Source organism: bacterium (genome assembly GCA_035308905.1).
GTDB lineage: Bacteria > Sysuimicrobiota > Sysuimicrobiia > Sysuimicrobiales > Segetimicrobiaceae > DASSJF01.
In genome coordinates this window covers 1-114,872 of record DATGFS010000050.1, presented here as the reverse complement: position 1 = coordinate 114,872, position 114,872 = coordinate 1, and the positions used below count along the sequence as shown (strand labels likewise).

The window sequence follows — 114,872 nt, the reverse complement described above, 5'->3', positions numbered from 1 at the left end:
CGGGGCGCAGGGCCACTCCGGGTACGGGACCTTCCAGAACGTGATCCGGCTCATGGCGTCGGGGCGGATCGACCTCCGGCCGATCATCACGAGCCGGTTCCCGCTCGCCGAGGCGCGGGACGCCGTGCTGCGCGCGAGCAAACGTCAAGACGGCAAAGTGATGGTCCGGATCTGAGCCCCGCGTCCGCGGGACCAGCCGACGGCATGCGCCGGCGTCGCCGCTACCGGCTGCTCGTCACCGACGTCGACGGCACGCTCGTCCCGGAAAGCAAGGTGGTGCCGCCGGGCGTGATCGACGCGATCCACCGCGCGCAGGCGCGCGGCATCAAGGTGTGCCTCGCGACCGGCCGTCCCTGGCAGGCCACGCGGCCCTTCGTGGAGGCCGTCGGCGCCGATTCGCCGGTGATCATCTACAACGGCGGGCTGGTCTACGACTTCGCCGCCGACCGCGTCCTGGCGCGGACGGCGCTGCCGCAGGCGGTGGCCCGGGCGGTGCTGCCCGTGCTGCGGCGGTTCCCGGACACCTCGCCCTTGCTCTTCCTCCACGGGCAGGTGTACGCGGAGCGGAGCACGCCGCTGACCAAGTTGTACGAGCATCGGGACCGGCCGCTCGTCATTGAGGAGACCCCCAGTTTCCAGGCGCTCCTCGACGCATCGCCCGACGAGGATCCGTTGAAGATGCTGATCGTCGGCGACCCGTCGGATCTCAAGGCGATGGGCGACGCGTTGGGGGCGCTGCCGGTGGCGGTCAACCGCGTGTTCTCCCAAAAGGACTACCTCGAGATTCTGCCCGTAGGCAACGACAAAGGGCGCGCGCTGCCGGTGCTGGCGGCGGCGCTCGGGGTGGCGGTCGGCGAGACGGTCGCGGTCGGCGACGCGCATAACGATCTCGCGATGATCCGGACCGCCGGGCTCGGGGTGGCGGTGGAGACGAGCCCGCCGGACGTGATCGCCGCGGCGGCGTGGACGTGTCCGCCGCCGGAGCAGGAAGGCCTGCGTGTGGTGATCGACCGGCTGTTCCTCGACCAGTGAGGACGCGGTGATCTGGAGGGCGCCCGCCCTCGACGCGCCACGGAGGAGGCGATGATGGGCCGGGGAGTCGCGGTATTCGCCGGCATTCCGGCGGACGTCATTCGCCCCACGGCGCGCGAGACCGAGGCGCTCGGCTATGGGTCATTCTGGGTGAACCATCCGCCGACGATCGACGGCCTGGCCGCGCTCGCCGCGGCCGCCGGCGAAACCCGCCGTCTCGACCTGGGGGTCGGCGTTATCCCGCTGCACAATCGGGGACCGAAGAGCATCATCGACGGGGTGCAGACGAACGCCCTGCCGATCGACCGGCTGCTGCTCGGCATCGGCGCGGCGAATCCGGAGGCGCTGCGCCGGATGCGGGAGGGAGTGGCGGCGCTTCGCGGAGCGCTCTCGTGCCGCGTGTACGCCGCGGCGCTCGGGCCGAAGATGTGCCGGCTGGCCGGCGAGGCGTTCGACGGCGTGCTGCTCAACTGGCTGACGCCGGCCCACGCCCGGCGTTCCGCGGACTGGGTGCGCGCCGGGGCCGCCGAGGCGCGGCGCCCCGCGCCGCGCCTGGCGGCCTACGTCCGGGTCGCGATCGGCCGCGCGGCACGCGAACGCCTCGCGGCGGAGGCCAAGCGGTACGGGGCGATTCCCGCATACGCGGCGAGCTTCAAGCGTATGGGGGTCGCGCCGATGGAGACGTGCATCGCGGTCGACGATCCGCGCGCGGTGCCGCCTGCGCTCGCCGCGTGGGACGGGGTGATAGACGACGTCGTCGTTCGGGTGATCCCGGCCTCCGATACCGCGGAGGACCATCTCATCGTCGTTCGGGCGGCCCGGCCGGTGACGTAATGCGGGCCGGGCCGCGCTCCACGACGCGCATGCCGACCGATGCCTGAGCTTCCGTTCGTCACCGTCGTCGCGGAGAACCTCGCGCCGCTCGTGGCCGGCCGGACCGTCGAGGACGTCGTCGTCCGCGGGGTGTCGGTGCTGAAGACGGTCGAACCGTCGATCGCCGATCTGCGCGGCCGGCAGATCACCGACGTGCGCCGGCGCGCCAAGCTCCTGCTGCTCGACTTCACCGGCGGCCTCGTGCTCGTGATCCATCTCCGGCGCAACGGCCGGCTCCGCGCCGTCCCGCGCGGAACGGGGCGCACCGCCCGGGACCTCGCGCTCGTGCTGGCGCTCGACCGCGGGCCGGACATCCACATGATCGAGATGGGCCCGAAGAAGGCCGCCTCGGTGTGGGTGTTTCCGGCGGACCGCCTGGACACCGCCGAGCCCCTTGCCGGGCTCGGGATCGAACCCTTCTCTCCCGAATTCACCCCCGCCGCGCTTGCGCGGGCGCTGCGGGGCGCGCGGATGCGCCTCAAAGCTTTTCTTGTGACCCAACGGTACGTCGTGGGGATCGGCAACACGTACGCGGACGAGATTCTGTGGGCGGCGCGTCTCTCGCCGCAGGCGATGACGACCGCCCTCGACGAGGACGAGGTGCGCCGGCTCCACCACGCGATCCCCTCGACCCTCGAACGCGGCATCGACGTCCACCGGAGCTGGGCCTGCGGCGCGAGCCAGAGAGGCGCCGCCGGCGGGCTGCCGATGAAAGAGCCGCTCGAGGGTCTCGCGGTGCACCGGAAGGGCGGCGAGCCCTGTCCGCGATGCGGGACCCGCATCGCCGTGATCTACTACGAGGACCGGGAAACGTATTACTGTCCCGTCTGCCAGGCCGAGGGCCGGGTATACGCGGACCGGAGGCGCTCGAGGCTGCTGCGCTAGAGCGGAGGCGGTGAACATGCGGTACAAGTACGCCATCGTGGGCGGCGGCATGACGGCGGATGCCGCGATCGAGGGCATTCGTCAGGTCGATCCGTCCGGCTCCATCGCGCTCATCGGGTCCGAGACACACCCGCCGTACAACCGTCCCCCACTGACCAAAGCGCTCTGGACAGGCAAGCCGCTCGACAGCATCTGGCGCCGCACGAACCGCCAGGGCGTGGAGTTGCGGCTCGGCCGGACCGTCGCGGGCCTCGACCTGCGGCAGCGGCGCGTGACCGACGATCAAGGGACGGCCTACGAGTGGGACAAGCTGCTGCTCGCGACGGGTGGGACCCCCCGGCGGCTCGATGGTCCGGATCAGGGCGGCCGCGTCATCTACTACCGGGCGCTCGATGACTACACGCGGCTTCGCGCGCTGACCGAGCACGGCGAGCGGTTTGCGGTCATCGGCGCGGGGTTCATCGGCTCGGAGATCACGGCCGCGCTCGCGATGAACAACAAGCGTGCCGTGCTGCTCTTCCCCAGCGAGGGCATCGGCGGGCGCGTCTATCCGCCGGATCTGTCGCGGTTCCTCAACGAGTTCTATCGCGAGAAAGGCGTCGACGTGCAGCCGGGGCAGCGGATCGCCGCCGTGGAAGCGGCAGGCGACAAGACGCGCGTCCGGACGCAGAGCGGGTTGGACCTCCTTGTCGACGGCGTCGTCGCGGGCCTCGGCATCGAGCCCAACGCCGGGTTGGCCCGCGCGGCCAGCCTCGAGACGAAGGACGGAGTGATCGTCGACGAGCTGCTGCGCACGAGCCATCCCGACGTGTACGCGGCCGGCGACGTCGCGGCGTTTCATAATCCCGCGCTCGGCCGGCGCATTCGCGTGGAACACGAGGACAATGCCAACACCATGGGCAGGGCCGCGGGGCGGAACATGGCCGGCGAAGCCGGCCCGTACCATCACCTGCCGTTCTTCTATTCCGATCTCTTCGACCTGGGCTACGAGGCAGTGGGGGACCTGGATTCGCGGCTCGAGACGTTTGCCGACTGGAAGCAGCCCAACCGGGAGGGCGTCGTGTACTACCTGCAGCAGGGCCGGGTTCGCGGAGTGCTGTTGTGGAACACCTGGAACCAGGTGGAGGCGGCGCGGCGGCTGATCGCGGAGCCGGGGCCGTTCGGGCCCGCGGATCTCAAGAGCCGGCTGCCGGAGCGGACATGAGCCGGCCCGCTCCGGCCCTCCACCGTGACGAGGCGGTGGCGCGCGTGCTCGCCGCCTGGCGCGGCGAGATCCAAGCTCGCCTGGCGTACGAGCTGCTCGCGGCGCGGGAGCGCGATCCCAACAAGGCCAAGGTGCTGCGGCGGATGGCGGAGGGCGAGCGCTCCCACCGCGAGCGCCTCGAGGCGCGCCTCAAAGAGCTCGGCGCGGCCGTGCCCGATCCGGCCTCGGTGCGCCTTCCCCTGTGGACGCGTCTACAGATCCTCCTCGCGGCGACGGAAAAGGTCTTGGCGTGGCGCGAATCGCTCGAGAACGACGAAGTCGCAGACACCTACGGCCGCCCGACCGGCGACGCCGCGACGGATCGTTTGTTCGCGGAGATTCGCCGGGATGAACGCGCGCACTCACTGGCCGCGGACGAGATGCGGTCCGGCGCCGTGGCCGGGGTCGAGACACCGGAAGGACACCTCAAGCGGATCCTCGGCCGCGAGCGCTGGCACCAGTCGGGATCCAGCTGGATCTCGGGTGCCGTCTACGGCGCGAACGACGGGCTCGGCGCGGTCTTCGGGATCGTGGCGGGGGTCTCCGGCGCGACGGGCGGGTCGAGCTTCGTGCTCACGGCCGGTCTGGCCGGCGCGGTGGCCTCGGCGCTGTCCATGGCGGTCGGTGCTTTCCTCGCCGAACGGTCGTCGTCCGAAGTGGCCGCGGCCAACGTCGCCGGAGAGCGCCGGGAGATCGAGGAGAATCCCGAGGAAGAACGGCAGGAGATGTCGCTGTTCTATCAGTTGAAAGGCCTGCCGGAGCGCGACGCGGATGAGCTCGCGGCGCGCCTGAGCGCGACTCCGGAGACGATGCTCCAGACGATGGTGACGGAGGAATTGGGGGGAAGCGGTGAGGGCGGCAATCCCATTCAGGCCGGCATCGCGGCCGGAGTGAGCACCGGGCTCGGGGCGTTCATCCCGGTGCTGCCGTTCTTCTGGCTGCACGGCACCCCGGCGGTCCTGTGGGCGGCGATGATCTCGCTCGTCGCCCACTTCCTGGTCGGCGCGGCGAAGTCGCTGTTCACCCTCCGCAGTTGGTGGTCGTCCGGCCTCGAGATGACGGCGGCGGGCTTGATCGTCGGCGGCGCGACCTACGCGCTCGGCGTGGTGTTCAAAGTATCCACCTGACAGCCCCGGCTTGAACGTCCGCCGCATCCTCCACCACGCGCTCCTCGCGGACGCCGGCGCCCACCCGCGGTCTCTCCTGTTGGTTCTGCACGGGTTCTTCGGCGCCGGCCGCAACTGGACGACCGTTGCGCGAGGTCTGGTGAAGGCCCGTCCGGGCTGGGGCGCCGTGCTCGTCGATCTCCGGCTGCACGGCGCGTCGCAGGGATTTGCCCCGCCGCACACGCTGGAGAGCTGCGCCGGCGATCTCGCCGCCCTCGAGGGCACGCTGGCCGCGCCGGTGCGCGCGGTGCTCGGACATTCGTTCGGCGGTAAGGTGGCGCTGGCGTACCTCGCGCGGCGTCCGTCCGGTCTGCGTCAGGTCTGGGTCGTCGACGCCGATCCGTCCGCCGGCGTGCCTCAGGGCGCCGCGTGGGAGGTGCTGCGGGCGGTCGAGGCGCTGCCGGCGGTGTTTGCCCGCCGGGAGGACCTCGTCGCCCGGCTCGAGCGGTTGGGGTTCGACCGGCGGATCGGCGACTGGATGGCGACAAACTTGGAACCCGCGGACGGGGGCTACCGGTGGCGGCTCGACTTCGCCGCGCTCGAGGCGCTGCTCCGGGATTTCTTCCGCGCGGACCTCTGGAGCGTGGTGGAGGAGACGCCCCCCGGCGTCGCGCTGCATGTCGTCCGGGCGACGCGATCGACCGTCGTCGCGGAGGCGTCGGCGGCTCGACTGGAGGCGATCGGCCGGGCGACCGGCCGCGTCTTCGTCGACGACGTGGCCGGCGGCCATTGGCTCAACGCCGATAATCCGGAGGCCGTCACGGCGCTCCTGGCGGCCCGGCTCCCCGCGGCCTAGCATATGTGCATCACGCTGATTTCCGCGACGTTCTTTTTCGAGCTCATCCTCTTTGTGGTGGTGTTCTTGATGCTCCGGCTGCGCCATCCGTGGGGCGGCCGCGCCACGGCGTGGGTCACCGCCGTCGCGTCGATCCTGTTCCTGGCGAGCTTCGCCTTCTTGGGGGTCCTCGGCCTGGGCTACGGCTGCATTTGACGGCCGCGCCGTCGCGCGGCCGGGCGAGGGAACCCTGTGCCCGCCCCGAAGTCTAGCGGCGAGACAACATTTGCGAGGTGATGCGTTGGCGAAGTGGACGATCCCGCCGAAAGGCGGGCACATGGACAAGCGGACCGGCATTTATCTGCAGAACATGACGGGGCGTGAGGTGGATGAGCGCCTCGAGAAGAACGACATCCTCATCATCCCGCTCGGCGCGACCGAGACGCACGGCGCGCACGCGCCGCTCGGCGAGGATGTGTTCCTGGTCTGCCGGATGGCGGAAGAAGTTGCCGCGCGCACCGGCTGCACGGTCGCCCAGCCGGTCTGGTACGGCTCGCATCCGTACCACCATCTCGGCATGCAGGGCACGATCGTGATCCCCGAGGAGATCTTCGCGGGGTACGTCCGGGCGATGATCGCGGGGTTCTGGAACATGGGCTTCCGCAAGCAGATTCTGCTGAACGGCCACGGCCAGGAGTACGTCATCCCCACGGCGATGCACCAGTTCGCGAAGAAGTACCGCGTGCCGAGCCTGCTCCTGCTCGTCAACTGGTATCATCCGATCCGCGATCACTTCAAGCTCATCGGTGAGGGCGGCACCTACGAGACCCCGTTTATCCACGGGGACGAGGTCGAGACGTCCTGGTCGCTCGCGTTGTTCCCCGACCTGATCGACATGAAGGACGCGCCCGACAACAAGGTGCAGGGGTTCCTGCCGGGCGACCACGTCGACAAGGCCGGCAATCTCCTGAATCGTCCGATCAACTGGTACAGTCAGGTCGGCGCGGGGCCGATCGAGGTGAAGGCGTACATCGAAGGCGTCGTCGGGCGCAGCAGCATCGCGCGCGCCGAGAAGGCCTACAAGGGCGTGGAGCAGCTCCTCGATTACCTGGAGCGGCTGGTGACGGACGTGCATCGCACCTTCCCGCCCGGCACGCTGCCGCCGATCGAGATGATGACGGAGCGGGATCCCCACGAGCTCGACGCGGTGCTCAAGGGGCCGCGCAACGGCGGAAAGAGCATCTACAGCCTCGGCTATCCGCCGTGAGACTGGCGTACACGATCTCCGTCTCGCAGACGCGGTTCGCCGCGGTCGCGGCCGCGGACGTCCAGGCGACGATCCCGGCGCTCGCGGGCCTCGGGTTCGACGGCGTCGAGATGGCCATCCGCGACCCGGGGCACGTGGACGTCGAGGCGCTCGCGGCCGCGGCGGAGCGTTCGGGGATCGCGGTGCCGGCCGTCGGGACGGGGCAGGCCTACTTAGAAGAAGGGCTGAGTCTCACCGCCCCGGAGGAACAGGTGCGGGTGCGCGCGGCCGCCCGGCTCCTCGCGCAGGTCTCGGTGGCGCGCCGGCTCGGCGCGCTGCTCATCGTCGGGCTGATCCACGGCCCGATCCCGCCGGAGACCGACCGGGCGCTCGCCGAGGAGCACCTGCTCGAGGGACTCGGCACCGTGGCCCGGGCGGCCGGGACCGCGGGGGTGCGGCTCGTGATCGAGCCGATCAACCGGTACGAGACCAACTGGCTCAACACCGTCGAAGAGGTGCTCGATCTGATCGACCGGCTCGGCGAGGACAACGTCGGTGTGCTGCCGGACACGTTTCACATGAACATCGAGGAGACCGACATGTCCGCGGCGCTCCGCCGCGGCGGCGCGCGCGTCTGGCACGTGCACGCCGCCGACAGCAACCGGCGCGCGCCGGGGTGGGGGCACCTCGATTTCGGGCCGGTGGTGCGGGCGCTCGGCGAGATGGGCTACGGGGGTTTCCTCTCGGCCGAGATTCTCCCGCAGCCGGGCGTCCTCGACGCCGCCTGGCAGACGATCGCCGCGCTCCGCCCGCTCGTGCCGCGGCAGGCCCGCCCGGCGCAGGAGGCGCCGCTCGGGACCTCCGGCAACGGGCAGAGCCGCGGCTCTCGATGAGGTGACGTGATGCGGGAACCCTGGAGCCGCTATCTGCGTCTCGGAATTGTGCACTTCATGGCCTATCCGGCGGTCATGAAGGGCGACGGGCCGTACGTCGAGACCCTGCGCGAGATCGCCGCGGACCCGTTCTTTACGGCGGTCGAAGTCGGCTGGGTCAACGACGCGGAGCAGCGGAAGCAGGCGGCGCTGCTGCTCGCGGAGGCGCACCTGGCCGTCGGGTTCGGCGCGCAGTCCGCGCTGCTCGTGACGAAGTCGGACCTCAACGCCGCCGACGAGACGGCGCGGCTTAGCGCGGTGGCGCTCGTGAAGAACTGCGTCGACCAGGCCGTCGACCTCGGCGCGCGGCGGCTCGCCGTGTTGAGCGGGCCGTACCCGGGGGCGGGCGACGAGGCGAAGGCGGTGGACCGGCTGGTCGAGTCGCTCACGGAGATCTGCGAATACGGGCGCGGCCGCGGGGTGGGGATCACGCTCGAGACGTTCGACCGCACGATCGAGAAGAAGGCGCTCGCCGGGCCGACGGCGCTCTGCGTGGCTGTGTCCGAGCGCGTGCGCCGGACGCACGCCGACTTCGGGCTGATGCTCGACCTGAGCCACCTGCCGCTGCTCGGCGAACGGACGCGGGACGCCCTCCTGTGCGCCCGCGACCATCTCGTGCACGCGCACATCGGCAACTGCGCGATGCGCGACCGCGCGCACGCGGCGTACGGCGACGTGCACCCCCGTTTCGGCGTGGTCGGCGGCGAGAACGACACGCCGGAAGTGCTCGAGTTTCTGCGGGTGCTGTTCGAGATCGGCTACCTCGGCGGCGCGACCGCCGGCGGCGAGCGCCGGCCGTTCCTGTCCTTCGAGGTCAAGCCGCTGCCGGGCGAGGCGACCGCGACGGTCGTCGCCGGCACCAAGCGCGTCTTCATGGACGCGTGGGCGATGCTGTAGGAGGAGGATCGACGCGATGGCGACACCCCGAATCTATGTGACCCGGCCGCTGCCCGGGCCCGCGGCGCGCGTCCTGCGCGAGGCGCCGGTCGAAGTCCGCGGGTGGGACAAGGACGACACGCCGGTGGCGCGGGACGTCCTGCTGCGCGAGGTCGTCGACGCCGACGGCGTCATCTGTCTCATCACAGAGAAGATGGACGCCGAGGTGATCGACCGGATGGCCCACTGCCGCGTGATCGCGCAGGTCGCCGTCGGCTACGACAACATCGAGGTCCCGGCGGCGACGCGCCGGGGCATTTTCGTCACCAACACGCCGGGCGTGCTGACCGAAACCACGGCCGACATGGGGTGGGCGATCCTCATGGCCACCGCCCGCCGGGTCGCCGAGGGCGACAAGTTCACGCGGTCGGGCCGCTGGAAGACCTGGGAGATCATGGGCTTCACGGGGCAGGACGTGCACGGCGCGACGCTCGGCATCGTGGGGATGGGCCGGATCGGCTGCGCGATCGCCCGGCGCGCGGCGGGGTTTGCGATGCCGGTGCTCTACAACAACCGCACGCGGCTGCCGGAGGCGCAGGAGCGGGAGGTGAACGCCCGCCACGTGCCGCTGGACGAGCTGCTCGCGCAGTCGGACTTCGTCGTGATCTCGTGCGCGCTCACGCCGGAGACGCGGCATCTCATCAGCGAGCGCGAGTTGGGGCTGATGAAGCGCACCGCGGTGCTCGTCAACATCGCGCGCGGTCCCATCGTGGACCAGCGCGCGCTCTACCGGGCGCTCGTCGACAACAAGATCTGGGCGGCGGGGCTCGACGTCTTCGAGCAGGAGCCGGTGCCGATGGACGAGCCGCTGCTCAGGCTCGACAACGTCGTGCTGCCGCCGCATCTCGGCAGCGCGAGCGTGGCGACCCGGATCAAAATGGCGACGCTCGCCGCGGAAAATTGCCTGGCCGGCGTGCGCGGCGAGGTCCCGCCCAACGTCGTGAACCGCGAGGCCCTCGAACGGCGCTGACCCCGACGCCGGTGCGGGCGGCGCCGGCGCGGCGGCCGGCGTGCTGACCAACACTATGAAGGCGACGCTCCTCTCCGGGCGGCCGGCGATCGGTCTGTCCGTGATGATCCCGTCGCCGCAGATTGTCGAGATGGCGGGGCGCCTCGGCTTCGACTGGGTGCTGATCGACTGCGAGCACGGGACGATCAACCGCGAAACCGTCGAGCTGATGGCGATGGCCGCGCAGGCCGGCGGCACCACCCCGATCGCGCGGCCGGCGGTCAATAGCCCGGAGGCAATCTTGCAGGTGCTGGAGGCCGGCGCGCTCGGCGTGCAGGTGCCGCATGTGAGCACCGCGGACGAAGCCCGCGCCGCCGTCGACGCCGTCAAATATCATCCGCTCGGCTCACGGGGCTCGCCGCGGGCACGCGCCCCGCCGGCTACGGGCTCGGCGGCTCGGCCGCCGACTACGTGGAGGCGTCCAACCGCGAGACGCTCGTCTGCGTGCAGATCGAGGATACGGACGGGCTCGCGAACCTTCGCGAGATCCTCGCGGTGCCGGGGATCGACGTCTTCTTCGTCGGGCCGTCCGATCTCGCGCAGGCAATGGGGTACCCGGGGCGGACGGACGTTCCGGAGGTCCGAGCCGCGATCGACGGCGCCTTCCGCGCGATCCTGGCCGCCGGCAAAGTCGCCGGCTCAACCGGCGCCCCGGAGGCGATTCCCGGCTTGATCCGCCAGGGCATCCGCTACACCTACACGCACCTGACCCGTCTGCTGGGTCAGGCCGGACGCGATTTTTTGACGTCGGCGCGGGAGCCCGGGCCGATTTAATGTCATGACGGTCCGCGCGCTTTGGCTCGCGCCGCAGGCTCAGGGCGGGCGGTAGGGCGCGGCCCCCTGCTATAATGGCGTCCATGAGCGTGCGGTGCCCGCAGTGCGGCCGCCCCAACGTGGTGAGCCACGTGACGATCCGCTGGGCGCACGCGCGGGGATCGCTCGTCCCCGAGCGCGGCTACTACTGCGTCGCCTGCGGCAACGCGTTCGACGAGCCCCGCCCGCAGCGCGGCTCGTTTACGTTTCACTCGGTGCAGGTGCCGTCGGTGACGTCGGCGATCCGGCGACTCCAGGAAAGCGCGGACGTGGTGGTCGTGCGGCACCGGACGGGAATGCGCGAGGTTCTGTACTGATCCTTGTAATCGCGGTGCTGGCCGGCGTCGCCATCGGCCGGTTGCGCGGCGGACGGCTCGTCAATCTCACCCGACTCGCGCCGCGCTGGCTGCCGCTCCTCGTGCTGGCGGTCGCCTCGGTGACCGCCGCGCGGGCCGCCCTCGTGCCGGTTGAGACGGCGCGCGTCCTCGTCATCCTCGGCTATCTTCTGGCACTCATCGGTTTGGCGGCCAACCTGACCCTGCCGTGGTTGTGGCTTGCGCTCGCCGGCGCGGCGCTCAACGCGATCGTGATCGCGGCAAACGCCGGCCGCATGCCGGTCTCCGGAGCGGTCATTCGTGTGATCTCACGGTCCCTCATTTTCGGCGGCGCGACCGGGCCCTTCTACGTCCTGGCCGGTCCGCGGACGGTGCTCGCGCCGCTCGGGGATACGCTGCCGCTCGTGGTCGGCGGCGTCGGTGTGGTCCTGAGCCCCGGCGACTTGCTGCTCGCGCTCGGCATCGCCGGCACGCTGCAGGCCGGTATGCTGTCCGGACGCACCTCGCCCGAGTCGGAGAACGTCGACCTGCCGCGCGGCAACGGGGATCGTCCCGGCCCCGGAGAGCAATAAGCGAACACCAGTACGATAGTGATCTGGCACGCCGCCTCGCGCAAAATGCCGGGGTTTTTTTGTTGCTGCGCGTGTCTAAATGCAGGAGTATGGGGGCATGTGGAGAATGGTGGGGGTTCGTAGGGAGCAGTGGGGGATGAGTATCCCACGGCCCACGCGGCTTCAATTACATGGCGGCCGGCCGCAGAGTCGGCCGGTGAGGTCGGGACCGGTAGTGACGGCGGCGGATGCTCAGGGGCGAAGCGCAGTACGCGCTGGACGACAAAGGGCGGGTGGTGATTCCGCCCAAATTTCGGGCGGTCATGGGCGACCGCATCATCGTCACCCGGTGGACCGACCCGTGTCTTTTCGCCTTTTCCGCGCCTGAATGGCAGTCGCTCGAAGAGAAGCTCCGGACGCTGCCGCTGGGCCAGCACGAGGCGCGCCGGTACGTGCTGTCGGCGGCCGAAGATTGCGAACTCGACCGGCAGGGTAGGATTTTTCTCGCGCCGCATCTGCGCGAGCACGCAGGCATCACGCGGTCGGTAACGATCATCGGGGTGGGGGGACACCTGGAACTCTGGAGCACCCCCGCCTGGCGCAGGCGGCTCCAGAAGGTTCGGAAGGCGCCGGAGGAACTGGCGCAACAGCTCCAGGCGCTGACGCTGTAAGGTGCTGAGCAACCCGAGGTTGGCGGTGAGTCGTGCTGGCGACGGTGGCCGTGTGGATGGGCGCGTCGGAATCCCCTCACGCGACAATGCATGTCCCGGTGCTGGTGGACGAGGTGCTGGCGTACCTCGCGCCGCGGCCCGGCGCCGTGATCGTTGATGCGACGCTCGGCGAAGGCGGCCACGCCGAGGCGCTGCTGCGAAAGATCGCGCCGGCCGGCCGGCTGGTCGGGTTGGACCGGGACGGCGAAGCGCTGGCGCGCGCCGAAGAGCGGCTGCGCCCGTTTGGTCAGAACGTGACGCTGGCGCAGGCGAATTTCGGCGACCTGGACGAGGCGTTGAACGTGCTCGGCGTGGGGGCGGTGGACGGGGTGCTGCTGGACATCGGGGTCTCGACGCGGCAGCTCATGGAGGCGGAACGCGGGTTCAGCTTCGACCGCGTCGGACCGCTCGACATGCGCATGGACCGCGGCGAATCCCGGACGGCCGCCGATCTGGTGAACGCGCTCTCGGAACGCGACCTCGCCGACCTGATCTATCGCTACGGCGAGGAGCGGGCGTCGCGGAAGATCGCCCGGCAGATCGTGGCGCGGCGTCCCCTGCGGACGACCCGCGACCTGGCGCGCGCCGTCGAAGCGGCGGTGGGCGCGAGCCGCGGGCGGCTGCATCCGGCGACCCGTACGTTTCAGGCGCTGCGGATCGCGACAAACCGCGAGATCGAGTCGCTCGAGCGCGCGCTGCCGCAGGCGGTGCGGCGCCTCCGGCCGGGCGGCCGGCTCTGCGTGATCGCCTTCCACTCCATCGAGGACCGCGTCGTCAAGACGACGCTCGTCCGGTTCGCGCGCGGCTGCACTTGTCCGCCCGGGCTGCCGGAGTGCCGGTGCGGCGGCGAGCGGCTCGTGCGGATTCTGACGAAGAAGCCGGTCACGGCGTCCGCGGCCGAAATTGCCCGCAACCCGCGGGCGCGCAGCGCGCGCCTGCGTGCGGCCGAGCGGCTGATCGACGGCAGCCGGCCGCTTGCCGGCCGGCAGAGCAGCATCACATGCTAGCGCTTGAACGGCAGCATCGAGTCTATCCGGTGCTTCTGCCGGAATCTTGGGCCGAAGGGGGGGAGGCGACCCGGCGTCGGCGGAGACGTTACCCGGTAGTTTCAGCACTCACAATCGCAGCACTCGCGGTACTCCCGTTCATCGCATACGTCGCAGCTGTATCCAACGCCGCACACATCGGCTACCAGATCCTGCACCTGTCGAAGGACATCGCCGCACTAGAGACGGACCACGAACGTCTCCAGGCCACCGCCTCCTCCCTGAAGGCCCCGGATCGCATCGAGCGATTGGCCGTGACGCGCCTCGGCCTGCGCTCGCCCGGCGCGAACCAAATCGCCGCGATCCGGCTGCCGCACACCGCGGTCCGTCCCGATGACCATCGGGCCGGGGTGTGGCAGCGGTTCGGCGCGTACTTCAACCGCAGCGAAGCGCAGGCCGCACCGGCTCCACGATGAACCGGCGCCGTCCGTCACGGCCGCGCCGGCGACATCATACCGCGGACGGGTCGGGGCCTCCCCGGTTTCGCCCCGGCGGCGCGAATCCGCGGGGTGATCACGCCCCCCCCGGCGAGCCCGACGGCATCGCCCGGCGGCGGCTCGTCGCGTTATCGTGCGTCTGGATCGTCGCGCTCGGCCTCCTTGTCGTCCGTATGGTCGATCTGCAGATCGTGCGCGCCGGCGCGCTCGCGCGGCTCGCGGACCGCCAGCAGCTGGAGTCGCTGCGCCTGCCCGGCCGCCGGGGACAGATCCTCGACCAGGCCGGCCGGCCGCTCGCAATCAACGTCGAGGTCGATTCCATCTACGCGGTGCCGAGGGCGATCGACGATCCCGGCGCGTTCGCGCGCGCGGCCGGGCCCGTCCTCGGGCTCTCACCCGGCGAGGTAGAGGCGCGGCTGCGCCGCGGCGGCCCGTACTTCGCCTGGCTCGCGCGGCGGCAGCCCGCGGAGGTCGCGGACCGGCTCCGCGCGCTCGATCTCGGCGAGACGGCCGGGATCGTCCCGGAGTCGCGGCGCGCCTACCCCGCCGGCACGCTTGCGGCGAACCTCCTCGGGTTCACCGGCACCGACGACGCGGGGCTGGCCGGCCTCGAACTGCAGTACGACCGCGTGCTGCGCGGCACCGGTGGGATCGAGGTGGCCGATCGGGACGCGATCGGCCGGGAGCTCATCCAGACGCAGCGCATCGTCACCCCCCCGCGCGACGGCGCGACGCTGGTGCTCACGATCGACGAGGTCATCCAGCACATCGCCGAGCGCGAGGTCGCCCGCGCGGTGGAGCAGTCGCGGGCCCGCGCCGGCCTGGTGATCGTCATGGATCCGGAGACCGGCGGACTGCTCGCGCTGGCGGCGGCGCCGTCGTTCGATCCGAACCGGTATCAGGACGCGCCGCCGCGGCTGTGGAAAAGCCCGGCGGTCGCCGACGTGTACGAGCCCGGATCGACGTTCAAGTTGATCCTCGCGGCCGCCGCGCTCGACAGCCGCGCCGTCACGCTCGAGGACCGGTGGACCGATCCGGGAAAGATTCGAATCAACGGCGCGACGATCCACGACGCGGAGCCCAACGAGCACTTCGACTCGCTCGGCCTGGCGGACATCATCAAGTATTCGAGCAACGTCGGCGCGGCGCAGGTTGCGACGCGGCTCGGGAAGGACGCGATGTTCGCATACATCCGGCAGTTCGGCTTCGGCCGCCCGACCGGAATCGATCTGCCGGGTGAAGTCGCGGGGCTCGTGCGGCCGGTCGCGCAGTGGTACGGGCCGACCCTTCAGAACATCGCCTTCGGTCAGGGCATCTCCGTGACGCCGGTCCAGCTGCTGGTCGCCGAATCGTCGTTCGCGACGGACGGCCTCGCCGTGCGGCCCCATGTCGTCGCCGTCGTCCGGGACGCCGCCGGCCGGACGATCTCGACGCCCGGCGACGTGACGCGGCACCGGGTCATCGACGCGGGGGTGGCGGCACAGGTGCTCGCGATGATGCGGGAGGTCGTGCGCGCCGGCACCGGGGTCAAGGCGCAGGTCGACGGCTACACGGTAGCCGGCAAGACGGGCACCGCGCAGCGCCCCGGCCCGTCGGGCGGCTATGAGCCCGGCGCGTACGTCGCGTCGTTCGTGGGCATCGTGCCGGTGCCGTCCCCGCGCCTGGCGATCCTGGTGGTCATCGACGAGCCGCGCGGCGTGTACTTCGGCGGCGACGTGGCGGCGCCGGTCTTCCACGAGATCGCCCGCCAGGCATTGTGGTACCTTCGGGTGGCGCCGGAAGAGACGCCGCAGGCGGCTTCGCTGATGACGCTGCCGGTTTCACCGACGCCCCCGCCGGCGGGGCCGGTGCCGGCCGCGGCCCCGCCGGCACCGGCCCCGCGCTGACAGGCGCCGCGCGCTCGTGGGCGGCTGCGCGTTTTGATGGTATGCTGAGCCCGGAGGACCACCGAATGCGCGTTACTGACCTTGTGGCCGCGCTGGCCGCGGAGGACGGCGGGGCGGCGGCAGTCTCCGTGCTCGGGGGCGAAGGCCGGGAGTTCAGCGGGCTCGCGCACGACTCCCGCAGCGTCCGTCCGGGCGATCTGTTCGCCGCGATCCGCGGCTTCACGCAGGATGGACACCGCTACGCCGCCGACGCGGTGCGGCGCGGCGCCGCGGTGCTCCTCGTCGATCATCCGCTCGCCGACCTTGCCGCGACGCAGGTCGTCGTGCCGAACACGCGCCGCGCGTTCGCGGCGGCCGCGGCCGCCTTCTACCGGCATCCCTCGCGCGAACTCAACGTTTGCGGCACCACCGGGACCAACGGCAAGACCACGACGACCTTCCTCGTCGACGCCATCCTTCGCGCGGCCGGCCGGCGCAGCGCCGTGATCGGTACGCTCGGCGTGCAGTTGGACGGCGCGCCGGTGGAGTTCCACGCGACGACGCCGACCACGCCGGAGGCGTCGGATCTGCAGCGGCTCCTGCGCGAGATGCGCGACCGCGGCGTGCAGGACGTGACGATGGAGGTGACGTCGCACGCGCTCGAACTGGACCGCGTCGCCGAATGCCGGTTCGTCACCGCGGTCTTCACGAATCTGACGCAGGACCACCTCGACCTGCACGGCACGCTCGAGGGGTACCGCGACGCGAAAGCCCGCCTCTTCGCGATGCTGGAGCCCGGCGGTGTGGCTATCGTCAACGCCGACGATTCGTACGGCGACGCGATGGCGCGGGCCAGCCGCGCCCCGGTGTGGACGTACGGCATCGACCGGCCCGCGCGGATCCGCGCGGAAACGCTCACGCTCTCGCCGCGCGGGACGGGGATGACGGTGGTGTGGCCGGAGGGGCGCGTGCCGGTGGCGCTGCCGCTGCCCGGCCGCTTCAACGTCAGCAATGCGCTCGCCGCCTTCGCGGTCGGGCTCAGCCGCGGCGTGCCCGCCGAGACGATGCGGCGCGTGCTCGAGTCGACGACGGGCGTCCCCGGGCGGTTCGAGCCCGTCGACGAGGGCCAGCCCTTCGCCGTCATCGTGGACTACGCGCACACCCCCGACAGTCTGGAACAGGTCCTGCGGCTCGCCCGCGAGATCTCGCCGGGACGGCGGATCGTGGTCTTCGGCTGCGGCGGCGACCGCGACCGGACGAAGCGCCCGATCATGGGACGCATCGGGACGACCCTCGCGGACTACGCTTTCTTTACCTCCGACAACCCGCGCGGCGAGGATCCCGAAGCGATCCTGCGCGAGATCGAGGCCGGCGCGCTCGGGGCGCGCAACTTCTCGAGCGCGGCGGACCGGCGCCTGGCGATCGAGCAGGCGATCGCGCTCGCGCGGCCCGGCGACGTCGTCGTGATCGCCGGCAAGGGGCATGAGACCTATCAGATCGTCGGCGACCAGGTGATCGATTTCGACGACCGCGCGGTCGCCCGGGAGGTGCTGCGCGCGCGGTGTGCCGGGAAGACGCGGTGACGCCGGTCTCGATCTCCGCCGCCGATGCCGCCCGGCTCGCGGGCGGCGCGGTCGTACGCGGTGATCCCGCGGCGTCCGTATGCGGCGCCGCGATCGACAGCCGGGAGGTCGAGCCGGGGATGCTGTTCGTCGCGCTGCGCGGCGAGCACGCGGACGGCCACCGGTTCGTCGGCGAGGCGCTGCGCCGCGGCGCCGGCGCCGCGCTCATCTCCGCGGACGCCGCCGGCGAGGCCGCCGGCGCCGGCGCGGTCCTGATCCGCGCGGCCGACACGCTGCTCGGGCTACAGCGGCTCGGCCGGGGACTGCGGGAGCGTCGGCCCCTGCGTGTCGTCGGCATCACCGGCAGCGTCGGCAAGACGTCGACCAAGGAAATGACGGCGCTCGTGCTCGCGGAACGGTTCGAGACCGCGCGGTCGCCGGAGAACTGGAATACGGAGATCGGCATCCCTCTCGTGCTCGTCAACCTGCCCGCGGCCGCGTCGGTCGCCGTCCTCGAGCTGGCGATGCGGGGGCCCGGTCAGATTCGCGAGCTCGTGGAGATCGCCCGTCCGCAGATCGGGGTCGTGACCGCGATCGGCGAGTCGCACATGGACTTCTTTGAAACCCGCGAGCAGCTCGCCGCCGCGAAAGGGGAGCTGATCGAGGGCCTGCCGCCGGAGGGGGTGGCCGTGCTCAACGCCGACGACCCGCTCGCGCTCGGCCTGGCAGGCCGGGGGCCGGCGCGCGTGATCACGTTCGGGTTCGGGGACGCGGACGCGACGGCCCGGGACGTCCGGATGCGGCCGGGGGAGGGCAGCACGTTTGTCCTGCGCGTCGGGGGAGACGAGATCCCCGTCGCGCTCGCCGTCCCGGGGCGGCACGCGATCCGCAACGCGCTCGCGGCCGCGGCGGCCGGGGCGGCCCTCGGCGTCCCCGCGGCCGGGATCGCGCGCGGCCTCGGCCGCGCGCGGGCGATGGCGAAACGCCTCGAGGTGCTGCGGCTCGGGGGCGCCGTCGTGATCAACGACGTGTACAACAGCAGTCCGCGCTCGATGGAGGCCGCGCTCGACCTGATGGACGAGTTTGCGGGGCGGCCGCGGATCGCGGTCCTCGGCGATATGCGCGAGCTCGGAGCGCTCTCGATGGAGGCCCACCGCGGGGTCGGACGCGAGGTGGCGCGGCGGGGAGTCGACGTGCTGATCGCGCTCGGCCCCCTGGCCGCGGACCTGGCGGGGGCGGCCGGCGAGGCCGGACTGCCGCGCGTCGTGCACACCATCGATCGCGCGGATGCGCTCGGTGCGCTGCGGCGGGAAATCCGCCCCGGGGCCGTGGTGTTGGTGAAGGGCTCGCGGGCGCTGGCGATGGAGCAGATCGTAGACGGCCTCCGCCCGGAGGCCCCGCACGAGACGGGGCGCGAGGCCCCGCGGCGCGCGGGATGACGCCGGCCCTCGCCGCGGCGTGGATCCTCGCGTGCCTGCTGGTCGTCGTGGGCGGCCGGCCGCTCATCGCCCGGCTCGCGCGCGCCGGCGCCGCGCAGCGGGTGCGCGAGGACGCGGTGGCGCGCAAGATGACCCTCGATCCCTCCGCGGCCGCGCTGCACGCCGCGAAGGCCGGCACGCCGACGATGGGGGGCCTGCTCATCATCGGCGCGCTGCTGGCCGCGGCCGTCGCGGCCGGTGCCTGGGCCGGGCGGCTCGGGCCGGATCTCCTCGTCGGACTCGCCGCGGTCGCGGTGTTTGCCGCGATCGGCGCTCTCGACGACGCGCTCTCGCTCGTGCGCGGACGAAACCTGGGCCTGCGCGCGCGGGAAAAGTTCGCCCTGCAGATTCCCGCGGCGCTGCTGCTCGGCGTGTACGTGCTGCGGCAGCCCCACCTCGGCGGCGCGCTCGAGATTCCCGGGACTCCCGTGCGCTGGGAGCTCGGCTGGGGGTATCCCGTCTTTTGCCTGCTCCTCGTCGTCGGCATGGTCAACGCGGTCAACCTGACCGACGGACTCGACGGCTTGGCCGCGGGCACGGTCGCGATCGGGGCGGGGGCGCTCGCGGTGCTGGCGGCTCGGGCCGGCGCGGGCCCGGCGGCCGTGATTGCCGCGGCCACGGGCGGCGCCGCGCTCGGCTTCCTGTGGCACAACGCCTATCCGGCCGGCGTGTTCATGGGCGACGTCGGATCGATCGGGCTGGGCGCGGCGCTCGCCGTGGCCGGGGTACTCTCCAAACGAGAGGTGTTGATGCTGATCGTCGGCGGCGTCGCGGTCGCGGAGGCTCTGTCGGTCATGTTGCAGGTGGCGTGGTTCAAGTCGACCGGCGGGCGCCGGCTCTTCCGGATGAGCCCGCTGCACCACCACTTCGAGCTGTGCGGCTGGACCGAGACGCAGACGGTCGTGCGGTTCTGGCTCTGCGGGGCGCTGCTGGCCGCGGTCGGCGTGGGGCTGCGGCCGTGATGGCCGACGTGCTCGCGCGTCTGCGCGGCCGCCGCATTCACGTGCTCGGCTTCTCCGGGACGGAAGGCTCGACGGTCGTGGATTTTCTCCTCGCACACGGCATCACGACGATCACCGCGCACGATCTCGCGGGCGCCGACGCGTTTCCCGGCGCGTTCCGCCGCACGCACCAGTGGATGACGCAGGACGAGCAGGCCGCGGCGCTCGAGCGGCTCGCCGGCGCCCCGATCACGCGCTGCTTCGGCGATCGCTACCTCGAGGGCATCGACGCCGCCGAGATCATCTACGTGAGTCAGGCGTGGTTCCGGCACGCCGAGAACGCGCCCGTCCGCCGCGCACGGGACCGGGGGGTGCCGCTCAGCAGCATGACGGCGCTCTTCTTCGAGACGGTCCCCTGTCCGATCGTGGGGGTCACCGGCACGAACGGCAAGTTCACCGTCGTGCGCCTCGCCGCGACGATGCTGGCGCGGAGCGGCCGCGCGACGTTCGAGACCGGCAACGACCGCACGCACGTGCCGATTCTGTACCGCCTCGCGGAGGTCACGCCGCAGGCCGTGCTCGTCGTCGAGATCAGCAACCGCCAGCTGGTGGGCCTCGGGCACAGCCCGCACGTGGCGGTCGTGACGAACGTCGCCGCGCACCATCTCGACGACCACGGCTCGTTCGACGCGTACGCCGAGACGAAGCGCGGGATTCTCGCCTACCAGCGCGCGGACGACTGGGCGCTGCTCAACGGGGACGATCCGGTGACGCGGGGGTTCGCCGCGGGCGCGCGCGGCCGGGTGCTCTTCTGGAGCCGGACCCGGGCGGTCGACGAGGGGGCGTGCGTCGTAGACGGCCGGATCGTGCTGCGGCTGGACGGACGAGAGGAGGACCTTGCGGACGCGCGCCTGCAGTCGCCGGGGGCCCACACCCTCGAGAACGCGCTGGCCGCCGCCCTCGCCGCGCGCGTCGCCGGGGCCGGCGCGCCCGCGATCGGCGCGGTGCTGCGCGAGTTCCGCGGCCTGCCGCACCGCCTCGCCCTCATCGCCGAGGTCGGCGGCGTCCGGTATTACGAAGACTCGCTCGCGACCAACCCGGCCGCGGCCGCGGCCGCCGTGCGCGCGTTCGACCGCCCGCTCGTGCTGCTGGCCGGCGGCATGCGCCGCAACGCGTCGGCGCGGGACTTCGCGCCGGTCGCCGAAGCGCTCGCCGCGCAGACCGTGCGCGGCGTCGTCGTCTTCGGCGCGATGGCGCCGCTGCTTGCCGAGGCGATCGCCGCCGCGGGCGTGACGGCGCCGGTGGTGCGGTGCGGGACGCTCGACGAAGCGGTGCCCGCCGCGCGGGCGCTCGCGCGGCCGGGCGACGCGGTGACCCTGTCGCCCTCGTGCGAGAGCTTCGACCAGTACCGGGACTACCGCCACCGGGCGGAGCACTACCAGGCGCTGGTCGCATCCCTCGCCCGCGAGACCACGCCGGGCGCGGGCCGCGACGACACGAAGACGGCGGCCAAAGGTCCCCTGGGGGCCGGAGGGCCGCAGGGGGGAGGCCGGTCGTGGACCTGATCCACCGGCGCGGCGCCGCGTGGGGCCTCTTTACGATCGTCCTACTGCTCACGTGCATCGGCATCGTGATGGTGTACAGCGCGAGCTCGGTCGCGGCGCAGGCGCAGTACCACGACGGCTCCTGGTTCCTGAAGCGCCAGCTGCTCTATGAGCTGATCGGGCTCGCCGGCATGTTGGCGGCGTGGCGCATCCACTACGTCCGGCTGCGGCGCTTCACGTTTCCGCTGCTGCTCGGGACGCTCGTCACCCTCGTGCTGGTGCTGATCCCGCACGTCGGCCGCGTGGCCGGCGGCGCGCGGCGGTGGATCTCCTTCGGCGGTCCGCTCAACTTCCAGCCGGCCGAGCTGGCCAAGCTCGCGCTGATTCTCTACCTGGCGCACTTCCTGGCCAACCGCGGCTCCCGAACGCGCGAGTTCGGCGCGGGGATGATTCCGCCGCTCGTGGTGCTCGGCCTCGCGGCGGTGCCGATCGTGAAGCAGCCGGATCTTGGGTCCGCGCTGATCCTCGTGATTATCGGTTTCGTGATGCTCTTTGTAGGGGGGGCGCGGCTCACGCATCTGGCCGGCGTCGGCGCGCTCGCCGTGCCGGCGGTGCTCGGTGTCATTCTGCACGCCGGCTACCGGAGCCAGCGCCTCTTGGCGTTCCTCCACCCATGGCGTGATCCGCGCGGCAGCGGCTTCCACATCATTCAGTCGCTGCTCGCGATCGGCTCCGGCGGGCTGCTCGGATTGGGGCTTGGGCACAGCCGCCAGAAGTTCTTCTACTTGCCTGAGCGCCACACCGACTTCATCTTCGCGATCATCGGCGAGGAGCTCGGCCTCGTCGGCAGCATCGTCGTGATCGCACTGTTCGCGGCGCTGGCGATCTGGGGATACCGAATCGCCACGCGCTGCCCCGACCGGTACGGCGCGCTGCTCGTCTCGGGCCTCACCACCATGCTCGTCGGCCAGGCCGTCCTCAATATCGGCGTCGTCTCCGGGTCGCTGCCGATCACGGGAGTTCCGCTGCCGTTTATCAGCTTCGGCGGGTCGTCGCTCGTGCTGAACGACATCGCCGTCGGCATCCTCTTGAACATCTCGCAGTACGCGCGTCCCGAGGAAGAGGTCGTCACCTCGAAGTCGCGGCGCGCGATCGTTCGCCGGCACTCCGCCTGGGCCCGCGGATGAACCTCATGCTCGCCGGCGGCGGCACGGGCGGTCACGTCTATCCCGCGCTCGCACTCGCCCAGGCACTCCGCCGCCGCGATCCGTCCGCGCGGGTGCTGTTCGTCGGCAGCGCGTCGGGCATGGAGGCGTCGCTCGTCCCGGCCGCCGGCGTCCCATTTGCCGGCCTCGCGGTGCGGCCGCCGCGCAGCCGCTCGGCGCGCCGCACCGCGGTGGCGCTGGGGACCGCGGCCGCCGGATTCGTGCAGTCGGCCGCGATCGTCGCCCGGTTCAGGCCGGACGCCGTTGTCGCCACCGGGGGCATCGCCGCGGCGCCGCCGGTCCTCGCGGCGTGGGTGATGCGCATTCCCATCGTGCTGGTGGAGGGCAACGCCGCGCCGGGCCGCGCGAACGCCTTCCTCGCGCGGTTCGCCCGCGCCGTCGCGGTGACGTCGGATGACGCGGCGGTGCGCATCCCCGGGGGCCGGGCCCTCGTGACCGGTCTTCCGGTCCGCCCGGAGATCTACGCGACGCCGCGAAGCGACGGGCTTCGTGCCTTCGCGCTGGATCCCGCGCGGCGGACGATCCTGGCGATCGGGGGAAGTCAGGGCGCGGCCCGCCTCAACGCCGCCGTGGACGAGATGGTGACGCGGTTGGCGGGCCGGACGGATCTCCAAATTCTGCATCAGACCGGCCGCGGCTGGCGCGGCCCCGGCACGGGGCCGGAGGCGCCGGCCGCCGCCGCCGCTGCCGGCATGCCCGCGGACACGGCCGGCATCCGGCACGTGCGGGTGCCGTACTTCGAGCAGATCGGTCTCGCGTACGCGTGCGCGGATTTGGTGATCAGCCGCTGCGGCGCGACGGCGCTCGCGGAGGTCACGGCCTGCGGGCTGCCGGCGGTGCTCGTGCCGTACCGCTACGCGGCCGGGGGACACCAGGCGGAGAACGCGGCGCCGCTCGTCCGCGCCGGCGCCGCGTCGCTCGTCGCCGACGAGGCGCTGGACGGAGGAACCTTGGCCCGCGAAGTGCTCGAGATCCTCGAAACGCCCGGCCGCCGGGACGCGATGGCCGCGCGGTCGAGGGCGCTCGGCCGTCCCGACGCCGCGGACCGGGTTCTCGCGCTGCTGGAACGGGTCCGCCGCGGCGCCGCCGCGGCCGTGTCGAAGGAATCCCACGCATGACCGCGTCCGGCAGCCCTCCCGATCCCGGCACCGGCCTGGCGATCGTCCGGGGCGCGCGCGCCCATTTCGTCGGCATCGGCGGAGCCGGGATGAGCGCCATCGCCCGCGTGCTGCTGGCGCGCGGCTGCGCCGTGTCCGGCTCCGATCTCCGGGAAAGCGAGACGACGCGGCGCCTCAGAGCCGCCGGCGCGGTCGTGCACGTCGGACACGCGGCGCCCAACGTCGAGGGAGCCCAGATCGTGATCGTCAGCCGTGCGGTACCCGACGAGAACGTCGAGGTGCGTACCGCGGTCGCGCGCGGGCTGCCGATCGTGCACCGGGCGCGGATGCTGGCCGAGCTCATGCGCGGCCGCGATGCGATCGCGGTCGTCGGCACCCACGGCAAAACGACGACGACCGCCATGCTCGGCGCGATCCTGGCGCGGGCCGGCCGGGATCCGACCGTGCTGGTCGGCGGCGACGTCGCGTCCTTCGGCGGGACCGCGCGCGTCGGGGCCGGGCCCGAGGTCGTGGCGGAGGTGGACGAAAGCGACGGGTCGCTCGTCTGGATCACACCGTCGATCGCCGTCGTGACGCCGCTCGACGCCACCGACCACCTGGACTTCTACGGCTCCGAAGCGCGGCTCATGACGACGTTCCGGCAGTTCCTCGCCACCGTCCCGGCCTCCGGGTTCGCCGCGGTGTGCACCGATGCGCCGGCGGGCCGGGCGCTGGTCCGGGACGCGGGATCGCGCACCCTGACGTACGGCCTCGAGGGCGTCCCGGACTACGGCGGGCGCGTGCTCGAGACGTCGGGCCACCGCACCGTCGTGGAAGCACGGCGCGGCGGCGCGGTCATCGGCCGGATCGCGCTCGCGATCCCCGGCGCCTACAACGCGCAGAACGCGATCGGAGCGCTCGCCGTCGCGACAGAGCTGGGGATCGCTCCGGACGTCACGGCGGGGGCCCTCGCGGCGTTCGAGGGCGTCGCCCGCCGGTTCAGCGTGCGCGGCGACGTCGACGGCATCCTCGTCGTGGACGACTACGCGCACAATCCCACCAAGGTCGCGGCCCTCCTCGCCGCGGCCCGCCGCGGCTGGCCGGCGGCCCGGATCGTGGCCGTGTTTCAGCCGCACCGGTTTACCCGCACGCAGACCGTCGGCCACCAGTTCGCGCGCGCGTTCGACCCGGTCGACGAGGTGATCGTGACCGAGATCTACGCGGCCGACGAGCGGCCTATCCCGGGCGTCGACGCGGGGATCATCGTGCGCGCGGTCAGCGCGCATCGGCCCGTCCGCTTCGTGCCCGACCTTGCCGACGCCGCGGCGCTGGTGGCCGCCGAAGCGCGGCGTGGGGATCTGATCCTGACGATCGGCGCCGGCGACGTTTGGAAGGTCGCCGAGGATGTCGCCGCGCGGCTGCGGGGACACCCGGCGTCCACGACCACGTGGCCGGAGACGGGTCCGCCGGCCCCGCTCGGCGCGGAGGCCCCACGTGGCTAAAGTCGAGCTCGCGCCGGTGGCCGCGGCGCTGGAGCGTCTCTGCCCGGGGGCCGTTCGCCGGAACGAGCCGCTCGCGAAGCACGTCTCCTTCCGGATCGGCGGCCCGGCCGACATTCTCGTGCTCCCGCGAACCCTCGCGTCGCTCGACGCCGCCGTCGCCTGGCTCTATGAACAGGGTGTGCCGTTCCTCGTGCTGGGCCGGGGCAGCAACGTGCTGATCGCCGACCGCGGCGTCCGCGGGGTGGTGCTGAAGACCGGCCGCGGGCAGGAGGGCGTGACCTACGATGGGCCGCGCGTCCACGCGGAGTGCGGGGTGAGTGTGCCGCACCTGAGCCGGAGGACGGCGGAACGGGGTCTCGCCGGACTCGAGTTCGCGGCCGGGATTCCCGGCTCGGTGGGCGGGGCCGTGGTCATGAATGCCGGCGCGCACGGCTGCGCCATCGCCGACGTGCTTCGCTCCGCCCGTGTCCGGACCCCGCGCGGCCTCGTTTCGTGGACCGGCGCCGATCTCGCCCTGCGCTACCGCCACAGCCTATTACAAGATCAACCGGGGGTCGTCCTTGACTGTGACTTGATGCTTTACCCGGCGCCCGCCGCGGAGACCGTGGCCCGGCTCGAGGAGTGGCTCCGGACGAGGGCCGAAAGCCAGCCGCTGGGCCCTCCGAGCTCCGGCTGCATCTTCCGCAATCCCGACGGCGACTACGCCGGCCGGCTGATCGAAGCCTCCGGCACGAAAGGCCTGCGGGTCGGCGGCGCCGTGGTGAGCGACCGGCACGCCAACTACATCCTCAACACCGGCGGCGCGACCGCCCGCGACGTGCTGGCGCTGATCGGCAAGGTGCAGGGCCGGGTCCACGACCACGCCGGCACGGACCTGGCGACCGAGATCAAGATGTTCGGCGACTTCGAGGAGGCCTGATGCCGCGTCTGCGGGAGGGAGACGCCGCGCCGGCCGCCCGGCACGAGCCGAGCCGCGCCGCCACCGGGGGCGCCGTCCCGGCGGGCGGCCGCGGGTCTGCCAGCGAGCGGGTGCTGCGTTTCCTCGCGGCGATCGCCTTTCTCTGCGGCGTGGTGTCCTTCGCGGGGTCGAGCGTATTCGACATCCGGTCGATCAGCGTCTCCGGGAACCGCGCCGTCCCGGCGCCGGAAGTCCTCGTCGGGGCCGGCGTCCGGAGGGGGACCAGCCTCTTTACCGTCAACGCCGGCCGGATTCGCGACCGGCTGCTGCAGGACCCGAGAATCGCCGCGGTCTCAGTCGCCGTCGCCTTTCCCGACCGCGTCCACATCACCGTGCGCGAGCGGGCGGCCGCGGCCGCCCTGCGCGTGCCGGGAGGCTATGTTCTTCTCGGCTCAGACGGCGTCGCCATCGTGCCGTCAGAAACCCCCGGGCGGCTCCCCGCGCTGACGGTTGATCGGCTCGACCCCGCGGTGGTGCAGGCAGGGATCGTGGTTCCCTCGCCGCACGCCCGGTTCGGGGCGGACATCGCCGGCTCGCTTCCCGAGGATCTCCGACCGGATGTGGCGGCCCTCCGGGTGGACGAGGCGGGCGAGGTGATTCTCTATACCCGGGACGGTATCGCGGTCCGCGCCGGCGCGCCGGACGGCATTCGTGATCGCCTCGCCCGTGTGGCCGACGTGCTGGCCGCGATACGGTCGCGCGGCCTACGGGTCGAGTACGTGGACATCCGGTTCCCCGGCAGCGTGATCGTGAAGCCCATCGGCGGCCCGGCAGGACCGGCCGGAAGGCCCGGGTAGCGGCAGGAGAACCTTCCCGAACGTTGAAAGAACCGCAGGATATACCGTTCATCGAACCTTTAGTCGCAGCTGTGGCCGCAGTCGGAGGTGCACCCGTTGGCAAAACGGGGGCCGCTGGTGGGCCTGGACATCGGGACCACCAAGGTCTGTGTAATCATCGCAGAACCCGATGAAGACGGGGAAGTCCACATCACGGGTGTGGGGACGTCCCCGTCTCTTGGTGTCCGGAAGGGTGTCGTCGTCGATCTCGACACCACCACCCGTGCGATCGAAGAAGCCGTCGACAAGGCCGAGCGCATGGCCGGCATCAAAACGGCCGCGGCGCTCGTCGCCGTGTCGGGCGAGCACATCGCCTCCCAGAACAGCCGCGGCGTAGTCGCCGTCTCGCGCCCAGACCGGGAGATCGCCGAAGCCGACGTCTCCCGCGTCGTGGAGGCCGCCCGCATGGCGGCCATCCCCGGAAGCGATCGTGAGATCATTCACCTGCTGCCGCGCGACTTTCTCGTGGACGGCCAGGATGGGGTCCGCAACCCTGTCGGCATGTACGGCATGCGGCTCGAGGTGGAGGCCCACATCGTCACGGGCGCCAGCACGCTGCTTGCCAATCTATTGAAGTGCATCCAGCGCGCCGGCCTCGAGGTCGACGACCTGGTGCTCGAGCCGCTTGCGTCCGGCGAGGCCGTCCTGACACAGGCCGAGCGCGACCTCGGCGTCGTGTTGGTCGACATCGGCGGCGGCACGACCAGCATCGGGGTGTTCTCGGGAGGCAGCCTGTGCCACGCGACGGTGCTGCCGGTCGGCGGCAACCATGTGACCAACGACGTGGCGGTCGGGCTCCGCATGCCCATCGCGGAGGCCGAGAAGCTCAAGATCCGCCACGGGTGCGCCCGAGCGTCGATGGCGGCCGAGGGCGAGCTGATCGAGGTCTTCCACATCGGGACGCGCGAGCCGCGCATCCTGCCGCGCCGCGTGCTCGGCGAGATCATCGAGCCGCGCTTCGACGAGATCTGCGGCATGATCAAAGCCCAGATCAAACGGTCGGGGTACGCGCAGATGGTTCCGGCCGGGGTCGTCGCCACCGGCGGCGGGGCGCTGCTGCAGGGCCTTGGCGAGGCCGCTTCGGAGAAGCTCGACATGCCGGCGCGCGTGGGCGCGCCCGACGCGACCGGCAGCATGGCCGACAGCGTGCGCAGTCCGGTCTACGCGACAGGCGTGGGCCTCGTGCTGCACGCCGCGCGGCAGCGCGGACCGGCGCGGGTGATCAAGGCCACGAACGGCGACGGCCGCATGTTCGGCAGGCTGCGGCACTGGTTCCGAGAGTTTGCGCACGGGGGGTGACATCGCGGGGCCCGCGGCACGGCCATTACGACGCAGCAACGGACGCACCACACAACGCGCGTTCATCATGACACAGACGAGGCGACAACCATGACCGAGAAACGGTGGCATCCGGTCCAGCGCATGATCTCCGAGCGGCCTGGGACGGCACGTGCCGGGGACGGTGTCCCCGAACCAGCGGGAGGGGTGAGGATGGCGAATCTCGATCGGGATCTCCGGCGCTACGCGGCGATCAAAGTCGTGGGTGTCGGCGGCGGCGGCAGCAACGCGGTGAACCGCATGATCACCGCGGGACTTCGCGGCGTGGAGTTCATCGCCATCAACACCGACGCGCAGGCCCTCGCGCTCAGCAATGCCGACCGCAAGATCCACGTCGGCGGCAAGGTCACGCGCGGCCTCGGGGCCGGCGGCGACCCGGAGATCGGCCGTCAGGCGGCGGAAGAGAGCCGCGAGGACCTTGTCGAGGCGCTCGAAGGGGCGGACATGGTGTTCGTCACTGCGGGCATGGGCGGCGGAACAGGAACCGGCGGCGCGCCGATCGTCGCGCAGATCGGCCGGGAACTGGGCGCCTTGACCATCGGCGTGGTGACGCGGCCGTTCGGGTTCGAAGGCCGGCGCCGCGCCGCGGCGGCGGACGAGGGCGTCCGCAACCTCCGCCAGCGCGTCAACACCGTTATCACGATCCCGAACGACCGGCTGCTTCAAGTTGTCGAGAAGACCGCCACGATGGTCGAGGCCTTTCGGGTCGCCGACGACGTGCTGCGGCAGGGCGTCCAGGGCATCGCGGACCTGATCACGGTGCCGGGCCTCATCAACCTCGACTTCGCCGACGTCCGCACCATCATGGCGGAGGCCGGCTCTGCGCTCATCGGCATCGGGATCGGCAGCGGCGAGGGGCGCGCGACGACGGCCGCGCAGGCCGCGATCTCGAGCCCGCTGCTCGAGACGTCGATGGACGGCGCGAGAGGCCTGCTGCTGAACATCACCGGCGGGCTCGACCTCGGCATTCACGAGGTCAACGAGGCGGCGGCGGTTGTGCAGAAGGCGGCCGACCCGGAGGCCAACATCATCTTCGGCGCCGTGATCGACGAGCGGCTGGACGGCGAGGTGCGAATCACGGTCATCGCCACCGGGTTCGAGGCGAAGCGGCACGAGAGCGATGAGGCGATCGAGCCGGCGGCGGCCGCGGTGGGCGTGGCGCCGAACGGTGGAATGGTGAGGGACCACGCGCGGCTCGGCCTCGACGATCTCGACATTCCGGCGTTTCTCCGGAAGCGGTGACGATCCGGACGTGGTGACGGCCGCTTTCCGCGGCGTCTGAGCATCGACGGCAAAACGGGGCGGTCCGCGAGGGCCGCCCCGCGCTGTCGGCGCCGCGATGCGCGGGGGACAGTAGGGTATAACTCGCGGGGAGCGGGGTGTTCTTTCGCCCGCGGCGGCGCGGTGGTAGGCTTAGTTCTATGGTGGTGAGTCCCGAACACTTCGCCGCCGCCCGCGCGGCCGTCGAAGCGTCTTTCCCGGTGCAGGAAGTATGGTTCCAGAACGGCCGGCCGGCGTTTACGATCGTTCCGGGCCCGGACGACAAGGCCCGGTTTTTGGAGCTCCGCGAGCGCCTGCGCGGCCTCGGCGTGCTGCCGATGATGCGGCGGCACCAGGGCGAGACGGTGATTCTGCTCGCCTCGAGTCCGCCCGCGGCGCCGACCGCCTGGCGCTGGCCCGTGTTGCTGTTTATCGCAACGCTGGCCACGACGTTCGTGGCCGGGTACCTCGACGCGCGCGGCGCCTGCGTGCCGGGCCTGCTCGCGCCGGTGCCGGGCGGGATCGCGTTTGCGCTCTCGCTGATGGCGATTCTGTTCTGTCACGAGATGGGGCACAAGGTGGTGTCGATCTGGCGAGGCATCGACGCGAGTCTGCCGTATTTCATCCCGATGCCGCCGCTCCCGGGGCTCGCGATCGGGACGCTCGGCGCGGTGATCTTTACGCGCACGCCGGCGCCGAACCGCGACGCGCTGATCGAGCTGGGGGCGAGCGGGCCGCTGGCCGGCTTCGTCGTGGCGATTCCGATTTTGTTTTACGGCGTCCTGCACTCCCTCGTGATCCCGCACGCGGCGATCGTCGCGCGGGGTTGCGCACTGGTCGCTGTGCCGACGCCGCTGCTCGTGGATCTGCTGATCGGACGGCTCCTGCACCCGGCGGCGAACGCGGACGTGATCATTCATCCGATGGCGTTCGCGGGATGGGTGGGACTCCTCGTCACCGCGCTCAACCTGCTGCCGGCGAGCATGCTCGACGGCGGCCACGTGACCCGGGCCGCGCTCGGGCCGCGCTGGCACCTGATCCTCTCCTACATCGCCGTCGCCGTGGGCATCGTCTTCGGCTACTGGCTGATGAGCGTGCTGGTGCTCTTTATGATCCGGCGCGGACACCCCGGGCCGCTCGACGACTGTTCTGCCGTGAGCCCGGCCCATATCGCGGTGGCGGTCTCCTTGATTCCCGTATTCGTGCTGAGCGCCGTGCGGTTGGGGCTGTTCTGAGATGAGCGTCACCTCGCAGGCGAGGCCGTCCGGCCGGACCGAGGCCGACGAGGGGGGACGGCTGCTCGTCGAGGCGCGCGACCTCCAAAAGAAGTTCAAAAGCTACCACGCCGTGCGGGGCGTGTCGTTCCAGTGCTACGCCGGGGAAGTCTTCGGCCTGCTCGGTCCGAACGGGGCGGGCAAGACCACGACGATCCGCATGCTGACGACCATCTTGAAGCCCACGTCGGGCACGGCCCGCATCGCCGGCCATGACGTCGTTCGCGATCCCGAGGCGGTGCGGCGGTCCATCGGGGTGCTGCCGGAGAACGCCGGCGTGTACGGCCGGCTCAGCGGGCGCGAGGCGATCCGCTACGCCGGCCGGTTGTACGGCCACGGAGGTCCGGAGCTCGAGCAGCGGATCGTCGAGATCGCCGACGCGCTGGAGTTGACCACGCACCTGGACCGGCTGACCGATACCTACAGCAAGGGCATGAAGCAGAAAGTGAACGTGGCCAGGGCCCTGATCCACAACCCGCCGGTCGTGTTCCTCGACGAGCCAACCTCCGGGCTCGACGTCTTCTCCGCGCGCTCCGTGCGCGACTTCGTCCTGCGGTTCAAGACCGAGGGGCGGTGCGTGATCCTCTCGACCCACATGATGGAAGAGGCCGAGCGCCTGTGCGACCGGGTCGCGATCATTGCCGGCGGCCGCATTCGGGCGGAGGGCGATCTTGCCGCGCTGAAGGCGGAGACCGGGCAAGACCTCGAAGAGATCTTCATGACGATGGTCGGGCAGAGCATCGTCACATGATGCGCGTGGCGTGGGCCTGGATGCGGGGCGCCGGCGGAGACCGCGCCGCGCAGTCGCGGTCGCACGAGACCGGCAGCTGGATCCGGGCCGTGTATTGGAAGGAGACGCTCGAGGCATTCCGCGACAAGCGCAGTCTGCTCGTCCTGGTCGTCCTGCCCGCCTTGATCATGCCGGTCGTAACGCTCGGCATCCCGTATCTCGAGCAGCGTCAGGCGCACATGATCCGGACGACAACGCCGGAGGTTGCCGTTCAGGGCAGCGCGCCGAACCTCATCCACCTTGCGTACACGAGCAAGCTCATCACGCCGGTGCATACCGGCGACGTGAACAAGGCCTTGAAGGAGCGGCGGGTGCTGGCGGTGCTCGAGCTCCCGCCCAACTTCGAGGCCCTCATCGCGCGTGACGTGCAGCCGCACGTCGGAGTGCTCTACGACGCCAGCAACCCGGAGAGCGTCGCCGCCCGCGCGCGGGTTGTCGACCTGATTTCACGGTACAGTCAGGTGGTCGTGGCCCGTCGGCTCATCGCCCGCCACATCAACCCGAAGGATCTCCTGCCGGTCGTGCTCGACGAGCGCAACGTCGCCACGCAGCGGCAGCTCTCCGGCCTGCTGCTGGCGAGCCTGCTGCCCTTCTTCATCGCGATGTGGGCGGTCGTGGGCGGCATGTCCCTGGCCGTGGACGAGGCGGCCGGCGAGAAGGAGCGGGGGACCCTCGAGTCCCTGCTGGTCACTCCTCCGTCGCGCGAGGGGATCGTCGTCGGCAAGTTCTTGTCCGTGCTGACGGCCTCGGTAGGTGCGGTGGTCGTGGTCGTGATCGCGATGATGGTCAGCCTCCGCTGGGGATACCCGTACGTCCTCCACACGTCGGAAAAGCTCGACGTCAGCCTGCCGATCGGGACCGCGATCGTCATGCTGGGAGTCGCCGTGCTCTTCGCCGCGTTGATGAGCGCCGTGCAGCTGGCCATGAGCATCTATTCCAAATCCCCCCGGGAGGCGCAGCAGTTCATCACACCGCTCTACTTCATCACGGTCCTGCCGGCTCTCGCCGTACAGTACATCACGGAGTGGCAGGGCGCCACGTGGGCCTACGTGCTGCCCGTCCTGAACACGTTCTTCGGCTTTCGGGAGCTGCTGCTCGGCACCACGAACTGGGGCCACCTGCTGCTCGCCTCGGTGTCCTCGGCCTTCTACGCCGCGCTCGCCGTCGAATTGGCCATCATCTTGATGAGCCGGGAGTCCGTGATCTTCCGAACTTAGCTTCTGCGTGTGCGGACGAGAAAAACGGCGCGCTGAGGCGTTCACCGGACCCGACTGCGTACCTGACCCGCGGCCACAGGTTTCACAGGGAATCCCACGCATCGACACGGGTCGCCTCAAAAATCGGACGAATAAGAGCATATTTTGGTACCCTTCGTCCTTGAGATACAATATCTAGTATGCTACGATTCCTTTCGCGCTAAATCTAGGGAAAAGGCCGAACATCTGTGCGTTGTCCATACTGCGGAGCCAAGGAAACCAGGGTGTTCGACTCCCGGCCGGCCGACGAGGGTGAGGGGATCAGGCGGCGGAGGGAGTGCGAATCCTGTCATCGGCGGTTTACCACCTTCGAGCGCGTCGAGCGGCTCGCCCTTCACGTCGTCAAGCGGAACGGGCGGCGGGAGCGGTTCGAGCGCGCCAAGATCTTGAGAGGCCTCCGGCTGGCGTGCGAAGGCAGACCGGTCGAGGATTCGGCGCTCCAGCAGATCGCCGATGAGATCGAGCGCGCGGCGCTTGAGCAGGGGACCGGCGAGGTCAAGAGCCGGGAGATCGGGGATGCCGTGATCGAGGGACTGCGCCGGCTCGACGACGTCGCCTACGTCCGGTTCGCCTCGGTGTACCGGCGGCTGGGAGATGTCGACCGCCTCGTCGAGGAGATCCAGGCACTGAAGGCGCGCAAACAAATGGAGGCCGAGCTCGCCTCGCAGGTTCTGCTGCTACCACTCACCCCGCAGCGTCCGGAGCGCAACTAATCCTATGTCCGCCGCCGATTCGATCGGGCCTAATTCTATGCAGGGGGAGACGTCGATGGCGACCACTTCCGACGACCAGACATCGCAGCCGTCCATGATCGTAGAAGGCAGCGCCCTGATTGCCACGCCCGCGGAAGCGCCCCGTCCGGAGCCGAACGCGCTGCCCTCGGAAACGCTCGACTTCTTCCACGGGGATGAGCTCCGTGCCCGTGTCTTCTACGACAAGTATGCGCTGCGCGACCCCGACGGCCGCGTCCTCGAGCCCACGCCGGTGGAGATGTGGCGGCGGATCGCCAACGGTCTCGCCTCGGTCGAGCCGACCACACAGGCCCGCGAGCGCTACGCCGGCGAGTTTTACTGGCTGATGGAGAACTTCCGCTTCATCCCCGGCGGCCGCATCATGCACGCGATCGGCAACAACAAGCGCGTGACTGCTTTGAACTGCTACGTAAATAAAATCAAAGAGGATTCGATCGAGGCGATTTTTGACTGGATGAAGGAATCCGCGCGCACGTACTCTCTCGGCGGAGGCGTCGGTACGGATATCAGCGTGCTGCGTCCGGCCGGCGCGCCGGTCAACAATGCTGCGCGCACAAGCACCGGGTCGATCTCCTTCATGGAACTGATGTCGCTCACAACCGGGACGATCGGCCAGAGCGGTCGCCGCGGCGCCCTGATGATCACGATCGCCGATGATCATCCTGACGTGCTGGCCTTCACCAAGATCAAACGCAACATGGATCGGGTACGATTTGCCAACATCAGCGTTCGCATCAGCGATGCGTTCATGCGTGCGGTCGAGGCGGACCAGCCGTGGACGCTCAAGTTCAAGAACGACCGGGTAAACGTAGAACGCAGTTTGCCGGCCCGCGAGATCTGGCGCGAGTTAATTTACGGTGCTACAAACCATGCCGAACCCGGTGTCATCTTCTGGGATTCGATCAAGCGGTGGAGCACGTCAGAGTACAACAACATGAACGTGATCACGACCAATCCTTGCTCGCTCGTCGGATCCACTTACGTCATGACGCCGAGCGGGATCCACAGACTCGATCAGTTGGTTCAGAACGCTGTGGCGGACCGCGTGAACCCAACCGTGCTGATTGACCGCCGGGCCGGCGACGCGACGGGCGTCGCACCGGTGCGCGCGGATGCCCTAGCGTTTACCGGCGTGAAGCGAATTTACCGCGTCGAGACGACGAACGGCATGGCGATCCGCGGCACTGGTGATCACAAAGTTAAAGTGTTGAACGACGACACGTTGGATCCGCTGCACGAATCCAAGGGATGGAAGCGGATCGACGAGCTCCAGCCAGGTGATGCGCTCGCGGTTATGGATCCCAATGACGAGCGGCTTATCGAGACTGTTTTCCGCGACCGCTCGGCGCATTTGCATATCGATCGCGATTGGGTGCAACCCCGGCGGCGCGACGCGCACTTTGGCCTGATCAACATCCCAGAGACGTGGGACGACGATCTGGCCTATCTCGTCGGTTACGCGGTCGGAGACGGCTGCTACACGCGGCACAATCGTCGAGCAGCGCTGGCAAACCGGCTCGATCTCCACATGAATATTGACGACGCGCCGTACGTGAAGCCGATTGTCGACCGGGTAACGGGACGATGCGTACAGCGAAGGAGAGTAGCGGTCCCGGCTGGCGCCGTCGCGGGGTTCGCTGAATCGGCGTCCGTTGCGTATCCTCTTCAGCACGTAGAAGGCACGAAGCGGGCCTGGGTTTCGATTCATGCCGCGGCGTTTCTCCGGGTGCTGGCTTCACTTGGTCTGCGGCCGGCGGTGGGCCACGAAAAGGTGGTGCCCGAATCTATTCTAACCGCGACCAAAGAGGCAACGGCTGCCTTCCTCAGGGGGCTCATCGATGCGGATGGGACCGTTTCGCGTCCAGGCGAGCGACCGATGGTGTCGCTCTCATCCACGTCGCGCAGACTAATCGAGCAGACCCAATTGCTCTTCTTGCAGTTCGGCATCTTCTCGTCTGTGACGACATCTCGGGCTGAGGCGAAGAGTCGCTCATCGAGCGGTCTGACCTATATCGCAAAGAACGGCGAGAGCCGCGAGTATCGCAGCGTTCGTGACATCTACAAGGTGAGCATAAGCGGCTATCCCTCGATCGCGCGATTTGCCCGTTTCATTGGGTCGGCGCTTCCCAGGCGCCGCGACGCGCTCGAGGCTTTGCTGGCGCATCGTGTGCGAGAACTGCGTGACGTTACCGACGACACACGAGTCGCCGCAGTCGTCGATGAGGGCATCGAGGAACCGGTATACGATCTGACGGTCCTCGACACCAAGTCGTTCATCGCCAACGGACTCGTGGTGAGCAATAGCGAGATCCCGCTCGAACCGTATGGCTGCTGCTGTCTTGGTAACCTTGGCCTCCAAGAGTTTGTGCTGGATGAGTTTAGCCCCCAGGCGCAGGTGGACTGGCCCCATCTGGAGCATGCATTGCGGCTGGCAACCCGGTTCCTAGACGACGTCCTCGACTACAACGCCGACAAACATCCCCTCCCCGCTCAACGGGAAGCCAGCCTCTACTCGCGGCGCATCGGGGTCGGTTTCACCGGCCTGGGGGATATGCTGTGCAAGCTGCGCCTCAAGTACGACACGAAGGAGGCGGTGGAGTTCGTCGACCGGACGTTCGAGCGGATTAAGAACATCGTCTACGACGAGAGCGTCAACCTCGCGATCGAGAAGGGGGCGTTCCCCGGGTACGATCGGGAGCAGCATCTCAAGGGCGCGTTCTTGCACACGCTCGCGCCGGAGGTCCTCGAGCGGATCCGGGAGCACGGCCTGCGCAACGTCGCGCTGCTCACGGTGCCGCCGGTCGGCAGCGGCGCGGCGCTCGCCGGCACCACGAGCGGCATCGAGCCGATCTTCGACCTCGGCTACACCCGGCGGAGCGAGTCGCTCTCGCAGCAGAAGTTCACGGTCTATCACCCGCTCGTCCGGTCGTACATGCAGCGGTTCGGGGTCGAGAACGAGGAGGCGCTGCCTGAGTTCTTCGTCACGGCCCACGAGATCGAGCCCGACATGCGGGTGCACATGCAGGCGGCGATCCAAAAGCACATCGACCACTCGATCTCCTCGACGGTCAACTGCGCGGCCGACACGACCGAGGAAGGCGTCGCCAGGATCTACTTCCTCGCCTGGAAGATGGGGTGCAAAGGCATCACGGTGTACCGCGAGAACTCGCGCGACAACATCCTGACGGCGGGCGCGGGCACCAAGAAGGACAAGCCGGCTCAGGCCGCTTCGGCCCCAACGGCGGCGGTGGCCGTGCCGTCCCCGGCGTCGGCGGTGCTTGGCGCGCCGCACGGCGCGGACGAGTCCCGGCCACAGACGCGCGGGCGGCCCAAGGTCACGATGGGACGGACCGAACGGATCGAGACGCCGCGAGGCCGGATCTACGTGACGATCAACGAGGACGCCAAAGGGATCTGCGAAGTGTTCGTGCAGTCGCTCGACGTCGAGGCGGACGCGGTCGGCCGGCTTGCCTCGCTCGCGCTCCGGACGGGCGCGGATCCGCGCCACGTGATCGAGCAGCTGTGGCGCGTCCAGTCCCGCGAGGTCGCGATCGACCGGTCGAGCGACGGCACCGTGGTGCGCATCACCACGATCGCGCAGGGCGTGGCGCTGGCACTCGGGCGGACGCTCTACGGGCCCAGCTTCCGGCCGGACCAGGTGTTCCCGATGGCGGACCGGCTGCCCGCGCCGGCGCCGAAAAACGGCAACGGGAACGGCCACGGCACCAACGGCACCAACGGACACGACCAAGCGGCGACGGCCGTCGCGGCACCCGCGCCGGCCGCGGCCGAGGTGCGCGAGATTCAGGAGCCGCTGCTGACCTTCGCCGGCGTCTGCCCGGACTGCGGCGGGTCGCTGGCCTTCGAAAACGGCTGCAGCCACTGCCGGAGCTGCGGATACTCGAAGTGCTAGTTTTCTGACCCTTCCGGAGGCCCGCCGTGCGGCGGGCCTCCAACGTTGTCACGCGGCGGTTGCATCGGCGTACGTCCATTCGGCCGATCGGCCGGCCCCTACGAAAACGATTTTCCAAAGCGCTCGCGCGAGGCAACCTGGCTGAGCGGCTTGCGCTTCTTCTTGCCGCGCCCGGCGGGATTCACAGGATAGCCGAACGGCACGATCGCCAGGAGGTCGTACTCGTCCGGCACGCCGAGCAACTTCTTCTGCTCGCTCATGCCGACGAACCCGACCCAATTCGACCCGATGCCCTCGGACCACGCCGTCAGCACCATCGACTGAATCGCCCGGCTGCCATCTGAGACGCCGAAACGGGACGCCTTCTCGATGGCGACCGCGATCGCCAGCGGCGCCTGCGAGATGTACCGGCCGTAGGGAGAAGCCGCCGCGAGCTTGACCAACATCTCGCGGTCCTGCACCGCGATGAAGTGCCACGGCTGCCCGTTCTGGCTGCTCCCCGTCAGCCGCCCCGCCTCCACGATCCGCTTCACGAGGTCCGCCGGCACCGCCGTGTCTTTGTAGCTGCGGACGGCGAGAATCGTGCGAACCGCTTCGAACACTTCCATATTGGCCTCCTTGTCTCGGGTTCGTTAGCCGGATCGTTGAAGCTGGAGAGGGGAGCGCGCGTGCGGTGGTGGAGTGAGGGCGTCCGCCGAAGGCCCTTCAGGAGTCCTGAGGCGGCCTGAGGTGGCCGCCCTCACTCCTTCATGGGATGCGTCATATCTTCCGCCCGCACCCACCGATCGAACTCCTCCGCCGTCACATACCCGAGCGCCAGCGCGGCCTCGCGCAGGCTCGTGTTCTCGTGGTGCGCCTTGAGCGCGATCTTCGCGGCCTTCTCGTAGCCGATGTGGGGGCTCAGCGCCGTGACCAGCATCAGGGAGTGCTCCACGTGCTCGCGGATCACCGCCTCGTTCGGGGCGATCCCGACCGCGCAGTGGATCGTGAACGACCGGCAGCCGTCGGCGAGCAGCGCGGCTGACTCGAGCACGTTGTGTAAGATCACGGGCTTGTAGACGTTCAGCTGGAAGTTGCCCTGCGAGTCGCCGAACGCGACGGCATGGTCGTTGCCGTACACCTGCACGCACACCATCGTCAGCGCCTCGCTCTGCGTCGGGTTGATCTTGCCCGGCATGATCGACGACCCCGGCTCGTTCTCGGGGATCAGCAGCTCGCCGAGGCCCGCGCGCGGCCCGGAGGCGTGCCAGCGGACGTCGTTGGCGATCTTCATCAGCGCCGCGGCCAGCGTCCGGAGCGCGGCGCTCACGTTGAGCATCGCCTCGTGTGAGGAGAGCGCGGCGAACTTGTTCGGGGCCGAGACGAACGGGCGGCCGGTCAGTTCGGCGATCTTCCGCGCCGCGACCTCGCCGAAGCGGGCGGGCGCGTTGATGCCGGTGCCGACCGCGGTGCCGCCGATGGCGAGTTCGTAGACGCCGGGCAGCGCCCGGCGGATCGTCGCGATCGCGTCGTCGAGCTGCGCGACCCATCCCGAGATCACCTGGCCGAGCGTCACCGGCGTCGCGTCCTGGAGATGGGTGCGGCCGATCATGACCACGGAGGCGTAGGCGCGGGCCTTCTCGTCCAGCACGTCCCGCAGGCCGGTGACCGCGGGAAGCAGCACGTCCTCGACCTGTTCGGCCGTCGCGATGTGCATCGCGGTCGGGAACGTGTCGTTGGACGACTGGCTGCGGTTGACGTCGTCGTTCGGGTGGATCGGTTTCTTCGACCCGATCGCGCCGCCGGCCAGCTGGATCGCGTGGTTCGCGATGACCTCATTGGCGTTCATGTTCGACTGCGTGCCGGAGCCCGTCTGGAAGACCACCAGCGGGAATTCGTCGTCGAGCGCACCGGCGATGACGTCGTCCGCCGCGCGGGCGATCAACTCGACCTTGTCGGCCGGCAGCTGCCCGAGCTCCAGGTTGGCGAGGGCGCAGGCCTTCTTCAGAATCCCGAACGCGCGAATGACCGGCCGGCCCATGCGGAAGCGGTCGACGCCGATCGGGAAGTTCTCGATCGAGCGCTGGGTCTGCGCGCCCCACAGGCGCGAGGCCGGGACGCGCACCTCGCCGAGCGAGTCGGTCTCGATCCGGACGTCCGTGCCGGCCCCCTTCGCCGGTGTCGCGGCGGGTCCGGTCGCCGTGCCTGTTCCGCGTGCCGAGCTCCCACTCATCGTGCCAACCCCTCTCTCGGTCGATGGGCGAGATCCGACCCCATGACGGCGACCAGCACTACCAACGGCGCCGCGACCGCCCACATCGACCACCGATGCTCGGCGAAGCCGCCGACCAGCGCGCCGAGCAGGTACACGGCCCACAGCCCCAACATGAGCGCGGTTCCACGCTCCGCCCGCGGCGGCGCGGTGTCTTGAGTCCCGGCCGCGCCACCTGCCTGCCGGCCGCGCGCCACCCACCGGTCCAACAGGTCGCTCGCGGTATCCGTCGCGAGCGTCGTGAGCGTTCCCGTGACGTACGTCGTCGCCACGCGGTGCTCACCGACCCGCCGGACCGTCGCGCTCTGCATCCCCATCGCGGCGGAGAGCAGGGCGATCATCCAGTAGGCCGCCGGTTCGGGGATGCGTCCACGCGGGGCACCAAGAATCACCCACACCCCGATGCCGGCCGCCAGCACCGCGGCCTCGAACCCGAGGCCGCGGGCGATCCGGCCGACGCCCCGCGTCGCGACGGTACCGGCGCCGGCGCCGCAGACAAAGGCCGCCAGCGCCACGATATTGTGCACCGCGTCCGCCCAGGCTTCCCGCCCGACGGAGAGTCCGAGAAGAATCGTATTCCCCGTCATGTTCGCCGTAAAGAGGCCGAGCATGAGGTAGCCGACCGCGTCGAGGCACCCGGCCGCGCCCGCAAGCAGCAGCACGAGACGCTTGCGGGGTGCCGCGGGCGCGCCGTGCGTCGTCGCCATCCCGGCACGTATTTCGCACGCCGCTCCGGCGAGTCCTGGAAGAGTCCTGGAGGAGAAGTTTCTCCGCCGAAAGAACCTGTGCGCGAACTGCCACCGCCTCGGGGGAGGAACACCATGCGACTTCGCGTTGCCGCCCTTGCGCTCGCCGCCGTCCTCGTGCTCGGTATCGCCGCGGCCGGTCCGTCTCCGGTGCCCGCGCAGACCCGACTGGTGATGGCGTTCGTCCCGTCGGGCGAGGCGAGCACGATCCTCGAATCGGGCAACCGCATCTCGCACCTGCTCGAGATGGCGACGGGATATCAATTTCAGTCCGTCGTCGCGACGAGCTACGCGGGCGTCATCGAGGCGATGGGGGCGAATCGCGCCGACATCGGATGGTTGAACACGTTCTCGTACGTGATCGCCCACCAGAAGTACGGCGTGGAAGTCCGCCTCGTCACGGTGCGGTTCGGACTCCCATACTACCGCGCGGAGATCATCACGCAGGCCACGTCCGGCATCAACGGGCTGGCCGATCTGCGGGGCAAGCGGTTCGCGTTTGTCGATCCCGCCAGCACGTCGGGCTATCTGTTCCCCGTCGCGGGCCTCAAGAAGGCCGGGTATGATCCGCAGAAGTTCTTCGGTCAGACGATCTTCGCCGGCTCACACAATAACGTCGTCCTCGCGGTGTACCAGGGCCGTGTCGACGCGGGGTCCGTCTTCGAAGACGCCCGCGGCAGCGTGCAGAAGACCCTGCCGGACGTGATGCAGAAGGTCAAGGTGGTCTGGAAGTCCGACCCGATTCCGAACGACACCGTCAGTGTCCGGAAGGGGCTGCCCGAGGACGTCAAAGCGAAGGTCACGAACGCGCTGCTGCGCTTCTCGCAGACTCCCGCCGGTCTCGACGCGTTGAAGTCGCTGTACGAGATCGAGGCCCTCGCCGACTACAACCTGCTGGTGACGAAGTACAAGGTCAAGACCCCGACGCTCGACGCGTTTTTCGATCCGGTGCGCGACGTCCAGCGGTTCGTGGGGCTGAACCCATAGCGATCAGCTTTAATTTCATGGTGGCCGACCGCGAGTCGGCCGGCATTCACGGGGGCCTCCCGTGAGCGACCCGATTCTTCGGATCGAGCACCTCAGCAAGGTCTACGAGGACGGGACGCGGGCGCTCTCGGACGTTTCCTTCGAGGTCGCCCGCGGCGAGTTTCTGGTCATCATCGGGCTCTCGGGGTCGGGCAAGTCCACGCTGCTGCGGTGCATCAACCGTCTCGTCACACCGACCTCCGGCCGCGTGTGGGTGGACGGCCGTGACGTGACGGCCGCGTCGCGCGACGGGCTGCGCGAAATCCGCCGCGGCATCGGCATGGTGTTCCAGCAGTTCAACCTGGTGCGGCGGGCGTCGGTCCTGACCAACGTGCTCGCGGGACGGCTGGGGTACGTGCCGCCGGCGTGGTCGCTCGGAAACTACTTTCCGGGCCCGGTGGTCGACCGGGCGATGCAGAGCCTCGAGCGCGTCGGCATCGCCGACAAGGCGTTCGGCCGGGCGTCGGCGCTGTCCGGCGGCCAGCAGCAGCGCGTCGGGATCGCGCGCGCCCTGATGCAGGAGCCCCGCATCATTCTCGCGGACGAGCCGGTGGCCAGCCTCGATCCGGCCTTGTCGCATTCGATCCTGAAATACCTCGAAGACCTCAACCGCAAGGACGGCATCACCATCCTCTGCAGCCTGCACTTTCTCAGCCTCGCGCGGCGCTACGGCACGAGAATCCTCGCCCTCAAAGACGGCGCCATCGTCTTCGACGGCCGCCCGGGGGACATCGACGAGGCGCGGTTCCGCGCGATCTACGGCGAGCAGGCCGAGGAGGTCGAGATCACCTGATTCCGGCGGCACCGCTCGCGCCCGACGGCCGCGCCCCGGCGCACGACGCGTCCCTGCCCGGGGCAGTCCGGCGCCGCGCGGAGCGGCCGGCGCCCTGGTACCGCTCGTGGCGCGCGTACGCCGGCTTCGCGCTCGCGGTCGCGGTGTACGCCTACGGCTGGCACGTCACCCAGATTCGCCTCGGCGAATTGTGGCGCGGTGCCCCGCTCATCCGTCCGTTCGTCTCGGCCCTCGCCCATCCGGACGTGGCCTCGCGCGAACCCACCTTACAGCGGGCGTCGGAGGCCTTTTACTATGGAGGCGAACAGCCGCCCCCGGCCGTGTCGGGACCGGGACCGTCGCTTCGCCTCTCGCGCGCTACCGGCGCGGCCGGCACGCGCATCACCGTGCACGGCGACGGTTTCGGCCCCGGCCGCGGCGGGACGCTGTGGTGGGAGAATCAGATCGGCCAGCGGCAGCCGCTGGCCTCGTTCCGAACCGATGCGCAGGGCCGCTTCGATGCGGCGGTGACGGCGCCCGACGTCCAAGGCACCCACAATCAGATCATCGCCGAGGTGACGACCGGGTACGGTCCGTGGCGGCCGAGCCGGACGCTCCTCATCGTGCTCGACCGGATGGTCGAGACCGTGTTCCTCGCGCTGATGGGGACGACGATGGGCGTGATCTTCGCGGTGCCGCTGTCGTTTCTCGGCGCGCGCAACCTCACCGGGCATCTGCCGGCCGGCGGCGCGGTCTACGCGCTGACCCGGACGGTGTTCAATCTCACCCGCTCGATCGAGGCGCTCGTGCTCGCGATCATCTTCACCGTCTGGGTCGGGCTGGGCCCGTTCGCCGGCGTGCTGGCGCTCGGGGTGCACAGCATCGCGTCGCTCGGCAAGTTGTACTCGGAAGCGATCGAAAGCATCGACACGGGTCCGATCGAGGCGATCATGGCGACCGGGGCGAGCACGCTGCAGGTCATCCGGTACGCCGTGGTGCCGCAGATCGTGCCGCAGTTCATCGCGTTTACGATCTACCGGTGGGACATCAACGTCCGGTTCAGCACGGTGATCGGCTTCGTCGGCGGCGGCGGCATCGGGTTCGTCCTCCAACAGTACATCAACCTGCTGCAGTGGCCGCAGGCCGCGACGGCGCTGTGGATGATCGCGGTGGTCGTCGCCGTGCTGGACTATGCGAGCGCCGTGGTCCGCGAACGTCTCGTGTGAGCAAACAGGCGGGCGTGCTGCGGGCCGATGCGCTCGAAGCGACGGGCATCGTGCGGGCCGTGTTCACGACGCGGCAGGGCGGCACCAGCGGCGGGCCCTACCGGAGCCTCAACCTCTCCTATGCCGTGGGCGACGCGCGCACGGCGGTCGACCGGAACCGGCGGCTCGTCGCGGCGGCGCTCGGGGCCGAGCCGCGGCGCCTGGTGGAGGCGCAGCAGGTCCACGGGGCGGCGGCCGCGGTGGTCGGCCGCGGCGACGCCGGCCGGACCATCCCGGCCGTGGATACGCTCCTGACGGCGTCCCCAGAGGTCTGGCTCGCGGTCCACACCGCGGACTGCGTCCCGGTCTTGATGCTGGATCCCGGCCGTCCGGCGGCCGCGGTCGTGCATGCGGGCTGGCGCGGAGTCGCCGCCGGGGCGGTTCCGGCGGCGGTGGCGCGTCTCCAAGCGGCCTTCGGGTCTGATCCCGCCCGATGTCTCGCGGCGGTGGGGCCGGCGATCGGCGGCTGCTGCTACGAGGTCGACCGTCCGGTCGCCGAGGCGATGCGGGGGGCGCCGTGGTGGCCGCCGGCCGCGCGGCCGGCGTCGCCCGGGAAATGGTATCTTGATCTGAGGGCGGCCGTTCGCGCGCAGCTCACCGCCGCGGGGGTGCGGCCGGACCACATCGAGATGACGCCCGGCTGCACGCGCTGTGAGCCCGACCTGTTTTTCTCTTACCGGCGAGCGCGCGAGACCGGACGCATGGCGGCGTGCATCCGGCTGTGCGAACGAGCCCAAAGGGAATAATTCCACTTCGTCGAATAGAGCGCCCGCCGGGAAGCCTCCATGGCCGATCTTGCAACCAATATTGCGAATGTGCGCGCGCGAATCCGGGCGGCCGCGGAACGCGGCGGCCGACGTGCCGACGACGTCTTGCTGGTCGCCGTGACCAAGACCGTCGACGCCGCGCGGGTGCGGGACGCCGCCGCGCTGGGACTCCGGACGTTCGGTGAGAACCGGGTCCAGGAGGCGCGCGAGAAGATTCCGGCCGTGTCCGGCGTGTCCTGGCACTTGATCGGCAGCCTCCAGCGGAACAAGGCCAAGGAGGCTGTGCGGCTGTTCGACGTCCTTGAGTCCGTCGACTCGGAGGCGCTGGCGGAAGAGTTGAGCCGGCGCGCCGTGGAGCAGGAGCGGGCCGTCGACGTGCTGATTCAAGTGAACGTGGCCCGCGAGCCGCAAAAGCACGGCGCGTCGCCGGAGGAGGCGGCGGCGGTGGTGCGCCGGACGGCCGTCCTGCCGGGGCTGAGACTGCGCGGACTGATGACGATCGCGCCGGCGGTCTCCGATCCCGACGAGGTGCGCCCCGTGTTTCGGGCGCTCCGCGAATTGAGGGAAAATCTACAACGTGTGCTCGGGGCCGCGCTTCCCGAGTTGTCGATGGGGATGTCGGAGGATTTCGAAGTGGCCATCGAGGAAGGCGCGACCATGGTCCGCATCGGGCGGGCCATATTTGCTGACCGCAGCCAGACATAGCCGGCAAGACGCAGCAGAAAACGCAGCAGCGGACGCCCCACACCGGAGGCGACACATGGGCCGGGTCATGCAACGGATGTGGCACTTTCTGGGCTTCGGCGAGCATGAGGAAGGAGGATTACCGGCCGAGACCGCGCCGCCGCGGGCGCCGATTTTTCGCCTGCATACTCAGCGGTCCTTGGAGATCGTGGTGCTCGAGCCGGGGCAATATGAAGAAGCGCAGACCGCGGCCGACTACCTCAAAACACACCGGCCGATCGTGCTCAACCTCAGGAACGTGCACAAGGACCTGGGGCGGCGCGTCGTCGATTTCCTGAGCGGAGTCGCCTATGCGCTCGACGGGCACACGCACCGTGTCGGAGACGAGATCTTCCTCTTTACACCCGCGCACGTGTCCATTACGGCGGAGCACATCCGCGAGGAGGAGGCGCCCAAGGGGCTCTTTCCGGTCGAGTGAATGCGCGTTTCGCTATACTGAGAGGCGCCTGCATCGCGTGATGTCCAGATCCGGAGACCGCGCGGGATGAGCACCGAGGTCCCCTTGTGGTGGGAAGGCGGGGCGCTGTGTCTGATCGACCAGACGGCCCTGCCTCACGATCTTCGGTCATGCCGCTGCACAACCTGGGAAGAGGTCGCTGACGCGATCCGCGCGCTCCGCGTGCGCGGCGCCCCCGCGATCGGCCTCGCCGCGGCCTACGGCCTTGCGCTGGCCGCGCGCACCGCGACCGGGTCGCGCACCGAGCAGCTGGCCCGCCTCCGAATGGCCGCTTCCGGGCTGCGGGCGACGCGGCCGACGGCGGTGAACCTGGCGTGGGCGCTCGACCGGATGCTCGCCGCGGCCGACGCGACCTCCGAGACGGGCGGTCTGCCGGGACGCCTGCTGGATGAAGCGCACGCGATGGCCCGCGCCGATCTCGAGATGAACCGCCGCATGGCCGCCCACGGCGCGGCGCTCTTTCCGGAAGGCGCTTCCGTCCTGACGTACTGCAACACCGGGATGCTGGCCACCGGCGGGTGGGGGACCGCGTTTGGGGTGCTCCGGCAGGCGCACGACGAGGGCCGGCGGATCCGGGTGGTTGCCTGCGAAACGCGGCCCGTGCTCCAGGGCGCGCGCCTCACCGCCTGGGAGCTCATGCAGCATGGCATTCCGGCGACGCTGATCACCGACAACGCCGCCGCGACGCTGATGCGCGCCGGCGAGGTCCATGCGGTCATCGTCGGCGCCGACCGCATCGCCGCCAACGGCGATACGGCGAACAAAGTCGGCACCTACGCGCTTGCGGTCCTCGCCCACGCCCACGGCCTGCCGTTTTACGTGGCGGCGCCGCTGTCGACCGTCGACCTCGCGACCCCGGAGGGTACTGTGATCCCGATCGAAGAGCGTTCCGCGGACGAAGTGACGATGCTGGGCGGGACCCGTGTGGCCGCCCCCGGGATCGCGGTGCGCAACCCGGCGTTCGACGTGACCCCGCACCGGCTGATCACCGCAATCGTCACCGAGGCCGGCGTGCTGCGGCCGCCGTACGCCGTGACGCTGCGCGCGGCGCTCGCCGGCGCCGCGGCGGGAGCGGCGCGATGAAGCGGCCGTTCCGGCGTAAGACGCTCGCCGTCGCGGTCCTCATCGCCTGGGGCGCCGTCATGGCGCGGCAGCTCGCCCTGCACGACGCGACGTGGCTGTCCGCGATCTTCTTTGCGACCGGACTGTACGGGACGATGCTGATGGCCTTCGCGGTGTGGCCGCGGCCCGACGCGGGGAGCGCCGGAGCGCCGCCCCCCGACGGGACATTCCGCCCGTTTGTCAGCATCATCGTCCCGGCGCGCAACGAGGAGGACGTGATCGCCGATACGGTCCGGTGTCTGTGCGCCCTCGATTACCGGGAGGCCGCGGGGACGCCGGCGTTCGAGGTCATCGTGGTGGATCACCGCTCGACGGACCGGACGGGACAGGTCCTCGACGCCCTGCGCCGCGAGCTCGCGTTTACGGTTGTGCGCCCGTCCGTCGAGGACGGCGTCGGCAAAGCCGTGGCCCTCAACGTCGGGCTCGCCGCGGCGCGCGGCGAGGCCATCTGCGTCTTCGACGCCGACGCGCGGGTCGCGCCGGATTTTCTCGCGCGGCTGATTCCGCACCTCGCGCGGCCGGGCGTCGCCGGCGTGCAGGCCCGGAAGCTGGTGTACGACGGCCGGGGCAGCCTCCTGATGCGCGCGCAGGAAGACGATTACTTCGTCTTCCAGACGCTCACCCAGCGCAGCCGGCACCGCATCGGCGGCGCCGTGATCCTCACCGGCAACGGCCTCGTGACGCGCCGCGACGCGCTCGAGGCCGTGGGCGGCTGGAACGAGGACGCCCTCACCGAGGACATCGACCTGTCCGTGCGCTACGCGCTGCGCGGCTGGACCGTCCACTACTGCGAGGACGTGGTGGTGTGGGAGGAAGCCGTCGCCACCTGGCGGGCGCTCGTGCACCAGCGCACCCGGTGGTCGGAGGGCTCGCTGGGGTGCCTGTTCGAGTACGCGGGCGCGATGCTGCGGGCGCCGGTGCCGTGGCGGAAGCGGCTCGATTTTCTCGTCTTTCTCTCGGGATCACTCGTGCTGGCGCTCTCGATGCTGGCGAGCTACCTTTTTCTCGTGGAGGATTGGATCCTGAACCTCGCGTCCCACCGGCTCTCGGTGCTGAACGCGTTCCCGGTGGCGCACGACCAGCCGTGGTACGCGTATTACTGGATCGTGATCATGCTCTCCACCGTGATCGGCATCGCGGTCGAGCGGGCCCGCACCCCCCTCGGCGTGGTCCTCACCTCGGCCCGGTACATGCTCTTCGCGACGCACCAGATCGTCACGCTGCCTCTGGCGTTCTACCGGTTCGTCCGCAGCGTGTTTACCGGACGGATCGAGTGGATGAAGACGGAGCACCGCGGCGTCGGCCTCCCGTCGTTCGGGAGCCGCCGCATCACGGCCGCGGAGCGTGGGGCCAAGAGCCCGGCGGAGGCGGCCGCGCCCCTTATTTGACGCTCCTCCCCGGCGTGTGCTAGAATCCCCGGGAATACGCGATGACGGGGGACCGCCGCCGCGCGGACCGCAAAGCGAGCCGGATGACCCGCGAACGGGTCGGGTGAAAGCCGGTGCGGTGCCGGCGGCAGCGATCGCCTCCCGAGGTGCGAGGTCCAGGGACAGATTCCGAGGCCCCGCCGGTATCCCCCGATAACGGGATTCGGACCGGGCGTTCCGGCTGCGCCATAAGCCGAGCGCCGATCCGAACGAGTGCCGGGCCCGCAGGGGCCCGGAACGAGGGTGGTACCACGGTGACCCCGTCCCTTGCCGGACGGGGTTTTGTCATTCCGCACCGCTGTCGTAGAGCTGTCCTGAATCGGAGGAGTTGCTCGATGGCATTTCAGCCTGTCGATCCGCGCGCGGATTTTCCGGCGCAAGAGCGTGCGATTCTGGACTGGTGGACGCGGGAAGGCATCCTGGCCCGCTACCTCGCGAAGAACCGCGCCGCCGCGACGCGCTGGTCCTTTCTCGACGGGCCGATCACCGCGAACAATCCGATGGGCGTGCACCACGCCTGGGGCCGGACGTACAAGGACCTGTTCTGCCGGTACCACACGATGCTCGGCCACCGGCAGCGTTACCAGAACGGCTTCGACTGCCAGGGCCTGTGGGTCGAGGTCGAAGTCGAGAAGGAGCTCGGATTCAAGAGCAAGCGGGACATCGAGCAGTACGGGATCGCGGAATTCGTCGAGCGCTGCAAGGCGCGGGTTTTGAGGTACGCCGGCGTGCAGACGCAGCAGTCGATCCGGCTCGGCTACTGGATGGACTGGGACGACTCGTACTACACGATGTCCGACGAGAACAACTACAGCATCTGGCTCTTCCTGAAGCGGTGCTGGGAGCGCGGCCTCGTCTACAAAGGCCACGACGTGATGCCCTGGTGCCCGCGGTGCAGCACCGGCATCTCCGAGCACGAGATCGTCACCGAAGGCTACCAGGACGTGACGCACCTCAGCCTCACGGCGCGCCTGCCGGTCGCCGGCCGGACCGGGGAGTATCTCCTGGTCTGGACGACGACGCCCTGGACGCTCACGAGCAACGTCGCCGTCGCCGTGCACCCGGAGCTCACCTACGTTCAGGTCAAGGAGCGCAACGGGGCGAGCTACTACGTCGCCAAGGACCGGCTCGACGCCGTGACGGCCGGCCGTCCAAAAGTCTCGGTCGTGCGGGAGCTGCCCGGGCGCGACCTCGTCGGGTGGACCTACGAAGGGCCGTTTGACGATCTCCCGGCGCAGCAGGGCGTCGTCCACCGCGTCATCCCGTGGACGGACGTCACCGCGACCGAAGGCACCGGGCTCGTCCACATCGCGCCCGGCGCGGGCGCCGAAGACTTCGCGCTCGGCAAGGCGCACGGCCTCGACGTGCTCGCCCCGATCGACGAGTTTGGGATCTTTACGGAGTCGTTTGGACGGCTCGCCGGCCGGCACGTCTACGAGGTCGCCTCGCTGATCAAGGACGACCTGGAGCAGCGGGGTCTCCTGTATCGCGCCGACGAGTACACGCACCGCTACCCGATGTGCTGGCGGTGCGGGAGCGAGCTCGTCTTCCGCCTCGTCGACGAGTGGTTCATCGCGATGGACTCGCTGCGCGAGCCGATGATGGCCGTGACGCGCCAGATCACCTGGATTCCCGAGTTCGGGCTCGAGCGGGAGCTCGACTGGCTCCGCAACATGCACGACTGGATGATCAGCAAGAAGCGGTACTGGGGGCTCGCGCTGCCGATCTACGAGTGCAAGGCGTGCGAGACCTTCGAGGTCATCGGCAGCGAGCACGAGCTCAAAACGCGCGCGGTCGAAGGCTGGGACGCCTTCGAGGGTCACACGCCGCACCGGCCGTGGGTCGACGCGGTCAAGATCCGCTGCCAAAAGTGCGGCGCCGTCGTCTCGCGCATCCAGGACGTCGGCAACCCCTGGCTCGACGCCGGCATCGTGCCGTTTTCGACGATGTTCTACCGCCGGGACCCCGCTAAGTGGCGGGAGTGGTTCCCGGCCGACTTCATCACCGAGGCGTTCCCGGGGCAGTACCGCAACTGGTTCTACTCGATGCTGGTGATGAGCACCGTGCTCGAGAACCGGCCGCCGTTCCTCGCGTGCCTCGGGCACGCGATGGTGCGCGACGAGACCGGGCGTGAGATGCACAAGTCTTGGGGCAACATGATCGAGTTCAACGACGCCGCGGAGCGGATGGGGTCCGACGTCATCCGCTGGCTCTACGCGCTGCAGAACCCGGCCCAGAACGTCAACTTCGGCTACGGCCCGGGCGACGAGGTCCGCCGGCGCTTCATCCTGCCGCTGTGGAATGTCTACGCGTTCTTCGTGACCTACGCGAACCTGGACGGCTGGAGGCCCGGCGCCAGAGCGGGAGCGCCGCCGTCGCTCCTCGACCGGTGGATTCTGTCGCGGCTCGCGGACGTGGTCGCCACCGTCCGGGCCCGGCTCGACGCCTACGACGTCGCCGGGGCGGCGCGGCCGATCGAGCGGTTCGTGGACGATCTGTCGCTGTGGTACGTCCGGCGCGGCCGCCGCCGCTACTGGAAGTCCGAGGGCGACGCCGACAAGCAGGCCGCGTACGAGACGCTGTACGAGGTCCTCGTCACGCTGTCGCGCGTGCTGGCGCCCTTCGTGCCGTTTCTCACAGAGGCGCTGTACCAGAATCTCGTGCGCGCGGTGGACGCGCGGGCGGCGGAGAGCGTGCACCTGTGCCCGATGCCGGTGCCGGACGAGGCGGCGCGGGACCCTCAGCTCGAGCAGGGGATGCAGGAGACGCGCCATCTCGTCTATCTCGGACGCGCCGCGCGAAACGAGGCCCGGATCAAGGTGCGGCAGCCGCTCGCGTCCGCTACGCTGCTCGACCGGTCAGGCACGGTGGCCGGCCGTCTCGAGCTCATCGAGCTGTTGAAGGACGAACTGAACGTGCGCGAGGTGCGGTTCGCCGGGTCTCTCGGAGACCTCGGCCGTCTCGAGGTCCGGCCGCGATTCGATCTGCTCGGTCCGAAGTTCGGCGGGCGCATCACCGCGATCGCGGACGCCCTGCGGGCCCACGGCCAGGTACTCGTCGAGCAGACGCCGGAAGGCGAGCCGTACCGCGTGCGCATGCCGGAGGGCGAGGAGATCGTGCTCGAGCGCGCCGAGGTGGACGTGCGGATGCGGTGGCCCGAGGGCCGCGCCGGCGCGGGCGAGAGCGGCGCGTGGGTCGTCCTCGACACCACGGTGACGGAGGATCTCGCGCTGGAGGGACTCGCGCGCGAGCTCGTCCATCAGGTGCAGCAGATGCGCAAGGAAGCGGGGCTCGAGATCGCCGACCGGATCACGCTCTACTACGACGGCGACGACCGGCTGCCGGATCTGATCCGCAAGCACGGCGAGACGATCCTGCGCGAGGTCCTGGCGACCTCCGCCGTCGCGGGCGTGCCGGCCGGCGCGGCGCACACGAAATCCGTGCGATTGGATTCGCACACGGTCACGCTCGGGATCGCACGGCAGGAGGCCGCGGCGCGGCCGGAGGTCGTGCGCGGCACGAAGCCGGGACCGGCGCGATGAGCGGCGCGGCGGCGCGGCGCACCATCGGGGTGATCGGAGGGATGGGGCCGCTGGCCACGGCGGATTTCTACCTTCGCGTCGTGCGCGGCACGCCGGCGGCGACCGATCAGGAGCACCTCCACGTCCTGATTGACAGCAACACCGAGATCCCGGACCGCACGGCCGCGATCGAGGGCCGGGGGCCCGACCCCACGCCGCTCCTGATCGAGACCGCGCGGCGGCTCGTTGCGGCCGGGGCGGAAATCCTCGTGATGCCCTGCAATTCGGCCCACGCGTTCTTGGACCAGATCCGGGGGGCGGTACCGGGCGTGCCGGTGCTGGATATTATGGAAGAGGTCGCCGCGGTGGCCGCAGCCCTGCGCCCGGCGCCGGCCTCGGTGGGCCTCCTGGCCACGGCCGGGACCGTGCGGCAGCGCCGCTATCATGCCGCGTTGGGCCGGCGGGGTATCGAGGTCCTGGTCCCCGACGCCGAGGGCCAGCGGGTGGTGTCCGAGGCCATCGAGTCGGTGAAGGCCGGCGACACCGGCTCCGCGGTGCGCGGCCGGATCCGCGCGGCGGCGGAGACGCTCGTGCGCGCGGGGGCCGGCGCGATCGTGCTCGGCTGTACGGAAGTGCCCGTGATCCTGGGTCCGGACGACCTCGCCGTTCCGGTGCTGGACGGCACGGAGATTTTGGCACGGGCCGCGATCCGGGAAGGCTTCGGGGAATATCACTCGGGGCAGGAGCGTTCGCAAGGCAGTATCGGGGCGTCGCCCGGCCCGGTCAGGAGGCACTGAATGCGCGCACGTCGTTCTCCCAAAAAACCTGCCCGCGCAACCGCGGCGGCCCGCGCGCGTGCCCCGCGGAAGACGGGGTCCCGGCGTCCCCAAACCGCGGCCGCGCGGGCCCGCGGCGCCGATAACACCGCGGCGCGCGGGCGGAGCAAAAACGTCCTGGTCGAAGCGAAGAAGCCGGCGGCCCGGCGCGCACGCGCCGTGGCCCCGGCCGTTCCGCCGGAGCCGGCGCCGAAGCCGATCGTCCGCGCCCGCGGCCTGTCGGGTACGCGGCTCGAGCCGTACATGCGCCGCCTCACGGACGAGCGCCGCCGCCTCCGTCAGGAACTCACGGAGATGGAGCAGCACCAGGTCAAGACGGAGGAGAAGCCGGTCGCGGACGTCTCGGGCAGCTACGATGACGATCTCGTCGACGTGGCCACGGAGACGTTCGAGCGGGAAAAGGGCCTCGCGCTGGAGAGCAGCGTGCAGGGCATGCTGCAGATGGTGGAAGACGCCCTGCGCCGCGGCCGCAGCGGGACGTACGGGGTCTGCGACGGCTGCGGCCGGCTGATCGACGCGAACCGCCTCCGCGCCATTCCCTACACGCGGCTGTGCATCAAATGTAAGGAGCGCGAAGAGCGGCTGCGCAGCGCGATGCGCTGAACAGACGACGGGTTCGCGGCCGGACGGCGGTGCACCGGCCCGCCGGCGCACGGGCGGCCGGCGCCGCCGGCTTCATCCTGGCGTGCGGCGGCGGGCTCGCCGCCGGCGCGGCGGCGCGCGCGCATTTGGCCCCGGGCGTTGAACGGGTCGTCATTCCGGGGGTCCTCTCGCTCACGCTGGTATCAAACACCGGGATCGCCTTCAGTCTCCTGCGCGGCCTGCCGCCGGCGGCGATCGTGGTGCTCGCCTTGACCGTTCTCGCGGTGGCCCTCTACAATAAGGACGCTTGGCCACGGACCGCCGCCGTCCGGTGGGGGCTCGGCCTGGTGCTGGGGGGCGCCGCCGCAAACGTGGTCGAGCGGCTGCGCTTTGGATACGTCATCGATTACCTCGACGTTCACGTCTGGCCGGTATTCAACGTGGCGGATTCCGCCATCGTCGTGGGGGCCGGGCTGCTCGTCCTGGCACTGCTCCGCGAACGGAGGTGACGGATGAAGCCCGTGCTCTTCCAGATCGGGCCGTTTCCCGTGTCGTCGTTCGGCGTGTTCCTGCTGGTGGCGTTCGTCGCGGGAATTCTGCTGCTGCGGACACGGACGTCGCGGTGGGGGTGGGATGGCGGGGAGATCCTCGACCTGAGCCTCTACTCGATCATCGGCGGCGTGATCGGCGCGCGTATCGGGTACGTCCTCGTCAACATTCGCGACTTCGCCGCCGACTGGGCGCGCGTGTTCACGATCTGGAGAGACGCCGGACTCGCGTACTACGGGGCGCTCGCGGGCGGCGCGTTGGTCGCGTGGTTGTACAGCCGCCGCCGCGGGTGGAGCCTCGGATGGCTGGCCGACGCCGCGGCGCCGGGACTCGCGCTGGGCTACGCGATCGCGATGATCGGCACGCTGCTGTACGGCCTCAACTACGGGCGCGCCGCGTCCGTGCCGTGGGCGGTCACCCTTTTCGGCGAGGCGCGGCATCCGACGCAGCTGTACCTGATGCTCGCATCTGTCATCATCTTGGCGATCGTGCAGCCGGCCGTGGGCCGTCCGCACGCCCCCGGGCGTGTGTTTTGGGCGTATCTCGGCCTCTACGGCATCGCGCGGACGGTGGTCGAGGTGTTCATGGACAGCCCGCGCACCGTCGGGCCGTTCACGATCGCCCAGGCGCTGAGTCTCCTTGTCGCCGTGGTCTCGCCGGCGATCTGGTTCGCGCTCGGCCGGCGTCCCGCGGAAACCGAGCCCGCCGAGGCGGCGGATATGGAAACGGCGTCCGATCTTGGGGACGCGGGCGGCGCTCCCGCGCAGTCCGACTCCGGTGAGCAGGGCCGGGCTTAGTGCCGGCCGGTCTTCGGCCGGCCACCATGAAATAGAAGCCGGTCCAACGGTCCACCGGTTCGATGCGGCCGCGGCCGACGACGGCCGCCGGCTCGATGTCGTGGTCGCCGCGCACGTGCCGTCGCTTTCGCGATCCCGCATCGCGCAGCTGGCGGTCGAGGGGCGCGTCAGCGTGGACGCACGACCGCGGAAGCCGGCGTTCCGGGTGCGGCGCGGCCAGGCGGTGGAGATCACCGTACCTCTGCCCGCACCGTCCGGCGTGCATCCCGAGGCGATCCCGCTCGACATCGTGCTGGAAGACGCGGATCTCCTCGTCGTGAACAAGCCGGCCGGACTGACCGTTCATCCCGCGCCCGGCCATCCGTCGGGCACGCTCGTCAACGCGCTCCTGTCGGCGGTCCGCGACCTCGCGGGGATCGGCGGAGAGCTGCGGCCGGGCATCGTCCACCGTCTCGACAAGGACACGTCGGGCCTCTTGGTTGTGGCGAAGTCCGACGCGGCGCACCGCGCGCTCGCCGCGCAGTTCAAGGCGCACACGGCGCAGCGGACGTACCTCGCCGTCGTGCGCGGCCGCGTGCGCCGCGACGAGGGGACCGTCACGGCCGCCCTCGGCCGGCATCCGGTGCAGCGGACCCGCATCGCGGTGGTGCCGGCGGGCCGCCACGCGGTCACACACTACACCGTGCTCGAGCGGTTCCGGGACGCGACGCTCGTGGCGTGCCGGCTCGAGACCGGGCGTACGCACCAGATTCGTGTTCATCTCGCGCACGCCGGATATCCGCTGCTCGGCGATCCGGTCTACGGCCGCGCCCGCTTGGGTCCGCGGCGCGGGCCGGGGGGTCCGGAGATCACGCGGCAGGCGCTCCACGCCGCGCGCCTCGAATTCACGCACCCGCGCACCGGGCGGCGCGTGACGTGCACGGCGCCGCTGCCGGGTGACATCGCGCGCCTTCTTGCGCGGTTGCGCGCCGAGGCGGGGCAGGAGGCCGCCGGATCGCGGCCGGACCTGCGTCAGACGGGGGACGTTCCGCCCGGAAGCGAAGGATAGGGCCGCGGAGGTGGCGCGAAGCGTGGAGCGGCGGGAAAAGGCGCGGGTCATGGATCAGGAGACGATCCGGCGGACGATAACCCGCATGGCGCACGAGATCGTCGAGCGCAACAAGGGCGCCGCGGGGCTGTCGCTCGTGGGGATCCAGCGCCGCGGAGTGCACCTCGCCGAGCGGCTGGCGGCCGCGATCGCCGCGGCGGAAGGCGCCGAGATTCCCGTCGGCACGCTCGACGTGAGCGCCTACCGCGACGACCGCGAGACGCGCCCCGCGTCGGCGGAAGCCGATACGCGCCTGCCGTTTCCGATCGCGGGCCGGCCGATCGTCCTCGTCGACGACGTGCTCTACACCGGCCGCACGGTCCGCGCGGCGATCGCCGCGCTGATCGACCGCGGCCGGCCCTCCGGCATCCAGCTCGCGGTGCTGGTCGACCGCGGCCACCGCGAGCTGCCGATCCGGCCCGACTACGTCGGCAAGAACCTCCCGACGTCTTCGCGCGAACAGGTGGCCGTGCGCCTCAGGGAGATCGACGGCGTCGACGAGGTCGTGATCGAAGAACCTGTGTAATCGCTAGCGCGCATCCGGCGGGAGCGCCGGGCTGACCCGCAGCGTTCGCTCGCCTTCGTAAATGACGGCCCCCGGCGGCGCGCCGCGCGCCTTGCGCACCTGCCGGCGCGGCACCACGTCGACCGCGACCTGCGCCGCCTGCCGGCCCTCGCTGTAATACGCGGCCACCTGCGCCGCCGCGGTCACCGACGACTCGCTCGGCGTCCCCGGCGTCTTGAGGACGACGTGCGCGCCGGGGATCGCCCGCGCGTGCAGCCATAGATCGTCCGGCCCGGCGACGTGAAACGTGACGTGGTCGTTCTCGCGCGAGCTGCGGCCCGCGATGATGACCGCCCCGTCGGGCCCCGCGAACCGCCGCGGCCCAGAGCGCGCCGCCGGGCGTGTGCGCGGCGGCCGGCGCACGAGACGCCGCGCGACGAGATCGGTGTGCACTTCGTAGAGATCGTCGGCGGTGGCCGCCGTTTCGATGTGCATCGCCGCTTCGCGCAGCGCGACCGCCGTCGCCTCCAGCGTGGCGATGCGGGACGGAATCGCCGACGCCGCCGCGCGCGCTTTGGTGTACCGTCGGAAATACCGCTGCGCATTCTCCACCGGGCCGAGGGCGGGATCGAGCGGGATCTCGACCGCGGTCCCCGCCGCCGTGTGATCGGGAACGGATACCGACGCGGCGCCGGAAGGTACGTCGCGTCCGTACGTCAGGAGCAGCTCGCCGAAGACCCGGAAGCGCTCGGCCGCCTCGCTCTCCCTGAGCGCCGCGCGGTTCGCCTCGAGCGCCCGCTCCGTTTGCCGAAATGAAGCGGCGACGGCCGCCGCAAGCGCGCGCCGCCGTTCTTCGAGCACCGTACTGCCGGCCGCCGCCTCGTAGTAGCGGCGCACCGCCTCGCTCATCGTCTCGACCGGAGCCGCTTCGAGCGCCGCGTACACGCGGAGCGGGAGGGCCGCAAAGGCGGCCGGACGTCCGTCGCGGAGGTAGAGCGTCGGGGCGAACTGCGCCGCGCGAAAGGCGCCCGCCAGCGCCTTGATCACTTCGGCGATCGCGGAGGCGTGGGGGGCGGCGTGCGCGGCCGGGACGTCGGGATCGACGCCCGCGCGAAGCGCCGCCTCGTGCGCGAGCACGGGTCCGAGCCCGAGCACCCCCTGGGCGAGGGCGCGCCACACCGGCCGCTCGCCGGTCAGCAGCGGCGCGAGCGTCTCCGGCTCGATCGCATCGGGGTGCGGCCGGTCGGCGGGCGGCAGGCGGTACGGACGGCCCGGGGTGACCGATCGCCGCGACATCTGTTCTGTCACGATCTTCAGCGCGCCCACCACCACGCCGGACGCGCCGGCGCCGCGCACGAGAATGAGGTTGCTGTACCGGCCCATGAGCTCGGCGACCAGCGTGTGCGCACCGTCCAGAGTGTCCAACTCGAGGTAGAGGATGCGTTCAAACGGCGGCTGCGCGACGCGGGTCAGATGCGCATCGATGAGGCGGCTGCGCAGCAGCAGGCCAAACGATCCGAGCCGCTCGCCGGCGATGCGGGGCGCCCCGAGATGGAGTCGCGCCGCCTGGGGATGAATCGAGCAAAATACGTCCTCTGTTCGCCGTCCGTCGCGTAAACCGAGCACGATCGTCTGCGGATCGGGCTGCCGCACCCCCGCCAGACGGTGACCGGCGTACGCGTTCAGGTCCGCCGCAATCGCGGCGAGGGACAATGCGTCGAGGGCCGGTGGTGGGACGGTGGCCAACGATCGAGCCTCCGGGCCGAGCCCTGGTCGATGCCGGGGCGTACTGGCGCACGCCGTAGGCCCAGCCGGCCGTGCGTCGAAAGATCGCGTCCGAACGCGTGCGGACGAGCAAGAAGGAGATTCGCCGCGCCATGCCGGACTTCCTGACCGTGGCGCGCAGCATGACGGGATTCGGAGCCGGAGAAATCATTGCCGGCGCGGGCCGCTACGGAGTCGAGGTCCGGTCGGTTAACCACCGGTTCTGCGAGGTGGTGGTCCGGACGCCCCGAGACCTGTCCCAACTCGAGGACCGGATCCGCGCCCTCGTCCAGAGCCGGGTACTGCGGGGCCGGGTGGACGTCGTCGTCGTGCGGGACGATTACGGCCGGCGGCCGCGTACGGTCAAGACCGACACGGAGCTCGCCAAGGCCTACATAAGTGCCCTGGACGGCCTGCGACAGGCGCTGCCGGTGTCCGGTACGGTCGACCTTTCGCTGCTCCTGTCGCTGCCCGACCTCGTCAAGATCGAGGACGAGAAGGCCGATGTGGAGGCGGCGTGGCCGGCCGTCGAAAGCGGCGTCGGCGCCGCGCTCGAGAAGTTGGTGGCGATGCGGGAGGCCGAGGGCGCCCGTCTCAGCGCCGACCTGCTCGCCCGCCTGGCGCGGATGGAGGGCGTCGCCGAGGCGATCGCGGCGCGGGCCCCCGCGGTAGTCGAGGACTATCACGCCCGGCTGGAGCGCCGCGTTCAGGAGCTCGCCGGGTCGGTTGCGGTCGATCCGGGCCGGCTCGCCACGGAGGTGGCGTTGTTTGCCGACCGTTCGGACATCACCGAGGAGCTGACGCGGTTCCGCAGCCACCTCGCGCAGTCTCGCACGACGCTGGCGGGCCCCGGCGCCATCGGCCGGACGTTGGAGTTCATCGTTCAGGAAATCGGCCGGGAGGCCAACACGATCGGCAGCAAAGCGAACGATCTCGAGATCACCAGGCACGTGATCGCCATCAAGGGCGAGCTGGAGAGTTTGCGGGAACAGATTCAGAACGTCGAGTGACGGCGGAGGACGGGGCGGCCATGGATACGCGGCTCATCAACATCGGGTTCGGCAACATCGTGGCGGCCAGCCGCATCATCGCCATCGTGAGTCCGGACTCCGCGCCGATCAAACGGATCATCCAGGAGGCCCGCGACAAGGGCATTCTCATCGACGCGACGTACGGCCGGCGGACGCGCGCGGTCGTGATCACCGACAGCGGACACGTCGTGCTCTCGGCGGTTCAGCCCGAGACGGTCGCGCACCGGTTCACGAGCAAGGAGGCCGTCGAGGAAGAGGACGAGGAGATCGAAGAGGAACCGGTGGCCGGCGAATGATTGTCACCGTAAGCGGCGAAATCGGCGCGGGCAAGAGCACCGTGGCGCGCGAGCTGGCGCGGGCCCTCGGGCTCCGGTATCTATCCAGCGGTGAGATCTTCCGGGAGGAGGCCCGCCGCCGCGGCATCACACTCGCCGCGCTCGGCCGCCAGGCCGAAGAGGATCCCTCGATCGACCGCGCAATTGACCAGGCCCAGGTGACGGAAGCGCGCGCCGGTGACATCGTCATCGAGAGCCGGCTGAGCGGCTGGCTCGTCGACGGCGACGTACGCGTCTGGCTGCGCGCGCCCGCGGAGGTGCGGGCGCGCCGTGTCGCCGCCCGCGACGGCATGCCGATCGACGCGGCGCGGGCCGACGTCGACAATCGCGAGGACTGCGAACGCCGGCGCTACGCGGCGCTGTACCGGATCGATCTCGGCGACCTGAGCCGCTACCATCTCATCCTCGACACGTCGCTCTGGGGCCCGGAAGACATCACGCACGCGATCGCCGGACTCGCGCGCGCGCTCCGCGGCGAGCGCTCCGGCCGCCGGTTGTAAGTGGCGGAGTCGCTGCGCGGCCGGACAATCGTCCTCGGCGTCACCGGCAGCATCGCCGCGTACAAGGCCGCGGTCGTCGTACGCCGGCTGCGGGAGCGCGGCGCCGAGGTCTTCGTAGTGATGACGCCGGCGGCGGCGCGGTTTGTGACGCCGCTGACGTTCCGCGCGCTCTCGCAGCAGCCGGTCGTGGCGGACATGTGGGCCGGCGGCCTGCCCTGGGAGGAGCCCCACGTCGCCCTCGGCGAGCGGGCGGATCTGGTGCTCGTGGCGCCGGCGACCGCCGATCTGCTCGCGCGGCTGGCCGGCGGGTTCGGCGACGACCCCGTCTCGGCGACGGTGCTCGCCACCCGGGCGCCGGTCGTGGTCGCGCCGGCGATGAGCGACGCGATGGCGCAGGCCCCGGCGGTCCAGGAGAATCTCGCCCGCCTGCGCGCCCGCGGCGTTCACGTGGTCGGGCCGGAGCAGGGGGTGCTGGCCTCGGGCCGCGTCGGACTGGGCCGCATGACCGAGCCGGAGGCGATCGTCGAGGCCGTCGCCGCGATTCTCGCGGAGAAACGCTGAGGAGGTCGGACCCACGAACGCGTTCGTGCCGGCCGACCGGCGGCCGGGGACCCTGCTGTCGACGCCGGCGAGCCGCCCCCCGGACTCGCCGGAGAGTCTTCCGGGCACGGATCTCTGCGTCGATGTTCTGGTGGCGGGCGCGGCCCGCCTTGCCGACCGCCCGCTGACCTACCGCGTCCCCGACGCCCTGCGGCCGTTCGCCGCCGCCGGCGTGCGCGCGCTGGTGCCTCTCGGGGCGCGCCGCGTGTGGGGGGTCGTGCTGGCGGTCAGGCCGTGCGGTCCCGTGCCGGCCGGGGACGGGCATGCGATGCGGGACGTGATCGACCTTCCCGATGGGGCGCCGATGTTTTCGGAGGCGCTGCTCCGCCTCGCCCGTGAGATCGCCGGCGAGACGTTGTCTTCGCTGCGGGACGCCGTGGAGTGCCTGGTGCCGCCGGAGGTCTTCCGGGAGCCGGCGCCGTCCCGGCCGCGGGTGGTGCTCCGAAATCCCGCGCGGCCGCTGCCGTCGCGGCTCGGCCGGCGGCAGGCCGCGATGCTGGCCGCGGTGACCGCCGCGCCGGAGGGGGTTCCCGCGTCCGACCTGGCTTCCGGCGGCGGGCGGGTCGTGCTCCGGCGTCTCGCCGCCGCCGGTCTCGTCCAGATCCGCGAGGCGCCGCGGCCGTCCTTCGCCGGCGCGCCCGTCCCGGCCGTAGAGGCGGCCGCGCCCGCGGCCGCACGCGCCACGCTGCTCCTCGGCGATGTCGAGGCGCGATCGGACTGGATCGAAGAGACCGTGGCCGCCGCGGTACACGCCGGCGGGCGCGCGCTCGCCGTGGTGCCGGAGATCGTGGACGTGCCGCCGCTGGTCGAACGGCTGCGCGGCCGCGCCGCCGTCGGTGCGCTGCATTCGGACCTCACGACCCGCGATCGCCGCGCGGTCTGGGCCCGCATCCGCGACGGCGCGGTCGATGTGGTGGTCGGCACGCGGTCGGCCTTGTTCGCGCCGCTGCCCTGTCTTCGATTGATCGTTGTCGACGACGAACAGGCCGAGGCGTACAAGTCCGAGTCGGCGCCGCGCTATCACGCCCGCGACGTCGCGCGCGCGCGCGCGCGGCTCGAGGGCGCGCGGCTGGTGCTCGGCTCGGCCGCGCCGTCCGTGGAAACCTACGCGGCCGCCGCGGCCGGCGAGCTGTCGACCGTCCACGTACCCCCGCGCCGCCCGGCCCCCGCCGTGACGGTGGTGGACATGCGCGCGGAGCAGCAGCGCGGCCACGTCGGCTATTTGAGCCGGGCCCTCGTGCAGGCGATCACGCGCCATCTCCGCGCGCGCGGCAGCGTCGCCGTCGTCGCGCAGCAGACGGGCTACGCCCGCGTCCTGCTCTGCCGCGAGTGCGGGACCGCCGTGCGCTGTCCGGCGTGCGACATTGCAATGGCCTACGATCGCGAGGACGGCACGCTGCGCTGCCGCGTCTGTGGACGCACCGGCCGGGCCCCCGACGTCTGTCCGCGGTGCGGCGGCGTGAACCTCCGCGGCGTCGGCGCGGGGACGAAGCGCGTCGAGGAGATCGTCCGCCGTCTCTTCCCGGCGCTGCGAATCGCGCGTCTCGACGCGGACACGGCGCGCGGCGCGGATCATCTCGTTCGGGACTTCGCCGGCGGCCGGGTCCGGCTGCTGGTCGGGACCGTCGCGCGGCTGCGGGCGCACCGGGCGCGGCCGACGCTCGTGGGCGTGATCGACGCCGACGGGCCGATGTACCTTCCGGACTTTCGCGCCGCGGAGCGGACGCTGCAGCGGCTGCGCGCCGCGATCGAACTGGCGCACCCGCCGGCGGATCAGCCGCCGCCGGCGATGAACCTTCCGCCGTCCGGCACGGGACCGGCGCCGGAAGCCGTGCTGCAGACGCGCGTGCCCGATCATCCGGTGATGCGCGCGATCGCGACGGGACATGACACGGCATTTTACGATGAGGAACTGACGGCGCGCCGGGGCTTCGGCTATCCTCCGTATGCGCGCCTCGTGCGCGTCGTGGCGGAGTCCGGCGCGCCCGCGCCCGCCCGGGCGCTCGCCGAACGCGTCGCCGCCGCCGCGCGCGCACACCGGCTCGACGTGCTCGGCCCGGCGCCGCTCCGGGGGTCCGGAGGGACCCGCGTGCAGTGCGTCCTGAGGGGGTCCGACCCCGCGGCGGTGCGCGACGGGGCGCGCGCGATCGTGGCGGAGGTCGTGCCGCCCGCGGGCGCGCGGCTCATCGTCGACGTCGATCCGCTGGAAATCGTATGACGGACGAACGCGCCTCCGCGCGCGCCCTCGAGATCGTGACCGTGGACAGTCCGCGCGCCGGGATCCTGCGCCGGCGGGCGCAGCCGGTCCGGGGCGTCACGCGGGAGGTCCGCACGCTCATCGACCAGATGTTTGAAACGCTCCGGCACGCCAGGGGCGTGGGGCTGGCGGCACCGCAGGTGGGGGTCGGACGGCGCGTGATAGTCATCGAGGTCGAGGATCGCCGTCTCGCGCTCGTGGACCCCGAGGTGCTGAAGCAGGAAGGCGAGGTCACCGGCACCGAGGCGTGCCTCAGCATTCCCGGACTGCTCGGCGACGTGCCGCGGTCCGCCCGCGTCGCCGTCCGGGCCCGCAACCGCCGCAACCGCTACATCACGGTCGACGCGCAGGGCCTGCTCGCGCGCGTGCTCCAGCACGAGATCGACCATCTCGACGGAGTGCTGTTCACCGACCGCGTGCGCGATCCGAAGACGCTGCGGCCGGCGGGCGGGGAAGCGACGGAGGTCGCGCCGGAGAGCGCGGCCTCGGCGGCCGACATCCACGTCTCCGGCGACGCGGTGCCGGACGACCCGCGTCCGGCCAGCATGAAATCAAAGCCGTGAAGATCGTCTTCTTCGGCACGCCCGAGTTCGCGGTGCCGTCGCTCGACGCGGTGCTGGCGGTCGGTGAGGTGGCCGCCGTCGTCACGCGCGCGGACAAGCCGCGCGGCCGCGGCCTCCGCGTGGAGCCGCCGCCCGTCGCGCGGGCGGCCAACGAGTACGCGCTCGACGTGCTGCAGCCCGCGTCCCTGCGCGACCCGGCGTTCCTCGCGCGGCTGCGCGCGTTCGCCCCCGACGTCGGCGTGCTCGTGGCCTACGGGCGGCTGGTGCCGCCGGAAGTCCTCGCGATCCCGCCGCACGGCATCGTCAACGTACACCCGTCGCTGCTGCCGCGGTACCGCGGGGCCGCGCCGGTCCCACGGACCATCGCGGCGGGCGACATCGAGACGGGCGTCACGATTCTCTACCTGTCCGAAGAGCTCGACGCCGGGGACATCATCCTCCAGAAAACCGTGCCGATCGGGCCCGAGGACACGACGGGGACCCTCACCGCGCGGCTCGCGGGAGAGGGGGCCGCGCTGCTCGCCGAGGCGCTGCGGCTCATCGAGGCCGGCCGCGCGCCGCGCCTGCCGCAAGATCACGCGCGCGCGACCTGGGCGCCGCGCCTTATGCGGGAAGAGGGCCGGATCGACTGGGGGCGGCCGGCCGCCGTGATCGTCAACCTGGTGCGGGCGTGCGATCCGTGGCCGGGAGCGTTTACCTTTCTGAGGGGTCACGAGCTCAAGATCTGGCGGGCGACCGCGGCCCAGGGAGACGCTGGCGCCGGCACCATGGTGGTCGGTGGGCCGGCGGCGCCGGGAACGGTGCTGCGCGTGCCGGCGGACGACCGTACCCCGCTTGCGGTGGCCGCGGGCGAGGGCGTGGTGCACGTGCACGAGGTGCAGCCGGCCGCGGGGCGCCGGATGAGCGCCGCCGCGTATGCCCGAGGCCGCGATCTGGAGCCCGGCGTCGTGCTCGCCGGCGCCGCGCCCCGCGCGCCCGCGTAGGCCGGCCGGACCCTATGTTACAATGCTGGCAGTTGGGGGTGAACGTATGTTCTTCTGGGACCCTACCTACATCATCGTGCTACCGGCGGTCCTGCTGGCGTTGTACGCGCAGATGCGGGTCCGCTCGACGTATGCCAAGTACAGCCAGGTCGCAATCGGAAGCGGGCTGACCGGCGCCCAGGCGGCGGCCGAAATCCTGCGCCGTCACGGACTTTCGAACGTGCAGATCGAGCGGATCGACGGCACGCTCACCGACCACTACGATCCCCGCACGCGCGTGCTGCGGCTGTCGTCGGACGTCTACGGCGGCGCGTCGGTGGCTTCGGTCGGCGTCGCGGCGCACGAGTCCGGCCACGCGCTGCAGCACGCGGACAACTACGGGCCGCTCGCGCTGCGCTCGGCGATCGTGCCGGTGACGCAGTTCGGCTCGTGGCTGGCGTGGCCGATCTTCTTGATCGGGTTCTTCTTTCACTCCGGGACGTTCATGCAGCTCGGGGTCCTGATCTTCAGCGCGTTTGTCGCATTCACGGTGATCACGCTGCCGGTCGAGTTCGACGCGAGCGGCCGCGCGCTGCGGGTGCTGGCCGCGGAGCACCTCGTGACCGACGACGAGCTGCGGGGCGTCCGCTCCGTGCTCGGCGCCGCGGCCCTCACGTACGTCGCGGCCGCGGCCACCTCGATCCTCGAGCTGCTGCGGCTCCTGCTGCTGATGAACATGTCGCGGCGGGAGGAGTGATGCCGCCGCGCCGCGCTCCACAGTCCGCATGGATCGTCGCCGCACCGCCCGAGAGGTGGCGCTAGAGGTTCTGCACCGCGTCGACGCCGACCGGGCCTGGAGCGGCGCTGCGCTTCGCGCGGCGCTCGGCCGCGCCGGCCTCACGCCGGCGGACGAGGCCTTCGCCACGGAGCTCGTCTACGGGACGCTCCGGCACCGCGCCCAGGTGGACTGGGCGCTCGCGCAGGCGCTCCATCGCCGCCTCGACAGCCTCCCGCCTCGCATTCGCGAGGTGCTGCGCCTTGGCGCGTACCAGCTGGCATTTCTTTCACGCGTGCCGGCGCGCGCGGCCTGCGATGAAACCGTCGAGCTGGCCCGGCGCGTCGGCCACCCCGGGACCGTATCGCTCGTCAACGCGGTGATGCGGCGGCTCGCGGCGTCGCCGCCGGCGTGGCCGGAGGCCGCCGACACCGCCGAGGCCATCGCCGTGCGGTGGTCGCATCCCGAGTGGCTCGTCGCGCGATGGCTCGCGCGGTTCGGTCCGGACGAGACCCGCGCGCTCTGCGCGGTGAACAACGAGACGCCGCCCTCGTGGGTGCGGCTCAACACGCTGCGCGGCGCGATCCCGGAGCTCGATGGGCGGCTCGCGGCGCTTGGCATCGAGACGCAGCCGTCGGAGCGCCTTCCCGAGGCCCGGCGGATCACGGCCGGCGCGCCCGACGCGCGGGACCGGGCGTACGCGGCGGGGCTCGTGACGCCGCAGGACGAAGGCTCGATGCTCGTCGCCCGGCTCGTGGCGCCGCGTCCGGGCGAGGTCGTGATCGACGCCTGCGCGGCGCCCGGGGGCAAGACGACCCACCTCGCCGCGCTGATGGAGGATCGCGGGCGCCTGCTGGCATGCGACCTTCTGCCGCAGAAGCTCGACACCGTGGCGCGCCAGTGCGCGCGGCTCGGCGTCACGTGCGTCGAAACGCGGGCACTCGACGCGGCCCGCCTCGGCGAGGTCTGGCCGGAGGCCGCCGCGCGCGTGCTGGTCGACGCGCCCTGCTCCGGGCTCGGCGTCCTCCGGCGCCGGCCGGAAATCCGGTGGCGCGTCCGCCCCGAGGATCTCGCGGCGATCACCGCGCGGCAGACCCGCGTGCTGGCGGGGGCCGCGGCGGCGGTCCGGCCGGGCGGGCGCCTCGTCTACAGCGTCTGCACGATCGAGCCGGAAGAGGGCCCCGACGTCGTCGCCGCGTTTTTGGCGGCCCAGCCTGCGTTTGCGCCGGCGCCCATCGACGATTGGCCGTTCGCGACGCCGGCGGCGCCCGGCGGGGTGTTCCTCTACCCGCACCGGACCGGTACCGACGGTTTCTTCGTTGCGGCGCTGCGGAGGGCGCCGTGACCGCCGCAGCGCCGGCGGCGGCGCCGCTTTCGGCGGCCGGTCCCGCGACGCCGGATCTACGCGGGCTTCTGCTGCCGGAGCTGACCGATCTCGCCCGGGGGCTCGGCGCGCCCGCCTACCGCGGCCGGCAGATTGCCCGGTGGGTCTACGGCCGCGGTGTGGAAGATATTTCGGAGATGACGGATCTGCCCATCACGTTCCGGGAACGGCTCGGCGGGGCGGCGCGCATCGGGACCCTGACGGTCAGGCGGTCCACAGATGCGGCCGACGGATCCGCGACGAAGCTGCTGGCCGCGTGCGGAGACGGCCAGACGGTGGAGTGTGTGTTGATGCGGTTCGACGACGGCCGGCGCAGCGCGTGTGTCAGCACTCAGGCCGGCTGCGCCATGGGCTGCGCCTTTTGCGCGACCGGGCTGGGCGGCTTCGCCCGCAATCTCACCGCCGGCGAGATCATCAGTCAGGCGCTGGCCATCCGCGCGCGCGCCGACCGGCGGCTCAGCAATGTGGTGTTCATGGGCATGGGGGAGCCGCTGGCGAATTACGAGGCGACGGTGCGCGCCGCGCGCATTCTCGCCGCGCCGTGGGGGCTCGGCATCGGGATGCGCCACCTGACGATCTCCACCGTCGGCCTCGTGCCGCAGATCCGCCGGCTCGCGGGCGAGGGTCTACAGATCACGCTGGCGGTCTCGCTGCACGCGCCCACCGACGCGCTGCGTCGGCGGCTCGTGCCGGTGACCGAGCGCTATCCAATCGCCGAACTCATGGCCGCGTGCCGCGACTATCTCGCGGCGACGGGACGCCGGCTCACGTTCGAGTACGTGCTGATCGACGGCGTCAACGACGGCGATGCGGAGGGGCGCGCGCTCGGCCGGCTCCTGCGCGGCCTCCTGTGCCATGTGAACGTGATCCCGCTCAACCCTGTGCCCGGCATCCCGCTCCGCCGGCCCGCGGTCGCCCGCGTCCGTGCCTTCGCCCGCTGCGTACGCGCGGCCGGCATTCCGGTGACCGTGCGGATCGAGCGCGGCACCGAGATTCAGGCGGCGTGCGGACAGCTGCGTCTCGCGGACGGAAGCGGGCGCGCGTCGCGCTGGACACCGGCGGACCGCCTACCGGCGAACTCGCCGGCCACCGTGCGATCAAAGCCGGCGCGCCGCGCCATGCCCGCCGCCGGCGGCGCCCCTGCGCGCGGGAGAGAGGGCCGGGCGTGAGCGTGTTCCTGCGGTTCGAACGGCGGGTCGAGGCGCTCGTCGAGGGCCTGTTCACACGATGGTCGCGCGACCGGGTGCATCCGGTGGAGATCGGCCGGCGGGTGCTGCGCGAGATGGAGGCCGGCGCGATGGCCGGGCTGCGCGGGGCGCTGCTGCCGAACGATTACCGGGTGTTCCTCAACCCCAAAGACTTTGCGCCGTACGAATCGTTCGCGCCGGCGCTCGTCGGCGAGCTGGCCGAGCTCCTTCGCGACCGCGCCGAGGAGCTCGGTGCGCGCCCCGCCGGTCCGGTGCACGTGAGCGTCGAGCCGCGCGAGGCGATCGCGTCGGGGGAGATTTATGTGGAAGCGCGTCTGTCCCCGGATGCGCAGCCGTCGCCCGCCGCACCCGCGGGACCGGACGACGCCCGGACCGGCGTGCCGGGGTCGGACACCCGCATCTATCGCCGCGAGCGCGCGGCCACGGGCGCGCGGCTGCGTGTGCTGGCGGGACCCGCCGGCACGGCCGGCCGCGAGTTTCTGCTCGACCGGCCGGTGCTCACGATCGGGCGGCGCGCCGACCAGGACATCGTCATCGACGATCCGAGCGTCAGCCGCACGCACGCGCGCATCCACGCGACGGAGGGCGAGGCCGCCGTCGAGGACGTGGGCAGTACCAACGGCACCGCGCTGAACGGCCGGCCCATAGGGCGCAGCCGCGTGCCGGTGCACGACGGCGACCGCATTCAGGTCGGCAACGTGCTGCTGCAGTACCGGAGGGGCGCATGACCGCGACGCCGACGCTCCTGATCGTCGTGCTCCGGTACGCGTTCCTGCTGGCGCTCGTTCTCTTCGTGATCCGGGTGCTGCGCGTCGTCGTGGCGGACATGGAGTCGCGGGCCGCGTGGCCGGCATCGCGCGCCGTGCTGGTGGTGGAGGCGCCGGAGACGTCTCGCGGGCGGGAGTTCCTCGTCGCGGGGGAGGCCACGGTCGGCCGCGCGCCGGGCTGCGCGATCGTGCTGAGCGGCGACTACGTGTCGGCGCATCACGCCCGCCTGTTCGAGCGCGACGGCCGCGTGTGGGTCGAGGATCTCGGCAGCACGAACGGAACCCAGCTCAACGGGCGGCGCGTGCGCCGCCCCGTCGCGATGCGCGCCGGCGACCGGCTGAAGATCGGCGACGTCGTGCTCGGCCTCCGGCTCGAGGCGGCATCGGAGGCGGTGGGGGCGGGGACCGGGGCCTGGAGCCCGAGCGCCGGAGGACGCGGATGAGCGGATTCACCTCGCGGGGCGCAGGCGTCAGCGAGATCGGCCGCGTTCGGGAGACCAACGAGGACCGCATTCTGCTTCGCGACCGCCTCGCGCGGGGAGCCGCGCTGTACGCGATCGCCGACGGGCTGGGCGGACACGCGGCCGGCGGCGTCGCGAGTGCGCTCGCGGTCGAGACGCTTGTGCGCGAGGTGCCGGCGCTCCTCGAGCGCGGGCTCACGCCGGCGGAGGCGCTGGCGCTGGCCGTGCGGCGCGCCAACGCCGACATCAACGCGCAGGCGGCCGGGCCCGAGCGGTCCGGCATGGCGACGACGTGTACGGCGGCGCTGGTCGCGGGCCAGGCGGTTGTCTTGGCGCACGTCGGCGACAGCCGCGCCTATCTGATGCGGGGCGCCGAGATCCGGCAGCTGACGGTCGACCACTCGGTTGTCGCGGAGCTCGTCCGGCACGGCACGCTCTCGCCCGCCGCGGCCGGCGGACACGCGCAGCGCCACGTGCTCACGCGCGCGCTCGGAACCGCGCCCGAAGTCCAAGTCGACGTGCTGGCCGTGCCGCTGCGGGCCCGCGATGCGCTGCTCCTCGTCAGCGACGGCGTGCACAGCGCGGTGACCCCCGACGAGATGGCCGACATCATCCGCACGACACGGGACGGGAGCGAAGCCTGCCGGATAGTCGTCGGCCTGGCCAACGCGCGCGGCGGCACCGACAACGCGTCCGTGGTCCTGGTGCGGGTCCGGCCGAAGTGGCTCGACCGCGCGGGCCGGGTCGCGAGCGCCGCGGCCCTCGCCGCGTTCCTGGCCGCCGGCGTGGTCACGTACCGCGTCGAACACGCCTACTTCCTCGGCGTCAGCGGCGATCGCGTCGCCGTGATGCGCGGGATCCCGCTCCGGATCCTCGGCGTGCCGCTGTTCGCGGTCGTGCGGAGCACCGGCGTGCCGGTGACCCGGATCGCCCCCGCCTACCGTCCGCAGCTGCTGCAGGGGATTCCCGCGCGCGATCCCGCCGACGCGGACATGCTCCTGCAGGACCTGCTGCACCGGCCGTGACGATGGCCGTCCCTCCCGCGGCGTCCGCCGCGCCCGCGCCGCTGCCGTGGGTCGCGCGGCGAGCCGCCGAGCGAGGACTCGTGGTGGCCGCCGGCGTGCTCGGCGCCTTGGGCCTCGTCGCCGTGCACGCCGCGATGTATCCCGCGGAGTCGTGGGATCCCGTCGTCGCCGGCGCGGTGGCGCTGGCGGGATTTCTCGTCGTGCACATGGCGCTCGTCATTGCCGACAATCGGGGCGACGAGGTGCTGCTGCCGGTCGCCGCCGCGCTCTCGGCGGTGGGGCTCGTGATGATCTACCGGCTGCGGCCCGACTACGCCGTCCGGCAGGCCGCCTGGATCTCGCTTGGGTTGACGTCGCTGCTGATCGCCCTCGGGACGCTGACCGACCTGCGGTGGGTCCGGCGCTACGCCTACCTGTGCGCGCTCACCGGCATCGCGCTGCTGGTGCTGACCGTCCTGATCGGCGTGGAGCGGAACGGCGCGCGGCAGTGGCTGGTCATCGGCGCGTTCACGCTCGAGCCGGGTGAGATCGTCAAGCTGCTCCTCGTCGCGTTCTTTGCGGGGGTGTTGGTGGAAAACCGGCCGCTGCTCACACTGCCGGGACCGCGGCGCTGGCGCGCCGACCTCGGCCGCCTGGGCCCCGTGCTGCTCGTGTGCGTCGGGTCCCTGCTGCTGCTCGTCTTCCAGCGCGATCTCGGTCTGGCGATGCTGTACTACGGCGTGTTCCTCGCGATGCTCTACGTGGCGCTCGGCCGGCTCGACTACGTGCTCGGCGGCCTCCTGGCGTTCGGCGCCGGGGCGACGCTGTGCTATCATCTGTTCGCGCATGTGCGGGTGCGGGTCGACGTCTGGCTGAATCCCTGGGCGGACGCCGCGGGGCGCGGGTATCAAATTCTGCAGGGTCTATTCGCGCTCGCGAGCGGCGGTCTCACCGGGGCCGGGCTCGGCCTCGGGCACCCCGAGCTCATGCCGGCGTCCTACACCGACATGATCTTCCCGGCGATCGGGGAGGAGCTCGGCGCGATCGGCACGTTCATGGTGGTGGCGCTCTACCTGCTGTTCCTCGGACGGGCCTTCCGCGCCGCCGTGCAGGCGGACGGATCGCTCGACCGGCTCGTCGGGGCCGGCCTGGGGGCGGCGATCGGCATCCAGACCTTCGTCATTCTCGCCGGCAGCACCCGGCTGATTCCGCTGACGGGCATTCCGGCGCCGTTTCTCACCTACGGCGGCAGCGCGGCGGTGAGCAACTTCATCGCCGTCGCGCTGCTGCTCGCCATCTCGGACCGCGGCGCGCGCGCCGCGGCGGAAGAGCGCGATGGTCGGACGCACCCGTAACGTCGGCCGGCTGCTCGCGGGGCTGTTCGCCGTGCTCCTCGTCTATCTCGCGTTCGTCCAGGTGATCTGGGGGCCGCAGCTGGCCGCGTCGCCCCAGAACCCGCGCCTGGCGCTCGCCGCGGAGCGGATCCACTGGGGGCGGATCCTCGACCGGCGGCTCACCGTCCTGGCCGATTCGGTGGGGACCGGACCGTCGCAGGTCCGGCGGTATCCGCAGGGGACGTCGTTCGCGCACGTATTGGGCTATCGCAGCCGCCGGTACGGGCTCACCGGGATCGAGCGCCGCGCGGATCTCGCGCTGCTCGGACTGCCGGTCACCGATCCGTGGCAGGCGCTCCAGGAGGCGTTCGGCCGGACCCCCGAGGGCAACGACGTCGTGCTCACCCTCGACGCCGCGGTGCAGCAGGCCGCGGTGCGCGCCCTCGGCAACGTCCGCGGCGCGGTCGTCGTGCTCGACCCGCGGACGGGCGCGGTGCTCGCGCTGGTGAGCCGCCCGGGCTTCGATCCGGCCACGGTCGACGCGCAGTGGGCCGCGCTCTCGCGCGACCTGTCGGCGCCGCTGTACGATCGGGCGACGCAGGGCCAGTACCCGCCGGGCTCGTCGTTCAAGACGGTGACGCTCACGGCGGCGCTCGGCAGCGGCCGGGTGCGTCTCTCCGACCCGGTGAACTGCCCCGAGGCGATCGACGTCGGCGGCGCTTTGATCCATAACTTCGAGCACGAGCAGTTTGGACAGATCTCGGTGCTGCAGGCGTTCGTCGCCTCCTGCAACACCGCGTTCGTCCAGATCGGACAGCGCACGGGCGCGCAGCCCATCGTCGCCGCGGCGCGCGCGTTCGGACTCGGCCAGCCGGTGCGGTTCGACCTGCCTGCGTCGAGCGGCTACGTGCCGCCGCTGCGCGACCTCGGCGCCCGCGGCCTGGCCCAGATCGCGTTCGGGCAGGGCAGCCTGCTCGTCACGCCGCTTCAGATGGCGCTCGTCGCCGCGGCCGTCGGCAACGGCGGGACGATGATGAGTCCGTTTCTCGTCTCGCAGATCCGCGCCCCGGACGGCCGCATCCGGCAGACGTTTGCGCAGCGCGGCAGCCGCGACGTGATGGCCGCCTCGCTTGCCGGCGAGCTCGCGCAGGCGATGGTGCAGGTGGTCCAGAGCGGAACCGGGACCGCCGCGCAGCTGCCCGGGGTGAGGGTGGCGGGCAAGACCGGCACCGCCGAAAATCCGCACGGGAACACCCACGCCTGGTTCATCGCCTTCGCCCCCGCCGACCGGCCGGTGGTGGCGCTGTCCGTGATCGTGGAGAACGGGGGCGTCGGCGGCCAGGTGGCGGCGCCGATCGCGCGGCAGGTGCTGGCGGCCGCCCTGCAGGTCCAGAGCGCCGCGGGGGGGCGCCCGTGATGCAGCACCGGCTGGGGGAGCGGTACGAGGTGCTCGAGTTGATCGCCGAGGGCGGCATGGCGCACGTCTACCGCGGCCGCCGCCTCGACGACGGGACGCTCGTCGCGATCAAGATCCTACGCGACCAGTACGCCCACAACGCCGAGTTCGTCGCGCGGTTCGAGCGCGAGGCGCAGGCCGCCGCGCGGCTCTCGCACCCGCGCATGGTCCGCATCTTCGACCACGGCCGGGACGGCGACGTGCACTTCATCGTCATGGAGTACATCGACGGGGAAGACCTCAAGACGCACCTGCGCCGGACCGGTCCGCTCGACGAAGCCCGCGTGCGGGCCATCGGCGTCGAGGTCTGCGAGGTGCTCGAGTACGCGCACCGGGCCGGCATCGTCCACCGCGACATCAAGCCGCAGAACATCCTCCTCACGCCCGACGGCGGCGTGAAGGTCACCGACTTCGGCATCGCCCGCGCGCTCGCGGCCACCGGCATTACCGAGACCGGGACGGTGCTCGGATCGGTGCAGTACATTTCGCCGGAGCAGGCGCGCGGACTCGGCGTCGGCTGGCGCGCCGACCTCTACTCGCTCGGCGTCGTGCTCTACGAGGCGGCCACGGGCTCGCTGCCCTTCGATGCCGACACCCCGATCGCGATCGCGCTGCGGCACATGCACGAGCCGCCGCCGCTGCCGCGCCGTGACGGCGCGCGCCTCGGGCGCGACCTCGAGGCCATTATTCTGAAAGCGCTCTCGAAGGACCCGGACCACCGCTACCGGTCGGCGCAGGACATGGCCGACGATCTTACGGGGCGCACCGCGCACTGGCGGGCGGCCTCCGCGGCGGAGTCGACGGCGATCGTTCGCACCGGTGACGGCGCCGCGCGCCGGGCGGCGCGGGACGGGCGCGCCGCGCGCCGCTCGGTGCCGCTCATGGTCGCCGCGGTCGTGCTGCTCGCCACGTTCGGCGGCATCGCCTGGGGCTGGCAGGCCCTCAACGCCTACCTCAACGTACCCGAGGTCTCGGTTCCCGATCTCGTCGGCCGGAGCCTCGTCGAGGCCGAGACGATCGCGCGGCAGCGCCGCCTCAACGTCCAGGTGGTGCAGCAGGTGCACAACGCCACGCTGCCGACCGGTTCAGTGGTGAGCCAGGATCCGCCGGCCGGGACGCCGGTGAAGGTGAATCGCGCGGTGGGATTGGTGACGAGCCTCGGGCCGGAGATGGTGACCGTCCCCGACGTGCGCCGGCGCTCCCTCGAGGACACACGATTCGCCGTCGAGCAGGCCCGGCTCGCCGTCGGGGAGATCCGCGAGACCTACGACGACGCCGTGCCGTCGGGATTCACCATTACCCAGGACCCCGCGCCCGGGGCGTCGGTCGCCCGCGGCACGCCGGTCAACCTGACCGTGAGCAAGGGGCAGCAGGCGATCGTGCTGCCGGACCTGGTCGGACGGATGCTCGACGACGCGCGCCGGGCCCTCCAGGATCTCGGCGTGACCCTGCGCGACGTGACCCAGGTCGCGCGCGACGACGTGCCGGCGGGCCAGGTGGTGGCGATGACGCCCCCGGCCGGCACGCGGATCGGCCACGGCGACGCCGTCGGGGTGGCGATCGCGGTGCGCCCCGCGGAAGGCGGCGCGCCGCCGCAGCCGATCGTGACCGGCACACCGCCGGCGCCCCAGTCCGCCTCGACCGAGCAGCGCCAGACCCATCTGCACATCATCGTCCCGGAGGGCGCCTCGCGGCAGCTCGTGCGCATCGTCGTGATCGATCAGCGGGGCGTGCACACGGCGTACGAGGGGATGCATCGTCCCGGCGAGAACGTGGACCGCCAAATCGTCGGCCAGGGCTACACGATCGTGCAGGTATACATCGACGGCCGGCTGATCCAGGAGATTCGCCCCTGAGCAGCGCGCCCGCGGTCAAAATCGCCCCGTCGATCCTCGCCGCCGACGTCGGACGGCTGGCCGAGGAAGCGCGCGCGGCCGCCGCCGCCGGCGCGGACATGCTGCACGTGGACGTGATGGACGGCCGGTTCGTGCCGGAAATCACGATGGGGCCGGCCGTGGTGCGGGCGGTCCGCCGGGCCGCCGACGTGCCCGTGGACGTGCACCTCATGATCGTCGAGCCGGAGCGGCACCTCGAGGCGTTCGCGCGGGCCGGGGCGGCGAGCCTCACCGTGCACGTGGAAGCCTGTCCCCACCTCTACGACACGCTGCGGCGAATCGCCGCGCTCGGCGCGCGCCCGGGGGTGGCGATCAACCCCGCGACCCCGCCGGAGCAGGTGGCGTGGGTGCTGCCGCACGTCGCCGCGGTTCTCGTCATGACGGTGGAGCCGGGCGCCGGCGGGCAGCCCTTCATTCCGGAGATGACGGCCAAGGTGGCCGCGCTCGCGGCGTGGCGCCGCGAGCGCGGCCTCGACTTCGAGATCGCCGTCGACGGCGGCATCGGCCCGGAGACCGCGAGGCAGGTGGTCGAGGCCGGCGCGGGCGTCCTCGTCGCCGGCACGGCGGTGTTCGGCGCGCCCGACGGCGTTGCGGCGGCGATCGCGCGGCTGCGCCAGACGGCCCTCGGTGCGCCGTCTCGCGCCGCGCGGCGTTCGTGACCGCATCACCCGGGATTCTGCTGGTTCACCCCGACTACCACCGGCACGTCACCCCGGCCGGGCATCCCGAGCGTCCGGCCCGTATCGAGGCGATCGAGGCGCGTCTTGCGCGCACGCCGCTTTGGGAGACGCTGACGCACCGCACACCGGAGCCGGCAACCGACGAGGTGCTCACGTCGGTGCACACGCGCGCGTACGTCGAGCGCGTGCGGGACCTCGCCGCGTCGGGCGGCGGCATGCTCGACCCGGACACCGCGGTCGGTCCGGCGTCGGACGGCATCGCCCGGCTTGCCGCGGGCGGCGCGCTCGGTGCGGTGGACGCGGTGCTCGCAGGCGACGCGCCCATCGCGATGGCGCTCGTCCGCCCGCCGGGACACCACGCGCGGCCGGGCGGAGGAATGGGCTTCTGCCTGTTCAACAACGTCGCGCTGGCAGCCCGTCACGCGCTCGAGCGGCGCGGGATGGAGCGTGTGTTCATTCTCGACTGGGACGTCCACCACGGCAACGGGACGCAGGAAGCCTTCTATCACGATCCGCGCGTGGTCTTCTGCTCCCTTCATCAAGAAAACTGGTACCCGGGCACCGGCGCGCTGACGGAGACCGGCGAGGGGCCGGGCGAGGGGGCCTGTGTCAACATTCCGCTGCCGGCCGGGATCGGCGACGGCGGCTACGAGTACCTCTGGGAGGAAGTCGTGCTGCCGCTCATGCGCGCGGTCGCGCCCGGGCTCGTGCTGATCTCCGCCGGCTTCGATGCGCACCACGCCGACCCGCTCGGCGCCATGCTGCTGACCGCGGCCGGATTCGGCCGGCTGGCCGCGATGGTCCGCGAGGCCGCCGGCGACGTGCCGATCGCGGCGGTGCTCGAAGGCGGCTACGATCTCGATGGCCTGTCCTTCTCGGTCGCCACCACCCTCGCGGGCCTGACCGGCGTGGCCTCCGGCCTCCGCGAGCCCGAGGCCGTGCTGCGCGAAGCGCCGTTCTCGGTCGCGCGAGAGCGGGCGCGCGAAGTACGGCGTGTCGCGGGCATGTACTGGCCGCTGTGACGGCCGGAAACGGCCGCACGAGACCGACGGCCGCGGGAGGTTGAGATGCTCCAGTTAGCGCGTCTGCCCAGGGTTCGTCTCGCCGCGCTTCCGACCCCGCTGGACGAGGCTCCCCGCCTCGAGCGCGCGCTGGCCGGCGACGGTGAGGCGCCGCGCCTCCTCATCAAGCGCGACGACCTGACCGGGTTCGCCTTCGGCGGCAACAAGGTCCGCAAAGTCGAGTATCATCTCGGTGAGGCGCTCGCCGGCGGCTTCGATACCCTCGTCACGACCGGCGCCATCCAGTCCAACCACTGCCGGGTCACCGCCGCGGCCGCCCGGGTCGGCGGCATGGACTGTGTGCTCGTGCTGCGCCCGGTCGAGCCCGAGGTCATGCAGGGGAATTTCCTGCTCGACCATCTCCTCGGCGCGCGCGTCCGGATCACGCCGGGGACAGACCGCGCCTCGGCCGAGGCCGTCATGGCGGACGAAATGGCCGCCCTCCGCGCCAAGGGCCGGCGCCCGTACCTCATCCCCAGCGGCGCGTCCACGCCGCTCGGCGCCGCGGCCTACGTGCAGGCCTTCGAGGAACTCTTGAATCAGACGACGGCGCGGGGCATCGCCGTCGATTCGATCGTCTTCTGCAGCGGCTCGGCCGGGACGCACGCCGGCCTCGCGATCGGCGCGGCCCTCTCGCAGAGCGGCGTGGAAATCATCGGCATCGGCGATGGCGCGAAGCGGGAGGACCTCGCGCCGAAGGTGAGCGGGCTCGTCGCCGAGTTCGCGGAGCGGTTCGGCGTGGACGTCCGCGTGGCCGCGCAGGACGTCATCGTGCTCGACGAGTACGGCGGCACGTACGGTGAGCCGACCCCTGAGTGCATCACGGCGATCAAGACCGCGGCGCTCGCCGAGGGGATGTTCCTCGATCCGGTCTACACCGGGAAGGCGATGGCGGGACTCGCCGATCTCATTCGACGCCGCCGGTGGGGCGGGGATCAGACGGTCGTCTTCTGGCACACCGGCGGTCAGCCGGCGTTGTTTGCCAACGCCGAGGCGCTGACGGCCGGGGAGCCCGCGTCCTAACGAGCCGTCCGCTCACTCGATCCGCCGCGACGGGGGGCGTGTGAGGAAGCTCCTCCGCATCGACGTTGCCCTAGCCGCGCTGGCGTTTCTCGCGCACGCGGCATTCGCGCACCGGTACGACTTCTTCCGTGACGAGCTGTATTTCATTGTCTGCGGACGCCATCCGGCGTTCGGGTACGTCGATCAACCGCCGGTCATCCCCTTGATCTCCGCCCTGACGCAGGCCGCCGGCGAGAACCTTGTCCTTCTCCGGCTCGTCCCGGCGCTTGCGGCGGGAGCGACCGTCTTCGTCGCCTGCGCGTTCGCTCGGCTGGCAGGCGGCGGCCGCTTCGCTGAGGCCGCGACCGGGATCGCAACCGGCTTCGCGCCGATGTTCCTCGGACTGTACACGACGTTCGGCACGACCGTCTTCGAGCCGCTCGCGTGGACGCTCGCCGCCTATCTGGCCGCCCGCGCGATCGTCCGGGGCGACCGCGCCGCGCTGCTCTGGCTCGGCGTGGTCGCCGGCGTCGCGCTCGAAATCAAGTATTCGATCCCGTTCTACCTTGCCGCGCTGATCGTCGCGCTGCTGCTCCTCCCGGAACGGCGCCTGCTGCTGGTGCCGCAGACGGGGATCGCCGCCGCCATCGCGCTCGCAATCGCGGCGCCGAGCCTGGTCTGGCAGGCCATGCACGGCTGGCCGTTTGTCGCACTCCTCGCCGCGGCGCCTGCCAAGGACGTGACGGTCGCACCGGTGCCGTTCGTCCTGAATCAGATACTGGTGATGAACCCGCTCTTCGCACCGCTCTGGATCGCCGGGGTCGCCTCGGGGTTTGTCGATCGCCGGCTCGCGGCGTTTCGGGGCTTTGGACTCGGGTTTCTGCTTGTCTTCGCCGAGATGGTCGCGCTGCACGGGAAAGACTACTACCTTGCCGCCGCGTATCCGCCGATGTTTGCGCTCGGGAGCGTCGTGATCGAGCGCGCCGTTCGCCACCGCGCGCTGCGGGCGGCCTACGTCGGGCTCGGCCTCGCGCTGAGCGCCGTCCTGGCGCCGCTGGCGATGCCCATCCTCGATCCGCCGGCGACCGTGCGCTACATCACGCGGCTGCATGTGACCGCGCAGGGGCAGGAGAAAGTCAGCGCGCGGGAGATCCTTCCGCAATCGCTCTCCGACCAGCTCGGGTGGCGGACGTACGAGAAGCGGATCGCGAGCGTCTATCATGCCCTCAGCCCCGAGCAACGCGGCCGCGCCGGAATCATCACCTCGAACTACGGCGAGGCCGCCGCGCTCGATTTTTACGGAGGCCGCGACGGGCTCCCGCCGGCCCTCAGCGGACACAACCAATATTTTCTCTGGGGCACCCACGGATACGATGGCAGCGTCATTCTGTTCGTGAACGGCAACATGGCGCTCCGCCGGTCGGTATGCCGTGAGGCGGCACTCGTCGGCACCTTCGGATCGGCGTACGCGACGCCGTACGAACGGAACGCGCCGATCATGTTATGCCTCGGCCTGCGTACGCCGCTCTTCGAGCTGTGGCCGAAATTCAAACACTACGATTGAGCGCGGCCGGCGTCACGGCGGTCATGATGTGCGTCCGGCCTGCCGGTCGTGGTAGTCGGCGATGCCCTGCGCGGAGATCGCGAGGCGGTCTTCCAGGAGCGCGGCGATGTGCGGCGTCCACGCGATGCCGCGCTTCGCGAGGTCGGCCCGGACGTGCTCGACGAGCGCGGCCGTGATCTCGTCCTGCGTCGCCCGGCGTCCGTCGATCCGCCCGAGCGCGGCGACGGCCGGCACCTCGTGCGCCAGTCTCTCATACAGCGTTGCGTACGATCCCGGATAGCGGCCGAAGTGAGAGAGAAGGATCGCCTCGGGCCGCAGGTCGAGCAGCCGCCGCGCCGACCGCAGCATGGCCTCGGGGTCGAACTGGTTCGGCGCGGTGTCGACCATCACGTAGTCGTCGGCGACGTCCGGCAGCCGCTCTCCGAGTTCGTCGCCCGCGAACAGCGCGCGCGCGCCGGAGTCGAAGATCATGTGCTGGTGACGCGCGTGTCCCGGCGCGTCGATAAAACTCAAGATATGCCCGTCCCCGAGATCCAGCGTCGCGCCGTCCTCGACCACGAGGAGCCGAGATTCCGGCACCCGCTCCGGCACGCCGAAGTACCTCTCTAAGTGCTCTCCAAAAACGGACCGGGCCCCGGCGAGGAGCCGGGTCGGATCGGTCAGGTGCCGCGCGCCGCGCGGATGGACGACCACGCGGGCCTCGGGCATATGCCTGAGCATATGGCCGGTCCCGCCGGCGTGATCCAGGTGGATGTGGGTCGCGATGATGTAGGCGACGTCCGCCGGCCGCACATCCAGGGACGCGAGGGCGTCGAGCCACCCAGGCACACTCCGCGCGCCGCCCGTGTCCACGATGGCCGGATGCGGGGCGCGGATGAAGTAGCCGGATGTGAGATGCGGAATGCCGCGCTCGAAGAGGTCTACCGCGGTGATCCCGCGGGCCGCCTCGCCGGGCGCCGTCATGCCCGGTCCGGGGGCGCGAGGCGGTCGAGGATCGCCTTGGCGGCCGAGTGCGGATCGGTCTCGCGCCGCTTCGCCTCGGCGAGGATCTCGGCCGGCTCGCCGCGATCGTGCAGCGTCGCGCGCACGCGCGTCGCGAGCGCCGCTTCGACCAGCTCGAGGACCTCGCGCTCGGCGCGCCGGCCGCGGCGGGCTTCGAGCTCGCCCGACGCGCGGAGATGCTCGCCGTGCCGCCGGATCGCCTCCCACAACTCCGCGCTACCGGTCCCCGCGCTGGCGACCGTCTCGAGGATCGGCACATCCCACGCGTCGTGGTGCGGCACGAGCCGCCGCATCTCGCGGAGCTGCATCGCGGTCTCCTTCGCGCCGGGGCGGTCCGCCTTGTTGACGACGAGCACGTCGGCGATCTCGAGGATGCCGGCCTTGAGCGTCTGCACCGCGTCTCCGAGGCCCGGCGCGGTGACGACGACGACCGTGTCGGCGAGCCCCATGATCTCCAGCTCGCTCTGTCCCACCCCGACCGTTTCCACGAGGATCAGGTCGAACGCGAAGGCCTCCAGCACGTAGGCGACGTCCCGCGTCGCCGCGGCGAGGCCGCCGAGATGCGTGCGCGCGGCCATGCTCCGGATGTACACGCCCGCGTCCCCGCTGTGCCGAAGCATCCGCACGCGGTCGCCCAGGATGGCGCCGCCGGAGAACGGGCTCGACGGATCGACCGCGACGACGGCGACCGTGAGGCCGTCGTTCCGCGCCGCCGTGATGAGATGGTCGGCGAGTGTGCTCTTGCCGACGCCGGGGGGGCCCGTCAGACCGACGCGTCGCGCGCGGCCGGTGCGGCCCCACAAATTGGCCACGATCGCCCCGGCCGAGGCGGGATCGTTCTCGATCCGGCTGATGAGGCGGCCGAGCGCGCGGGGGTTGCCGGGGTCGATCCCCCCCGCGGCGACCGAGGCTCCCGGGACGGCGGGGGACGTGCCGGTCCGGCGCGGGGTCTCGCGCGTCATCGGCGGTCCGGCCCCCGCGGGGTGGCGCCGGCCGCAAGCGTTTCCTCGTACAGCGCGCGGTTGTCGACGACGCGCCGCGCCTTGAACTCCGTCCTCGGCAGGGTTCCCGGCGGTTCGCAGCGGACGATCGGGCGGATGCCCAGCACGGCGGTGAGGCGCGCGGTCATCCGTTCGCGCAGCGCGGTGAGGAGATCGGGCGCGGCCGCCGCGCGCTGCGCGACGGCCGCGCTGTACTCGGCGCGCACGACGAGCTCGTCCATCGCGCGCTCGCGGCTGATCACCATCTCGAACTCGCCGCCGAACCCCTCGATCGCGCGGAGCGTGTCCTCGATCGCGCTCGGATAAATGTTCGCGCCGCGGATGATGCACATGTCGTCGATCCGGCCGTAGATGCCCCGCGGCAGGCGAGGATACGTCCGCCCGCACTCGCACGGCTCGTCGGTCCAGCGGGTCAGGTCGCCGGAGAGCAGGCGGATCATCGGCTGCGACGTCCGCTCGAGATGGGTGTAGACCGGCGTGCCCTCGTGCCCGTAGGGCACCGGCGCGAACGTCCGCGGATCGCACACCTCGCAGTAGACGACGTCCTGCCACAGATGCATCCCCGCGCCGTGCGCGCATTCGCCGTTGCTCATCCACGGGGTCATCTCGGCCATGCTGCCGCTGTCGAGGCAGGCGGCGCCGAACAGCTCTTCGATGCGCCGCCGCGTCGATGGAATGCCGGCGCCCGGTTCGCCCGAGAAGAACATCACCCGCAGGCCGAACTCGCGCGGATCGACGCGCTCGGACGCCGCGACCTCCGCGAGATGGAGGGCGTAGGAGGGGGTCCCGTAAAACGCGGTCGGCCGGGTCTCGCGCAGCCACCGCACCGCCATGAGCGTCTGCCCGGGCTGTCCCGCGCCGAACGGGAAGCACGTCGCCCCGAGGCGTTCGCCGCCGGCCAGCGCCCCCCAACTGCCGATGTAGAGGCTGAAGAAAGAGGCGATGAAGAGGGTGTCGGTGGGCCGGAGTCCCATGCCCCACATGATGCGCGCGTGGGCGTTGGCGATGCGGCGCCAGTCGTCCCGGCCGATCAGGAACATCGTAGGCTTGCCGGTGGTGCCCGAGGTGCCGTGCACCCGCGCAACCTCCGCGCGGTCGATGCAGAGGTAGCGTCCGGCCGGCGGGTGCGCCGCCTGCTCCGCGCGCAGTTCGGCCTTCGTCACCACGGGGAAGCGGTGGAGGTCGTCGAGGCGGCGGAGGTGGTCGGGATGGACGCCGGCCGCGGTCCACTTCTCCCGGTAGAACGGCGAGCGGTCCCACGCCCAGCGCACGACCCCCCGCAGGCGCTCGAGAATCAGCGCCTCGCGCGCGGCGGGCGGCATCGTCTCGCGCTCGGGACTCCAGTAGCGCTGGTCGGGCGCCGGGAGATAGTCGTCGTTGTAGACCGGCGGCCATGCCGCGGCGCCGGTCATACGCCGTCCCGCCCCCCGTCCGACGCGGGCCGAGCGGCCGCGGACGCCCCTGGCTCACGCCGTGGGCCGCCGGGGTCGGCCCGTCCCGCGTGCGCGCGGATCCACTCCACGATCGCGTCGGTCGTCGCGTCCTGGTCGAAGACCGCCGCCGCGCCGAGGTCGCGCAGTTTGGTGCGATCCGCCTCGGGGATCACGCCGCCGACGAGGACCTTGATGTCGGCCGCGTCGCTGGCCCGCAGTTCGTCGAGGAGCGGGGGCACGAGCGCCATGTGCGCGCCGGAGAGGATGCTCACGCCGATGACGTCCACGTCCTCCTGGACCGCGGCGACGGCGACCTCCTCCGGCGTGCGGTGCAGGCCGGTGTAGACGACCTCGAACCCGGCGTCCCGCAGCGCGCGCGCCACGACCTTCACGCCGCGGTCGTGGCCGTCGAGGCCGACCTTCGCCATCAACACCCGAATCCGCTGCGGGATCGCCACGCGCTTTAGAACACCGGCTGTTCTACGTAGGTCCCGAACACGTCCCGCAGCGCCCGCACGATCTCTCCCAGGGTCGCGCGGGCCCGGACCGCGTCGAGGGTCGGGGGAATCAGGTTGCCGTCCCCGCGCGCCGCGGCCGCCAGCGCGCCGAGACGGCGGGCAACCTCCGCGCCGTCCCGCGCGCGTTTCACCCGCGCGAGCCGCTCCCGCTGCTGCGCCTCGACGCCGGGATCGACTTCGTGCAGCGCGATCGGCACGTCGCCGCCCGACGGGTCGAGGTACTTGTTCACGCCGACCACCGTCAGCTCGCCGCGCTCCTTCTGCCGGTGGTAGCCGTACGCGGTCTCGGCGAGCTCGGTCTGGAAGAAATTCTGCTGCGCCGCGGCCACCGCCCCGCCGAGATCGTCGATCCGGCGCAGGTACGCCCAGATCGCCTCCTCGATCTCGTCCGTCAGCGACTCGACGAAGTAGCCGCCGCCCAGCGGGTCGATCGTGTTGGCCACGCGCGTCTCGTCGAGGATGATCTGCTGCGTCCGCAGCGCCACCTTCATCGCGAGCTCCGACGGGATCGCCAGCGCCTCGTCCATGCCGTTCGCGTGGAGGCTCTGCGCGCCGCCCAGCACCGCGGAGAGGGCCTGCAGCGCGGTCCGCGCGATGTTGTTGATCGGCTCCCGCGCCGTCAGGCTCGAGCCCGCGGTCTGACAGTGGAACCGCAGGCGCATTGACTCCGGCCGCCGCGCGCCGAACCGGTCCCGCATGATCTTCGCCCACACGCGCCGCGCGGCGCGAAACTTGGCGACCTCCTCGAAGAAGTCACGCTCGGCGATGAAGTAGAAGGCCAGTCGCGGTGCGAAGGCGTCCACGTCGAGCCCGGTCCGGCGGACCTCCTCGACGTAGGCGATGCCGTTCGCGAGCGTGAACGCCGCCTCTTGAACCGCGGTCGCCCCGGCCTCGCGGATGTGGTAGCCGCTGATGTTGATCGGGTTGTAGCGCGGCAGGTGTTCGACGCTGTAGACGATGAGGTCGCGGACGATCCGCATCGCGGCCGGAATCGGGTAGATCCATTCCTTCTGGGCGATGTACTCTTTCAGGATGTCGGCCTGCACCGTGCCGGACAGCGCCTGCGCCGGCACCCCGCGCTGCTCCGCGAGCGCGACGTACATCGAGAACAGAATCCACGCGGTGGGATTGATCGTCATCGACACGCTGATCGCCCCGATGTCGATGCCGTCGAGGATGTCGGCGAGATCTTCGATCGTGTCCACGGCGACGCCCTCGCGCCCCACCTCGCCGCGGGCGCGCGGGTCGTCGGAGTCGTAGCCCATGAGGGTCGGCATGTCGAAGTCCACGGAGATGCCGGTCTGCCCCTGGGCGATCAGATACTTGAGCCGCGCGTTGGTGTCGCGGCCCGTGCCGTAGCCCGCGATCTGCCGCATCGTCCAGGGGCGCGATCGGTACATCGTGGGGTAGGGACCCCGGGTGTAGGGATAGCGGCCGGGAAAGCCCACGTCCTCGAGGTAGTCGAGCGCGTCGACGTCCGCCGGCCCGTAGAGGCGCTTGACCGGGAGGCCCGACAGCGTCTCGAACTGCGCGCGGCGCTCCGGCGCGCGTTCGGCGGCCTCCCGCACGTCCCGGGACTCCCAATCGTCCCGGGCGCCGGCGATGCGGTTCGATTCGCCCGGCGCCGGCTTTGGGTTCACGGCTGCCGGCGGCGGGGCGGTGGGCCGGGCGGGTTTCCTGGTGGTGGCCATGGTCGGTCCCTCCGGTGTCCTGTTACCACACGAACGGGATGAGCGCCTTCGTCCGGGGTCGTGTAGATCGTGCGCATACTTGTTATTGTAGTCTCAAGAATACCGAGTCATCGCGGGAGGGGTTGGCGCCATGACGAGGGGCGTGCGCAAGAGGACGGGAGGTCGGGGGCGCCGCTCGACGATCGCCGCGGTGGTGGCTGCCGTCGCGCTGGTCGCGGTCGTCCTCGGTCCGTGGAGCGGCGGGACGGCCGGCGCGGCCTCCGCGCCGAAATGTCCGATTACGTCGAACGGCTACATGGATCCCAATTACACGCCGAACCCGCCGGTGCGCTCACACGTCGGCGGGGGCGGCTTCGTCCTCACGGGCATCGTCCGCTCCGGCATCGACTGCAAGCCGCTCGCGCGGGTGCGCGTGGAGATCTGGCACGCCGGTCCGAACGGATCCTACGACACGATCCACCGTGCCACGGTGATCACCGACGGCGAGGGGCGCTTCCGGCTTGAGACGGATTTTCCGGGCTCGAGCTTCGGCCAGCCGCACATCCACGTGCGTGTCGCGGTGGCGGGGTTCAAGACGACCGCGACCGCCTTTCTCCCGAAGCCGGGCACCAAGACGGGGGAGATGGAGATCGTCCTGGAGCCGGAGGTCTAGCCCGGGCGCCGTTCGCGGGCTCAGCGCGTGCCCGTGCCGGCGGACCCGCCGCCGGCAGCGTTGTCATTGAAGCCGCCGAGCTCGCCCACGACCTTCGCGAGCACGGAGTAATCCATCTCCCCCAGCCCCTCGTTCATCGCGATCTGGTAGAGCTGGGCGGCGAGGCCGCCGCCGAGCAGCGGCATGCCGAGGGCGCGGCCGGTCTCGGTGACGATGCCCATGTCTTTGTGATAGAGGCGCGTGCGGAACCCCGGGGCGTAGTTTTCGTCGAGCATCCGCTGCCCGTGCAGCTCCAGCACCCGGCTTTGGGCGAAGCCGCCGAGCAGCGCCGCGCGCACCTTGGCCGGATCGACGCCGGCTTTGCGCGCGAGATGGATCGCTTCGGCGACGCCGAGGATGGTGAGCGAGAGCACGAGCTGGTTGCACGCCTTTGTGACCTGGCCGGCGCCGTGATCCCCGATGTGGACGATGTTCTTGCCCATCTGCTGAAAGACCGGCAGCACCCGCTCGAAGACTTCCGGCTTGCCGCCGACCATGATCGAAAGCGTCGCGTCGATCGCGCCCTTTTCGCCGCCGGACACCGGCGCGTCGAGCATCGCGACGCCCCGCTCGGCCAGCGCCGCCGCGATCTCGCGCGTGGCCACGGGGGAGATGGTGCTCATGTCGACGACCACCCCGCCCCGCCGGGCGCCTTCCAGGATGCCGTTCGGCCCCATGATGACGTGTCGCACGTCGGGGGTATCGGCGACCATGACGATGGTGATGTCGCTCTGCGCGGCCGCCTCCTTGGGCGACGCGGCCTGCCGGGCGCCGGCCTTGACCAGGTCGGCCGCCTTGGACGCGGTGCGGTTCCAGACCGTCACCGTATGGCCGGCTTTGACGAGATGCCCGGCCATTGGCTTGCCCATGATGCCCAATCCGATGAAGCCGATCCGTTCGCTCACCCTGAGTCACCTCGGTCCGCGCCGACGCGGAGATGGGCGGCGGCGATGCGCCGCGTGCGGTCCGGCTCTACTTCAGGCCGGGCCTACGGCGTTTCCTCCGGTTGGTCCGTCGCCCCGGCACCGGGGGGTCCGCGGTTCATCCAGATGTGCGCGCGGCGAAGGAGTCCCCATTGGCCGTGCTATAGAATTATGGCTTGCCATGATGCGCTACATCACTCAACGACTCATCCATCTGCTTCCCGTGCTCTTCGGCGTGAGTCTGTTCGTCTTCATCGGAATGCATCTCGTGCCGGGGGACGTCGCCCAGCTGCTGCTCGGTGAAAAGGGCACGGAAGCGGATCTCGCGCGGATGCGTCATCAGCTCGGTCTCGACCAGCCGCTGTACGTGCAGTACGCGCGCTTTCTCGCCGGCGCCGTGCAGGGAGATTTCGGGGCCTCGATCCGGACGAAACAGTCGGCGATGTGGGAGATCACGCAGGCGCTGCCGGTCACCATTGAACTGAGCCTGGTCGCGCTGCTGTTCGCGATCGTCTTCGGGCTTGCGATCGGCGTGCTCGCCGCGCGCCGGCCCCACAGCGTCACGGACACCGTCGCGATGATCGGCGTGCTCGTCGGCGTCTCGATGCCGATCTTCTGGACCGGCATTCTCCTGCTGCTCGTCTTCGGCGGCATCCTGGGGTGGCTGCCGCTCGGCGGCATGGTCGACGAGGGCATGACGGTCCGTAACATCACCGGCATGCCGCTCGTCGACGGGTTCCTGACCGGCAACCTGCCGCTGGTGGAAAGCAATCTCCGCCATCTCGTCCTGCCCGCCGTCGCGCTCGGCGTCACGTCGATGGCGACGATCGCGCGGATGTCGCGGTCGACGATGCTGGAAGTGCTCGGGCTCGACTACGTGCGCACGGCCCGCGCCAAGGGCGTGGCCGAGCCGCGCGTCGTGCGCCGCCACGCGCTGCGGAACGCGCTGCTGCCGGTCGTGACGCTGGTCGGGCTGCAGCTCGGCCTGCTGCTGAGCGGCGCGGTGCTGACCGAAACGATCTTCGCCCTGCCGGGGTTGGGCCGGCTGGCGGTCACGAGCGTGCTGGCGCGGGATTATCCGGTCGTTCAGGGCATCGTCGTCATCGCGGCCGCGATCTTCGTGCTGGCCAACCTCGCGGTGGACGTGCTGTACGCGTACCTCGATCCGAGAATTCGCTATGGGTGACGCGCGCACCGATCTCGCGCCCGACGCGGGCGCCGCCCCCGCGAGTCCCTCCGCGCTGCGGGCGCCGGAGCCGCGCCGGCGGGCGGCGGCGCTGTCGTGGCGCCGGATGGTCCGCAGCCCGAACCTGATCATCGGCCTCGTCATCGTGGCGGTCGTGGTGGGCGCGAGCCTCTTTGCGAGGTTCATCGCGCCGTACAACCCGATCGACCAGTCCTTTGCCGACCAGCTGCGGTCGCCGTCGTGGGCGCATCTCTTCGGCACGGACGAGTTCGGCCGCGACATCTTTTCCCGCGTCATCTACGGCTCCCGCATCGCGCTCGCCGTCGGGCTGATCTCCGACGGCATTTCGCTCGCGGCGGGCGTCGCGCTCGGCATTATCGCCGGCTATTTCAGCGGGTGGCCGGACACCGCCGTCATGCGCACCATGGACGTGCTGCTCGCGTTCCCGTACCTGCTGCTGGCGATGATCGTCGTCGCGATTCTGGGTCCCAGCCTGACGAACGCCATGATCGCGATCGGCGTCGTCTACATGCCGAGGTTTGCGCGCCTGGTCCGCGGCACCGTCCTCTCGGTCCGCGAGCAGGAGTTCATCGAGGGCGCCCGCGCGATCGGCGGGGGGCCCCTGCGGGTGCTGAGCCGCCACGTGCTGCCGAACGTCCTCTCGCCGATCATCGTGCTCGCCACGCTGACGATCGGGTTCGCGATCGTGGAGACCGCCGGGCTCTCTTTCCTTGGGCTCGGCGCGTCCCCGCCGACGCCGGAGTGGGGCTCGATGCTCGCGACCGGCCGGTCGTACATGCTCACCGCGCCCTGGATCACCACGTTTCCGGGCGTCGCGATCCTCATCACCGTCATCGGGTTCAACCTCGTCGGCGACGGTCTGCGCGACCTGCTCGATCCGCGGCTGCGCGGCCGGGGATTCTAGCCAGCGCGGCGCCGTGTCATCTTGCGCCGTCGGACGGCCGGACTCCGCGGGCCGTGGAGAGGCGCCGGCCTGCCGCGGTGGCGGTTAGGCGCCGCGTTGCGCTTCCGCGCGGCGGACCGGCGCGGCGCGGGCACCGGCGCGCCGCCTCCGGCGGGCGCCCAGAGCAGCCGGCTCGCCCGCTGTCCGTTGGCGGGCCGCTCCCAGCCGAGCTGCCCGCTCACGTGATGCGCGGCCGCAACCACGCTGCGGATCAACACCTGCTGATGCTCCTTGAAGCGGCGTCGGGGAAGCACGAGCACGAGAGCGCCGACGAAGGTGCCGGCTCCGTCCCGGATCGGCGCGGCGACCGACGAGACGCCTTCGATGTGCTCGCCGTTGGTCATGGCGTAGCCGGCGCGGCGGATTGCCTGTAACTCCCGGGCCAGCGCGGCCGATTCCGTGAGCGTGTTGCTCGTGTAGCGCTCGAGCCTGAGCCGGCGGAGGCCGGCTCTCAACTCGACGTCGTCCAGCATGGCGAGATAGAGCTTGCCGATCGCGGTTGCGTGTAAGGGGCGGAGCGTGCCCAGCGCAATGTCGAGCCGCAGGCTTTGCGACCCCGTCGCCCGGTCGGCGTAGACGACGCCGCGGTCCTCGACCAGCGCCAGGTATACGTCTTCGCCGGTCCGCGCCGACAGATCCGAGATGAAAGGACGCGCGACGGTCATCACTTCGAGGCCGCCGGCGACCCGGATGCCGAGGCGAATGAGCCGCGGGCCGGCGTGGTAGCGCCGGTCGGAGGGCCGGCGCCGCAGGTAGTCGAGCTCGGCCAGGCGGCGGACGAGGGCGTGCGCGCTGCTCACCGGCATCTCGAGCAGCGAGGCGATCTCCGAGATAGCGAGCCCCGGTGGACGGTCGGCCACGAGCTCCAGCACCTCGACGACCCGCGCGACCGTACGGAGCGCGGCCGGCGAGGTCCGAAGCTCCGCGGCGTGGCGTGCGGCGCCGACGTGCCCTACCATACCGGTGAGTTCCACGCGCGCCAGCGCGGACCTCGTCACTGAGGTTGCGGCGCTCTCGGGTGACCCGCGGCGGGCCGACCCTTCCTTGACCTGCGGGCGTTGCCGGGTTATAATGCCGCTCACATAGGAAGGCAGTGACGGGGACGTAGGACTCCCGTCCGCGTTCGAGAGAGCGGCTCCTCGGGTGAAAGGGCCGCCGCGGACACGTTCGAACCCACCCCCGATGCCGCGGCCGAGGTGCGGGGCCCGCTGTCCTTGCGGGAGCCGCCGAAACGGACGCCGGGTCCGCCCGAGACAGCGATGAAGTGCTTCCAACGGCGCCGCGCGGCACGTGCCGGCGGTCCGGTGGGAGAACAAAGGTGGTACCGCGGAAGCGTCCCTTTCGCCCTTTGGCGAGAGGGGCGATTTATTTTTCGGCCCCCGCTGACGCGGGGATTGGCCGGCGGGATGCGCCGGCGTCGCCCCCTTGCGGGGACTAGCCGGCGGGATGCGCCGGCGTCGGAGGACACGGCCATGAGATGGTCTGGCACGATCGGATTCATCGGCGCCGGCAACGCGGTAGACGCGCTCGTGCGCGGTCTGCTCGGCCGCGGCGTGGTCACGCCGGAGCGCTGCCTCGTGACCAACCGCAGCAACGACGTCCGTCTGGCGCGGCTGGCCCGCGAGCGGTCCGTCGTCACGACCCGGGACAAGGTGCGGCTCGTCCGTGACGCCGACGTCATCGTCATCGCCGTGAAGCCGTCCGCGGTGCCGGAGGTGTTGGGCGAGATCGCGGGGCATGTGGAGGCGCGGCACCTCGTCATCTCCGTCGCGGCGGGCATCCCGCTTGAGACGATTGAGACGGCGCTCGGCTCGGTCGCCGTGGTCCGCGCCATGCCGAATACGTCGACCGCCGTCGGCGAGTCCGCGACCGCGATCTGCGGCGGCCGCCACGCCGACGACGCGCATCTGCGCGTGGCGCGCGCGCTCTTCGAGGCGGTCGGGCGCGTCGTCGAGATACCGGAGCGTTTCTTTGATGCCGTGACCGGCGTCTCCGGCAGCGGTCCTGCGTACGTCTACCTCCTGGCCGAGGCGATGATCGAGGCCGCCCAGCGCGAGGGCCTGGACCGCGAAGTTGCCATCGAGCTGGTCTCGCAGACGGTGCTCGGCGCCGGGAAGATGCTGGTCGAGACCGGAGACGACCCCGCCGTCCTGCGCGCGCGGGTGACGTCTCCGGGGGGAACGACGATGGCCGCCATGGAAGTGCTTACGGAGGGCGGATTCCTGGCGACGGTCGGACGCGCGATTGCGCGCGCGACCCGCCGAGCCGCCGAGCTGCGCGGACTGCCGGCCGCGCGCGTCCGCTGACCGACCGGCACCGTTCCGACACGGCCCCGTCCCGAGGCGCGACGCCGACGCCCGCGCCCAACCGGACGGGGCCGTTCCATTTTCGCCGCGCGGCGCCCGGCCACGGAGGGCCGCTCACCGCCCGGCGCGTATCCTAACGCCAGCGACGTGTTGCCGCGACGCGCTGTCGCCGCGGCGGCCGCGTGCTCGAAGGGGGAGGTGGTGCATGAGTCACGCACGGCCGCGTAGGTGGCTTCCGCTGCTCCTCATCCTGGCGATGACGCCGCTCGGATTCTGGGGCGTCGCGCAGGCCCAGGCGGCAAAGACGCTGGTCATCGCCATCGGCGCCGATCAGACCGGCATGGATCCGCAGACCGTCGAGAACAACGAGTCGGGCTTCATCATGTCCACGATTTACGACTCGATCGTGAACTACAAGGTCGGATCGAGCATCCCGGGCCCCGGCCTCGCCGAATCGTGGACTATCTCGCCCGACGGCAAGGTCTACACGTTCAAGCTGCGGCGCGGCGTCACGTTCCACGACGGCACGCCGATGAACGCGCACACGGTCGCGGCCGACGTGGATCGGGCGATCAATCCGCAGAACCCGTGCTACGTCTTCAACCGCAAGTCGGTCGACACGTACGACGACTTCACGTTCGGGTCGGCGAAGGACAACACCGTCGCCAAGATGGATGTCGTCGACGACTACACATTGCGGTTCACGCTGCCCCAGTCGAACGCGCCGTTCCTCTCGAGCCTGGCGATGATCTGGCAGGGCATCGTCTCCCCGGAGGCGACCAAGAAGTACAACTGCGACGCGAGCCAGCACCCGGTGGGCACGGGGCCGTTCAAGTTCGTGGAAGCCGTCCGCAACGATCACGTCACGGTCGATGCCAACGCCGCGTACTGGGGCGGGCGGCCGAAGGTGGACCGCCTCGTGTTCCAGGTCGTCCCCGAGAGCGCGACGCGGATGCTCAAGCTCGAGCGCAACGAGGTGCAGGTTCTTGCCGACGTCCCGCCGTCCGACTACTCGCGGGTGACCGGCAACAAGGCGCTCAAGCTGTATACGCAGGCGGGCCTCACGATTCTCTACGTCGCGATGAACAACGGGCTCGATCCGTTCAAGGACAAGCGGGTCCGCCAGGCGATGAACTACGCGGTCGACAAGGAGGCGATCAACAAGGGCCTCTACGGCGGCGCCACGACCGCGACGCAGGGCATGCCGCCGGTGCTGTGGGGCTACGCGAAAGACGTCAAGCCGTACCCGTACGACGTCAACAAGGCCAAGGAACTGCTGAAAGAGGCCGGGTTCGCCAACGGCTTTACCGCGGAGATGATGGTCTACGCGAACCCGCGCGGGTACAACCCGGTGGGCGGGGCCAAGCTTGGTGAGGCGGCCCAGAGCTACCTCGCGAAGGTCGGCGTGAACGTCAAGATCACCCAGTATGAATGGGGCGCCTACCTCCAGCGGTTGCGCCACACGGAGTGGTCCGGCTTCGCGATCTGCGGATGGTCCGGCGACAACGGCGACCCCGACAACTTCCTCGGCGATCTCTTTGAATGGAGCGAGGCGAACGGCGCGGCGCGGACCAACAACTGCACGCGGCACCACAACCCCGCGTTCGACAAGCTGATCCAGCAGGGCCGGCTCGTCTCCGACCAGCCGAAGCGCGCGCAGATCTACATGGACGCAAACCGGATGCTCCACGACGACGCGCCCGGCATCTTCATGAACTATACGAACCAGGTGCGGGCGGCGCGGACGAACGTCCGCGGCTTCACGCTCAACCCGCTGCAGATGTTCTTCCATATGGAGCAGGTGTCGCTGCAGTAGCGGCGGCCGCGCGTGTTCCGGGCCCGGCGCCCCCGCTAGGCGGGCGCCGGGCTCGGGTGTTTCCGGCCGCGCCAGAACCGGATCGGCCGGACCTCCGTATGACATGGGCAGGACCTCGGAGGCTGCACCCCGCGGGCGCGGGTCCGGCCGGCGGGATGCGTCGGCGTCGCCGTCGAACCGTGGGCATTGCCGCAGCATTCGGAGGTCCCCTGTGTACGTCTCGGAACTTGACATTCGAGTGCGGTACGCGGAAACGGATCAGATGCGGGTGGCGCATCACGCGGGCTACCTGGTGTGGTTCGAAGCGGGCCGCACCGAGTACATCCGCGCGTGCGGGCGATCGTACGCGCAGCTCGAGGAGGACGGATGGCTGTTGGTGGTGATTGAGGCCCACTGCCGCTACCGGCACCCCGCACGCTACGATGACGTCCTCACTCTCCGTACGCGGCTTCGAGAGCTCGGCCCGGCCCGGCTGTCGTTCGGCTACGAACTGGTCCGCGCCGCGGACGGCGTGCTGCTCGCCGACGGCTGGATGGTTCACGCGGCCGTCGACCGGGGCGGACGGGCGCGGCGCCTGCCGGAATCGATGCGGCGCCTCTTGGGCGAGCGGGCAGGAGCGATGAACGGTCCAGAGAACCAATGACATCCCGGCCGCGGACATGCCCCGCGCGTTCCCGCGTGGAGCGGGACGGGCCGGCCGGGTGATGGAAAGGTGGCTGTGGCAATGATCGACGATAAAACACAACCGAACTCGGGCGACGACGTCGACTTCGCCCACATGCCGGCCCTCACCGAGCGGCAGATCGTTCAGGGTACCGTGGTCCGGGTCGACAGCGAAGGCGTTCTCGTGGACGTGGGCGCCAAGTCGGAGGGCTTCATCCCGCCCAAAGAGCTCTCCGCCCGCGGCGACGCCGTCGAAGGCATCACGGTCGGCGACAAGATCGACGTCTACGTGATGAAGGTCGAGGGCGAGGAAGGCAACATTCTGCTGAGCAAGAAGCGGGCCGATCTCGCGCGCGCGTGGGACCGCATCCAGGAGGCCCACCGGGACGGCGTTGTCCTGCACGCGATGGTCGTGGACAAGGTCAAAGGCGGGCTGGTCGTCGACCTGGGGCTTCGCGGCTTCGTTCCCGGCAGCCACGTCGACCTCTCTGAGGCGAAGGGCCGCCAGTTCGAGTCGCTGGTCGGCCAGAGCATTCCGCTCAAGGTCATCGAGGTCGATCGCGGCAAGGGCCGCGTCATTCTCTCGCACAAGACGGCGGTGGCCGAAGAGCGCACGAAGCGGCGCGGCGAGCTCCTGACCTCGCTCGAGGAGGGCGAGATTCGCGAGGGCACCGTGAAGCGCCTCACCGATTTCGGCGCGTTCGTCGACATCGGCGGCGTCGATGCGCTCCTGCCGATCAGCGAGATGTCATGGACCTACATCAAGCATCCGTCCGAGGTCGTGCGCCGCGGCCAGCGGCTCAAGGTCGCGGTGCTCCGCGTCGACCAGGAGGCGGGGCGCATTTCGCTCGGGCTCAAGCACATCCTGCCCGATCCCTGGCAGCATCTCGGCGAAACGTACCGGCCGGGCCAGACGGTGTCCGGCAAGGTCGTGCGGACGGTCGCGTCCGGGGCCTTCGTGCGCCTGGGCGAGGTGGACGCGTTTATGCCGATCTCGGAGCTCGCGGACAAGCGCGTCGGAAAGGTCGAGGACGTCTTGACCGTGGGGCAGACGATCGAGGCGCTCGTCACGGAGGTCCGCGTCGAAGAGCGCCGCATGATCCTCAGCCTGAAGCGGCTCGCGCGGCAGCGCGAGCGCCAGCAGGTCAAAGACTACATCTCCAGCCAGGAACCGTCCGGGCGCGTCACCATCGGCGACATCGCCGGCGATCTGCTTCGCCGCGCCGTAACGACGCCGGAGCCGAGCGCGCCCGCGGACGCTCCGGCGGCCGAGGCGCCCGCGCCGCCCGACAAGGCGAAGGCCGGCTAGGTGCCGACGCCCGCCACGGCCGGCTCTGCTCATATGCTCTTCGACGTCGAGGGTGGGGTGGCGCGGCTCACCGTCAACCGCCCCGAGCAGCGGAACGCGATGACGTGGGCGATGTACCAGCGCCTCGTCGAGATCTGCGAGGAAGTCGATCGTGACGATCGCATCCGCGTTCTCGTCGTCACGGGCGCCGGCGGCCGCGCGTTCATCTCCGGCACCGACATCTCGCAGTTTCCCGCTTTCCGCGGCAACCCGCAGGCCGGCATCGAGTACGAAGAGCGCATCGACGAAGTGACCGGCCGGTTGGAAGCCGTCGGCAAGCCGACGATCGCGTCGATCCGCGGGTTCGCGGTCGGCGGCGGCATGGGCATCGCCATGACGTGCGATCTCCGGATCGCCTCCGAAGATTCACGGTTCGGCATCCCGGTGATCCGGCTCGGCAACTGCCTGTCCATGAACAACTACGCCCGCATGGTGGCGTTGATCGGCCCGGCGCGCGCCAAGGAAATGATCTTTACGGCGCGGCACGTCGAGGCGCGCGAGGCGCTCGCGTGGGGCCTCGTGAACGAGGTCGTTCCGCCGGAGATTCTGGAGGCGCGCACGCGCGAGCTCGCCGAGGCGATCGCCGCGGCGCCGCCGCTGACGCTCCGCGCCAGCAAGGAAGCCGTCCGCCGCGTGATCAACCGGCTGCTTCCCGAGAGCCGCGGCCACGATCTCATCGGCATGTGCTACAACAGCGCCGACTTCCAGGAGGGCGTCGCGGCCTTCCTCGACAAGCGTACGCCCCGCTGGACCGGACGCTGAGCCCGCGCGTCCGCCGGCCGCGCTTCTTTCCTTTATCAAGGGTTACACGGTCCGGCGGCAGCGGACGCGCGGCGATCGGCGCCGATGCGCCGCCGCGATCGTGGAACGAAAGGGAGGCGATCGATGAGCGTCGTGCACCTCGCACGGGCCCGCGTCTACCAGGAGAAGCGTCCCAACCGGCGGGCCTTCCTCGGAGACTTTCCCGAGCCGGTCCGGTACGGCGTGAACACCGGCATCAAGGATTTCTACAAGATGGAACCCGAGGAGGAGCTCCCGAGCACGCTCGACCACCTCGTCGGCGCGGCCGCGGGCTGACTGACCGGCACCCTCGCGGGCGCGCTGGAGGCGCGCGGGATCCCAAGTCACCCGGACAAGCTCTGGACCGAGGCGGAAGGCACGATCGAGGCGCCGGAACGCGTGATGCGGCTGACGACGATGCGCGTCACCTATCATCTCCGCATCCCGCAGGGCAAACGCGCCGACGCCGAGCGCGCGCTTGCGGTATTCGAGCGCGGCTGTCCCATCGCGCAGACGCTCAAGGGATGCGTGGAGATCTCCCACGCCTGGGAGATCACCGAGGAATAGGCGGAGCGGACGGCGGAGGAGAACCGCCGCCGCCGGACGAATCGGCAGGGGAGTACATTTGAGGGATGGGTGATCGCCGATGACGTACGTGTTTCGCTGCGCGTCCTGTCGCCACGAGTTCGAGATCATCGCGACGGTCGCCGAATACGAAAGCCGCGGCTTGCCGGCCTGTCCGAAGTGCGGCAAGGCGGCCGCCAGGCGCGTCTTCACGCCCGTGATGGTGATGACGGGGGCGCGCACCGGGGCGTCCGACGCCGGAGATCTCCCGTCCGGCGGCGGCTGCTGCGGCGGCGGCGCGTGCGGCTGCGGACACGTACACTAGCGGAGCCGATCGAGTCCACGTGACGGTATAAGCGCACCCGGCCGGCTGGCGTCGCCAGCCGGCCGCGGCGTCTGTCCGCGGCCGCCTGCCGGCGGCCGCGGTGCGCTGCCTGCGATCATACCGGGGAGGCCTGCATGTTGAACGAACGCCTGGCCGCCCGCGAGCGGGAAGGCCGTCCGATCCGGGTGGGCGTCGTCGGCGCCGGCCGGTTCGGGACCATGATTGTCTGCCAGCTGGCGGCGATGCGCGGGATGCGCCCGTCCGTCGTGGCCGACCTCGACCCGGCCCGGGCCCGCGCCGCCCTCGCGCTCGGCGGCGTCGCCGGCGACCGCGTCGTCGAGGCGGACCGCGCCGGCCGCGCGAATCCGGTCATCGCGCGCGGGGATTCGGTCGTCACCACCGACAGCGCCGTGCTTGTCGAGAGCGACCTGGACGTCGTCGTGGACGCGACCGGGAGTCCCGAGGCCGCCGCCGCCACGGCGCAGGCCGCGATCCGCCGCGGCCGCCACGTCGTGATGGTGACGGTCGAAGCCGATGTGCTCGTCGGCTCGGTGCTGCGCCGCGCCGCCGACGAGGCCGGGGTCGTGTACTCCGCCGCGTACGGCGACCAGCCGGCGTTGATCTACGAACTGTACGACTGGGCGGCCGCGCTGGGGCTCGAAGTCGTCGCGGCGGGGAAGGGCACGAAGTACCTTCCGGCCTACCGCAAGGGCACCCCCGACGACATCTGGGAACGCTACGGCATGCCCGGGCACGCCGGCGCCGGCCTCAACCCCAAGATGTACAACTCGTTCACCGACGGGACGAAGAGCGCCATCGAGATGGCCGCGGTCGCCAACATGACCGGCCTGCGTCCCGACGTGCGCGGCATGCACTTTCCACCGGTCGGGACCGACCGCCTCCCCGAAGTCCTCAAGCCCCGAGAGGAGGGCGGCATCCTCGGCCACTCCGGCGTGGTGGAGGTGGTCAGTTCCATCGACCGTGACGGGCGGCCGGTGCCGAACGATCTCCGCTGGGGCGTGTACGTCGTCTTTACGTCGCCGCGCCCGTACGTGCGGGGCGCGTTCCGCGACTACGGGCTCGCGGTCGATGCGAGCGGCCGCTATGCCTCGTTCTACCGCCCGTATCACCTCGTCGGGCTCGAGCTGCCGGTCAGCGCGGCGCGGGCGGTCCTCGACGGCGCGCCCACGGGGACACCGAGGCCGGTTCCCTGCGCGGCGGTGGTGTCGGCGGCCAAGCGCGCGCTGCGTGCGGGCGAGGTGCTCGACGGCGAAGGCGGCGCCACGGTGTACGGGCTCGTCGACGACGCGGCGACAGCAGTGCGGGAGCGGCTGCTGCCGATCGGTCTCTCACACGGTGCCAGGGTCCTGCGACCCGTGGCCGAAGACGGGCTCGTGCATCTCGAGGATGTCTCGCTTGAGACATCGGGGCCGTTATATGCGCTCTGGAAGGAGCAGCAGGCATTAGTGGCAAGCCAGGTCCGGTAGACGCCGGATAGTGTCATCGTGTCTGCGGAAGTTCCGAGATGTGCATTACCGCAATGAGCAAACCATGCCAACTGTCAGCGACCTCGTCCAGGCGGCGCTCAGTCGTGGGTTGCTTGTCACCAACGACACCGGCGTCATAATCGGCCCCACTGCGGCGCATAGTGCCCACCTGCCCGCCGGCCAACACCGCGGCGCCGCGTGGCCGCCTGATCGCACTCCGCTAATTAGTGCCTCAAGCCCAAACTGTCCGACCGACGTCCACCGTTATGTCCCGGACCATCTGATTGAGGATGAATCCGGACGGTACCGTTACCACGTATGGTCCAAGCGACCGGTGCGCTGATCAATGGGTCGTAAGTTGATCAGGATACGCTTGGTCGTCGTCGCCCTCGTGACGGTCTCGTCTCCCTTGGCGGCCCAGCCGCCTGTGCCGTGGGAAACCGTGTTTGAAATCCAGGTGGCGCAGAGATCGCTCAATGAGCAGGTGGCCACAGTTTCGCGAGGCACGGGATTCTTTATCGCTTCGGACGGCACGGCCGTGACCAACAGTCACGTGGTCGCTCGGGCCGTCAATGAGCCAAGTCGCTATCGGTTAATCGCCGTAATCCATTCAAGCCTGGGCCTTGAATTGTTCGACGTTAACGTTGGATGCACGAATGCTCTCCTCTATGATGCAGATACCATCGATCCCACCACCCCCGTGCACCTCGGCCGGGACGTGGCACTGATCCACGTGGTACCCTCGACGCTTCCGTTCCGACACCTGTCGTGGAGCGTGCCCGCCGGCGGTCATCTCTCTGCGGAGGTGCATACGGGGCGGTTGCCGGACTTTCCGTTTCTGCCCATCGCCGGTGAAGCGATCGCCGGCACGCGCATTTGGGTGATCGGCTTCGGGCCGACCGCATCCCCGCTGAGCCCGCAGGTCACAGCGGGCTCCGTCATCCGAGTGTTCCGGGCGCGGGATCGTACGAGGGTCCTGAGCATCGGACTCCAGGGGCGTGCCGAGCACGGGTTTAGCGGATCGCCGGTCATAGACGAACGCCGCGAGGTCGTGGGCTTGTGGACGTGGGGCACGTCGGGAACACTCGGAGCGGCGCAAAGCAACGAGGTTCTGTTGCGCCCGTGCGAGTGAGACGGTCCGGTTCGGCGGATGGGCGCGCTGGTGGGGTGTCCGTCTGTGTGAGGAAGTGCTTGGGGCTCTACTCGGCGGCTCTTTTGTCTCAGAAAGCCCTGATTTCTACTCAGACCTTGACTTGTACATCGTCGGGCACGATGAGCATTTCGCAGATCTGCCTGCCGAGAGGGAGACCGCCGCGGTGTACTGAGTGGGAGACGGGGTGACGGGAGCGGTCAAGATACCGTCAACCTTGGAGGAATCAGGACACACGAATGGAAATTCCGGTTCCGTTCGAAGACCATGCTGTCGGTTCGCGACACGATGTACGCGCGGGGGGTGCGTGAATGACTAGGGTTATTGCCGTGGTACTGGCCGTGGGAATGCTGCTGCTTGTTCCGCTGCCGCCGCAGGCGGGCGCGGCAAAGACCTGGATCGTGCGGGCCGGGGCGTCCGCCACGAACCAGGCGGATCAGGCGCTGCTGTTTCTCCCGGGGCAGATCACTATCGATGAAGGGGACGCGGTCCAATGGACGCGGGCCGCGTCGGAGCACACCATTTACTTCCCGGCGGGCCAGAAGAACCCGGATCTGATCATCCCCGGCAAGTCCAAAGGGCAGCTGCTGTGGAACCCGGCCGTCTTCTTTGCCACGCCGCGGAAGATCTATGACGGCGCCGGGTCCAATAGCGGCGGCGCGCTGCTTGCCGATCCTCAGGCACCGCAGAGCTACACGGTGACCTTCACGAAAGCGGGCACCTATAAGTATCTCTGCATGTTCCATCCGGGGATGGAAGGGACCGTCGTCGTCCAGCCCGCGGGCAGCGCGTATCCGATGACCCAGGCGCAGTACGATCAGGCGGGCGCCGCGCAGGCGCAGGCCGCGCTGGCGAAAGCCGCGGCGCTCCGGACGGCGGCAAAGCCCGTGGTCGCGGTCGCCAACGGAAAGCGTACCTACACACTGAACCTCGTCGGTTCGATGAAAGACGGTGCCACGGTCTACCGCTTCCCGGTCCAAAGCCTCGCGATCAACCGGGGTGATACGGTCACGTGGGTGATGCAGGACCCGACCGAGCTGCACACCGTCTCGTTCGGGGTCGGGAAGCGCTATTTCGATATCGCGACGATGGTCCCTCAAAAGCAGGGGCCGCCCACGCTGCTCGTGACTCCCGAGGTCATGGCCCCGTCGGGCGGCGGCGTCCACCAGGGGACGGGATTCTACAACTCCGGGTTCATGATGACGGAAGGGCCGGGCGTGCGGAGCTACAGTCTCACGTTCACGAAGCCGGGCACGTTCGAGTACACGTGCGCCGTGCACGATGAGTTCGGCATGAAGGCGACGGTCGTCGTGCGATAGACGGCGCCCGGCCGAGCGCGCGCATGAGCGAGTGGTCCGGCACGATGATCAAGTGCTTTACCGGCGGCGGAATCCGGTTCGTCACGTACGTGCCGGACAAGGTGCTGATCCCGCTCATCGACGGGTTTCAGGCCCATCCCGGCGTCACCGCGTTCTCCGCGACGCGGGAGGAAGAGGCGGTTGGCATCGCCGCCGGCGCGTCGCTCGGAGGGGCGCCGGCGGCGGTGTTGATGCAGAGCAGCGGGTTCGGCAACATCCCCAACGCGCTCGCGTCGCTGCTCGTGCCGTACCAGCTGCCTGTCGTGCTCGTGATCTCGGAACGCGGCGTGCTCGGCGAGTTCAACGCGGTCCAGGTGCCGATCTCCCGGGTGATCCGGCCTGCGCTCGACGCGCTCGGCATCCCGCACGTCACGCTCGAGCGGGAGGACGAGGTCGAGTTTCTCGTGACCCGCACCCTCCACCAGTGCCACCGCACCCAGCAGCCCGCGGCGCTGATCCTGTCGCCGAGATTGACCGGCGGCAAGATGGAAGGGTAGGGGAGCGATGGACGCGGCCGGCACGGACGCGCGCGGCAGGGTGGGCGGCAAGGCGATGAGCCGGCTCGACCTGACGCGGCGGCTCGTTGAGCGCCTGACCCACGGCGAGATCGTGGTCGCCGGCATCGGGAACGCCAACTTCGATCTGTTCGCGGCCGGCCCCCGGCCGGAGAACTTCTACATGCTCGGCAGCATGAGCCTCGCGGTGCCGATCGCCCTCGGCGTGGCCCTCGCGCAGCCGTCGCGCCGTGTTTTCGTGATCGAAGGGGACGGCTCGGTGTTGATGAGCCTCGGCGCGCTCGCCACCGTCGCGATGGTTGCGCCGCAGAACCTGACGGTCATCGTCTGGGACAACGGGACGTACCAGATCACCGGCGGTCAGACGGCCGCCACCGCGGAGGCCACCGATCTCGTCGCGGTGGCGCGCGGAGCGGGCATCGTGCAGAGCGAGTGGGCGCGGGACGAGGCTGAGTTCGAGCGGCTGATCGGTGAGGCGCTCGCGGGGCGCGGTCCGCGCTTCATCGGCGCGCTGGTGAATCAGGAGCCCGGCGCCGCGCGCCCGGAACGCGACCCGGTCCTCGTGAAGGACCAGTTCATGCGCGGCATCGGCGCGAAGCCGTCTCGCCCGGCGTAGAGCCGGGGCGCAACCAAAGATGGCCGTTCACCGGTTCGTCCCCCAGGCCTACCACACGACCATGGCCACGCGGGAGGCCGCGCTCGTCGTCGCCTCCGGCGACACCGTCATGACGACCACCGTGGACGCGCGCGGGCAGGACGCGTCCGGCCGGCAGGTCACCGAGCGCGGGAACCCCCAGACGGGGCCGTTCTTCGTGGACGGCGCCGAGCCGGGCGACCGGCTCAGCGTGCGGCTCGAGGTGCTGCGGCCGAACCGGCGCTGGGGCTGGAGCGCTACGGCGATCGCGCCGAACGTCCTCGATCCCGAGGCGGTCGCAGAAGCGCCGGGACCGGTCCAGGGGCGCTGGGACGTCGACGTGGAGGCCGGCACCGCGACGCTGCTCGAGCCGGAGACGCGCCTCGGCCGTCTCACGCTCCCGGTCGATCCGATGGTGGGGTGTTTCGGCGTGGCCCCGGCGCGGGGCCAGGCGATCTCCACCGCCACGTCCTCGACGCACGGCGGCAACATGGATTACCGGGGGTTCGTGGCCGGCGTGACCGCCCATTTTCCCGTCTTCGCGGCGGGCGCGCTGTTCTATATCGGCGACGGCCACGCGGTCCAGGGCGACGGCGAGATCGCCGGCACCGGCGTCGAGATCTCGTTCGACGTGCGCTTCACGCTCACGCTCACCAAACGGGCGCCGCTCGAATGGCCGCGCGGCGAGACCGCCGACGAGATCTTCACACTCGGCAACGCGCGGCCGCTCGACCAGTGCGTGCAGCACGCGACGACCGAGATGGTCCGCTGGCTCGTCGACGGCTACGGACTCGACGCGCGCGGCGCCCACCTGCTGCTCGGCCAGGCTGCGCGCTACGATCTCGCCAACGTCTACGATCCCGCCTATACGATGGTGTGCCGGCTGTCGAAGCGCCTCTTGCCCCCGGCCAAGATCTCGTGAAGATCGCCCGCGTCGAGGTCTACGGATACGATCTCCACTACATCCACGGCACGTACGTGATGTCGGGCGGACGCGAGGTCGCCGCGCTGCCGAGCACGGTCGTTCGTCTCGTCACCGACGAAGGCGCGGAGGGGTGGGGCGAGGTTTGCCCGCTCGGGACCACCTACCTGCCCGCGTTCGCGGACGGCGCGCGGGCGGCGATTCGCGCGATGGCACCGGCGCTCCTCGGCGCCGACCCCCGGCATCTAGGCCCGGTTAACGACCGGCTGGACGGCGCCTTGGCCGGGCACGCCTATGCCAAGAGTCCGATCGACATCGCGTGCTGGGATCTCCTCGGGCAGGCGGCCGGGTGTCCGCTCACGGTCCTGTTGGGCGGCCGCCGCCAGGACCGGTATCCGCTCTACTTCGCGGTGCCGCTCGGGACGCCGGCCGATATGGCGGCGTACACCGCGGCGCGGCGGGCGGAAGGCATCCACCGCTTTCAGCTCAAGGTCGGCGGGCGCCCCCACGAGGACTTCGCCCGCGTGCGGCGGGTGCTCGAGGCGACCGGGGACGACGACGTCGTGATCGCCGACGCGAACGGCGGCTGGGCGCTGCAGGACGCGATCGTGGCGGCGCGGCTCTTGGACCCGCTGCCGCGCGTCTACCTCGAGCAGCCGTGCGCGACGCTCGAGGAGTGTCTCGCCGTGCGCCGCCACACGACGCTGCCGATGGTTCTCGATGAAGTGATCACAGACGTGCCGTCGCTGCTGCGCGCCGCGGCGGCCGGAGGACTCGAAGCGTTCAACCTTAAGATCAGCAAGGTCGGCGGCCTTACCAAGGCGCGCCTCCTGCGGGACCTCGCGGAATCGCTCGGGCTGCGCGTGACCATCGAGGATACGTGGGGCGGCGACCTCGTGACCGCGGCGGTCAGCCATCTCGCCGCGAGTACGTCCGCCCGGGCACTCTTCACCGTCTCGTTCATGAACGATTGGGTGAAGGAGCATCTCTGCGGCTACGAGCCGCGCTCGCACGCCGGGATCGGTCAGGCGCCCTCCGGTCCCGGTCTCGGGGTGCGCGTCGACCGCGCCCTGCTCGGATCGCCCCTCTTCAGCGCAGCGGCGTAATCGCACCAGGGCCGGATCGGACACACCTCGCAGCGCGGCCGTCGCGCCGCGCAGACTTCCCTGCCGTGCCGCACCAGGAAGCGGTGGAGCGGCCCGTACCGCGCGGGCGGTACCAGCGCTTCCATCCAGGCGTGCGCGTCCTCGGTGGACATGCGCGCCGGAATGAGCCCGAGGCGGCGCCCGACGCGGTCGACGTGCGTGTCGACCGCGAACGCCGGTTTCGCGAGCCCGAACTGCAGCACGATCGCCGCGGTCTTCGGGCCCACGCCGGGGATGCTCCGCAGCCACGCCCGCGCCTCGTCGCGCGGCCGCCGGCGGAGAAACGCGAGCGACAGCCGGCCGCGCTCGCGCTCGAGGCGCCGCAGCACGGCGTGGATCCGCGGCGCTCTGAGCGAGGCGAGCCCCGCGGGCCGGATCGCCGCGGCGATCTGCGCGGTGGAGGCCGCGCGAACGGCCTCCCACGTCGGAAGACGGCGGCGGAGCTGCGCGTAGGCTCGGTCGCTGTTCGTGTCGCTCGTGTGCTGGGAGAGGATCGTTCCGATCAGCATGCCGAGCGGATCGCGGGAGCGCCACGGCCGCAGCCGATACAGGCCCCGCAGCACGCGGTCCACGGCCGCGGCCTTGCGGCGCAGCGCGGTCGGGGGCGAGGCGAAACCGCGGGATGGCATGAGCTCCAATTCAAGGCTCGCCGCATCCGGACCCTTCCCGGTGCGGCAACGCCGTTGCCGGCGAGACCAAGTGATGCGGACGATTGGTCCGGAGAAATGGCTGTACAATCAGAGAGAGGCGAAGAGAGACGATGAAGACCGCCGGTTACTCCGGGACCCCGCTCCCCCGGAAGCTCGGCATTAAAGCCGGGCAGAAAATCTGGTATTCCGGAGCGCCGGATGGATACCAGCGCGAGATATCGAAGGTCGGGAGATTGGAAGTTGCCGGGAAACTCGGGAAGGGGCAGGACTTCATTCACTTCTTTGCCAGCCGGCGCGCCGCGTTGAACCGCGAAATACAGAGGCTCCGCGATTCGATGAAGCCGGACGCCATACTCTGGATCTCGTGGCCAAAGAAGTCATCAGGAGTCGTGACCGACCTCGACGAGAACGTCGTTCGCGAGGTCGGACTCGCCGCGGGCCTTGTGGATGTAAAGGTGTGTGCGGTGGACGACGTTTGGTCTGGATTGAAGTTCGTTGTTCGGCTTCGAGACCGGTGATCGCCGTGCGATGGACGTGAAGGCGTTCGATCTCGTCGTCACGGGCGGGGACGTTGTCACGTCCTCGGCGGTCCGCCGGCTCGACGTCGGCGTGCGCGACGGCCTGATCGCCGCGCTCGGCGCGCCGGGCACGCTCGGAGAGGCCGCGCGCGTCATCGACGCCGCGGGCAAAGTGGTGCTGCCCGGAGTGATCGACCCGCACGTCCACTGCCGCATCCACAGCCACCACGTCGACGACCTGCCGACCGTGCTGGAGGCCGCGGCGGCGGGCGGGGTCACGACCGCGCTCGTGCACCTCCTGCCGACCGCCACGGTTCAGGCGACGCCGCTCGACCTCTTGGAGGAGTTCCGCGACCTCGGACGCCGCGAGGCGCCGATCGACTTCTCGTTTCACGCCTGGCTGCCGGAACGCCCGGGCACGCTCGAGCAGATCCCGGAACTCCTCGCCGCGGGCATCCCGTCGTTCAAGCTGTTCTGCGCGTACAAGTCGATCGGGCGAATGGCCTCCGACGCCTTTCTGATCCGGGCGATGGACACGATCGGCCGCCGCGGCGGGGTGCTCCTCGTGCACGCGGAGGACGGTGAGTTGATCGACGCCCGCATCGCCGTCCAGCGCGCGGCCGGGAGGAACGGCCCATCGGACTACCGCTGGACCCATCCCCACGAGGCCGAATGGATCGCGGTGGCCAAGACCCTCGGCTACGCCCGGGCGGCAGGGTGTCCCTTGTACGTCGTGCACGTCAGCACGCCCCGCGGGGTCGATCTCATCGAGGACGCCAGGCGCGACGGGCAGCGCGTCTGGGCGGAGACCTGCGTGCAATACTTGGAATTGACCGACGAGCTGCTGACCCGCTGGGGGCCGCTTGCCAAGATCAGCCCGCCGCTCCGCGACGCGGCGGCCAACGAGGGTCTGTGGCGCCATCTCGCGGCCGGCCGCATCGATGCGGTCGGCTCCGACCACTCGCCGCACTCCCGCGAGACCAAGGCGGCGGGATACCGGGACATCTTCGACGCCTGGTACGGCGCGCCCGGCGTGCAGACGCTGCTGCCGGTGATGTGGGACGCGTTCTGCCGCCGCGCGCTTCCGCTTCCGCTGCTGGCCCGCGTGTTGAGCGAAGCGCCCGCGCGGATCTTCGGCCTCGAGCACAAAGGCGCGATCGCCCCCGGTCTGGACGCCGATCTTGTGATCATGGACCCCGACCGCGAGGTCGAGCTCCGCAGCAAGGACCAGATCGGGCAGAGCGGCTACACTCTGTACGAGGGCCGGCGCGTCCGTGGATGGCCTGTGACGACGCTCCGGCGCGGCGAGATCCTCGTCGACGGCGGCGCGCTGCGGCGCCGTCGAGGCGGCGGCCGCTTCCTTGCGAGGCGGTCGGATCCGGCCTGACCAAGGGAACGGCGAGCGTTCGGTACAGAGGAGGGACGTCATGCCGAAGACGATCCGGCAGACCGCCACGTTCAGGGCGAGCCCGCGCGCCGTGTACGAGGCGCTTATGGACTCGCGCAAACACAGCGCGTTCACCGGCAGCCCGGCCCGGATCGAGCGGCGCCCGGGCGGACGGTTCACCGCCTACGGCGGCTATCTCGAAGGCGTCACGCTCGAACTTGTGCCCGACCGGAAGATCGTGCAGTTCTGGCGCTCGCGGAACTGGCCGCCGTACCACTATTCCACCGTCACGTTTGCGCTGACCCCTGTCCGCGGCGGCACGCGCCTTCGCTTTACACAGCGGGGCGTGCCCAACGGCGACTACCGGGCAAAGCGAGGCGGCTGGGTCTCCTCCTACTGGGAGAAACTGAGGACGTACCTGGAGCGGTAGCGGGTGGCGGGCACTACGGCGCCCGCCCCAGCAGCGGCGGCACCTCCACCGGCGCGACGCGTACGCGCACATCGACAAGGGTGGCGCCGTGCTCGTGCACGATCACCGGGTTGCAGTCGAGCTCGGCGATCTGCGGGAGGTCCTCGACCATGGCGCCGATTCTGACGACTACGTCGGTCAGGGCGCCGACATCGGCCGGCCGCCGTCCCCGGACCCCCGCGAGCGCGGGGGCGATCTTGAGATCGGCAATCATCTCGCGCGCGTCCCGTTCGGTGAGCGGTGTGAGCCGGACGGCGACGTCGCGCAGCACCTCCACGAGCGTCCCGCCGGCGCCGCACGCGACGACCGGGCCGAAGCGGGGATCGTGCACGACGCCGACGATCATCTCCGTGCCCGGCGCGGCCATCGCCTGGACGAGCCATCCGGTCGCCTCGAGGCCCGCCGCGGCCACGGCCCGCTCGATCTCGCCGGCCGCCGTTTGCACCGCTTCCGGACTGGCCAGGCCCAGCCGGACCCCTCCGACGTCCGTCTTGTGGAGGAGCTGCGGCCCCGTGGCTTTGAGCGCGACCGCCCCGGCGCCGGTGTCGCGCATCAAGGCCTCAGCGGCTGCGACGGCCTCGGCCGGGGTGGCCCCGGCCCGCTGCGATACGAGCGGCAGACCGTAGCACCGGAATAGTGCCTCGGTCTCCCCGCCGGTGAGCCAGCCGGCTCCGCGGTCGAGGGCCGACGTGATGACCGCCCGGGCGTCCCCCCGCCGGATGTTCGTGAACGCGGGCAGAGGGGCGGGCGGGCGCGACCGCCACTCGCCGTAGCGGGCGGCTCTCGCGAGGGCGATCGCGGCGGCCTCGGGAAAGGCGTAGGACGGCAACCGCACGTCGTGCGCGCGCAGCGCTTCCGGCACACCGCGGGTGGACATGAACACCGTGAGCATCGGTTTGCGCCGGTCGATCTTCCGCGCCGCCTCGACGAGGGCCTCGGCGACGTCCGCGGCCTCGGTGACGAGCGGCGGCACGAAGATGACGACGACCGCGTCCACGTTGGGATCGGCGGCGACGATACCGACGGTCTGGCGGTACTGATCCGCGCTGGCCGCGGCGAGCATGTCGACCGGGTTCTGCACGCTCGCCTCCGGCGGCAGCAGAGCGCGGAGGCGCGATTGCGTCTCTTCCCCGAAGGCCGGCAGCACGAGGCCCTGGGCCTCGCAGCCGTCCGCGCAGAGGACACCGGCGCCGCCGCCATTTGTCACGACGGCGACCCGGTTGCCGGCCGGCGTGGGCTGATTGGCCAGCAGCGACGCGACGTCGAAAAGCTCTTCAAGCGTGTCGGTCCGGATGACGCCGGCCTGCCGGAACAGCGCATCGACCGTGACGTCCGAGGCGACGAGCGCGCCGGTATGCGACGACGTGGCCCGGGTGCCCGCGGGCGAGCGGCCGCTCTTGACTGCGACGATCGGCTTCGTGCGGCCGACCCGGCGGGCGATCCGGGCGAACCGGCGCGGGTTGCCGAACGACTCGAGGTAGAGCAAGATGACGTCCGTGCCGGGGTCGGTCTCCCAGTAGTTGAGCAGGTCGTTGCCGGAGATGTCGGCCTTGTTGCCTACCGAGACGAACGTCGACAGCCCGAGGCCCAACGACGCGGCGTAATCGATGATCGCGAGGCCGAGCGCGCCGCTCTGCGTCGAGAACGCCACGCGTCCGGCCGGCGGCATCTGCGGCGCGAAGGTCGCGTTGAGCCGCACCGCAGGGTCGGTGTTGAGCAGACCCATGCAGTTGGGACCGACGAGGCGCATGCCGCTCGTGCGGCAGATCCGGACCAGCTCCGCCTGGCGGGCTTTGCCCTCCGGTCCGCCTTCGCCGAACCCGGCGGAAATGACGACCAGCGCGCGGACGCCCGCGTCCGCGCACTGCGCGGCGACGTTGCACACGTGCTCCGCCGGGACGGTCACCACGGCGAGGTCGACCGGGCCGGGGATCTCGCCGACCGTCGGATAGGCCGGTACACTCTGCACCACCGGCGCGGCCGGGTTGACCGGATAGACGGGCCCTTCGAACCCGTCGCGCAGCAGGTTGTGGAAGACTTCCCCGCCGATCGTGCCGCGGTGGCGCGACGCGCCGATCACGGCGACCGCGCGCGGCGCAAAGAACGCGCGCAGCGCGTTCTGCGCCGCGACCTGATCCCGCTGCTCGAAGCTGGCGAGCGCCTCTTCGGTCAGCGACGTCGGAAAGGTGACGAGCAGCTCCCAGCCGCTGTAGTGGACGTCAACCGGGAATCCCGCCTGCCGGAACACGTCGATCATACGGTGGTTGTCGGGCAGCACGAAAGCCTGAAACGTGTGAATCTGGTGGCCGGCGGCGATCTCCGCCAGCTGCCCGAGCAGGATCGTGGCGACCCCGCGGCCCTGGTAGGCGTCCGCGACCGCGAACGCCACCTCGGCGTGGTCGCCGTCCACGGTGCTGTAGGAGGCATCGGCCACGATCTGCTGCCGCGGGCCGTGGGTGGCAACGAGGCCGACCCGGCGCACGTGATCCACGCCGAGGTCGCGGCGGACCTGCTGGATGAGCGCCGCGTCCGACAGCGGCGAGAAGAACCGCATGACCCGCGCGTCCTCGGACAGCGCTGCGTAGAACGCCAGCAACCCCGCCTCGTCGTCGGGCCGGATCGGACGCACGTGCAGGGTGGAGCCGTCGCGCAGGACGACGTCCGTCTCGCGAGAGGCCGGGTAGGGAACCGTCGCGGCCATCGGCCGGTCCTAGAAGGCGACCCTGCCGAGCGCGAGGTCGTCGATACGGTAGGCGAGGTCGTCCGCGCGCACGGCCACCACGCCGTCCACCGCGCGGATCCACTTGACCACGAGCGCCCAATCGCTGTGCCGGTCCACCGTGCCCGCGACCGTGACGATGCCGTCGGCGCACTTCACGGCGAGGGTGCCCGGATCGATGTAGAGCTCACGGGCAAGCGTCTCGCGGATCGTCTGCACGATGCTGTCATCGCTGCGCAGGAAGACCTTCAAGACATCCGCCCGCGTCACGATCCCGGCGAGCCGGCCCCTCGATACAATGAGAATCCGGTTGATGCGGTGCCGCAGCATGAGGTGCGCCAGTTCCTGGACGGTCGCCTCTTCGGCGGCCGTGATGATATTCTCGGTCATGACGTCGCGCGCGACCGTACCGGTCGCCTTGCGGTACCGGCCCAGCATCCGCTCGAGCCGAAGCGAGCGGCTGTGCCACGAGAGAAGCGGGGGCTGCGGCGACGGCCGGTCTTCCTTCTCGAGCAGGTCGGCTTCCGTGACGACGCCGAGCACCCGCTGATCGTCGTCCACGACCGGCAGGCCGCTGATCCGGGACCGGAGCATCAACTCGACGATCTGCCGCACCGGCATCTCCGGACGCGCGGTGACCACCGGACTCGACATGATCTCACGGGCCGTGACGTGCCGCATCGGCGCCCTCCCTGGGAACGTGCCCTTCAGGAAGAGTATCGCATGCGACCGGCGGGCGGCCCATCGGGCGGGCGCATGAACCGAGGGTCGGGCGGCGAACCGACGGCGGCGTCAGGCTTCGATGAGCCCCTTGCGAATCGCGTACCGGACGAGCATCGTCCGGTCGTGCAGGTTCAGCTTTTCCATGATGTGGGTGCGGTGTGTCTGCACGGTCTTGACGCTGATGAACAGCTTCTGCGAGATTTCCTGGTTGGTGGCGCCTTCGGCGACGAGGGTGAGGATTTCCCGCTCCCGCTCCGTCAGGCCGTCGTAGTGTTCGCGGCCTTCGCCGCTCTCCAGCCGCTTCAGGTAGTCCGCGACGACCGCCTTCGCGACGGAGGGATAGAGGAACGCCTCGCCGCGCCGCACGGCGTGAATGGCCTGCACGAGATCGGTCGCCGCGGCGCGCTTGAGCACGTACCCGGAGCCGCCGGCCTTGAGGAGCTGGAACACGTAGGTGTCGTCGTCGTGCATCGTGAGCGCGAGCGTGTGTGCGTTCGGCAGCGCGGCCTTGATCTGGCGCGTCGCCTCGATCCCGTTGATGCCCGGCATGCTGATGTCGAGGACCGCGACGTCGGGCTTGAGCTTCTTCGCCATCTCGACGGCCTCGAGCCCGTCCTCGGCCTCGCCGACGACATCGATGTCCGGCTCGTTGCTCAGGATCATCTTGACGCCCTGGCGGACGATCGCGTGGTCGTCGGCCAAGAGCACTCGGATCTTGCCGCGGGCCGGGGCCGGCACAGGAGGCACCTCGTCGTCGGTTCGCTTGCCCGATTGTACCATGGCTGCAGCCGCCTCTTCGCGTATTTCCGCCCAGCCTATCAACGCGATCAGGCGCCCGCATCGGGCGGGCGCCTGATCGCACCTCAGGTCTCGAACCGGTTTCCCGTCAGCGCAGGCTGTCGGTGCGAACCGGAATCCGGCGCTCGTCGAGCGCGTACCGAAGATCCCGGTCATCGACGCCGACCACGCCTTCCGTCCTGGCGGCCCACCGCCGGACCAGTTCGGCATCCGCGTGCGTGTCCACGACTCCGGCCAGCGTCACCACGCCGCCGCGGCAGGAGATTTCGAGCGCGTCCGGATTGATCCACAGCTCGTGCGCGATCCGCCAGCGAAGGTCGGTTGCGATGGCCGCGTCGGGCCGGACCAGCGTGCGCAGAATGTCGGCGCGGGTCACGATGCCCTCGAGCCGTCCCGCCTCGACGATCGGAATCCGATTGACGTCGTAGGTAATCATCAGGTGCACGAGCTCCTGCACGGTCGCGTCGGGACCCGCGCTCACCACGCGCGTCGTCATCAAGTCGGCCACCGACCTCGCGGTGGTCTTCGGCGAGCCGTCCAGCGCCTTGGCCAGCACCGTCAGGAGGCGGGGGAGCCCGGCTTCGGCCTCGTCCGCGATGGCCCCCTCGATCTTCTCCATCACGTCCGACTCGGATACGACACCCAGCAGCGCGCCGCCGCGGTCGACGACGGGTACGCCGCTGATGCTGTGCGCCACCATCAGTTCCGCCAGCTCTTTGAGCGACGCCTCCGGGTGCACCGTGACAACCGGGGTGCTCATCAACTCGCGCGCGCGCATCGACGGTCTCCTTTCCCGCTACGAAGCTTTTGCCGCGGCCAGCCGGTCGCGCGCCGTCTGGGGCGTCGCGACGGCCCAGGTCTGCGGGGCGCCGCGCAACATCATGACCGGGCACGGCGAATGGCGCACCACGGCCTCGGCCACGCTGCCGAGCACGGCCCGCCGGAATCCGGCCCGGGCGTGGGTCGCCATGACCACCATGGCGGCCTTCAGCGTCTCGGCGACCGCGGGGATCTCATCCTCGGGATGGCCGACGGCGACGAATTCGTGGAGCTGGACCGTCCGCCGCGCCTCCGCCGGCACGAATGTGGTGAACCACCAGCGCAGGTACACGCGGCCTTCGTCCATTTGCTGGTCGACGAATTTGCCCTGATCCAGGCCCTCCTCGACCTCGCGCGGCAGAAGCACTCTCAGCAGCACGAGCGTGCCGCCCAGCCGGCGCGCAAGATCGGCGGCGTACGTCGCGGCACCGACGGACGCCTGCGATAGATCGGTCGGTACGAGCACCACAGGCCCAGTCAGCGGAGTATCCATTGTGCATCCCCTCCCGTCAATCCCAGCCCAGCGTACCCGGCGGAGAGGGCCGGGCCTATCGGCCGGGTGCTCGATTTGGCATACGGCGTGCGCCGGACTTTATTTGAGCATCAAGAAGGTCTTCTTCAGTTTGTTGAGGGTCGCCGCGGCCTGCGGCTGCCCATTCAGCTCCATGCGGAGGCAACGTTCGAGGCCCGCCGCGACCAGATCGATGGCCACGCGATCGAGCGCGGCGCGGGCCGCCGCGACTTGCTGCGCGATCTCGGCGCAATCCCGCCCGGTTTCCAGCATCCGCTGCAGCCCGGCCACTTGGCCTTCGATTCGCCGGAGCCGGGTCTGGATCGCCGTTTCGACGTCCTTGTCCAGCCGCAACGTTGCGGGCATGCGGGCCACCCGTCGTTCGCTATCGCGCCGGAGCGGCGAGGCTCGGTTGCTCGGCGTGGGTGTCAATGACCGTCGTGTCATACGTGACCGGAGCGGCCTTACGCAGCATCGCGGACACCGAGCAGTATGTGTCTTGGGAGAGGGCGACCGCTTTCTCCACCTGGTCGACCCGGAGCCCGGGTCCCGCGGCCACATACCGCAGATGGATCGCGGTCAGCACTTTGGGATGCGTGCCGGCTCGATCCGCCGTCACCTCGATCGTGAACCGATCGACGGGCGCGCGCATTTTCTGAAGAATCGGGATGACGTCCATGCCGGTGCAGCCGGCCAGGGCCAGCATCAGCGTCTCCATCGGCGACGGTCCGCCGGCGGTGCCGCCGTGCTGAGGATCGGCGTCCATCACAGCGCGGAGCCCGTCTGCGTTGGCGCCCTCAAACCGCATTCCGGACGTCCACTGCGCCTGCACGTGCATCTGCATCGCGCTCACCTCGCCGCCGCGGGGGCGGCCGATTGGCGGGTGCGCTCGCACGCCGCTATACTCCCACGGGTATCACTCTAGGCGGCGTGCGCGCGGTCTGTTATCGGGCCCTGGCTGGATTGCGGGTAGGGCGGCTGCCGGATCACGGCGCCGTGCGCGTTACGCAGGCGTGCGGGTCAGGAACACTCCGTGGGGAGAACGCCCGGTGGGAAAGGTGTTGAGGATGCGCAGGGTGCGGGTGTCGATCACCGTGGCCGTGTCGCCGTACCGTCCCGACACCCACAACCGCGACTCGTCGGGGCTCAGCGTCGGCATATCGGGGCCCCCGGGAACGTGGAACTTCGCCGCCACCCGCTGATGCGGCACGTCGAAGGCGCTGACTGTATCTTCGGCCCGGTTCGTGACGTAGATCGTGCGGCCGTCGCGCGTCATGATCATCTCGTGCGCGTCCTTGCCGCTGTGAACGCGTTTTGTGAGTTTCCACTCGTCGGTCGCGAACACGGTGACGGTCCCGGCGCCGCCGCTCGCGACGAAAAGATGCCGCGCATCCGGCGACAGCGCCACTCCCGCCGGCAGCGGATCGACCGGGAGGCGGTGGATCAGGGTCATGCTGCGGGTGTCAATCACGGTCACAACGTTCGAATACTGGTTCGCGTTGACGTACCAGCCACGATCATCGCTCAGCGCGAAGTGACTCGGCCGGCGGCCCGTCTCGATCCGTTTGACGCGGCGAAACGTACGCGCGTCATGGATCTCGACGAACGTGTAGCGGAAGGCCACCTTGTAGAGATGGCGGCCGTCCGCCGTGAACGTGATGTTGTAGGGGTCGAGGATCGGGATGCGCCGGACCGGCCGCAGCGTACGAAGGTCGATCTCGATCATCTCGTTGCTCGTGGTGTTGCAGCTGTAGACGGAGCCGCCCTGGAGGCTCCGGTGGAATTTGTGCGGCTCGCGCCCCACGCGCAGCGTCCCGAACGGTTCCAGGGACTGCCCATCCGCGAGCGTCACGGTGTCGCTGAGACTGTTCGCGATGAAGGCCACGAGCCTCGGCTTCGACGTCGCGTCGCGGGCGGTCGAAGGCGGGGCGGCATCGGCCGGTGATCGTGGGAGCGCAGGTGATCCGAGGGCGGCGAGGCCCGCGGCGGCCCCGGCCCGTTGTAGGAACGCCCGGCGGGTGAGGGGGGACGTGCGGGCGGCGGTCAAGTCGCTGCGCACCGCTCACACCGTCCGTGCACGATCAGCGACGCGCCTCGCGCGTCGAAGCCGCGGGCGGCCTGCCGGACGAGAGGCATCAGCACTGTGGGATCCACCGGCAGATCCACCACCCGCCGGCAGACGTCGCAGACGAGGTGGCCGTGGGGAGTTGTGTTCTGCTCCCAGTGCGTCGCCCCTCCGGGAAGAGGGAGAGGCGCGACCAGACGCAGTTCCGCCAGTTCGTGCAGAATCGCATAGACCGTCTTCAGCGCGAGGCCCGGCACGGTACGCCGGATGCGGCCGTGAAGCCCTTCCGCCGTGGGATGGCCCTCGGCCCGCTCGAGCGCCTGGAACACGGCCATCCGTTGGGCCGTGATGTTGCGGTCCTGCGCTCGGAAGGCGGCCACCGCCTGGCTTGTCGAAAACCTTCCCACCCTGAAGTTGCCACCTTTTTACGAGGACTAGAGGTTGGCGATTCCCGCGGCGCCGTGCGCTGCAAGGCCTGGCGGTCGCATCGCTCGTGCCGCTCTTGACGGCTATTCCTGACCATAGCACTCTAGAATCTGCTCGGCAAGCCAATATCGCACATGCGATCGTCGGCGCCGACGCCACGAGCATACGCATACGCGTCGTAACATGCTCGCTTTGGGGGGGGTAAACGAGGATGACAATCTGGCAGACGACCGCGCTCGGGGCTTTGGCCGGGTTTACCATCTATTTGGGACTGCCGGTCGCCCGGCTGGGGCCGCGGACGAAGACGCTCCAAAATCTGTTGAACGCCGTCGCAATCGGGGTGCTGCTCTTCCTCGTGTGGGACATTCTCTCGAAGGCCCAGGAGCCGATCGACGGGGCGCTCAAGGCGGCCATGAAATCCGGCCATTGGAGCACCTTCGGCTCCCTTGTGTTCATGCTCGTGCTGGGACTGGTCTTCGGCCTGGTCGGCCTGGTTACGTTCGCCGCCGCCGCCCACCGGCGGTCATCCCCGGGCATGCCGCGCGCTTACCAACTGACGCTGCTGGTCGCGACGGGGCTCGGTCTTCACAATTTTTCTGAGGGCCTCGCCATCGGCCAAGCCGCCTCCACCGGCGCGATCGGGTTCGCGATCGTGCTCATCGTGGGATTTGGGCTGCACAACGTTACGGAGGGGTTCGCGGTCGCGGCGCCGGTGGCCGCCGCCGGC

The 114,872-nt window shown here is 70.8% G+C and carries 113 protein-coding genes (1 of these 113 running past the window's edge); 92 read left to right on the top strand and 21 right to left on the bottom strand.

What is annotated here, in order from left to right:
- The 35 genes from iolM to VKT83_15785 form a co-directional block, all read left to right on the top strand.
- Positions 1–175, top strand: the end of a protein-coding gene (gene iolM, locus VKT83_15955) for a scyllo-inosose 3-dehydrogenase (protein HLY23961.1). 995 nt of this gene lie to the left of the window's left edge; 175 of the gene's 1,170 nt are visible here — the last part of the coding sequence; the start codon falls outside the window, past its left edge; its stop codon occupies positions 173–175.
- 29 nt (positions 176–204) lie between these two features.
- The gene (locus VKT83_15950) at positions 205–1,032 is read left to right on the top strand and encodes a Cof-type HAD-IIB family hydrolase (protein ID HLY23960.1); all 828 of its coding nucleotides are present in this window, start codon (positions 205–207) and stop codon (positions 1,030–1,032) included.
- 51 nt (positions 1,033–1,083) lie between these two features.
- A complete protein-coding gene (locus tag VKT83_15945) occupies positions 1,084–1,866 on the top strand; it encodes an LLM class flavin-dependent oxidoreductase (protein ID HLY23959.1) in 783 nt (260 codons plus the stop codon).
- A 39-nt stretch (positions 1,867–1,905) separates the two neighbouring features.
- On the top strand, positions 1,906–2,790 hold the full coding sequence (locus VKT83_15940; GenBank protein ID HLY23958.1) for a DNA-formamidopyrimidine glycosylase family protein: 885 nt from the start codon (positions 1,906–1,908) through the stop codon (positions 2,788–2,790).
- Between the two features lie 16 nt (positions 2,791–2,806).
- Positions 2,807–3,994 carry an FAD-dependent oxidoreductase gene (locus VKT83_15935; protein HLY23957.1) on the top strand — a complete coding sequence of 396 codons (1,188 nt, stop codon included), beginning with the start codon at positions 2,807–2,809 and terminating at the stop codon, positions 3,992–3,994.
- Entirely contained in the window at positions 3,991–5,160 is a 1,170-nt protein-coding gene (locus VKT83_15930) for a VIT1/CCC1 transporter family protein (protein HLY23956.1), read from the top strand. The genes VKT83_15935 and VKT83_15930 overlap by 4 nt, the downstream gene beginning before the upstream one ends.
- Positions 5,161–5,170: 10 nt before the next feature.
- Complete coding sequence (locus VKT83_15925) at positions 5,171–5,995, top strand: alpha/beta hydrolase (GenBank protein ID HLY23955.1); 825 nt, start codon at positions 5,171–5,173, stop codon at positions 5,993–5,995.
- 3 nt (positions 5,996–5,998) lie between these two features.
- Positions 5,999–6,190, top strand: a complete 192-nt coding sequence (locus VKT83_15920) for a hypothetical protein (protein ID HLY23954.1) — start codon at positions 5,999–6,001, stop codon at positions 6,188–6,190.
- Positions 6,191–6,275: 85 nt separating this feature from the next.
- Positions 6,276–7,241 carry a 3-dehydro-scyllo-inosose hydrolase gene (iolN, locus tag VKT83_15915; protein ID HLY23953.1) on the top strand — a complete coding sequence of 322 codons (966 nt, stop codon included), beginning with the start codon at positions 6,276–6,278 and terminating at the stop codon, positions 7,239–7,241.
- Entirely contained in the window at positions 7,238–8,113 is an 876-nt protein-coding gene (locus VKT83_15910) for a sugar phosphate isomerase/epimerase family protein (protein ID HLY23952.1), read from the top strand. Before iolN ends, VKT83_15910 begins: the two co-directional genes overlap by 4 nt.
- A gap of 9 nt (positions 8,114–8,122) precedes the next feature.
- On the top strand, positions 8,123–9,049 hold the full coding sequence (locus tag VKT83_15905; GenBank protein ID HLY23951.1) for a TIM barrel protein: 927 nt from the start codon (positions 8,123–8,125) through the stop codon (positions 9,047–9,049).
- Positions 9,050–9,065: 16 nt separating this feature from the next.
- Positions 9,066–10,058, top strand: a complete 993-nt coding sequence (locus VKT83_15900) for a D-glycerate dehydrogenase (GenBank protein ID HLY23950.1) — start codon at positions 9,066–9,068, stop codon at positions 10,056–10,058.
- Between the two features lie 450 nt (positions 10,059–10,508).
- Positions 10,509–10,871 (top strand): aldolase/citrate lyase family protein, encoded by a 363-nt coding sequence (locus VKT83_15895; protein ID HLY23949.1) that lies wholly within the window; start codon positions 10,509–10,511, stop codon positions 10,869–10,871.
- 83 nt (positions 10,872–10,954) lie between these two features.
- The gene (locus VKT83_15890) at positions 10,955–11,227 is read left to right on the top strand and encodes a hypothetical protein (GenBank protein ID HLY23948.1); all 273 of its coding nucleotides are present in this window, start codon (positions 10,955–10,957) and stop codon (positions 11,225–11,227) included.
- Between the two features lie 14 nt (positions 11,228–11,241).
- Positions 11,242–11,817 (top strand): DUF5317 family protein, encoded by a 576-nt coding sequence (locus tag VKT83_15885; protein ID HLY23947.1) that lies wholly within the window; start codon positions 11,242–11,244, stop codon positions 11,815–11,817.
- 227 nt (positions 11,818–12,044) lie between these two features.
- Positions 12,045–12,467, top strand: coding sequence for a division/cell wall cluster transcriptional repressor MraZ (gene mraZ, locus VKT83_15880; protein HLY23946.1), 423 nt, complete (start codon positions 12,045–12,047; stop codon positions 12,465–12,467).
- Positions 12,468–12,553: 86 nt separating this feature from the next.
- Complete coding sequence (gene rsmH, locus VKT83_15875; protein ID HLY23945.1) at positions 12,554–13,513, top strand: 16S rRNA (cytosine(1402)-N(4))-methyltransferase RsmH; 960 nt, start codon at positions 12,554–12,556, stop codon at positions 13,511–13,513.
- A gap of 29 nt (positions 13,514–13,542) precedes the next feature.
- Positions 13,543–13,968: a hypothetical protein gene (locus VKT83_15870; protein ID HLY23944.1), complete on the top strand. Its 426-nt coding sequence runs from the start codon at positions 13,543–13,545 to the stop codon at positions 13,966–13,968.
- The gene (locus tag VKT83_15865; protein HLY23943.1) at positions 13,965–15,875 is read left to right on the top strand and encodes a penicillin-binding protein 2; all 1,911 of its coding nucleotides are present in this window, start codon (positions 13,965–13,967) and stop codon (positions 15,873–15,875) included. Before VKT83_15870 ends, VKT83_15865 begins: the two co-directional genes overlap by 4 nt.
- Positions 15,876–15,940: 65 nt before the next feature.
- Positions 15,941–17,437: a UDP-N-acetylmuramoyl-L-alanyl-D-glutamate--2,6-diaminopimelate ligase gene (locus tag VKT83_15860; protein HLY23942.1), complete on the top strand. Its 1,497-nt coding sequence runs from the start codon at positions 15,941–15,943 to the stop codon at positions 17,435–17,437.
- Positions 17,434–18,855: a UDP-N-acetylmuramoyl-tripeptide--D-alanyl-D-alanine ligase gene (gene murF, locus VKT83_15855; GenBank protein HLY23941.1), complete on the top strand. Its 1,422-nt coding sequence runs from the start codon at positions 17,434–17,436 to the stop codon at positions 18,853–18,855. Before VKT83_15860 ends, murF begins: the two co-directional genes overlap by 4 nt.
- Positions 18,852–19,856 (top strand): phospho-N-acetylmuramoyl-pentapeptide-transferase, encoded by a 1,005-nt coding sequence (mraY, locus tag VKT83_15850; GenBank protein HLY23940.1) that lies wholly within the window; start codon positions 18,852–18,854, stop codon positions 19,854–19,856. Before murF ends, mraY begins: the two co-directional genes overlap by 4 nt.
- Positions 19,856–21,400 carry a UDP-N-acetylmuramoyl-L-alanine--D-glutamate ligase gene (gene murD, locus VKT83_15845; protein HLY23939.1) on the top strand — a complete coding sequence of 515 codons (1,545 nt, stop codon included), beginning with the start codon at positions 19,856–19,858 and terminating at the stop codon, positions 21,398–21,400. The genes mraY and murD overlap by 1 nt, the downstream gene beginning before the upstream one ends.
- Positions 21,391–22,566 (top strand): putative lipid II flippase FtsW, encoded by a 1,176-nt coding sequence (ftsW, locus tag VKT83_15840; protein ID HLY23938.1) that lies wholly within the window; start codon positions 21,391–21,393, stop codon positions 22,564–22,566. The genes murD and ftsW overlap by 10 nt, the downstream gene beginning before the upstream one ends.
- Positions 22,563–23,723 carry an undecaprenyldiphospho-muramoylpentapeptide beta-N-acetylglucosaminyltransferase gene (gene murG / locus VKT83_15835; GenBank protein HLY23937.1) on the top strand — a complete coding sequence of 387 codons (1,161 nt, stop codon included), beginning with the start codon at positions 22,563–22,565 and terminating at the stop codon, positions 23,721–23,723. The genes ftsW and murG overlap by 4 nt, the downstream gene beginning before the upstream one ends.
- The gene (gene murC, locus VKT83_15830; GenBank protein ID HLY23936.1) at positions 23,720–25,204 is read left to right on the top strand and encodes a UDP-N-acetylmuramate--L-alanine ligase; all 1,485 of its coding nucleotides are present in this window, start codon (positions 23,720–23,722) and stop codon (positions 25,202–25,204) included. Before murG ends, murC begins: the two co-directional genes overlap by 4 nt.
- Positions 25,197–26,123: a UDP-N-acetylmuramate dehydrogenase gene (gene murB, locus VKT83_15825; GenBank protein HLY23935.1), complete on the top strand. Its 927-nt coding sequence runs from the start codon at positions 25,197–25,199 to the stop codon at positions 26,121–26,123. The genes murC and murB overlap by 8 nt, the downstream gene beginning before the upstream one ends.
- Positions 26,123–26,959 (top strand): FtsQ-type POTRA domain-containing protein, encoded by an 837-nt coding sequence (locus VKT83_15820; protein ID HLY23934.1) that lies wholly within the window; start codon positions 26,123–26,125, stop codon positions 26,957–26,959. The genes murB and VKT83_15820 overlap by 1 nt, the downstream gene beginning before the upstream one ends.
- Positions 26,960–27,055: 96 nt before the next feature.
- A complete protein-coding gene (gene ftsA, locus VKT83_15815; protein ID HLY23933.1) occupies positions 27,056–28,297 on the top strand; it encodes a cell division protein FtsA in 1,242 nt (413 codons plus the stop codon).
- 192 nt (positions 28,298–28,489) lie between these two features.
- Positions 28,490–29,578, top strand: a complete 1,089-nt coding sequence (ftsZ, locus tag VKT83_15810; GenBank protein ID HLY23932.1) for a cell division protein FtsZ — start codon at positions 28,490–28,492, stop codon at positions 29,576–29,578.
- A 179-nt stretch (positions 29,579–29,757) separates the two neighbouring features.
- A complete protein-coding gene (locus VKT83_15805) occupies positions 29,758–30,831 on the top strand; it encodes a site-2 protease family protein (GenBank protein ID HLY23931.1) in 1,074 nt (357 codons plus the stop codon).
- 1 nt (position 30,832) lies between these two features.
- Positions 30,833–31,621 carry an ABC transporter ATP-binding protein gene (locus tag VKT83_15800; protein HLY23930.1) on the top strand — a complete coding sequence of 263 codons (789 nt, stop codon included), beginning with the start codon at positions 30,833–30,835 and terminating at the stop codon, positions 31,619–31,621.
- Positions 31,618–32,877 (top strand): ABC transporter permease subunit, encoded by a 1,260-nt coding sequence (locus tag VKT83_15795; GenBank protein ID HLY23929.1) that lies wholly within the window; start codon positions 31,618–31,620, stop codon positions 32,875–32,877. The genes VKT83_15800 and VKT83_15795 overlap by 4 nt, the downstream gene beginning before the upstream one ends.
- Positions 32,878–33,104: 227 nt before the next feature.
- Entirely contained in the window at positions 33,105–33,629 is a 525-nt protein-coding gene (gene nrdR, locus VKT83_15790; GenBank protein HLY23928.1) for a transcriptional regulator NrdR, read from the top strand.
- Between the two features lie 55 nt (positions 33,630–33,684).
- The gene (locus VKT83_15785) at positions 33,685–37,581 is read left to right on the top strand and encodes an LAGLIDADG family homing endonuclease (GenBank protein ID HLY23927.1); all 3,897 of its coding nucleotides are present in this window, start codon (positions 33,685–33,687) and stop codon (positions 37,579–37,581) included.
- Between the two features lie 98 nt (positions 37,582–37,679).
- Here the strand turns inward: VKT83_15785 and VKT83_15780 are convergent, their stop codons facing one another.
- The 3 genes from VKT83_15780 to VKT83_15770 all read right to left on the bottom strand — a co-directional run bounded on the left by VKT83_15780 (position 37,680) and on the right by VKT83_15770 (position 40,539).
- Positions 37,680–38,189, bottom strand: a complete 510-nt coding sequence (locus VKT83_15780; protein HLY23926.1) for a nitroreductase family protein — start codon at positions 38,187–38,189, stop codon at positions 37,680–37,682.
- 131 nt (positions 38,190–38,320) lie between these two features.
- On the bottom strand, positions 38,321–39,793 hold the full coding sequence (fumC, locus tag VKT83_15775) for a class II fumarate hydratase (GenBank protein HLY23925.1): 1,473 nt from the start codon (positions 39,791–39,793) through the stop codon (positions 38,321–38,323).
- Positions 39,790–40,539 (bottom strand): YoaK family protein, encoded by a 750-nt coding sequence (locus VKT83_15770; protein ID HLY23924.1) that lies wholly within the window; start codon positions 40,537–40,539, stop codon positions 39,790–39,792. Before VKT83_15770 ends, fumC begins: the two co-directional genes overlap by 4 nt.
- A gap of 114 nt (positions 40,540–40,653) precedes the next feature.
- On the opposite strand from VKT83_15770, the gene VKT83_15765 reads away from it, so the two are divergent.
- The 15 genes from VKT83_15765 (at position 40,654) to pyrR (ending at position 56,056) form a co-directional block, all read left to right on the top strand.
- Positions 40,654–41,565, top strand: a complete 912-nt coding sequence (locus VKT83_15765) for a phosphate/phosphite/phosphonate ABC transporter substrate-binding protein (protein HLY23923.1) — start codon at positions 40,654–40,656, stop codon at positions 41,563–41,565.
- A gap of 61 nt (positions 41,566–41,626) precedes the next feature.
- Positions 41,627–42,397, top strand: a complete 771-nt coding sequence (phnC, locus tag VKT83_15760; protein ID HLY23922.1) for a phosphonate ABC transporter ATP-binding protein — start codon at positions 41,627–41,629, stop codon at positions 42,395–42,397.
- A gap of 143 nt (positions 42,398–42,540) precedes the next feature.
- Positions 42,541–43,602, top strand: coding sequence for a phosphonate ABC transporter, permease protein PhnE (gene phnE, locus VKT83_15755; protein HLY23921.1), 1,062 nt, complete (start codon positions 42,541–42,543; stop codon positions 43,600–43,602).
- The gene (pgeF, locus tag VKT83_15750) at positions 43,599–44,387 is read left to right on the top strand and encodes a peptidoglycan editing factor PgeF (protein HLY23920.1); all 789 of its coding nucleotides are present in this window, start codon (positions 43,599–43,601) and stop codon (positions 44,385–44,387) included. Before phnE ends, pgeF begins: the two co-directional genes overlap by 4 nt.
- A 39-nt stretch (positions 44,388–44,426) precedes the next feature.
- Positions 44,427–45,113 carry a YggS family pyridoxal phosphate-dependent enzyme gene (locus tag VKT83_15745; GenBank protein HLY23919.1) on the top strand — a complete coding sequence of 229 codons (687 nt, stop codon included), beginning with the start codon at positions 44,427–44,429 and terminating at the stop codon, positions 45,111–45,113.
- Between the two features lie 55 nt (positions 45,114–45,168).
- Positions 45,169–45,570 carry a cell division protein SepF gene (locus tag VKT83_15740; GenBank protein HLY23918.1) on the top strand — a complete coding sequence of 134 codons (402 nt, stop codon included), beginning with the start codon at positions 45,169–45,171 and terminating at the stop codon, positions 45,568–45,570.
- Between the two features lie 66 nt (positions 45,571–45,636).
- Positions 45,637–46,692 carry an S-methyl-5-thioribose-1-phosphate isomerase gene (gene mtnA, locus VKT83_15735; GenBank protein ID HLY23917.1) on the top strand — a complete coding sequence of 352 codons (1,056 nt, stop codon included), beginning with the start codon at positions 45,637–45,639 and terminating at the stop codon, positions 46,690–46,692.
- Positions 46,689–48,119 (top strand): glycosyltransferase family 2 protein, encoded by a 1,431-nt coding sequence (locus VKT83_15730; GenBank protein HLY23916.1) that lies wholly within the window; start codon positions 46,689–46,691, stop codon positions 48,117–48,119. Before mtnA ends, VKT83_15730 begins: the two co-directional genes overlap by 4 nt.
- 374 nt (positions 48,120–48,493) lie before the next feature.
- Entirely contained in the window at positions 48,494–51,700 is a 3,207-nt protein-coding gene (ileS, locus tag VKT83_15725; GenBank protein HLY23915.1) for an isoleucine--tRNA ligase, read from the top strand.
- Positions 51,697–52,476 (top strand): amino acid racemase, encoded by a 780-nt coding sequence (locus VKT83_15720; GenBank protein HLY23914.1) that lies wholly within the window; start codon positions 51,697–51,699, stop codon positions 52,474–52,476. The genes ileS and VKT83_15720 overlap by 4 nt, the downstream gene beginning before the upstream one ends.
- Positions 52,477–53,118 carry a TraR/DksA C4-type zinc finger protein gene (locus VKT83_15715; GenBank protein ID HLY23913.1) on the top strand — a complete coding sequence of 214 codons (642 nt, stop codon included), beginning with the start codon at positions 52,477–52,479 and terminating at the stop codon, positions 53,116–53,118. It begins immediately after the preceding gene.
- 29 nt (positions 53,119–53,147) lie between these two features.
- Complete coding sequence (gene lspA / locus VKT83_15710; GenBank protein ID HLY23912.1) at positions 53,148–53,606, top strand: signal peptidase II; 459 nt, start codon at positions 53,148–53,150, stop codon at positions 53,604–53,606.
- A gap of 3 nt (positions 53,607–53,609) precedes the next feature.
- Positions 53,610–54,443: a prolipoprotein diacylglyceryl transferase gene (locus tag VKT83_15705; protein ID HLY23911.1), complete on the top strand. Its 834-nt coding sequence runs from the start codon at positions 53,610–53,612 to the stop codon at positions 54,441–54,443.
- Complete coding sequence (locus VKT83_15700) at positions 54,424–55,491, top strand: RluA family pseudouridine synthase (protein ID HLY23910.1); 1,068 nt, start codon at positions 54,424–54,426, stop codon at positions 55,489–55,491. Before VKT83_15705 ends, VKT83_15700 begins: the two co-directional genes overlap by 20 nt.
- A gap of 22 nt (positions 55,492–55,513) precedes the next feature.
- Positions 55,514–56,056, top strand: a complete 543-nt coding sequence (gene pyrR / locus VKT83_15695; protein ID HLY23909.1) for a bifunctional pyr operon transcriptional regulator/uracil phosphoribosyltransferase PyrR — start codon at positions 55,514–55,516, stop codon at positions 56,054–56,056.
- A gap of 3 nt (positions 56,057–56,059) precedes the next feature.
- Here pyrR and VKT83_15690 read toward each other — a convergent pair whose 3' ends face one another.
- On the bottom strand, positions 56,060–57,781 hold the full coding sequence (locus VKT83_15690; GenBank protein ID HLY23908.1) for an NFACT RNA binding domain-containing protein: 1,722 nt from the start codon (positions 57,779–57,781) through the stop codon (positions 56,060–56,062).
- A gap of 71 nt (positions 57,782–57,852) precedes the next feature.
- Here VKT83_15690 and VKT83_15685 point away from each other — a divergent pair, with 71 nt between their 5' ends.
- From VKT83_15685 to VKT83_15590, 20 genes are read left to right on the top strand one after another with little or no spacing between them, the layout of a single operon-like run.
- On the top strand, positions 57,853–58,809 hold the full coding sequence (locus VKT83_15685) for a YicC/YloC family endoribonuclease (GenBank protein HLY23907.1): 957 nt from the start codon (positions 57,853–57,855) through the stop codon (positions 58,807–58,809).
- Between the two features lie 20 nt (positions 58,810–58,829).
- Positions 58,830–59,126, top strand: coding sequence for a DUF370 domain-containing protein (locus VKT83_15680; GenBank protein HLY23906.1), 297 nt, complete (start codon positions 58,830–58,832; stop codon positions 59,124–59,126).
- Positions 59,123–59,665, top strand: coding sequence for an AAA family ATPase (locus VKT83_15675; protein HLY23905.1), 543 nt, complete (start codon positions 59,123–59,125; stop codon positions 59,663–59,665). Before VKT83_15680 ends, VKT83_15675 begins: the two co-directional genes overlap by 4 nt.
- Positions 59,666–60,226 (top strand): flavoprotein, encoded by a 561-nt coding sequence (locus VKT83_15670; GenBank protein HLY23904.1) that lies wholly within the window; start codon positions 59,666–59,668, stop codon positions 60,224–60,226.
- 25 nt (positions 60,227–60,251) lie between these two features.
- On the top strand, positions 60,252–62,483 hold the full coding sequence (gene priA / locus VKT83_15665; GenBank protein HLY23903.1) for a primosomal protein N': 2,232 nt from the start codon (positions 60,252–60,254) through the stop codon (positions 62,481–62,483).
- Entirely contained in the window at positions 62,480–63,085 is a 606-nt protein-coding gene (gene def / locus VKT83_15660; protein ID HLY23902.1) for a peptide deformylase, read from the top strand. The genes priA and def overlap by 4 nt, the downstream gene beginning before the upstream one ends.
- Complete coding sequence (gene fmt, locus VKT83_15655) at positions 63,082–64,068, top strand: methionyl-tRNA formyltransferase (protein HLY23901.1); 987 nt, start codon at positions 63,082–63,084, stop codon at positions 64,066–64,068. The genes def and fmt overlap by 4 nt, the downstream gene beginning before the upstream one ends.
- 46 nt (positions 64,069–64,114) lie before the next feature.
- Positions 64,115–64,804: a zinc metallopeptidase gene (locus VKT83_15650; GenBank protein HLY23900.1), complete on the top strand. Its 690-nt coding sequence runs from the start codon at positions 64,115–64,117 to the stop codon at positions 64,802–64,804.
- Positions 64,805–64,832: 28 nt separating this feature from the next.
- Entirely contained in the window at positions 64,833–66,167 is a 1,335-nt protein-coding gene (gene rsmB / locus VKT83_15645) for a 16S rRNA (cytosine(967)-C(5))-methyltransferase RsmB (protein ID HLY23899.1), read from the top strand.
- Entirely contained in the window at positions 66,164–67,375 is a 1,212-nt protein-coding gene (rlmN, locus tag VKT83_15640; protein HLY23898.1) for a 23S rRNA (adenine(2503)-C(2))-methyltransferase RlmN, read from the top strand. Before rsmB ends, rlmN begins: the two co-directional genes overlap by 4 nt.
- Positions 67,372–68,142, top strand: a complete 771-nt coding sequence (locus VKT83_15635) for a DUF3662 and FHA domain-containing protein (protein HLY23897.1) — start codon at positions 67,372–67,374, stop codon at positions 68,140–68,142. Before rlmN ends, VKT83_15635 begins: the two co-directional genes overlap by 4 nt.
- Positions 68,139–68,624, top strand: coding sequence for an FHA domain-containing protein (locus VKT83_15630; protein ID HLY23896.1), 486 nt, complete (start codon positions 68,139–68,141; stop codon positions 68,622–68,624). The genes VKT83_15635 and VKT83_15630 overlap by 4 nt, the downstream gene beginning before the upstream one ends.
- Complete coding sequence (locus VKT83_15625; protein HLY23895.1) at positions 68,621–69,667, top strand: PP2C family serine/threonine-protein phosphatase; 1,047 nt, start codon at positions 68,621–68,623, stop codon at positions 69,665–69,667. Before VKT83_15630 ends, VKT83_15625 begins: the two co-directional genes overlap by 4 nt.
- A gap of 2 nt (positions 69,668–69,669) precedes the next feature.
- Complete coding sequence (locus tag VKT83_15620; protein HLY23894.1) at positions 69,670–71,001, top strand: FtsW/RodA/SpoVE family cell cycle protein; 1,332 nt, start codon at positions 69,670–69,672, stop codon at positions 70,999–71,001.
- Complete coding sequence (locus VKT83_15615; protein ID HLY23893.1) at positions 70,982–72,397, top strand: penicillin-binding transpeptidase domain-containing protein; 1,416 nt, start codon at positions 70,982–70,984, stop codon at positions 72,395–72,397. The genes VKT83_15620 and VKT83_15615 overlap by 20 nt, the downstream gene beginning before the upstream one ends.
- Entirely contained in the window at positions 72,397–74,292 is a 1,896-nt protein-coding gene (locus VKT83_15610; protein HLY23892.1) for a PASTA domain-containing protein, read from the top strand. The genes VKT83_15615 and VKT83_15610 overlap by 1 nt, the downstream gene beginning before the upstream one ends.
- On the top strand, positions 74,289–74,990 hold the full coding sequence (gene rpe / locus VKT83_15605) for a ribulose-phosphate 3-epimerase (protein HLY23891.1): 702 nt from the start codon (positions 74,289–74,291) through the stop codon (positions 74,988–74,990). The genes VKT83_15610 and rpe overlap by 4 nt, the downstream gene beginning before the upstream one ends.
- Positions 74,987–76,033: a histone deacetylase gene (locus VKT83_15600; GenBank protein HLY23890.1), complete on the top strand. Its 1,047-nt coding sequence runs from the start codon at positions 74,987–74,989 to the stop codon at positions 76,031–76,033. Before rpe ends, VKT83_15600 begins: the two co-directional genes overlap by 4 nt.
- A gap of 45 nt (positions 76,034–76,078) precedes the next feature.
- The gene (locus VKT83_15595; protein HLY23889.1) at positions 76,079–77,095 is read left to right on the top strand and encodes a D-cysteine desulfhydrase family protein; all 1,017 of its coding nucleotides are present in this window, start codon (positions 76,079–76,081) and stop codon (positions 77,093–77,095) included.
- A gap of 40 nt (positions 77,096–77,135) precedes the next feature.
- Complete coding sequence (locus tag VKT83_15590) at positions 77,136–78,638, top strand: glycosyltransferase family 39 protein (protein ID HLY23888.1); 1,503 nt, start codon at positions 77,136–77,138, stop codon at positions 78,636–78,638.
- A 21-nt stretch (positions 78,639–78,659) separates the two neighbouring features.
- On the opposite strand, the gene VKT83_15585 is transcribed toward VKT83_15590, so the two are convergent.
- The 5 genes from VKT83_15585 to VKT83_15565 are packed head-to-tail and all read right to left on the bottom strand — an operon-like array spanning position 78,660 to position 84,283.
- On the bottom strand, positions 78,660–79,601 hold the full coding sequence (locus VKT83_15585; protein HLY23887.1) for an MBL fold metallo-hydrolase: 942 nt from the start codon (positions 79,599–79,601) through the stop codon (positions 78,660–78,662).
- Positions 79,598–80,602 carry a methylmalonyl Co-A mutase-associated GTPase MeaB gene (meaB, locus tag VKT83_15580; protein ID HLY23886.1) on the bottom strand — a complete coding sequence of 335 codons (1,005 nt, stop codon included), beginning with the start codon at positions 80,600–80,602 and terminating at the stop codon, positions 79,598–79,600. Before meaB ends, VKT83_15585 begins: the two co-directional genes overlap by 4 nt.
- Positions 80,599–82,053, bottom strand: coding sequence for an AMP-binding protein (locus VKT83_15575; GenBank protein HLY23885.1), 1,455 nt, complete (start codon positions 82,051–82,053; stop codon positions 80,599–80,601). Before VKT83_15575 ends, meaB begins: the two co-directional genes overlap by 4 nt.
- Entirely contained in the window at positions 82,050–82,526 is a 477-nt protein-coding gene (locus VKT83_15570) for a cobalamin B12-binding domain-containing protein (protein ID HLY23884.1), read from the bottom strand. Before VKT83_15570 ends, VKT83_15575 begins: the two co-directional genes overlap by 4 nt.
- An 11-nt stretch (positions 82,527–82,537) precedes the next feature.
- A complete protein-coding gene (locus tag VKT83_15565; GenBank protein HLY23883.1) occupies positions 82,538–84,283 on the bottom strand; it encodes a methylmalonyl-CoA mutase family protein in 1,746 nt (581 codons plus the stop codon).
- A 130-nt stretch (positions 84,284–84,413) separates the two neighbouring features.
- Here VKT83_15565 and VKT83_15560 point away from each other — a divergent pair, with 130 nt between their 5' ends.
- Positions 84,414–84,935 (top strand): intradiol ring-cleavage dioxygenase, encoded by a 522-nt coding sequence (locus VKT83_15560; GenBank protein HLY23882.1) that lies wholly within the window; start codon positions 84,414–84,416, stop codon positions 84,933–84,935.
- Positions 84,936–84,955: 20 nt separating this feature from the next.
- On the opposite strand, the gene VKT83_15555 is transcribed toward VKT83_15560, so the two are convergent.
- The gene (locus VKT83_15555; GenBank protein HLY23881.1) at positions 84,956–85,879 is read right to left on the bottom strand and encodes an NAD(P)-dependent oxidoreductase; all 924 of its coding nucleotides are present in this window, start codon (positions 85,877–85,879) and stop codon (positions 84,956–84,958) included.
- 199 nt (positions 85,880–86,078) lie between these two features.
- Between VKT83_15555 and VKT83_15550 the strand changes: the two genes are divergently transcribed.
- The gene (locus VKT83_15550) at positions 86,079–87,083 is read left to right on the top strand and encodes an ABC transporter permease (protein HLY23880.1); all 1,005 of its coding nucleotides are present in this window, start codon (positions 86,079–86,081) and stop codon (positions 87,081–87,083) included.
- Positions 87,076–88,008: an ABC transporter permease gene (locus VKT83_15545; GenBank protein HLY23879.1), complete on the top strand. Its 933-nt coding sequence runs from the start codon at positions 87,076–87,078 to the stop codon at positions 88,006–88,008. Before VKT83_15550 ends, VKT83_15545 begins: the two co-directional genes overlap by 8 nt.
- On the opposite strand, the gene VKT83_15540 is transcribed toward VKT83_15545, so the two are convergent.
- Positions 88,005–89,045: an IclR family transcriptional regulator gene (locus tag VKT83_15540; GenBank protein HLY23878.1), complete on the bottom strand. Its 1,041-nt coding sequence runs from the start codon at positions 89,043–89,045 to the stop codon at positions 88,005–88,007. The genes VKT83_15545 and VKT83_15540 overlap by 4 nt on opposite strands.
- 474 nt (positions 89,046–89,519) lie before the next feature.
- On the opposite strand from VKT83_15540, the gene proC reads away from it, so the two are divergent.
- The 15 genes from proC to VKT83_15465 all read left to right on the top strand — a co-directional run bounded on the left by proC (position 89,520) and on the right by VKT83_15465 (position 103,021).
- Positions 89,520–90,353 carry a pyrroline-5-carboxylate reductase gene (gene proC / locus VKT83_15535; protein HLY23877.1) on the top strand — a complete coding sequence of 278 codons (834 nt, stop codon included), beginning with the start codon at positions 89,520–89,522 and terminating at the stop codon, positions 90,351–90,353.
- A 205-nt stretch (positions 90,354–90,558) separates the two neighbouring features.
- A complete protein-coding gene (locus VKT83_15530; protein ID HLY23876.1) occupies positions 90,559–92,169 on the top strand; it encodes an ABC transporter substrate-binding protein in 1,611 nt (536 codons plus the stop codon).
- 211 nt (positions 92,170–92,380) lie between these two features.
- Positions 92,381–92,812 carry a thioesterase family protein gene (locus tag VKT83_15525; GenBank protein HLY23875.1) on the top strand — a complete coding sequence of 144 codons (432 nt, stop codon included), beginning with the start codon at positions 92,381–92,383 and terminating at the stop codon, positions 92,810–92,812.
- A gap of 81 nt (positions 92,813–92,893) precedes the next feature.
- On the top strand, positions 92,894–94,141 hold the full coding sequence (locus VKT83_15520; protein HLY23874.1) for a S1 RNA-binding domain-containing protein: 1,248 nt from the start codon (positions 92,894–92,896) through the stop codon (positions 94,139–94,141).
- On the top strand, positions 94,142–94,942 hold the full coding sequence (locus tag VKT83_15515; protein ID HLY23873.1) for an enoyl-CoA hydratase/isomerase family protein: 801 nt from the start codon (positions 94,142–94,144) through the stop codon (positions 94,940–94,942). It begins immediately after the preceding gene.
- 123 nt (positions 94,943–95,065) lie between these two features.
- Positions 95,066–95,257: a hypothetical protein gene (locus tag VKT83_15510; protein HLY23872.1), complete on the top strand. Its 192-nt coding sequence runs from the start codon at positions 95,066–95,068 to the stop codon at positions 95,255–95,257.
- Positions 95,258–95,527, top strand: coding sequence for an OsmC family protein (locus VKT83_15505; GenBank protein HLY23871.1), 270 nt, complete (start codon positions 95,258–95,260; stop codon positions 95,525–95,527).
- A 79-nt stretch (positions 95,528–95,606) separates the two neighbouring features.
- The gene (locus VKT83_15500) at positions 95,607–95,849 is read left to right on the top strand and encodes a zinc ribbon domain-containing protein (protein HLY23870.1); all 243 of its coding nucleotides are present in this window, start codon (positions 95,607–95,609) and stop codon (positions 95,847–95,849) included.
- 134 nt (positions 95,850–95,983) lie between these two features.
- Positions 95,984–97,336: a flagellar biosynthesis protein FlgA gene (locus VKT83_15495; GenBank protein ID HLY23869.1), complete on the top strand. Its 1,353-nt coding sequence runs from the start codon at positions 95,984–95,986 to the stop codon at positions 97,334–97,336.
- Positions 97,337–97,682: 346 nt separating this feature from the next.
- Positions 97,683–98,468 carry a trypsin-like peptidase domain-containing protein gene (locus tag VKT83_15490; GenBank protein HLY23868.1) on the top strand — a complete coding sequence of 262 codons (786 nt, stop codon included), beginning with the start codon at positions 97,683–97,685 and terminating at the stop codon, positions 98,466–98,468.
- Between the two features lie 329 nt (positions 98,469–98,797).
- Positions 98,798–99,805 (top strand): plastocyanin/azurin family copper-binding protein, encoded by a 1,008-nt coding sequence (locus tag VKT83_15485; protein ID HLY23867.1) that lies wholly within the window; start codon positions 98,798–98,800, stop codon positions 99,803–99,805.
- A gap of 23 nt (positions 99,806–99,828) precedes the next feature.
- Positions 99,829–100,341 carry a thiamine pyrophosphate-binding protein gene (locus tag VKT83_15480; GenBank protein HLY23866.1) on the top strand — a complete coding sequence of 171 codons (513 nt, stop codon included), beginning with the start codon at positions 99,829–99,831 and terminating at the stop codon, positions 100,339–100,341.
- Between the two features lie 7 nt (positions 100,342–100,348).
- Positions 100,349–100,975: a thiamine pyrophosphate-dependent enzyme gene (locus VKT83_15475; protein ID HLY23865.1), complete on the top strand. Its 627-nt coding sequence runs from the start codon at positions 100,349–100,351 to the stop codon at positions 100,973–100,975.
- A 19-nt stretch (positions 100,976–100,994) separates the two neighbouring features.
- Positions 100,995–101,915 (top strand): acetamidase/formamidase family protein, encoded by a 921-nt coding sequence (locus tag VKT83_15470; protein HLY23864.1) that lies wholly within the window; start codon positions 100,995–100,997, stop codon positions 101,913–101,915.
- The gene (locus tag VKT83_15465) at positions 101,912–103,021 is read left to right on the top strand and encodes a mandelate racemase/muconate lactonizing enzyme family protein (protein ID HLY23863.1); all 1,110 of its coding nucleotides are present in this window, start codon (positions 101,912–101,914) and stop codon (positions 103,019–103,021) included. The genes VKT83_15470 and VKT83_15465 overlap by 4 nt, the downstream gene beginning before the upstream one ends.
- Here VKT83_15465 and VKT83_15460 read toward each other — a convergent pair.
- On the bottom strand, positions 102,940–103,689 hold the full coding sequence (locus VKT83_15460) for an endonuclease III (GenBank protein ID HLY23862.1): 750 nt from the start codon (positions 103,687–103,689) through the stop codon (positions 102,940–102,942). The two genes, VKT83_15465 and VKT83_15460, sit on opposite strands and share 82 nt — an antisense overlap.
- 131 nt (positions 103,690–103,820) lie before the next feature.
- Here VKT83_15460 and VKT83_15455 point away from each other — a divergent pair, with 131 nt between their 5' ends.
- From VKT83_15455 to VKT83_15445, 3 genes are read left to right on the top strand one after another with little or no spacing between them, the layout of a single operon-like run.
- Positions 103,821–104,228, top strand: coding sequence for a DUF3052 domain-containing protein (locus VKT83_15455; GenBank protein HLY23861.1), 408 nt, complete (start codon positions 103,821–103,823; stop codon positions 104,226–104,228).
- 10 nt (positions 104,229–104,238) lie between these two features.
- Entirely contained in the window at positions 104,239–105,615 is a 1,377-nt protein-coding gene (locus VKT83_15450) for an amidohydrolase family protein (protein ID HLY23860.1), read from the top strand.
- A gap of 40 nt (positions 105,616–105,655) precedes the next feature.
- Positions 105,656–106,045 carry an SRPBCC family protein gene (locus tag VKT83_15445; protein ID HLY23859.1) on the top strand — a complete coding sequence of 130 codons (390 nt, stop codon included), beginning with the start codon at positions 105,656–105,658 and terminating at the stop codon, positions 106,043–106,045.
- Positions 106,046–106,058: 13 nt separating this feature from the next.
- On the opposite strand, the gene VKT83_15440 is transcribed toward VKT83_15445, so the two are convergent.
- The 9 genes from VKT83_15440 to VKT83_15400 all read right to left on the bottom strand — a co-directional run bounded on the left by VKT83_15440 (position 106,059) and on the right by VKT83_15400 (position 114,099).
- A complete protein-coding gene (locus VKT83_15440; GenBank protein ID HLY23858.1) occupies positions 106,059–108,785 on the bottom strand; it encodes a GNAT family N-acetyltransferase in 2,727 nt (908 codons plus the stop codon).
- 9 nt (positions 108,786–108,794) lie between these two features.
- Positions 108,795–109,484, bottom strand: coding sequence for a CBS domain-containing protein (locus tag VKT83_15435; protein HLY23857.1), 690 nt, complete (start codon positions 109,482–109,484; stop codon positions 108,795–108,797).
- Positions 109,485–109,595: 111 nt separating this feature from the next.
- Positions 109,596–110,306 (bottom strand): response regulator transcription factor, encoded by a 711-nt coding sequence (locus tag VKT83_15430; protein HLY23856.1) that lies wholly within the window; start codon positions 110,304–110,306, stop codon positions 109,596–109,598.
- A 106-nt stretch (positions 110,307–110,412) separates the two neighbouring features.
- Positions 110,413–111,102 carry a CBS domain-containing protein gene (locus tag VKT83_15425; GenBank protein HLY23855.1) on the bottom strand — a complete coding sequence of 230 codons (690 nt, stop codon included), beginning with the start codon at positions 111,100–111,102 and terminating at the stop codon, positions 110,413–110,415.
- An 18-nt stretch (positions 111,103–111,120) separates the two neighbouring features.
- A complete protein-coding gene (locus VKT83_15420; GenBank protein ID HLY23854.1) occupies positions 111,121–111,636 on the bottom strand; it encodes a universal stress protein in 516 nt (171 codons plus the stop codon).
- Between the two features lie 99 nt (positions 111,637–111,735).
- Positions 111,736–112,020 (bottom strand): metal-sensing transcriptional repressor, encoded by a 285-nt coding sequence (locus VKT83_15415; GenBank protein ID HLY23853.1) that lies wholly within the window; start codon positions 112,018–112,020, stop codon positions 111,736–111,738.
- Between the two features lie 19 nt (positions 112,021–112,039).
- Complete coding sequence (locus VKT83_15410; GenBank protein HLY23852.1) at positions 112,040–112,549, bottom strand: OsmC family protein; 510 nt, start codon at positions 112,547–112,549, stop codon at positions 112,040–112,042.
- 108 nt (positions 112,550–112,657) lie between these two features.
- Positions 112,658–113,713 carry a twin-arginine translocation signal domain-containing protein gene (locus tag VKT83_15405; GenBank protein HLY23851.1) on the bottom strand — a complete coding sequence of 352 codons (1,056 nt, stop codon included), beginning with the start codon at positions 113,711–113,713 and terminating at the stop codon, positions 112,658–112,660.
- Positions 113,698–114,099 carry a transcriptional repressor gene (locus tag VKT83_15400; GenBank protein HLY23850.1) on the bottom strand — a complete coding sequence of 134 codons (402 nt, stop codon included), beginning with the start codon at positions 114,097–114,099 and terminating at the stop codon, positions 113,698–113,700. Before VKT83_15400 ends, VKT83_15405 begins: the two co-directional genes overlap by 16 nt.
- 257 nt (positions 114,100–114,356) lie before the next feature.
- Here VKT83_15400 and VKT83_15395 point away from each other — a divergent pair.
- Positions 114,357–114,872, top strand: a 516-nt coding sequence (locus tag VKT83_15395; protein HLY23849.1) for a zinc permease, incomplete at its 3' end; no start/stop codon positions are given.

Coding starts and splice junctions, on each gene's coding strand:
- VKT83_15950 (HLY23960.1), top strand. CDS start 205: ATGCGCCGGCGTCGCCGCTACCGGCTGCTCGTCACCGACGTCGACGGC.
- VKT83_15945 (HLY23959.1), top strand. CDS start 1,084: ATGATGGGCCGGGGAGTCGCGGTATTCGCCGGCATTCCGGCGGACGTC.
- VKT83_15940 (HLY23958.1), top strand. CDS start 1,906: ATGCCTGAGCTTCCGTTCGTCACCGTCGTCGCGGAGAACCTCGCGCCG.
- VKT83_15935 (HLY23957.1), top strand. CDS start 2,807: ATGCGGTACAAGTACGCCATCGTGGGCGGCGGCATGACGGCGGATGCC.
- VKT83_15930 (HLY23956.1), top strand. CDS start 3,991: ATGAGCCGGCCCGCTCCGGCCCTCCACCGTGACGAGGCGGTGGCGCGC.
- VKT83_15920 (HLY23954.1), top strand. CDS start 5,999: ATGTGCATCACGCTGATTTCCGCGACGTTCTTTTTCGAGCTCATCCTC.
- VKT83_15905 (HLY23951.1), top strand. CDS start 8,123: ATGCGGGAACCCTGGAGCCGCTATCTGCGTCTCGGAATTGTGCACTTC.
- VKT83_15900 (HLY23950.1), top strand. CDS start 9,066: ATGGCGACACCCCGAATCTATGTGACCCGGCCGCTGCCCGGGCCCGCG.
- VKT83_15890 (HLY23948.1), top strand. CDS start 10,955: ATGAGCGTGCGGTGCCCGCAGTGCGGCCGCCCCAACGTGGTGAGCCAC.
- mraZ (HLY23946.1), top strand. CDS start 12,045: ATGCTCAGGGGCGAAGCGCAGTACGCGCTGGACGACAAAGGGCGGGTG.
- rsmH (HLY23945.1), top strand. CDS start 12,554: ATGCATGTCCCGGTGCTGGTGGACGAGGTGCTGGCGTACCTCGCGCCG.
- VKT83_15865 (HLY23943.1), top strand. CDS start 13,965: ATGAACCGGCGCCGTCCGTCACGGCCGCGCCGGCGACATCATACCGCG.
- VKT83_15860 (HLY23942.1), top strand. CDS start 15,941: ATGCGCGTTACTGACCTTGTGGCCGCGCTGGCCGCGGAGGACGGCGGG.
- mraY (HLY23940.1), top strand. CDS start 18,852: ATGACGCCGGCCCTCGCCGCGGCGTGGATCCTCGCGTGCCTGCTGGTC.
- murD (HLY23939.1), top strand. CDS start 19,856: ATGGCCGACGTGCTCGCGCGTCTGCGCGGCCGCCGCATTCACGTGCTC.
- murG (HLY23937.1), top strand. CDS start 22,563: ATGAACCTCATGCTCGCCGGCGGCGGCACGGGCGGTCACGTCTATCCC.
- murC (HLY23936.1), top strand. CDS start 23,720: ATGACCGCGTCCGGCAGCCCTCCCGATCCCGGCACCGGCCTGGCGATC.
- VKT83_15820 (HLY23934.1), top strand. CDS start 26,123: ATGCCGCGTCTGCGGGAGGGAGACGCCGCGCCGGCCGCCCGGCACGAG.
- ftsZ (HLY23932.1), top strand. CDS start 28,490: ATGGCGAATCTCGATCGGGATCTCCGGCGCTACGCGGCGATCAAAGTC.
- VKT83_15805 (HLY23931.1), top strand. CDS start 29,758: ATGGTGGTGAGTCCCGAACACTTCGCCGCCGCCCGCGCGGCCGTCGAA.
- VKT83_15800 (HLY23930.1), top strand. CDS start 30,833: ATGAGCGTCACCTCGCAGGCGAGGCCGTCCGGCCGGACCGAGGCCGAC.
- VKT83_15795 (HLY23929.1), top strand. CDS start 31,618: ATGATGCGCGTGGCGTGGGCCTGGATGCGGGGCGCCGGCGGAGACCGC.
- VKT83_15785 (HLY23927.1), top strand. CDS start 33,685: ATGGCGACCACTTCCGACGACCAGACATCGCAGCCGTCCATGATCGTA.
- VKT83_15780 (HLY23926.1), bottom strand. CDS start 38,189: ATGGAAGTGTTCGAAGCGGTTCGCACGATTCTCGCCGTCCGCAGCTAC.
- fumC (HLY23925.1), bottom strand. CDS start 39,793: ATGAGTGGGAGCTCGGCACGCGGAACAGGCACGGCGACCGGACCCGCC.
- VKT83_15770 (HLY23924.1), bottom strand. CDS start 40,539: ATGGCGACGACGCACGGCGCGCCCGCGGCACCCCGCAAGCGTCTCGTG.
- VKT83_15765 (HLY23923.1), top strand. CDS start 40,654: ATGCGACTTCGCGTTGCCGCCCTTGCGCTCGCCGCCGTCCTCGTGCTC.
- VKT83_15745 (HLY23919.1), top strand. CDS start 44,427: ATGGCCGATCTTGCAACCAATATTGCGAATGTGCGCGCGCGAATCCGG.
- VKT83_15740 (HLY23918.1), top strand. CDS start 45,169: ATGGGCCGGGTCATGCAACGGATGTGGCACTTTCTGGGCTTCGGCGAG.
- mtnA (HLY23917.1), top strand. CDS start 45,637: ATGAGCACCGAGGTCCCCTTGTGGTGGGAAGGCGGGGCGCTGTGTCTG.
- VKT83_15730 (HLY23916.1), top strand. CDS start 46,689: ATGAAGCGGCCGTTCCGGCGTAAGACGCTCGCCGTCGCGGTCCTCATC.
- ileS (HLY23915.1), top strand. CDS start 48,494: ATGGCATTTCAGCCTGTCGATCCGCGCGCGGATTTTCCGGCGCAAGAG.
- VKT83_15720 (HLY23914.1), top strand. CDS start 51,697: ATGAGCGGCGCGGCGGCGCGGCGCACCATCGGGGTGATCGGAGGGATG.
- VKT83_15715 (HLY23913.1), top strand. CDS start 52,477: ATGCGCGCACGTCGTTCTCCCAAAAAACCTGCCCGCGCAACCGCGGCG.
- VKT83_15705 (HLY23911.1), top strand. CDS start 53,610: ATGAAGCCCGTGCTCTTCCAGATCGGGCCGTTTCCCGTGTCGTCGTTC.
- VKT83_15680 (HLY23906.1), top strand. CDS start 58,830: ATGGATACGCGGCTCATCAACATCGGGTTCGGCAACATCGTGGCGGCC.
- VKT83_15675 (HLY23905.1), top strand. CDS start 59,123: ATGATTGTCACCGTAAGCGGCGAAATCGGCGCGGGCAAGAGCACCGTG.
- def (HLY23902.1), top strand. CDS start 62,480: ATGACGGACGAACGCGCCTCCGCGCGCGCCCTCGAGATCGTGACCGTG.
- VKT83_15650 (HLY23900.1), top strand. CDS start 64,115: ATGTTCTTCTGGGACCCTACCTACATCATCGTGCTACCGGCGGTCCTG.
- rsmB (HLY23899.1), top strand. CDS start 64,833: ATGGATCGTCGCCGCACCGCCCGAGAGGTGGCGCTAGAGGTTCTGCAC.
- VKT83_15630 (HLY23896.1), top strand. CDS start 68,139: ATGACCGCGACGCCGACGCTCCTGATCGTCGTGCTCCGGTACGCGTTC.
- VKT83_15625 (HLY23895.1), top strand. CDS start 68,621: ATGAGCGGATTCACCTCGCGGGGCGCAGGCGTCAGCGAGATCGGCCGC.
- VKT83_15620 (HLY23894.1), top strand. CDS start 69,670: ATGGCCGTCCCTCCCGCGGCGTCCGCCGCGCCCGCGCCGCTGCCGTGG.
- VKT83_15615 (HLY23893.1), top strand. CDS start 70,982: ATGGTCGGACGCACCCGTAACGTCGGCCGGCTGCTCGCGGGGCTGTTC.
- VKT83_15610 (HLY23892.1), top strand. CDS start 72,397: ATGCAGCACCGGCTGGGGGAGCGGTACGAGGTGCTCGAGTTGATCGCC.
- VKT83_15595 (HLY23889.1), top strand. CDS start 76,079: ATGCTCCAGTTAGCGCGTCTGCCCAGGGTTCGTCTCGCCGCGCTTCCG.
- VKT83_15585 (HLY23887.1), bottom strand. CDS start 79,601: ATGACGGCGCCCGGCGAGGCGGCCCGCGGGATCACCGCGGTAGACCTC.
- meaB (HLY23886.1), bottom strand. CDS start 80,602: ATGACGCGCGAGACCCCGCGCCGGACCGGCACGTCCCCCGCCGTCCCG.
- VKT83_15575 (HLY23885.1), bottom strand. CDS start 82,053: ATGACCGGCGCCGCGGCATGGCCGCCGGTCTACAACGACGACTATCTC.
- VKT83_15565 (HLY23883.1), bottom strand. CDS start 84,283: ATGGCCACCACCAGGAAACCCGCCCGGCCCACCGCCCCGCCGCCGGCA.
- VKT83_15560 (HLY23882.1), top strand. CDS start 84,414: ATGACGAGGGGCGTGCGCAAGAGGACGGGAGGTCGGGGGCGCCGCTCG.
- VKT83_15550 (HLY23880.1), top strand. CDS start 86,079: ATGATGCGCTACATCACTCAACGACTCATCCATCTGCTTCCCGTGCTC.
- VKT83_15545 (HLY23879.1), top strand. CDS start 87,076: ATGGGTGACGCGCGCACCGATCTCGCGCCCGACGCGGGCGCCGCCCCC.
- proC (HLY23877.1), top strand. CDS start 89,520: ATGAGATGGTCTGGCACGATCGGATTCATCGGCGCCGGCAACGCGGTA.
- VKT83_15530 (HLY23876.1), top strand. CDS start 90,559: ATGAGTCACGCACGGCCGCGTAGGTGGCTTCCGCTGCTCCTCATCCTG.
- VKT83_15520 (HLY23874.1), top strand. CDS start 92,894: ATGATCGACGATAAAACACAACCGAACTCGGGCGACGACGTCGACTTC.
- VKT83_15510 (HLY23872.1), top strand. CDS start 95,066: ATGAGCGTCGTGCACCTCGCACGGGCCCGCGTCTACCAGGAGAAGCGT.
- VKT83_15500 (HLY23870.1), top strand. CDS start 95,607: ATGACGTACGTGTTTCGCTGCGCGTCCTGTCGCCACGAGTTCGAGATC.
- VKT83_15495 (HLY23869.1), top strand. CDS start 95,984: ATGTTGAACGAACGCCTGGCCGCCCGCGAGCGGGAAGGCCGTCCGATC.
- VKT83_15490 (HLY23868.1), top strand. CDS start 97,683: ATGGGTCGTAAGTTGATCAGGATACGCTTGGTCGTCGTCGCCCTCGTG.
- VKT83_15485 (HLY23867.1), top strand. CDS start 98,798: ATGACTAGGGTTATTGCCGTGGTACTGGCCGTGGGAATGCTGCTGCTT.
- VKT83_15480 (HLY23866.1), top strand. CDS start 99,829: ATGAGCGAGTGGTCCGGCACGATGATCAAGTGCTTTACCGGCGGCGGA.
- VKT83_15475 (HLY23865.1), top strand. CDS start 100,349: ATGGACGCGGCCGGCACGGACGCGCGCGGCAGGGTGGGCGGCAAGGCG.
- VKT83_15470 (HLY23864.1), top strand. CDS start 100,995: ATGGCCGTTCACCGGTTCGTCCCCCAGGCCTACCACACGACCATGGCC.
- VKT83_15460 (HLY23862.1), bottom strand. CDS start 103,689: ATGCCATCCCGCGGTTTCGCCTCGCCCCCGACCGCGCTGCGCCGCAAG.
- VKT83_15455 (HLY23861.1), top strand. CDS start 103,821: ATGAAGACCGCCGGTTACTCCGGGACCCCGCTCCCCCGGAAGCTCGGC.
- VKT83_15450 (HLY23860.1), top strand. CDS start 104,239: ATGGACGTGAAGGCGTTCGATCTCGTCGTCACGGGCGGGGACGTTGTC.
- VKT83_15445 (HLY23859.1), top strand. CDS start 105,656: ATGCCGAAGACGATCCGGCAGACCGCCACGTTCAGGGCGAGCCCGCGC.
- VKT83_15440 (HLY23858.1), bottom strand. CDS start 108,785: ATGGCCGCGACGGTTCCCTACCCGGCCTCTCGCGAGACGGACGTCGTC.
- VKT83_15435 (HLY23857.1), bottom strand. CDS start 109,484: ATGCGGCACGTCACGGCCCGTGAGATCATGTCGAGTCCGGTGGTCACC.
- VKT83_15430 (HLY23856.1), bottom strand. CDS start 110,306: ATGGTACAATCGGGCAAGCGAACCGACGACGAGGTGCCTCCTGTGCCG.
- VKT83_15425 (HLY23855.1), bottom strand. CDS start 111,102: ATGCGCGCGCGCGAGTTGATGAGCACCCCGGTTGTCACGGTGCACCCG.
- VKT83_15420 (HLY23854.1), bottom strand. CDS start 111,636: ATGGATACTCCGCTGACTGGGCCTGTGGTGCTCGTACCGACCGATCTA.
- VKT83_15415 (HLY23853.1), bottom strand. CDS start 112,020: ATGCCCGCAACGTTGCGGCTGGACAAGGACGTCGAAACGGCGATCCAG.